The sequence below is a fragment of the Gordonia sp. BP-119 genome (assembly GCF_016924115.1).
Lineage (GTDB): Bacteria > Actinomycetota > Actinomycetes > Mycobacteriales > Mycobacteriaceae > Gordonia > Gordonia hongkongensis.
In genome coordinates, this window is sequence record NZ_JAFFZF010000017.1 from 1 (window position 1) to 98807 (window position 98807).

The 98807-nt window shown below is 65.1% G+C and carries 83 protein-coding genes; 57 read left to right on the forward strand and 26 right to left on the reverse strand.

Annotation, left to right across the window (positions count from 1 at the left end):
• Positions 1-104: 104 nt before the first annotated feature.
• A complete protein-coding gene (locus JW364_RS11700) occupies positions 105-1493 on the reverse strand; it encodes an IS1380 family transposase (protein WP_205333600.1) in 1389 nt (462 codons plus the stop codon).
• A 359-nt stretch (positions 1494-1852) separates the two neighbouring features.
• Here JW364_RS11700 and JW364_RS11705 point away from each other — a divergent pair, with 359 nt between their 5' ends.
• The 4 genes from JW364_RS11705 (at position 1853) to JW364_RS11720 (ending at position 6262) form a co-directional block, all read left to right on the forward strand.
• The gene (locus tag JW364_RS11705) at positions 1853-2140 is read left to right on the forward strand and encodes a DUF1490 family protein (protein ID WP_058252919.1); all 288 of its coding nucleotides are present in this window, start codon (positions 1853-1855) and stop codon (positions 2138-2140) included.
• Positions 2141-2227: 87 nt separating this feature from the next.
• Positions 2228-4369, forward strand: coding sequence for a cation-translocating P-type ATPase (locus JW364_RS11710; RefSeq protein WP_205333632.1), 2142 nt, complete (start codon positions 2228-2230; stop codon positions 4367-4369).
• On the forward strand, positions 4366-5706 hold the full coding sequence (locus JW364_RS11715) for a carboxylesterase family protein (RefSeq protein ID WP_205333601.1): 1341 nt from the start codon (positions 4366-4368) through the stop codon (positions 5704-5706). Before JW364_RS11710 ends, JW364_RS11715 begins: the two co-directional genes overlap by 4 nt.
• 148 nt (positions 5707-5854) lie before the next feature.
• Complete coding sequence (locus JW364_RS11720; protein WP_205333602.1) at positions 5855-6262, forward strand: VOC family protein; 408 nt, start codon at positions 5855-5857, stop codon at positions 6260-6262.
• 221 nt (positions 6263-6483) lie between these two features.
• Here JW364_RS11720 and JW364_RS11725 read toward each other — a convergent pair whose 3' ends face one another.
• On the reverse strand, positions 6484-7320 hold the full coding sequence (locus tag JW364_RS11725) for a class I SAM-dependent methyltransferase (RefSeq protein WP_205333603.1): 837 nt from the start codon (positions 7318-7320) through the stop codon (positions 6484-6486).
• A gap of 84 nt (positions 7321-7404) precedes the next feature.
• Here JW364_RS11725 and JW364_RS11730 point away from each other — a divergent pair, with 84 nt between their 5' ends.
• The 7 genes from JW364_RS11730 (at position 7405) to JW364_RS11760 (ending at position 15317) form a co-directional block, all read left to right on the forward strand.
• Positions 7405-7833, forward strand: coding sequence for a YkvA family protein (locus tag JW364_RS11730; RefSeq protein ID WP_205333604.1), 429 nt, complete (start codon positions 7405-7407; stop codon positions 7831-7833).
• 61 nt (positions 7834-7894) lie between these two features.
• Positions 7895-9142: a DNA polymerase IV gene (gene dinB / locus JW364_RS11735; RefSeq protein ID WP_205333605.1), complete on the forward strand. Its 1248-nt coding sequence runs from the start codon at positions 7895-7897 to the stop codon at positions 9140-9142.
• A gap of 123 nt (positions 9143-9265) precedes the next feature.
• On the forward strand, positions 9266-10738 hold the full coding sequence (locus tag JW364_RS11740; RefSeq protein WP_205333606.1) for a CitMHS family transporter: 1473 nt from the start codon (positions 9266-9268) through the stop codon (positions 10736-10738).
• Between the two features lie 107 nt (positions 10739-10845).
• Positions 10846-12540, forward strand: a complete 1695-nt coding sequence (locus tag JW364_RS11745; RefSeq protein WP_205333607.1) for a sensor histidine kinase — start codon at positions 10846-10848, stop codon at positions 12538-12540.
• Positions 12537-13202 carry a response regulator gene (locus JW364_RS11750; protein WP_205333608.1) on the forward strand — a complete coding sequence of 222 codons (666 nt, stop codon included), beginning with the start codon at positions 12537-12539 and terminating at the stop codon, positions 13200-13202. Before JW364_RS11745 ends, JW364_RS11750 begins: the two co-directional genes overlap by 4 nt.
• A gap of 58 nt (positions 13203-13260) precedes the next feature.
• The gene (locus JW364_RS11755; RefSeq protein WP_205333609.1) at positions 13261-14562 is read left to right on the forward strand and encodes a TrpB-like pyridoxal phosphate-dependent enzyme; all 1302 of its coding nucleotides are present in this window, start codon (positions 13261-13263) and stop codon (positions 14560-14562) included.
• Between the two features lie 26 nt (positions 14563-14588).
• The gene (locus JW364_RS11760; protein WP_205333633.1) at positions 14589-15317 is read left to right on the forward strand and encodes a DUF429 domain-containing protein; all 729 of its coding nucleotides are present in this window, start codon (positions 14589-14591) and stop codon (positions 15315-15317) included.
• Positions 15318-15330: 13 nt separating this feature from the next.
• On the opposite strand, the gene JW364_RS11765 is transcribed toward JW364_RS11760, so the two are convergent.
• Complete coding sequence (locus tag JW364_RS11765) at positions 15331-15906, reverse strand: GNAT family N-acetyltransferase (RefSeq protein ID WP_205333610.1); 576 nt, start codon at positions 15904-15906, stop codon at positions 15331-15333.
• Positions 15907-16057: 151 nt separating this feature from the next.
• On the reverse strand, positions 16058-16675 hold the full coding sequence (locus JW364_RS11770) for a TetR/AcrR family transcriptional regulator (RefSeq protein ID WP_065629528.1): 618 nt from the start codon (positions 16673-16675) through the stop codon (positions 16058-16060).
• Positions 16676-16816: 141 nt separating this feature from the next.
• On the opposite strand from JW364_RS11770, the gene JW364_RS11775 reads away from it, so the two are divergent.
• Positions 16817-17935, forward strand: coding sequence for a homogentisate 1,2-dioxygenase (locus JW364_RS11775; protein WP_205333611.1), 1119 nt, complete (start codon positions 16817-16819; stop codon positions 17933-17935).
• Complete coding sequence (locus JW364_RS11780) at positions 17932-19119, forward strand: alpha/beta fold hydrolase (protein WP_205333612.1); 1188 nt, start codon at positions 17932-17934, stop codon at positions 19117-19119. The genes JW364_RS11775 and JW364_RS11780 overlap by 4 nt, the downstream gene beginning before the upstream one ends.
• Before the next feature lie 80 nt (positions 19120-19199).
• Here JW364_RS11780 and JW364_RS11785 read toward each other — a convergent pair whose 3' ends face one another.
• The gene (locus tag JW364_RS11785; protein WP_205333613.1) at positions 19200-20054 is read right to left on the reverse strand and encodes a hypothetical protein; all 855 of its coding nucleotides are present in this window, start codon (positions 20052-20054) and stop codon (positions 19200-19202) included.
• A 151-nt stretch (positions 20055-20205) separates the two neighbouring features.
• A complete protein-coding gene (locus JW364_RS11790) occupies positions 20206-21597 on the reverse strand; it encodes an acyl-CoA synthetase (protein ID WP_205333614.1) in 1392 nt (463 codons plus the stop codon).
• Positions 21598-21783: 186 nt separating this feature from the next.
• Between JW364_RS11790 and JW364_RS11795 the strand changes: the two genes are divergently transcribed.
• Complete coding sequence (locus JW364_RS11795; protein ID WP_205333615.1) at positions 21784-22953, forward strand: low temperature requirement protein A; 1170 nt, start codon at positions 21784-21786, stop codon at positions 22951-22953.
• On the opposite strand, the gene JW364_RS11800 is transcribed toward JW364_RS11795, so the two are convergent.
• Positions 22954-23577, reverse strand: coding sequence for a TetR/AcrR family transcriptional regulator (locus JW364_RS11800; RefSeq protein WP_065629504.1), 624 nt, complete (start codon positions 23575-23577; stop codon positions 22954-22956).
• 189 nt (positions 23578-23766) lie between these two features.
• Between JW364_RS11800 and JW364_RS11805 the strand changes: the two genes are divergently transcribed.
• The 4 genes from JW364_RS11805 (at position 23767) to JW364_RS11820 (ending at position 26826) form a co-directional block, all read left to right on the forward strand.
• Positions 23767-25056, forward strand: a complete 1290-nt coding sequence (locus JW364_RS11805; RefSeq protein WP_205333616.1) for a glycosyltransferase — start codon at positions 23767-23769, stop codon at positions 25054-25056.
• Between the two features lie 78 nt (positions 25057-25134).
• A complete protein-coding gene (locus JW364_RS11810; protein ID WP_078112503.1) occupies positions 25135-25545 on the forward strand; it encodes an ester cyclase in 411 nt (136 codons plus the stop codon).
• Positions 25542-26531, forward strand: a complete 990-nt coding sequence (locus JW364_RS11815) for an alpha/beta hydrolase family protein (RefSeq protein ID WP_240198999.1) — start codon at positions 25542-25544, stop codon at positions 26529-26531. Before JW364_RS11810 ends, JW364_RS11815 begins: the two co-directional genes overlap by 4 nt.
• 43 nt (positions 26532-26574) lie before the next feature.
• On the forward strand, positions 26575-26826 hold the full coding sequence (locus tag JW364_RS11820; RefSeq protein ID WP_078112504.1) for a DUF6480 family protein: 252 nt from the start codon (positions 26575-26577) through the stop codon (positions 26824-26826).
• Here JW364_RS11820 and JW364_RS11825 read toward each other — a convergent pair.
• Together JW364_RS11825 and JW364_RS11830 are read right to left on the reverse strand one after the other, a co-directional pair.
• Positions 26823-27290, reverse strand: coding sequence for a hypothetical protein (locus JW364_RS11825; protein ID WP_058252900.1), 468 nt, complete (start codon positions 27288-27290; stop codon positions 26823-26825). The two genes, JW364_RS11820 and JW364_RS11825, sit on opposite strands and share 4 nt — an antisense overlap.
• 83 nt (positions 27291-27373) lie before the next feature.
• Positions 27374-28006 carry a helix-turn-helix transcriptional regulator gene (locus tag JW364_RS11830; protein WP_231742531.1) on the reverse strand — a complete coding sequence of 211 codons (633 nt, stop codon included), beginning with the start codon at positions 28004-28006 and terminating at the stop codon, positions 27374-27376.
• Between the two features lie 260 nt (positions 28007-28266).
• On the opposite strand from JW364_RS11830, the gene JW364_RS11835 reads away from it, so the two are divergent.
• Positions 28267-29007 (forward strand): response regulator, encoded by a 741-nt coding sequence (locus JW364_RS11835; RefSeq protein ID WP_078112619.1) that lies wholly within the window; start codon positions 28267-28269, stop codon positions 29005-29007.
• A 13-nt stretch (positions 29008-29020) separates the two neighbouring features.
• Here JW364_RS11835 and JW364_RS11840 read toward each other — a convergent pair whose 3' ends face one another.
• From JW364_RS11840 to JW364_RS11860, 5 genes are read right to left on the reverse strand one after another with little or no spacing between them, the layout of a single operon-like run.
• Positions 29021-29902: an HAD family hydrolase gene (locus tag JW364_RS11840; RefSeq protein WP_078112505.1), complete on the reverse strand. Its 882-nt coding sequence runs from the start codon at positions 29900-29902 to the stop codon at positions 29021-29023.
• On the reverse strand, positions 29899-31023 hold the full coding sequence (locus JW364_RS11845; protein ID WP_078112506.1) for a cysteine protease StiP family protein: 1125 nt from the start codon (positions 31021-31023) through the stop codon (positions 29899-29901). The genes JW364_RS11840 and JW364_RS11845 overlap by 4 nt, the downstream gene beginning before the upstream one ends.
• Complete coding sequence (locus JW364_RS11850) at positions 31023-32318, reverse strand: phosphoribosyltransferase family protein (protein ID WP_078112507.1); 1296 nt, start codon at positions 32316-32318, stop codon at positions 31023-31025. The genes JW364_RS11845 and JW364_RS11850 overlap by 1 nt, the downstream gene beginning before the upstream one ends.
• Complete coding sequence (locus tag JW364_RS11855) at positions 32315-33532, reverse strand: HpcH/HpaI aldolase/citrate lyase family protein (RefSeq protein WP_078112508.1); 1218 nt, start codon at positions 33530-33532, stop codon at positions 32315-32317. The genes JW364_RS11850 and JW364_RS11855 overlap by 4 nt, the downstream gene beginning before the upstream one ends.
• Positions 33529-34641 (reverse strand): hypothetical protein, encoded by a 1113-nt coding sequence (locus JW364_RS11860; protein ID WP_078112509.1) that lies wholly within the window; start codon positions 34639-34641, stop codon positions 33529-33531. Before JW364_RS11860 ends, JW364_RS11855 begins: the two co-directional genes overlap by 4 nt.
• Positions 34642-34889: 248 nt before the next feature.
• Between JW364_RS11860 and JW364_RS11865 the strand changes: the two genes are divergently transcribed.
• The 3 genes from JW364_RS11865 to JW364_RS11875 are packed head-to-tail and all read left to right on the forward strand — an operon-like array spanning position 34890 to position 37004.
• Positions 34890-35510, forward strand: coding sequence for an AIM24 family protein (locus tag JW364_RS11865; protein WP_033204169.1), 621 nt, complete (start codon positions 34890-34892; stop codon positions 35508-35510).
• Between the two features lie 16 nt (positions 35511-35526).
• Positions 35527-36243: an AIM24 family protein gene (locus tag JW364_RS11870; RefSeq protein WP_065629494.1), complete on the forward strand. Its 717-nt coding sequence runs from the start codon at positions 35527-35529 to the stop codon at positions 36241-36243.
• Complete coding sequence (locus JW364_RS11875) at positions 36240-37004, forward strand: AIM24 family protein (RefSeq protein ID WP_058252893.1); 765 nt, start codon at positions 36240-36242, stop codon at positions 37002-37004. Before JW364_RS11870 ends, JW364_RS11875 begins: the two co-directional genes overlap by 4 nt.
• A 286-nt stretch (positions 37005-37290) precedes the next feature.
• Here JW364_RS11875 and JW364_RS11880 read toward each other — a convergent pair whose 3' ends face one another.
• The 5 genes from JW364_RS11880 to JW364_RS11900 all read right to left on the reverse strand — a co-directional run bounded on the left by JW364_RS11880 (position 37291) and on the right by JW364_RS11900 (position 42368).
• Positions 37291-38445 (reverse strand): DUF475 domain-containing protein, encoded by a 1155-nt coding sequence (locus tag JW364_RS11880; protein WP_078112510.1) that lies wholly within the window; start codon positions 38443-38445, stop codon positions 37291-37293.
• A 145-nt stretch (positions 38446-38590) separates the two neighbouring features.
• Positions 38591-39166, reverse strand: coding sequence for a TerD family protein (locus JW364_RS11885; protein ID WP_058252891.1), 576 nt, complete (start codon positions 39164-39166; stop codon positions 38591-38593).
• A 176-nt stretch (positions 39167-39342) separates the two neighbouring features.
• On the reverse strand, positions 39343-39837 hold the full coding sequence (locus JW364_RS11890) for a hypothetical protein (protein ID WP_078112511.1): 495 nt from the start codon (positions 39835-39837) through the stop codon (positions 39343-39345).
• A gap of 1 nt (position 39838) precedes the next feature.
• Complete coding sequence (locus JW364_RS11895; protein WP_078112620.1) at positions 39839-40510, reverse strand: hypothetical protein; 672 nt, start codon at positions 40508-40510, stop codon at positions 39839-39841.
• Positions 40511-41042: 532 nt separating this feature from the next.
• Positions 41043-42368, reverse strand: a complete 1326-nt coding sequence (locus JW364_RS11900) for an AAA family ATPase (RefSeq protein WP_240199000.1) — start codon at positions 42366-42368, stop codon at positions 41043-41045.
• A 918-nt stretch (positions 42369-43286) separates the two neighbouring features.
• Between JW364_RS11900 and JW364_RS11905 the strand changes: the two genes are divergently transcribed.
• The 5 genes from JW364_RS11905 to JW364_RS11925 all read left to right on the forward strand — a co-directional run bounded on the left by JW364_RS11905 (position 43287) and on the right by JW364_RS11925 (position 49306).
• Positions 43287-44423, forward strand: a complete 1137-nt coding sequence (locus tag JW364_RS11905) for a tetratricopeptide repeat protein (RefSeq protein WP_205333617.1) — start codon at positions 43287-43289, stop codon at positions 44421-44423.
• Positions 44420-45928: an Hsp70 family protein gene (locus JW364_RS11910; RefSeq protein WP_137810164.1), complete on the forward strand. Its 1509-nt coding sequence runs from the start codon at positions 44420-44422 to the stop codon at positions 45926-45928. The genes JW364_RS11905 and JW364_RS11910 overlap by 4 nt, the downstream gene beginning before the upstream one ends.
• Positions 45925-46635 carry a nucleotide exchange factor GrpE gene (gene grpE, locus JW364_RS24515; protein ID WP_254859618.1) on the forward strand — a complete coding sequence of 237 codons (711 nt, stop codon included), beginning with the start codon at positions 45925-45927 and terminating at the stop codon, positions 46633-46635. The genes JW364_RS11910 and grpE overlap by 4 nt, the downstream gene beginning before the upstream one ends.
• Positions 46636-46979: 344 nt before the next feature.
• The gene (locus JW364_RS11920; RefSeq protein WP_240199001.1) at positions 46980-48290 is read left to right on the forward strand and encodes a hypothetical protein; all 1311 of its coding nucleotides are present in this window, start codon (positions 46980-46982) and stop codon (positions 48288-48290) included.
• Positions 48287-49306 (forward strand): ThiF family adenylyltransferase, encoded by a 1020-nt coding sequence (locus JW364_RS11925; RefSeq protein ID WP_078112516.1) that lies wholly within the window; start codon positions 48287-48289, stop codon positions 49304-49306. Before JW364_RS11920 ends, JW364_RS11925 begins: the two co-directional genes overlap by 4 nt.
• Positions 49307-49324: 18 nt before the next feature.
• Here JW364_RS11925 and JW364_RS11930 read toward each other — a convergent pair whose 3' ends face one another.
• On the reverse strand, positions 49325-50056 hold the full coding sequence (locus JW364_RS11930; RefSeq protein ID WP_249356286.1) for a response regulator: 732 nt from the start codon (positions 50054-50056) through the stop codon (positions 49325-49327).
• Positions 50057-50248: 192 nt separating this feature from the next.
• Between JW364_RS11930 and JW364_RS11935 the strand changes: the two genes are divergently transcribed.
• From JW364_RS11935 to JW364_RS11990, 12 genes are all read left to right on the forward strand, one after another.
• Complete coding sequence (locus JW364_RS11935) at positions 50249-50863, forward strand: LuxR C-terminal-related transcriptional regulator (RefSeq protein ID WP_078112622.1); 615 nt, start codon at positions 50249-50251, stop codon at positions 50861-50863.
• A 538-nt stretch (positions 50864-51401) separates the two neighbouring features.
• On the forward strand, positions 51402-52589 hold the full coding sequence (locus JW364_RS11940) for a hypothetical protein (RefSeq protein ID WP_137810162.1): 1188 nt from the start codon (positions 51402-51404) through the stop codon (positions 52587-52589).
• A 32-nt stretch (positions 52590-52621) separates the two neighbouring features.
• Positions 52622-53926 (forward strand): hypothetical protein, encoded by a 1305-nt coding sequence (locus JW364_RS11945; RefSeq protein WP_205333618.1) that lies wholly within the window; start codon positions 52622-52624, stop codon positions 53924-53926.
• Positions 53927-53997: 71 nt separating this feature from the next.
• Complete coding sequence (locus tag JW364_RS11950; protein WP_240199002.1) at positions 53998-55296, forward strand: CHAT domain-containing protein; 1299 nt, start codon at positions 53998-54000, stop codon at positions 55294-55296.
• Positions 55293-56801, forward strand: a complete 1509-nt coding sequence (locus tag JW364_RS11955) for a tetratricopeptide repeat protein (RefSeq protein WP_205333619.1) — start codon at positions 55293-55295, stop codon at positions 56799-56801. The genes JW364_RS11950 and JW364_RS11955 overlap by 4 nt, the downstream gene beginning before the upstream one ends.
• A 224-nt stretch (positions 56802-57025) precedes the next feature.
• A complete protein-coding gene (locus JW364_RS11960; RefSeq protein ID WP_176455904.1) occupies positions 57026-57181 on the forward strand; it encodes a hypothetical protein in 156 nt (51 codons plus the stop codon).
• Positions 57182-57187: 6 nt separating this feature from the next.
• On the forward strand, positions 57188-58402 hold the full coding sequence (locus JW364_RS11965) for an FxsB family cyclophane-forming radical SAM/SPASM peptide maturase (RefSeq protein ID WP_078112522.1): 1215 nt from the start codon (positions 57188-57190) through the stop codon (positions 58400-58402).
• A gap of 59 nt (positions 58403-58461) precedes the next feature.
• Positions 58462-59778, forward strand: a complete 1317-nt coding sequence (locus JW364_RS11970) for a hypothetical protein (protein WP_078112523.1) — start codon at positions 58462-58464, stop codon at positions 59776-59778.
• Positions 59768-61480, forward strand: coding sequence for a 2OG-Fe(II) oxygenase (locus JW364_RS11975; protein WP_139363003.1), 1713 nt, complete (start codon positions 59768-59770; stop codon positions 61478-61480). Before JW364_RS11970 ends, JW364_RS11975 begins: the two co-directional genes overlap by 11 nt.
• The gene (locus JW364_RS11980) at positions 61473-63278 is read left to right on the forward strand and encodes a hypothetical protein (protein WP_137810158.1); all 1806 of its coding nucleotides are present in this window, start codon (positions 61473-61475) and stop codon (positions 63276-63278) included. The genes JW364_RS11975 and JW364_RS11980 overlap by 8 nt, the downstream gene beginning before the upstream one ends.
• Positions 63279-63397: 119 nt before the next feature.
• The gene (locus JW364_RS11985; RefSeq protein WP_176455905.1) at positions 63398-65068 is read left to right on the forward strand and encodes a M13-type metalloendopeptidase; all 1671 of its coding nucleotides are present in this window, start codon (positions 63398-63400) and stop codon (positions 65066-65068) included.
• Positions 65055-65675, forward strand: coding sequence for a bifunctional 2-polyprenyl-6-hydroxyphenol methylase/3-demethylubiquinol 3-O-methyltransferase UbiG (locus tag JW364_RS11990; RefSeq protein WP_171011644.1), 621 nt, complete (start codon positions 65055-65057; stop codon positions 65673-65675). Before JW364_RS11985 ends, JW364_RS11990 begins: the two co-directional genes overlap by 14 nt.
• 135 nt (positions 65676-65810) lie before the next feature.
• On the opposite strand, the gene JW364_RS11995 is transcribed toward JW364_RS11990, so the two are convergent.
• Together JW364_RS11995 and JW364_RS12000 are read right to left on the reverse strand one after the other, a co-directional pair.
• Complete coding sequence (locus JW364_RS11995; protein ID WP_065629492.1) at positions 65811-66902, reverse strand: inositol-3-phosphate synthase; 1092 nt, start codon at positions 66900-66902, stop codon at positions 65811-65813.
• The gene (locus JW364_RS12000; protein ID WP_078112529.1) at positions 66895-67656 is read right to left on the reverse strand and encodes a PadR family transcriptional regulator; all 762 of its coding nucleotides are present in this window, start codon (positions 67654-67656) and stop codon (positions 66895-66897) included. The genes JW364_RS11995 and JW364_RS12000 overlap by 8 nt, the downstream gene beginning before the upstream one ends.
• 273 nt (positions 67657-67929) lie before the next feature.
• Between JW364_RS12000 and JW364_RS12005 the strand changes: the two genes are divergently transcribed.
• The 5 genes from JW364_RS12005 (at position 67930) to JW364_RS12025 (ending at position 73839) form a co-directional block, all read left to right on the forward strand.
• Positions 67930-68322, forward strand: coding sequence for a DUF5318 family protein (locus JW364_RS12005; RefSeq protein WP_159371695.1), 393 nt, complete (start codon positions 67930-67932; stop codon positions 68320-68322).
• A 127-nt stretch (positions 68323-68449) separates the two neighbouring features.
• Positions 68450-70801 carry a transglycosylase domain-containing protein gene (locus JW364_RS12010; protein WP_205333620.1) on the forward strand — a complete coding sequence of 784 codons (2352 nt, stop codon included), beginning with the start codon at positions 68450-68452 and terminating at the stop codon, positions 70799-70801.
• Positions 70758-72404: a glycosyltransferase 87 family protein gene (locus tag JW364_RS12015; RefSeq protein ID WP_205333634.1), complete on the forward strand. Its 1647-nt coding sequence runs from the start codon at positions 70758-70760 to the stop codon at positions 72402-72404. The genes JW364_RS12010 and JW364_RS12015 overlap by 44 nt, the downstream gene beginning before the upstream one ends.
• A 52-nt stretch (positions 72405-72456) precedes the next feature.
• The gene (locus JW364_RS12020; RefSeq protein WP_058252886.1) at positions 72457-73395 is read left to right on the forward strand and encodes a hypothetical protein; all 939 of its coding nucleotides are present in this window, start codon (positions 72457-72459) and stop codon (positions 73393-73395) included.
• Between the two features lie 36 nt (positions 73396-73431).
• Entirely contained in the window at positions 73432-73839 is a 408-nt protein-coding gene (locus JW364_RS12025; RefSeq protein ID WP_058252885.1) for a hypothetical protein, read from the forward strand.
• A gap of 3 nt (positions 73840-73842) precedes the next feature.
• Here the strand turns inward: JW364_RS12025 and JW364_RS12030 are convergent, their stop codons facing one another.
• The gene (locus JW364_RS12030; protein ID WP_205333621.1) at positions 73843-74415 is read right to left on the reverse strand and encodes a GNAT family N-acetyltransferase; all 573 of its coding nucleotides are present in this window, start codon (positions 74413-74415) and stop codon (positions 73843-73845) included.
• Positions 74412-75896, reverse strand: coding sequence for a hypothetical protein (locus JW364_RS12035; RefSeq protein WP_240199003.1), 1485 nt, complete (start codon positions 75894-75896; stop codon positions 74412-74414). Before JW364_RS12035 ends, JW364_RS12030 begins: the two co-directional genes overlap by 4 nt.
• A gap of 167 nt (positions 75897-76063) precedes the next feature.
• Here JW364_RS12035 and rpsF point away from each other — a divergent pair, with 167 nt between their 5' ends.
• From rpsF to rplI, 4 genes are all read left to right on the forward strand, one after another.
• On the forward strand, positions 76064-76345 hold the full coding sequence (rpsF, locus tag JW364_RS12040; protein ID WP_058252882.1) for a 30S ribosomal protein S6: 282 nt from the start codon (positions 76064-76066) through the stop codon (positions 76343-76345).
• A 114-nt stretch (positions 76346-76459) separates the two neighbouring features.
• Positions 76460-76981, forward strand: coding sequence for a single-stranded DNA-binding protein (locus tag JW364_RS12045; protein WP_058252881.1), 522 nt, complete (start codon positions 76460-76462; stop codon positions 76979-76981).
• Positions 76982-77067: 86 nt separating this feature from the next.
• Positions 77068-77325 (forward strand): 30S ribosomal protein S18, encoded by a 258-nt coding sequence (gene rpsR, locus JW364_RS12050; RefSeq protein WP_004020662.1) that lies wholly within the window; start codon positions 77068-77070, stop codon positions 77323-77325.
• A 19-nt stretch (positions 77326-77344) separates the two neighbouring features.
• On the forward strand, positions 77345-77800 hold the full coding sequence (rplI, locus tag JW364_RS12055) for a 50S ribosomal protein L9 (RefSeq protein WP_058252880.1): 456 nt from the start codon (positions 77345-77347) through the stop codon (positions 77798-77800).
• An 83-nt stretch (positions 77801-77883) separates the two neighbouring features.
• On the opposite strand, the gene JW364_RS12060 is transcribed toward rplI, so the two are convergent.
• A complete protein-coding gene (locus JW364_RS12060) occupies positions 77884-78546 on the reverse strand; it encodes a hypothetical protein (RefSeq protein ID WP_205333622.1) in 663 nt (220 codons plus the stop codon).
• Between the two features lie 569 nt (positions 78547-79115).
• On the opposite strand from JW364_RS12060, the gene dnaB reads away from it, so the two are divergent.
• Entirely contained in the window at positions 79116-81344 is a 2229-nt protein-coding gene (gene dnaB / locus JW364_RS12065) for a replicative DNA helicase (RefSeq protein ID WP_205333623.1), read from the forward strand.
• A gap of 276 nt (positions 81345-81620) precedes the next feature.
• On the opposite strand, the gene JW364_RS12070 is transcribed toward dnaB, so the two are convergent.
• Entirely contained in the window at positions 81621-81884 is a 264-nt protein-coding gene (locus JW364_RS12070) for a hypothetical protein (protein ID WP_205333624.1), read from the reverse strand.
• A gap of 346 nt (positions 81885-82230) precedes the next feature.
• On the opposite strand from JW364_RS12070, the gene JW364_RS12075 reads away from it, so the two are divergent.
• The 8 genes from JW364_RS12075 (at position 82231) to JW364_RS12110 (ending at position 98237) form a co-directional block, all read left to right on the forward strand.
• On the forward strand, positions 82231-83007 hold the full coding sequence (locus tag JW364_RS12075) for a hypothetical protein (RefSeq protein WP_205333625.1): 777 nt from the start codon (positions 82231-82233) through the stop codon (positions 83005-83007).
• Between the two features lie 9 nt (positions 83008-83016).
• Positions 83017-84030: an ImmA/IrrE family metallo-endopeptidase gene (locus tag JW364_RS12080; RefSeq protein WP_205333626.1), complete on the forward strand. Its 1014-nt coding sequence runs from the start codon at positions 83017-83019 to the stop codon at positions 84028-84030.
• Positions 84031-84160: 130 nt separating this feature from the next.
• Complete coding sequence (locus JW364_RS12085) at positions 84161-86947, forward strand: hypothetical protein (RefSeq protein ID WP_240199004.1); 2787 nt, start codon at positions 84161-84163, stop codon at positions 86945-86947.
• Positions 86948-86949: 2 nt separating this feature from the next.
• On the forward strand, positions 86950-88449 hold the full coding sequence (locus JW364_RS12090; RefSeq protein WP_205333627.1) for a hypothetical protein: 1500 nt from the start codon (positions 86950-86952) through the stop codon (positions 88447-88449).
• Between the two features lie 15 nt (positions 88450-88464).
• Positions 88465-90606, forward strand: a complete 2142-nt coding sequence (locus JW364_RS12095; protein WP_205333628.1) for a site-specific DNA-methyltransferase — start codon at positions 88465-88467, stop codon at positions 90604-90606.
• On the forward strand, positions 90603-93206 hold the full coding sequence (locus JW364_RS12100; protein ID WP_205333629.1) for a DEAD/DEAH box helicase: 2604 nt from the start codon (positions 90603-90605) through the stop codon (positions 93204-93206). Before JW364_RS12095 ends, JW364_RS12100 begins: the two co-directional genes overlap by 4 nt.
• 241 nt (positions 93207-93447) lie before the next feature.
• Positions 93448-96858 carry a serine/threonine-protein kinase gene (locus JW364_RS12105; RefSeq protein ID WP_205333630.1) on the forward strand — a complete coding sequence of 1137 codons (3411 nt, stop codon included), beginning with the start codon at positions 93448-93450 and terminating at the stop codon, positions 96856-96858.
• Entirely contained in the window at positions 96855-98237 is a 1383-nt protein-coding gene (locus JW364_RS12110) for a hypothetical protein (protein ID WP_205333631.1), read from the forward strand. The genes JW364_RS12105 and JW364_RS12110 overlap by 4 nt, the downstream gene beginning before the upstream one ends.
• Positions 98238-98807: the final 570 nt, after the last annotated feature.

Here is a 98807-nt window from a genome sequence, read left to right on the forward strand (position 1 = left end):
CGCGTGATCGCCTGATTGTGTTGTGGGCGTGTGGTATTCGCTGACCTGTGTCAGCCTTTTCACTGGGGTTCCTTGGTGGTGGGTGGGCGGGTGTGGTTGGTAGGTCAGGTGGTGTTCACCGCGGCCCACAGCGCGGTGAACGCGTGTTGGGTGGGCCAGTGGCGGGGTAGGTGCAGGACCGGTGTTCGTGCTGGTCGCGCTAGTCGGGCGGGTATCGCGATGAGGGTGCGGCGCAGCGTAGCGCCCCGCGCGGCACGCAGTGCCGGTGCTGCGGTGAGTGCGGCGAGGGTACGCATCAGGTTGTGGCTGATCGCGGTCAGCGCCAGCCAGGCGGCGTTAGCACCGAACCGTCCGGAGGGCAGATGCGCCAGCGGTCCGTCGATGAGGTCGGCGAACACGGTTTCGATGATGGCGTGGCGGCGGTGAGTGAGGTCGGCGGTGACGGTGTCGTCGGTGGTGTTGGTGAAAAACGAGTGGTACCGCCACGCAGGCATCAACGTGTCGGTGCCGGCGGGGTGGTGGGCTTTGACCCGACGCACGATCAGTCGCGCGGTGACCGGCTGGGCGGAGTCCGGTTGCACGGTGTAGGAGGTCTCGGCGACTTCGGCATCAGAGATCAGTTCGCCGGTGACGGGGTCGGTGACCGCACCGGGATAGTGCACCGGCGTCCACGCGTCGTCTCCGATCGCGGTGATGGCGCGGGTGATCGCCGTGTTGGTCCGCAGGACCAGCGAGAACGTCGCTCCGAGGCGTTGACAGGTACGCATCACCGCAGCGGTGCCATACGCCGAATCGCCACGGACGGTGATCTCCCCGCTCGCTCCGCAACGGCGTGCGGTGGTCAGGGTTTCAGCGATCATTCTCGCTGCCCCGCTCCCGGAAGCGGTGCGGCCGGCGCGTAGCCAGGCGTTGCCGATCACCGGTGGATGCCCGGATGCGGACAGGGTGGCGATCAGCGGGGACAACCCTTTGCGCAGGAGTTCACGCCCAGCGATCTTGGCGTGCCCATAGGAGGCTCCGGCCTTGTAGTAGCCGTACACCGGGCGCAGCAGCGAGTCAATATCGACAAACACCCGGGACCCGTCGGTGGGCAGCAGACCCGCCGTGGCGCACATCGCCGGCAATGTCCGGGTCATCACCGCGTTGAGCGCTCGGGCGTGCCCGGGGGTGAACTCGCGCAGCATTTGCCCGATCGTGGCCGGGGCGTACACGCGGTCGAACAGGCGGGTGTGCCCACCAGTGCGGACCATCCCGAGGTCGTCGATACTGTCAGCGCCGCAACACAATCCGGCGATCACGGTCAACAGTTTCGCCTCGAGGTTGGCCCCGGCGGAGGCGACCTGGGTGGTACCGAGATCGACCCGGTCGCCCAGCGATGCGGCCAACCCGGTCGACTCGGCCACTCTCATGACCGGTACCAGCCCGGCGTGCGACACCAGGTTATCGTCGTCGAAGACCGCGGACTCGGCGGAGAACGTGTGCGATACTTTCACTGAAAGTGCCTTCTGAGCTGGAATGTTTTGTGTCTCAACACCACCAATCATTCCAGCTCAGAGGGCATTTTCACGTTATCGACACCCCGCACCCGTCCACGGATCCAGGCTGAGGAGCGCTCGGAGCTTGCGGAGGGCGCGGCAGTCCTGCTCCCTGAGGAGCGCTCGGAGCTTGCGGAGGGCGCGTCACGAAGGGTCCGGCGACCGAGTTCGAAGTGCGCCCGAACGGTGCCACTCACATTAGCGAGTCCGCATGTCCGACAACCGCACCCGCGGCCACACCATGTGAGTCGCGGTGCGCCTGTAGCGTGGTGTCCTGTCACCACGTGTGCAAGCTTATCGGATAGCGAGGACCCCACATGGCACTTCATGCACTGCTCGCCAAGGCCGGCGCGACGGTCGCCACCGGCTTCGTCGGAGCCGTCGCCTACGACGCCGTACGCACCGTCGCCCGACGCGCCCCGCTGCGTGAGGGAGCCGTCGTGGCGACCACGTGGGGTATCCGTGGAACACGCAAGGCCGAGGAGGTCGCGGAGTCGGTGCGACTCAACACCGCCGACATCGTCGCCGAGGCGAAGGAACGGCTGGGCGAGGAGTCGACACCGCCGGGAACAGCGGTGGCTCACGACCACGACCACGATCACTGAATCGTGAGCACGTCCGCGCCGACGTACTCTCCCGAGCTGCCACCGACCGAGATCGTCGTCCGGTCGTCGGCGGCGGGCCGGGTGCGTATGACGGTTCCGTGGCTGCGGGTCACCGATCGCACTGTCGCCGACCGCCGTGCCGTGGCCATCGAGGAGAGCGTCGCCAGGGTGACGGGTGTGCGCGCCGTGCACGCCTATCCGCGGACCGCCTCGGTCGTCGTGTGGTTCCGGGCGGACACCGACCGGGATGCCATCGATCATGCGATCGCGGCGGCCACGCACGCCAGCCCCGCGAATCTTCCTGACCGCGCACCGCATTCGGCCGACGTCACCAATGCCGACCTGTTGCGGATGGGCATCGGCGCGGGAGCCCTGGTCCTGCTGGGTTTCCGGCGCTACGGGTTCCGCCGTCCGCCGCTGCTCGGTCCGGCCTCGCGCACCGTCGCCACCGGTGTCACCATCTTCTCCGGCTACCCGTTCCTCCGCGGCGCGCTCCGCTCGCTGCGTGGCGGCCGGGCCGGCACCGACGCACTGGTCTCCGCTGCCACGATTGCGAGTTTGCTGCTGCGCGAGAACGTGGTCGCGCTGACTGTGTTGTGGTTGCTCAACATCGGTGAGTTCCTCCAGGACCTCACCCTGCGACGCACCCGACGCGCCATCGCAGACCTCCTCCGCGGCACCCAGGACACCGCCTGGGTTCGACTCTCCGACGGCACCGAGGTGCAGGTCGCCATCGATGCGCTGCACGTCGGCGACGCGGTCATCGTGCACGAACAGGTCGCCGTCGCGGTCGACGGTGTGGTCGTCGACGGGGAGGCGGTGGTCGACCAGTCCGCGCTCACCGGCGAGAACCTCCCGGTGACCAAGCACGTGGGCGATCGTGTGCAAGCCGGATCGGTGGTACTCACCGGCCGCATAGTCATCGAGGCCCACGCGGTCGGCGACGACACCTCGATCGGTCGCATCATCGGCCGGGTCGAGGAGGCCCAGCGCGACCGCGCTCCCATCCAGACGGTCGGGGAGAACTTCTCCCGGCGGTTCGTACCCGCGTCGTTCGCGTCGTCGGCGCTGACGCTGCTGGTGACGCGCGATCTCCGTCGTGCGATGACGATGCTGCTGATCGCGTGCCCGTGTGCGGTGGGGCTGTCCACCCCGACCGCGATCAGCGGCGCCATCGGGAACGGCGCGCGGCGCGGAATCCTCATCAAGGGCGGATCGCATCTCGAGGCTTCGGGACGGATCTCGGCGGTGGTGTTCGACAAGACCGGCACGCTGACCGTCGGGCGCCCGGTCGTGACCAACGTCGTGTCCTTCTCCGACGACTGGCAGCCCGAACAGATCCTCGCCTACGCGGCCAGCTCCGAGATCCATTCGCGTCATCCGCTCGCCGAAGCGGTCATCCGGCCCACGGAGGAACGCCGCATCGAGATCCCGACGCACGCGGAATGCGAGGTGATCGTCGGACTCGGCATGCGCACCCGCGCTGAGGATGGGCGCGTGCTCCTGCTGGGTAATCCGTCGCTCCTCGACCGGCACGGCGTCGCGATCTCCGACGACGCCATCGGCTGGGTGGACCGGTTGCGGCAGGCGAGCGAGACCCCGCTGCTGCTGGCCGTCGACGGCACCCTGGTCGGACTGGTGAGCTTGTCCGACGAATTGCGCCCCGAGGCGCGGGAGGTGCTCGACGCCCTGCGTGCCGACGGGGTCACCGAGATCGCCATGCTCACCGGCGATCACCCGGTCACCGCGGCGACCATCGCCGCCGAACTCGGCATCGAGCGGTGGGCCGCCGAGGTCACCCCGGACGACAAACTGGCCGTCGTCCGCGAACTGCAGGCGCTCGGCCACGTGGTCGCGGTGGTGGGTGACGGTGTGAACGACGCCCCCGCGTTGGCCGCCGCGGACATCGGCATCGCGATGGGGTTGGCCGGCACGGATGTCGCGGTCGAGACCGCGGACGTCGCGCTAGCCGGGGACGATCTGCGCAAGCTGCTCGACATCCGGGATCTGGGTTCGCACACCGTCGAGGTGATACGCCAGAACTACGGGATGTCGATCGCCGTCAACGCCCTGAGGCTGGTGATCGGTGCGGGCGGCGCGCTCTCACCGGTCCTCGCCGCCGTGTTGCACAACGCCTCGTCGGTTGCCGTGGTGCTCAACAGTTCTCGGCTCATCCGGTATCAGGTCGAACCGGCTCCGTCGGCGCCGGTCGGGGAAGCGCGCGCATGACCGAGATACCCACGACGTCCGCGACCTTCGAGTGTCCGGCCGGGTCGATCATCGCTCGCACCGACGGACAGGTCGTGCGCGCCACCGGTATCCGCTATGCGCAGGCGGCGCGGTTCGAGGTTCCGTCCCCGCAGCCGCCGGCCGACGAGCCGATCGATGCGACCGCGTGGTCGCCCGCCTGTCCTCAGCGCAACGGCGAGGGGATCGTCCACGACACCTTCGGCGATGCCGCGCTGGGCGAGATGGTCGGCGACGAGCACGCCCAGTACGTGTCGGTCACGGTGCCGGTCGACCGTCGACCCGACGAGGTACTTCCGGTGATGGTCTGGATTCACGGTGGCTCGTACATCATCGGCGCCGCCGACGCACCCTGTCACGATCCGGCTGCGCTGGTCGCCGAGCAGCGGGTGGTCGTCGTGTCGGTGACCTACCGGCTGGGGTTGTTCGGGTTTCTCGGCGACGGCATCGACCGACCGGCGAATCTGGGCCTGCTCGACATGATCGAAGCCCTGCGGTGGGTTCAGCGGAACATCGCGTCCTTCGGCGGCGATCCCGACGCCGTCACCGTCTTCGGCGAATCAGCCGGCGGCGACGCGGTTGCACAGTTGATGGCGGCCGACGGCGTGACGGGCCTGTTCCGCCGCGCCATCATCCAGAGTGCACCGCTCGGCATCACCCGACGTCGCGAGCGATTGCATGCGGACATGTTCGCTGCGTCGCATCAGGTGTCGGCGTCGGCGACCGTCGACGAGGTCCTGGCCGTCCAGGAGTCGATGATGGGACTCAAAGCGATTCTGCAGCATGGACTTCCGGCCTTCATGTCCTTTGGGCCACAGTACGGCCACCACCCGCTGCCACCCGAGGACGAGGTGGACGCGGTCTGGGAGAGTCGAGCGCGGGACGTCGAGGTCCTGATCGGCTGGTGCAGCCGCGAGGCCGCGTTCTTCACCGCGGCGATCGACGGGGTCTCGTCGCTGCCCGCGGTTCCGGTGGTCGGCAACCGCCTGTACGAATGCCTGGTCCAGCAACTCACCCGTGCCATCTACACGTCGGCGGCCGACCGCTTCGCCCGACGCCACCGACACGCCGGCGGCAAGGCCGCGCAATACGTCATCGATTGGGGCGCAGCAGATCACCCGCTGCGCGCCGTACACACTGTCGACATCCCGTTGCTGTTCGGAACACCGGAGATCTGGGCCGGTGCCCCGATCCTGGCCGGACACGGCGCCGAACGGGCTGCCCAGGACGGCCGCACGTTGCGACGGATCTGGGCGGACTTCGCGCGAGACGGATGGACCGTGCCGGCTGATGTGCCGGGCCTGATCCGCTTCACCTGACCGCGGAGTTCCCTGGCGCGAGTGTGCGCTCGATACTCGCACGCACGTCACGAATCAGACGTCTGCCGATGAGTTTCAGTCACCGCGTGTGTCTATCGTTCTGACCGTCCCACCTCGGGGACGCCACACCTCTCGAAATGGAGATCCGATGTCCCGCATGCTGTTCGTCAACACCACCGCCACCGACATCCCGGCGACCAGAGAGTTCTTCAGCAATCTGGGGTTCGAATTCAACGACGACTTCTGCGACGACTCCACACTCTGCCTGGTGGTTAACGAGTCGTCCTTCGTGATGATCATGAGGCCGGAGAAGTTCCAGGAGTTCATCACCGGTGGCATCTCCGACACCGCGACCGAGCGCGAGGTTCTCTTCGCGGTCTCGGCCGAATCGCGCGAAGCCGTCGACGCACTGGTCGACAAGGCGCTGGCCACCGGTGGAAGCCCATGGCAGGACACGCAGGACCACGGCTGGATGTACGGTCGCAGCTTCCGCGATCTCGACGGTCACGCATGGGAGGTCTCCTACATGGACCTCGCGGCCCTTCCCGCTGGTTGAGCCGAATGATCGCTGGTTGAGCCGGAACCGAGCGTAGCCGCCGGGTCGAGCGAGCGAAGGAGCGCGTCGAGATCGAGCAGCCGTGTCGAGGCCACTTGGTGACCTCGACGGACGCGGCGGCCTCGCTGCGCTCGGTCGACGCTGCTCGGCCAGCGGGGAACGGACGGCGCTTGGCTGCGCCCGGTCGACGCTGCTCGGCCAGCAGATGAGGTGGCGCGAGGTCAGCCGACGGGTCGTTCGCCCACGGCAATCAGTGTGTCGCAGTCGACTTCGGTGATCCCCTCGTCTGCCAGCCGCTGCAGGAACCCGACTCGCACGTCCTCGACGGCGTCGGCGTCCAGGTCGGCGAGTGCGCCGCGCAACCCGCTGCCGAGGACCATCGACCAGGAGAACTCGCCGGTCCGTGGTACGCGCAGGTCGAGAACTGATGCGGACACCTCTTCTGCGCCAATCGATTCGAGCCACCTGACGATCTTCTCCTCGGTGTCGATCCGCGCGATGGGGTGAGGCGGTCCGTCGGACGGGGCACGCGGACCGGGTGGCGGCGGAGTGTTCGTCACGCGGGCGACCTCGGCGAAGTAGGCGCCGGTGAAGTCGTGGAGTGCGTCGTCATGCCACACCGCGACGGCGAGACGACCTCGTGGGCGCAGGAGGGGCAGCAGATTGCGCACCGAGTCGTCCATGTCCGGTAGGAAGAACACGCCGAAACCGCATGTGACCACGTCGTATTCGCCGCGTTCCCGGCCGGGCAGCGCGGTCACGTCGTCGACCCGGAAGTCGATGTTGCGCAGACCGGCCGCATATGCGCTCGTTCGGCCACGCTCCACCAGATCGGCGGCGAAGTCGACTGCCGTGACGTGCCCGTCGGGTCCGACGACCCGCGCGGCGGCCAGCGCGCTGGCACCGGTCCCGGAACAGATGTCGAGAACGCGATCGCCCAGTGAGACCCGAGCCCGCGCTACGAGAGTCTCACCCGCCGGACCCCAGACGAGGGGAGTCACCAGGTCGAAATCGGGACTGGTCGAGTTGAAGATCTCGGCGATGCTCGGTCCTGGCATGGATTCAGCGTAGACGTGTTGACAACGGTTCCCGATAAAGTGGCGGACGTCTCAATCTCCTGCCGAGAGAACGGAGCCGTCCTGATGGAACGCCTCGTCGCCATCGCGATCTCCGTCGCAGGCGGGGTGCTGTTGCTGTGGGTGATCCTGGTGATCGCTCTCCTTGTCGCTCGCCCACCCGGTTTGCGGGCCAAAGACCTCCTTCGTCTACTGCCCGACACCGTCGTACTGCTGCGACGGCTGGCCGCTGACCGAGAACTCCCCCGTGGTGTCCGCGTCCGGCTAATGCTGCTATTGATCTACTTGGTCCTTCCCATCGACCTGATTCCCGACTTCATCCCCGTTCTCGGCTACGCCGACGACGCGATCATCGTGGTGTTGGCGCTGCGCTCGGTCGTCCGCCGTGCCGGCCAAGATGCGCTCCGGCGCCACTGGCCCGGCAGCGACGACGGTCTGGTCGCGGTGCGCCGCCTGGCCGGCATCGGCGATCCCACCAAGCCGATGGGCCCATAGCCCGCGTCGGTTGCCTCGGGCGTGCTGGTGCATGTCCGAGCGTCATGCGAACATGTGTTCTATGCGCATCGAGCGGCGGGAACGGCGGGATCCGTCGATCCTGCATGCCGATCTCGACTCGTTCTATGCCTCGGTCGAGCAGCGTGATGACCCTTCGCTTCGCGGCCGTCCGGTCCTGGTGGGCGGCGGCGTCGCCCTCGCGGCGAGCTATGAGGCCAAGGCGCGCGGGGTGCGGTCCCCGATGCCGGGCCACGAGGCGCGGGCGCTCTGTCCGGACGCGGTCGTCGTCCGGCCGCGGTTCGAGGCCTACATGGAGGCGAGTCGGGAGGTCTTCGACATCTTCCACGACACCACTCCGGTGGTCGAGGGGATCTCGGTCGACGAGGCCTTCCTCGACGTCGGGGGGCTCGGTCGGATCAGCGGTACGCCGCACGACGTCGCCGCGACGATCCGACGCCGCGTCCGCGAGGAGGTCGGCCTGCCCATCACGGTCGGCGGCGCGCGCAGCAAGTTCCTCGCCAAGGTCGCCAGCGCCGTCGGCAAGCCGGACGGCCTGCTCATCGTCGAACCGGGAACCGAACTCGACTTCCTGCATCCGCTCCCGGTCCGTCGACTCTGGGGGGTCGGTCCGGTCACCGAGGCCAAGCTGCACGACGCAGGAGTCGAGACCGTCGGCCAGCTGGCGGCCCTCGGGGAGCGGTCGTTACGCGGCATCGTCGGGTCGAGTGCCGGACGGCACCTCTTCGCGCTGTCACTCGCCCAGGACCCGCGTCGGGTGGAGACCGGCAAACGACGCAGTTCAATCGGGTCGCAGCGCGCGCTCGGCCGACGCCCGAAGTCCGAGGCCGACCTCGAGGCGACCATCACCGCGATCGTCGAACGATTGGGCAAACGACTCCGAACGGCCGAACGGGTCTGTCGGACAATCGTTCTGCGGTTGCGCTTCGACGACTTCACCCGCGCCACCCGGTCCCGCACCCTGTGGGAGTCCACCGACCGCACCGACCTCATCATGGCGTCGGCGCGCGGCCTCCTCGCGGACGCGATGCCGATCATCCGCGAACGGGGATGCACCCTGGTCGGGTTGTCGCTGACCAACCTCGACGACCACGACAGCATCCAGCTGACCCTGCCGTTCGACACCGATCACGCCGGCGCCGGGAGCGGAGCGAGCGGGCCGACAGCGACTGGAGCAGAACTCGACGCGACGATGGATCTGCTGCGGGACCGGTTCGGCCGCGACTCGGTCACCCGCGCGGTGCTCATCGGACGCAACCACGGCGACGACGCACCGATGCTGCCCGACTAGCGCGAAAAGCGCGAAACGCTACTTATGCGCCCAAGCGTGACTGTGATGCCGGTGACCCCCAACACTTCTGATGTGACCACGGATGTGGTCGCCCTCACATCCGCTGCAGAATCGAGTAAGACAATGTTGGTAGCCCTCGGCCTCGGGATGGTCGCCACCTTCATGGTGCTGATCATCACCAAGCGGGCGACGCCCGTGGTGGCGCTGATCCTCGTCCCGGTCGCCTTCGGCCTCTTCGCCGGTGCCGGCCTCGGCATCAGCGACATGATCACCGACGGCATCAAAGACCTCGCCCCCACCGCGGCGATGCTGTTCTTCGCGATCATCTTCTTCGGCATCATGATCGACGTCGGACTCTTCGACCCGGTGGTCCGGGCGGTCGTCCGCGCGGTGCACGACGACCCGGCGCGCCTGGTGGTCGGAACCGCGGTGCTCGCCGGCGTCGTGTCCCTCGACGGCGACGGTTCGACGACCTTCATCATCACGACCGCCGCACTGCTGCCGCTGTACCTGAAGCTCGGCGTCAGCCCGGTCGTCCTCACGGTCGTCGCCGGACTCACCAACGGCACGATGAACATCCTTCCGTGGGGCGGTCCCACCGCCCGTGCCGCGAGCGCCCTGAACATCGACACCAACGACGTCTTCGTACCGATGGTCCCCGCCCTGGTCGCGGCACTGGTCGTCGTGCTGCTCTTCGCCTATCACCTCGGTGTGCTCGAACGCCGCCGCATCGGCAAGCTGGAGATCAGGGAGTCGATGCTCGCCCCGAAGGAAGAGGTACTGGTCGGCGCCGGTGGCGGAACCGGCCTGCCGCCGAAGGGTCGTCGGGCACGCGGTTCGGGTTCGACGGGAATGGGCTCGGGCACCCACGACGACGCTTCCACCGGCGATCACGATCTCAGCCGCCCCGTGGCGGGCGCCGCCGACGACGACCGCGACGCATCCTTCTCGGGCGTCCTCGATCCCAATCGGGAAACCCTGCGGCCCAAGCTCTTCTGGGTGAACGCCGGACTCACCGTGGCCCTGCTGGCCATCCTCGGTGCCGACATCGTCGCCATCCCGGTGCTGTTCATGATCTTCGCCGGCATCGCCCTGGCCATCAACTTCCCGCACATCAAGCAGCAGCAGGAGGCCATCACCCGGCACAGCTCGAGCATCGTGTCGGTGGTCGCCATGGTCCTCGCCGCCGCCGTCCTCACCGGCGTGTTCAACGGCACCGGGATGGTCGACGCCATCGCGCACTGGCTGGCTGACGGCATCCCCGACTGGATGGGCCCGCACATGGCCATCGTGATCGGCGTGCTCTCGATCCCGCTCACCTTCCTGATGAGCAACGATGCCTTCTACTACGGGGTGCTACCGGTCCTGTCCGAGACCGCGACCCGCTACGGCATCGACCCCACCGAGATGGCGCGGGCATCGATCACCGGCCAGACCGTGCACATGCAGAGCCCGCTCGTCCCGGCGATCCTGCTGCTGGTCGCACTGGCCGGGGTCACACTGGCCGATCACCACAAGAAGGTCCTGTGGCGCGCCACGGTCGTCTCGCTGGTGATGCTCGCCGTCGGGGTCCTGGTCGGGGCCATCCCGTTCTGATACGGCCCAACCGGTGCACGCCGATCCACACACCCCACGCGGCGATCCGTTCCCCACGGATCGCCGCGTCGGCGTGGCCGCCCCGCAGCGAGCATTAGGCTGACGTCATGCGTTTGCGGACGCAGGTGCTGCTCCTGCAGCTGGCGGTGATAGCGGTCAGCCTCGCGGTCGGGTTCGGTCTAGTCATCGCCGGAGCCGACGACCGGGTGCGCGACGAGTACGCGCAGCGCGCGCTCGCCATCGCGCAGTCGGTCGCCGCCGACGCCGAGGTCCGCAGCGAGGTCGCTGCCCATCCCGGTGACCGGGTGGACGCGGCGGACCTGGTCGACGGCCCGCTGCAACTGCAGGCGGCGGCAGTACGAGCCCGGACCGGAGCCCTGTTCGTCGTCATCGGCAACGACCGCGGCATCCGTCTGGCACACCCCGAGGTGGCCGAGCTCGCCAGGACGGTCTCCACCGACCCGTCGAAGGTACTGTCCGGATCGAACGAGGTGAACACCGACCGGGGCACCCTCGGCGAGTCGGTCCGCGCGAAGGTCCCGGTCCTGAACGCCGACGGTGTGGTCATCGGGTTCGTGAGCGTCGGTGTCTCCACCGAACGCCTGGCCTCCGAGACCCGCACCGACATCGTCGCGATCGCGCTCCTCGCGCTTGCGGCACTGGGTATCGGCGCGGTGGGTTCGGTGCTGCTGGCCCGTCGGTGGCGCCGACTCACCCTGGGTTTGGAGCCCGACGAACTCGCCGAGCTCGTCCGGGAACAGGGGGCTGTGCTGCACTCGATGGCCGACGGCGTGCTCGCCGTCGACGCCGACGGCATCGTGCGCGTCGTCAACGACAGGGCGCGTGCGCTGCTCGACATCGACGCCCCGGTCGGCACCCCCGCCGACGACCTCGGCCTGACCCCGCGGGTGGCGACGGTCCTGGCGACGCCCACCGACGAACCCCTCGCCGCCGGTGTCGGCGAACGGGTGGTCCTGGTGAGTTCCCATCGGGTGCGGGCCGACGGTCGCGACCTCGGCATGGTCCTGTCGGTGATCGATCGCACCGACGTCGAAGCACTCAGCCGCGAGGTGGATTCGATCAAGTCGATGAGCACCGCCCTACGCGCACAGCGCCACGAAACCGCCAACCGGATGCACGTACTCGCCGGCCTCCTCCGGCACGGGCACGCCGACGAAGCGCTCGCCTACCTGGACGAGGTCACCGGAACCGGACCGGGAGGGGCGCTCCTCGCCGGACTCGACAACGTGCGCGAACCACACCTCCACGCGTTTCTCGACGCGAAGGCGGCTCAGGCGCGCGAGCGCCGGGTGGTGCTGCGACTCGGGGACCAGACCTGGATTCAGGGCGTGCTCACCGAACCCGTCGTCGTCACCACCGTGCTCGGCAACCTCGTCGACAACGGGATCGATGCCGCCGCGTCCGGACCGGACGGTGGACAGCCCGGTGAGGTCGAGGTCGAGGTCATCGCCGACGGCGACACGGTCCTGGTCACCATCGGGGACTCCGGACCCGGCATCGCCTTCGACGACCCCGACGACGTCTTCGCCGAGGGCGCCACGACCAAACCGGGCGCGCACGTACCCGGCGGCCGCGGTATGGGACTCGCCCTGGCCCGGCAGATCGCGCGCCGGGTCGGCGGCGACGTGTGGGTCGCCGATGCGGGGGGTCGCGGCTCCGCGGATGATGACGAACCGGGCGGGGCCGTGTTCGTCGCCCGCCTGCCCGGCGTGCTCGCGCCGACGGACGAGGCCGAAGACCACTCGTACAGCCAGACCGACGAACCGGGAGTGACCCCATGACCGACGACCTCGGCGTCCTGATCGTCGACGACGACTTCCGGGTCGCGGCTCTGCACTCGGCGATCGTCGACGCCGTCCGGGGCTTCTCGGTGCGAGCCCGGGCGGGCAGCATCGGTGCGGCACGTCAAGCGATCGCCGAACATCCCGACATCGATCTCGCACTCCTCGACGTCTACCTGCCGGACGGCTCGGGCATCGAACTGGTCGCCGAACTCGACTGCGACTGCTTCATCGTCGGCGCCGAGACCGACGCCTCGGCGGTACGAAGCGCGATGCGTGCCGGTGCGCTCGCCTACCTGATCAAACCCTTCGACGACGCCGACCTCGCCCGTCGGTTGGCCGGCTATGCCCAGTACCGGCGGATGCTGGCGGGCGAGAACGTCGACCAGCACGCCGTCGACGCAGCGCTGTCGGCACTGCGGTTCGGCACCCGCGCCGCGGACCGGGCCGAGGGTGGCTCGCCGACAGAACAGCGCATCCTGGCGTTGTTCGCCGAGGGCGCTCCGCTGTTCGCCGACGATGTGTCGCGGGAGATCGGCATCGCGGCACCGACCGCGCGGCGGCACCTCGCGAACCTCGTGGCGGCCGGGCGGTTGACGATGTCGCTCCAGTACGGCACCACCGGCCGGCCCCGGCAGGAGTACCGGCTGCCCGGGGCGTGACAACGGGATCGGTCGGCACGGGGCGCGGGGACCGGCCCGAGGATTAGAGTGGTGATCCATGACGATGCATGTCGAGACCGGTAATCCGGATCTGATCACAGTGGATGTCCCGACCCATTGGTACAACCTCGCGGCTGAACTCGACTCCCCGATCCCGCCGCACCTGCATCCGGGCACCAAGGAACCGGTCGGGCCGGACGATCTCGCTGCGTTGTTCCCGAGTGGCCTCATCGCGCAAGAGGTGTCCACCGAGCCCTACATCGAGATCCCCGAACCGGTGCGCGAGATCTACCGGATGTGGCGGCCGTCGCCGCTGATCCGCGCGCGTCGTTTCGAGGAGGCGCTCAACACCAGGGCGCGGATCTACGTGAAGTACGAGGGTGTCAGCCCGGTCGGCAGCCACAAGACGAATTCGGCTGTCGCGCAGGCGTACTACAACAGCCTCGACGGTGTCACCAAACTGACGACGGAGACCGGAGCCGGTCAGTGGGGGAGCGCACTGGCGTTCGCGGGTGCGCAGTTCGGCATCGACGTCGAAGTGTGGCAGGTCCGTGCGTCGTACACCTCGAAGCCCTACCGGGGGTTCCTCATCCGCACCTACGGCGGGACCATCCACCCCAGTCCGTCCGAGCTGACCGAGTCGGGTCGAGCGATGCTCGCCAAGGACCCGAACACCACGGGCAGCCTGGGGATGGCCGTCAGCGAGGCCGTCGAGGTCGCCGCCTCGAACCCCGACACCCGTTACGCGCTGGGCAGCGTGCTCAATCACGTGGTGCTGCACCAGAGTGTCATCGGGCAGGAGGCCGTCGACCAGCTCAACGTGGTGGAGCCGGGTGGTGCCGACGTCGTGTTCGGTTGTGCCGGAGGCGGTTCGAACCTCGCGGGGTTGTCGTTCCCGTTCCTGCGGGAGAAGCTGCACGGCCGCTCGGATCCGCGCGTCATCGCCGCCGAGCCCGCCGCGTGCCCGTCGATCACGCAGGGGGAGTATCGGTACGACCACGGTGACGTCGCCGGACTCACCCCGTTGCTCAAGATGCACACGCTCGGTATGGATTTCGTGCCCGACCCGATCCATGCCGGTGGTCTGCGCTACCACGGCATGGCGCCCGCGCTGAGCCACACGGTGGAGCTCGGTCTGGTGCAGGGCGTTGCCATCTCCCAGCACGACGCGTTCTCCGCGGGCGTGCAGTTCGCCCGGACCCAGGGCATCGTCCCGGCTCCCGAGTCGACACACGCGATCGCGGCCTGCGCCGCGCACGTCGCCGACAGCGACAAGGACGAGGTCGTCGTGATCGGACTGTCGGGCCACGGGCAACTCGATCTGCCCGCGTATGCCGAGTTCCTCGAGGGCAACTTCTGACTCGACCCGGAACCGTGATCCCGGCGATGCGGACGGTCGGCATCGACCTGTCCGCATCGCCGGCGAAAACTGCTGTTGCATGCGTCGATTGGGATGCCGACAAGGCCGTGCTCACCGATCTCGTCGTGGGCGCGGACGACACCGCCGTCCGGCGCCTCGTCGAGGGGGCGACCCGCATCGGGATCGATTCCCCATTCGGCTGGCCTGACGAGTTCGTCGACTTCGTCGTCGCGCATCATCGCAACGACTTGCCGAAGGGGCGAGAACTCGACGACATCGCCCGTCGACGACCACTTGCATTACGTCGCACCGATCTGCGGATCGTCGACGCCGGCGTCGGTCGCCCGCTCAGCGTGTCGGCGGACCAGATCGCGCACGTCGCGTTCCGATGCGCCGGCCTGCTCTCGGACCTGGGAGTCGACGACCGCGTCGACGGGTGGGCGGTCGAGGCGTACCCCGCGGGGGCACTCAAACGATGGGGACTGACCTCGCGCGGATACAAACGTGCCGCCAACGTTTCGGTGCTCGCCGGACTCGTCGTGGCATTCGAAGAAGCTGCGCCATGGTTGGATCTCGGCGATCATGCCGAGACCATGGCCCGTGACGACGACGCGTTCGACGCCGTGATCACCGCATTGATCGCGCGTGCCGCCGAGCTCGGCCGGACCATCTTGCCCGATGCCACCGACCGGCCGGTCGCCGCGCGGGAGGGTTGGATCCACGTACCCACCGCCGAACTGGCGGAACTGATCTGAGTCGTGGTCTCGATCAGTCCAGCGACAACCGCATGAGCACGCGTGGGAACCCGGCGAGGACGGACGAGGTGTCGGCCGCCTTGGTGAAACCGGCCTTCTCGAACAGGCCGCGGGTCCCGACGTAGGCCATCGTCAGATCGACTCTGGCGCCCTGATTGTCGACGGGATAACCCTCGATCGCCGGCGCACCGTTCGACCGCGCGTAGTCGACGGCCCCGGCCAGCAGTGCGTGCGAGATCCCCTGCTTGCGATGACCGGGGCGGACCCGGATGCACCACACCGACCACACCGGCAGGTCGTCCACGTGGGGGATCTTCCGGTTCCGGGCGAAGGTCGTGTCCGCGCGCGGCGAGACGGCCGCCCAGCCGACGACCTCGCCCGCGTCGTCGTAGGCGAGCACACCCAGCGGAATGCCGCTGTCGCACAGCTCTTTCACGAACTCTCCGCGCTGCTCGCGGACCAGCTCCTGGTTCTGCTTGCTCGGGATGCGGTAGCTCAGGCACCAGCAGACGTTCGACGTCGGTTTCTTCGGACCGACCATCGTGGCGATGTCGTCGAAGATCGTCGCGGGCCGGACCTCGATGGGCATGCGTCCCATGGTCGTCGGCACGGTCCGGGACGGCAAGCGGGCCGGTGTCAGCCCGGTGGCTGTCGCTCACGCCCCTGCTCCCTCATCCGAAAGAACGACATAACCATTGCTCCCTGAGGTGCGAGGAGCGCCAGCGACGAGCCACGAAGGGTCAGGGAGCCGACTGTGCCGGTCCGGCCCCGAAGACGGTCCGGTACCAGATCGCGGTGAGGATCTCGATGGCCGTGTCGTCGTCGGGCACGGGCCCGGCGGCGTCACCGCGGACCGCAAGCCAGGTCCAGCACGTGGATTCGAGGGTCGCAACCAGCGCGGACGCCAGCGGTTCGAGCGGCAGGCCGATGGAGTACCCCGCGCGCTCGGCACCGTGCAGACCCGACAACACCTGCTTCACACCGGACACCCGGTTGGCCAGCCAGCGGTTGCGGAAATCGTCGTCGGTCATCGACATCTGGAACAGGCCGATGATCTCGGGCAGGTACTTCTTGTATGTCGTCCAATACGCGGTCACGGCCGCGCGGACGCTCGCCTCCGGCTCGGTGTGCCGGGTCGCGAGCGACTGCTCCACCACTTCGTCCGAGAACTGATCCAGCAGGGCTTCGAGCAGCCGGTCCTTGCTGTCGTAGTAGTTGTAGAACGAACCGGTCGACCGGCCGGCAGCGGCGGAGATGTCCGAGATCTTGGTGTTCAGGTAGCCCTTTTCGGCGAACGTCCGGCGCGCGGCGTCGAGAAACGCGGCCTCGGTCTGGCGACCTTTGTTCGTCGGCGGCACCGTGAGCTCCTTCCGCGGACCGATTCTCCATCGAACCATGGGGACGGTCGATGACCGCACTCGGATCGACGGAAAGTGTGACCCTTGTCATCTTCTGAACCTGAATCTAGCATCAGAAAAACGCAGAGACAGGAGTTCGGCATGGAATCGTTCGTCCAGCACCGCAAGGGGCGCACGCCTCGGCAGGTGCACCGAGATGTCGCCGATCTGAAAGACGATGAGCTCGGACGATACGGTTTCACCGGCCGCACGGCACATCTGTATCGACGCAACGACCCGACGCAGTTCCGGGCGGTGGGCACCCACAACGGCGTCGATCGAATCGTCACCGACCTCGCGCCCACCGACCAGAACGACCCCGCGGGTGAGCCGCTGCTGATGTTCCATAACGAGGACTGCCGGATTTCTTTGAGTCGTCGGAAAGAGGCCGCTCCGTTCTGGTTTCGCCCGGTCGACGGCGATGAACTCGTCTTCGTCCACGAGGGCACCGGGTATTTCGAGACCGAGTTCGGTCGATTGCCCTACCGGCCCGGCGATTACGTATATCTCCCCAAGGGGTGCACCTATCGTCAGGTGCCCGACGGTGCGTCGTTGCTGCTCGTCATCGAGGCGGTCGACGAGTTCCGGGTGCCCGAGCCGGGCGTACTGGGCAGGTTCTTCCCCTTCGACTCCTCGCTCGTCGTCGTTCCCGAGGCGGAGGCGTTCGACGGTGACGGCCGAGACGAGTACGAGGTGCGGTTCCGTCAGCGAGAGGGGCAGACATCGCTGTTCTACCCGTTCCACCCGCTCGACGTAGAGGGCTGGCGTGGAGACAATTTCCCGTTCACGTTCAACATCGAGGACTACGACGTCATCACCTCCGAGACGGTGCATCTGCCGCCCACGGTGCATCTGTTCATGCAGGCGACCGGGGTGTACGTGATGAACTTCCTGCCGCGCCCCGCCGAGGCGCGCAAGGGTGCCGAACGGCTGCCGTGGTACCACCGGAACACCGACTTCGACGAGATCGCGTTCTTCCACGGCGGCAGCATGTTCGGAGTCGGCATGCCGCCGGGTCTGATCTCCCACGCACCCCAGGGGATGCATCACGGCATCCCGGAGCGGGCGCGAGAGCGTTCCCGGCGCAAGTTCGACGAGTTCGATCGCGTGGAATGGCAGGTGATCTCGATCGACACCCGTCGACGGTTGATCGCCGCACCCGCTCTGCTCGAACCCGGGGTCGCCGACTCCGTCCAGGCCGACGCCGGGTCACGAGTATGAGCGACCGGGGGGACGTGCCTCGTCACGACTACGACCGCATTCCCTATCTCGTTGTCTTCGAGGACCTCTCGGCGTATCAAGACACCTACGGCGGGGTCGCCGAGAGCGTGGTGCTGGAGAGCTACCTGCTCCGCCCCCGTGGCGTGCCGTCGAAGAACGTCATCGTCTTCATGCACCCGATCGGGGGCGGCGCCTACTTGCCGATGACCAATGCGCTCGCCCGCGCCGGCCACCACGTCATCTACTGCAACAGCCGGTATCGCGGCGTCGACAGTGCGTTGATCATGGAGAAGGTGGTGCAGGATCTCGGTGCGTGCGTGAAGGATGCGCGCGAACGCCTCGGTTACGAGAAGGTCATCCTGGCCGGGTGGAGCGGCGGCGGCGCCCTGTCGCTGTACTACCAGCAGCAGGCACAGCGCGCGACGGTCACCGCGACCCCCGCCGGTGAGCCGCCGGACCTGACCGCCCTCGACCTCCCCGCCGCCGACGGCATGATGCTGCTCGCGGCGCACGTCTCGCGGCACGGCACTCTGACCGAGTGGATGGACCCGTCGATTCTCGACGAGTCGGATCCCGACAACCGCGATCCGGAGCTGGACCTCTACAACCCCTCGAACCCGAACCAGCCGCCGTACTCGACGAGGTTCCTCGATCGTTACCGCGCGGCGCAGATCGACCGCAACCGGCGGATCACCACGTGGGTGAAAGAGCGACTCGCCGATCTGAGCGAGCGCGGCGAACCGCTGATGGAGCGCGGTTTCATCGTGCACGGAACGATGGCCGATCCGCGCTGGCTCGACCTGACCGTCGACCCCAACGATCGCGAACTCGGTTGCTACCTGGGCGATCCGCGGATCGTCAACATGGGACCGGTCGGACTCGCCCGGTTCACCACGCTGCGAAGTTGGCTGTCGCAGTGGAGCTTCGACGACGCCAACGGCGACGGACCCCGGTGCGCAGCCGATCTCGGGGTCCCGACGCTGGTCATCGGCAACTCCGCCGACAACGCGTGCACGCCCAGTCATACGCACCGCCTCTTCGACGCGGTCGGTCATCCCGACAAGACCCTGCACACCATCGTCGGTGCGACGCACTACTACTCGGGCCGGGACCAGATCCCACACCTGAGAGAAGCGGTCGGGACCATCACCCAGTGGCTGGCCGAGCGGGGGTGGGCCAACTGACGGCCTGGGTTCGCTGAAAACCGCCCGGTGGAAAGTGCTCGGGGACGTAGCGTTCGGTGTCCATTTCTGGTGGGCGGTTATCAGCTTGGCTTTCTCCAGGCAGGCGACCGGCTGCGGTGGTACCCGTGAGCGATGATCTCGGCGATGTCCGCATAGGTGTTGGCCCAATCACCGAAAACCTGCGCATAGGTGACCCGCAACGGAAAGTAACCGCGTGAGATCAGCTTTCGGTCTCGGGTGCGATCCTCCTCATACTTCTCGATCCCGGTGTGGTGTTCGACGCTGTCCAGCTCGAGCGCGAGCCGTTCTCCGACGAGCAGATCGACCCATCCGACACCGGGTACGTGGTGCTGGACCGTGACTCGCAAGCCGGCGCTCCTGAGCCGCAGGCGGGCTGCTGTCTCGGTTCCCGACGCGGCGAGTCGGTGGGTCTTCTCGATGGCGCGCTTGATGAACAGCGGCGCTTCATCGAACTCGGCGCGAAGTAATGCGGGGGTGATCTTGCCGGTGTTTAGTGCGGAGTCGCACAGAATGACGAATCCCTCGACGTCGAAACAGCGGGCGGCGTACTGCAATGCTGTCGCGACATCGTCGACGGCGACGTCGGCCGGGGTCGGCCGACCGTACCGTCGGCACCTGTCGTGGGATCGGCGACGCTCGTGGCGCGTCACCCGCGAATGCACTTGTTCGGGATGTTCAGGTATCCAGAGTCCGTGGCGTCGTAGCGCGGTCGCACAGGAGACGACGCCATGATCGGCGACGGCCCCGACCACTTCTGGATCGGCGGACTCGGTCCGATACCACCCATGGCGTATCGACGAGAGCGTGCCGGAACGGCACGCATCCCGGATCGATGCGGCGGTCTCGCCGGCGGCCAGGAGTTGATGGGTGGCGACGACGCCGCCGAACCGCTCGGTGAGCTCGTCGAAGGTCATGCGGGACAGTGTCGGTCGTGGCGGCGGGCAGAACCCGGCGTCCGAGACGTCTGTGGATAACTACGTCAGCCATCTGAAAACCGCCCGTAGAAAACGGACAGCCGACAGACCGTCGTCGGGTCCGCTCCACCGGGCGGTTTTCAGACGACGGTCACTCCAGCAGCTTCTTCTGCACCTTGCCCATCGCATTGCGCGGGAGGGACTCGACGAACCGGATCTCGCGCGGCCGCTTGTGATTCGACAGTTCGCCGGCGACGAACTCGATGAGCTCGGTGTCGGCGACCTGGTCGCCGACGACGTAGGCGATGATGCGTTGGCCCAGGTAGTCGTCGGGGACGCCGATCACCGCCACCTCGCGGACCGCCGGGTGGGCGAGCAGGACGGTCTCGATCTCGCCGGCCCCGATGCGGAACCCGCCGGACTTGATGAGGTCGGTCGCTCGTCGGCCGACGATGCGGTGCATCCCGCCCCCGTCGATGACCGCGACGTCACCGGTCGCGAAAAAGCCGTCGGAAAGCCAGGATTCGGCAGTCGCATCCGGACGATTCAGATACCCGGACGCCATCATCGGGCCGCGGACGTGGAGATCGCCCACGCTCTCGCCGTCGTGGGGCAGCGGCTCACCGTTCTCCACCAGCCTAGTCTCCACGTGGGCGAGCGGGAGACCCACCCATCCGGGCCGGCGCTGTCCGTCGACGCGCGTGCTGACGGTGATCAGTGTTTCGGTCATGCCGTAACGCTCGACGATCTCGTGGCCGGTGAGCTCGTGGATCCGCTCGAAGACCGGCACGGGAAGCGGGGCGCTGCCCGACACCAGGACGCGCGCCGACGACAGCGTCTGTGCCGCAGTCGGATCGGCGGCGACGCGGCTCCACACCGTCGGCACGCCGAAGAACATGGTCGCGCCGGATCCGGCGGCACCGGCGTAGGTGTCCGCGGTCGGGGTGACGGTGTGGATCAGTCGCCCGCCCCGTCGCAGGGGACCCAGGACCCCCAGGATCAACCCGTGGACATGGAACAGCGGAAGGCCATGCGCCAGAGTGTCGTCGGCGGTCCACAACCACGCATCGGCGAGTGCGTCGAGGCCCTCGGCGATGCTCTGCCTGGTGATCGGAACCCCCTTCGGGAGGCCGGTCGTGCCGGATGTATAGAGGATCAGTGCGGTCGAATCGGCGTGCGGTTCCGGGTGACGGTGCCACGATTTCGCGTAGCGGCGGACCGGGATGACAGGAATGGTGGGTTCGGCGGGGGCCTGCCCGAGCCACGCCTGTGCCCCCGAGTCCGCGAGGATGTGCTCGAACTCGCGCGGCCCGGAGTCGGGCGGAACGGGGACGACCGGCACCCCGGCGATCAGCGCGCCCACCACCGCCAGCACCGTCTCCACCGTCGGCGTGGCCAGTACCGCGACGATTCGGGCACCGGCGATCCGTTCGGCGACCGCCGTCGCGGCCCCGACGAGGTCCTCGCGCGACAGCTTGTCGTCGCCGACACGGATCACGGCGGGATCGTCCGGTGCGGTGGGGGTCAGGGTGGGCAGCAGCACGTGTTCACTGTGCCACGACGGGTCCATCCCGCCCGTCACCTGCGCAGATCGCCGAGGTCACACGGCGTGCGCCCCTCACGCCGACCGCCGTCGGCGGTGGGACACCCCGGCCCGCACTCCTGAGCGCATGCCCTCGGCGCCGATGGCATGATCTCGTGCACACGCAGCGACCGATCGGGGGCAACGATGTCTGAGCGCTTTCACCTGAGCACCATGCGCCTACGAGACCCGGCCGAACCGGGCCGGACGGCCAGCACGCTCGAGCTCTTCTTCGATCTGGTCTTCGTGGTCGCGGTCAGCATCGCAGCCGTCCAACTCCATCACGCACTCACCGAGAACCACATCGTCGACGGGGTCGTGTCGTACGCCTTCATCTTCTTCGCCATCTGGTGGGCGTGGATGAACTTCACCTGGTTCGCGACATCGTTCGGCACCGACGACTGGCTCTACCGGGTGCTCACCTTCGTCCAGATGGCGGGAGTGCTGGTGCTGGCCGCCGGGATCGAGCCCGCCTTCGTCGACCACGAGTTCACCCTGGTCGTGTTCGGCTACGTGGTCATGCGCGTCGCGATGGTCGCCCAGTGGTTGCGCGCTTCCGGCTCTGCCGGAGACCGCCGCCGGACGACCCGGCTCTACGCCACCGGGATCGCCGTCGTCCAGATCTTGTGGCTGCTATGGCTCCTCGTACCGTCGGGAGCAGCCGCAACCATCGGGTTCGTGGTGCTCGTCGGTGCCGAGCTCGCGGTGCCGGCGATCGCCGAGAAGCAGGGAAACACTCCGTGGCATCCGCACCACATCACCGAACGGTACGGACTGTTCACGCTGATCCTGCTCGGCGAGAGCCTGTTGGCGTCGTCGAACGCCATCATCGAGGCGCTGCACAACGAACAGGAGCTCGCCCCGCTGATCTCGATCGCGATCCTCACGTTCATCGCGACCGCCGCGCTGTGGTGGATCTACTTCTGGCCGCCGCACCACCGGGCCATCGGATCGCTCGCCGACTCCCTTCGATACGGATACGTCCACTACTTCGTCTTCGCCGCCGCTGGTGCCTTCTCGGCCGGTATCGAGGTCGAGATCGACGTCCTGACCCACCACAGCGAGCTGACGGAAACCCAGGCGTCGTTCACGGTCACGATCCCCATTGCCGTCTTCATCCTGGGCATCTGGTGGATTGCTCTGCGCGCCAACGCCGATCGCGTGGTGAACACCGTGGTACCGGTCGGTGCGCTCCTGGTCCTGCTCGACCCGGTCATCCCGGTCCCGTTCGCCTTGACCGCCGTCTTCCTCGTCGCGATCGTCGTCGTCCTGGTCCTTCGACCACCGCTCACCACAACCGGTGACCCGTACGCGTGACTACCGCATCGCCGCCATGATGCCGGTGAGCAGCCAACTGCGTAATCGCGCGGTGCTCCAGTTCCGTTCGACGGTGAAGTAGCGATGGGTCGCCGGGCCGGTGAGATAGCTCAGAATGTCGGCGAATTCGTCGACCCGGGTGTCGGAGATCAGGCCCCGGTGGACGAACCAGTGGCAGCCGGTGTGCACGTCGTCGAGCCGGCGGAGCTCAGACCGCTCGAGCTGTTCGCCGATGGCCGGGTCGGTGTCGGCCGCCAGCGTCGCGGCATGCCATAGATCGGCGATCCGGCTGTTCGCGGCGACGACGTGGTCGACGTACCGCCCGATGGCGCGATCGGTGTCGGTGTCGTTCATGATCGCGATGAACTCGGGTCGCTCGAGCAGCGAGACGAACTTCTCGTCACCGGTGAAGGCGCGTTCGAGGACGGCCGTCATGAGGGACGCTTTCGACCCCGCCTGATGCACGGTGCCGACGGACACCTCGGCCTGCTGCGCGATCTGCTGCACGGTGGTCCGCGAATATCCCTGCTGGACGAACAGCGCCTGGGCGGCGTCGAGGATGCGTGTCCGCGTCTGCGCGGCGCTGATCGCGCGCTTACGCGGTGTGTAGGGGCGTTTGCTCACGCCGGCCTCCGGTCGGGTCGGACTCCAACGACAACGATAGTAGTGGCGTTGCTGGGCTTCGCCCAAAGGTCGATCACGGTCCCCGAATTCACTTAGCCCGCTGAAGTGCAAAGATGGGACCGATTACGCGAGAGTGATCATCCGTCGTCTAATTTGGTTAGAGTCGAGCTCTATCCAAATGGAGGATCGATGTCGACCATTCTGCTGTGCGCCACGCCGCTGGCCGGACACGTCGGTCCGCTCACCGCTGTCGGACGTGTGCTCGCGGATCGGGGTCACGAGGTGATCATGCTGACCGGCTCGCGTTTCGCCGACCGGGTTGGCGACGCCGGGCTGACCGTCGAATCGCTGACCGGAGTCGCCGATCTGGACGAACGTGACCCCGACAGCTTCACCCCCGACCGGCATCGGTACCGCGGACTGGCGCTCTCGCGCTACCAGGTCGAGCGGACGTTCATCGCGCCGCTGCCGGAGCAGGCGACGGCGGTGACATCGGTCCTCGGCCGCCGGAGTGTCGACGTGATCGTGTGCGACGGAACCTTCGCCGGGATCATCCCCCTGTTGTCCCGGCCCCCGGGCCGGCGGCCTCCGGTGATCGGTGTCGGCACCATGCCGCTCGCTCAGTCCAGTCCCGACGTCGCCCCCTTCAACAGCGGCTTGCCGCCGATGTCCGGTCCACTGGGTCGGCTCCGTAACCGGTTGGCTCACATGGCAGTACGACGGGTGTTGTTCGCGTCCACGCAGTCCTCGGCGCGTGACCTGGTCCGACGGGCCGGGGGCTCGCTTGATCATTTCGTCCTCGACCTGTCCAGGGCGTTCGACCGTTTCGTCCAGTTGGGGCCGGCCGAATTCGAGTATCCGCGATCAGATGTCGCGCCGAACACGGTGTTCGCGGGGCCGGTGTTCCCTGGCGGTGCTGTTCCCCCGCCGCCGTGGTGGTCGGAGATGGTCGACGACGACCGCCCGATCGTCCACGTCACCCAGGGCACGCTCGACAACGACGACTTCTCCCAACTGATCGAACCCGCCGTCGCCGGGCTGGCCGAGATGGACGTCCAGGTCGTCGTGACAACCGGCGGTGCGGACCCGGATCCCGTGCCGCGGAACGACAACACGCGGGTCGCGCGGTTCCTCGACTACGAGGCACTGTTGCCGCGCACATCGGTGCTGATCACCAACGGCGGCTACGGCGGAGTGCTGCAGGCACTGCGCCACGGCGTGCCCGTCGTCGTCGCACCAGGGGGTGAGGACAAGCCCGAAGTCGCGGCTCGGGTGGCGTACTTCGGGGTCGGCGCAGATCTGGGGACCCGGCGACCCGCTCCTGCGGACCTCGCCGCGACGGTACGCCGCATCCTGGCCGACGACGACGTTGCCGTTCGGTGCCGGCAGATGGCGCATGCGATCGCCGGTTACGACTCGACCCAGACGATCGTGACCGAAGTCGATCGGGCGGTTCGTCGATCGACCCGCTCATCCTGACCCGCCGCGCGGTCGGTGTCATCCGGATACCCGAATGTCGGCGCACCTGCCGACGACAACCGAGGAAGAGAGCCCGACATGAGTGATGCACGAGCAGTCATCGACGCGCACATCGATGCCTTCAACGGCCGCGCACCGGAGAACGAACCATGGTCCGCCGCCGCGGAATTGGTCTCGCCGGGTGGGGTGTTCACGGGACGGGAGGGCGTACTGGGTTTCCTGTCGGTCTTCCAGGGCGCCTTCTCCGACGGTCGCCTCACCGTTGGTTCGTATGTCGTCGACGGCGACAACGCCTCGGTGGAGGGCACGTTCGACGGTGTCCACGACGGAGTGTTGCAGAGTCCGTCGGGTCCGGTCGAACCCACCGGACGGCCTGTCTCGTTCCGATGGAGTGCGACCTACCGGATCGACGGCTCGGAGCTGATGTCCGAGCACCTGTACTTCGATCAGCTCGACTTCCTCGGACAACTGGGCGTGCTACCCGGATGAGTCGTGCTCGGCGCCGGTTGACCAGGGTCTTCGCGGCCGCGCTCGTCGCCGGTCCGATCGTCTCGGGTACGCAGGGAATCGTCTCGGCGGCACCGGTATCCGCGTCGGCGTCGGTGATCAGCAGTGTGGCGGTCGGGCCGCAGCGGCACGATCTGGTGATCCGTTCGGCTGCGATGGGCCGGAACGTGCCGGTGAGCGTGTTGCACCCGGCGCACTCCCGGTCGCGCGGGACGCTGTATCTCCTCGACGGGGGCGGCCGCAAGACGGCGATCAGCGACTGGATTCGGGAAGCCCGCGCGGACAGGTATTTTCGTGACAAGGACGTCAATGCGGTGCTGCCCGGCGGCCAGGGGGCGTTCTACACGAACTGGCAGCACGACGACGCGACGTTCGGGCGTCCGCAGTGGGAGACGTTCCTGACCGTCGAACTGCCGTCGCTGATCGACGGCCGGTTCCACGGCAACGGGCGGAACGCGATCGCGGGCCTGTCCATGGGCGGCCAGGCCGCGTTCACACTCGCGACGCGCCGGCCGGGCTTGTACACGGGCGTCGGTTCCATCAGCGGTTGCCCGTTCACGACCGGCCCGGTGCACGAAGGGCAGATCCGAGCCGCGATCATCCGGGACGGTGGGGATCCCACCAACATGTGGGGTCCGTGGAACGCGCCGGGATGGGCCGACCACGACCCGGGTCGCCGCCTGCCGACCCTCGTCGGGAAGCGCGTCTTCATCGCGTCCGGGACCGGCGCGCCCGGCCCCCTCGATCAACGCACCCGGCTCGACCCGGGCCGGCACCGTGGGGAGAAGATCGCGACGGGAGCGGTACTCGAGAACTCGGTCAACGCGTGCTCGAACGAGTTCGCCCGCCGGATGAGGTCCGAGGGGCTGCAGCCAGTCGTCCGTTTCCGTGCGATCGGAACGCACGCATGGCCCTACTGGGCCGACGATCTGCCCGTGATGTTCGCCGCACTCGCACCCGGTCTCTGACAGCCCACGAGTGACTTCGCGCCATTCCGGGTACACCGCCCGTATGGCTGACAACGACCCCGCCCGCAAACCGTTCAACCCGCAGAACCCCGACCCGTCCAGCACGGCGGGACTCGAGCCCGGCGGCGGAGTGGCGCCCGGTGACACACCGCCGGCGGAATCCGCGGTCGGTGGAGAGGAGCACGAACCGCCGCAACGCAGGCGTGCCGGCGGCGTGATCGTCATCGCCATCGCGGCGATCATCTTTCTCATCGTCGCGCTCGGTCTGATCGGCCGCGCCGTGGGGCTCTTCTAGGGTTCAGCGCCGTCACCCGGCGTCGACGGGCAGCGGACGCGCCGCCAGCGGATCGCCAGCGCGATCTCACCGATGCCGACGACGAAGAGCACGGGTTGTAGGAAGAAGAACACCTGCAGCAGCGCGATCTGGATGATGATCCAGACCATCAGCGACGACCCGGCGAGCAGGCCGCCGATTATGCCCAACCGCGCGGGCACGGACGGGACGGCGGCGACCACGGCAGCCACCAGGTGGGGTAACGCGACTACGGCGATCAGTGCGACACCGGGAGCGGTCCAGGTCTCGAACGGCGTGTGGGTGAGCCACTCCCGCGGCATCGACCACTGATCGGTCATGAGAGCCGAGCCGCCGGCGAGTGCCGACAACGACACGAACAGCTCCATCCCGGCGAGCGTCCACGCCGTGCCGGTCCGTCGGTTCCCGATCCCCCGTTCGTCGAGGGAGTCGGCAGGCGCGGTCATGGTCGGAAGTCTGCACCGTCCGAGAGCCTCTGTCGTGAGGCAAAGGACACCAACTGAGCCGCACGTCGGCCACGGCGGCGGTGTCAGGGGCGCACCCAGCCGTCGGCGATGAGCTCGACCAGCAACTGGGCCTTGTTCCCGATCGGCCGGCCGGCTTCCTCGTAGCGTCGGGCGACACGCCGATAGTGCTCGCGCACCGTGCTCTCGGCGATCTCGTGGACACGCGACGTCTGACGCAGCGTCGCACCCAATGTGTAGGTCTGGAGGATCTCCAGCTCCCGCTGGGTGATGCGTACCCGGTTCGCAAGTGTGGGTGCGGACGGCGGGGTCGGCGGCCCCACCGCAGTCTCGAGCGCCCGCTGCAGCTCGTCCTCGGCGGCCGGGGCCCGCGGTGAGACACGGATGTGATCGAAGCCCGCGACCCCGTTGCCCACGAAGATCACCTTGACGGTGCGCAGCGATGCCACCCGCCGGACGAACCCGAGCATCGCGGCCGACCGCACCAGAATCGCGCTCGGGTTCCGTAGGGCAGCGAGCTGGGCGGGTTCGACGACCGTCGCGTCGTAGCCGGCGCTCTCCACGAGAGCGGCCAGGGCGGCGTCGAAGATGTCGTGCTCGGCAACGACGGCCGTGATCCGCCGCTCCGGACTCGGCGCGGCAGTGGGCCCGGTGCCGGGGGTCGCCGACCGGGGGGCGTCGTTGAGGGGTACGGACACGTGCCGGGATCTCCTGTCGACTTCGATTCGGCCGGGAGCTGTGAGCCGAACAAACGGCGGGACTCTCTCGGATGATCGACATGGCTCGCGATCGGGCATCGAGAACTTATTTCACGAACGCCAACTTCTTCAGCCTTACGAACGTGAGACGATTTGTCAGCGGTATCTCGAACCCGATGTGGTGATTGCAGGGTAAATAACCACCCTCTCGTCCGATCGGATGCGTGATCGCGCACATCGCGGACATATCGGGCATGATCATGCCTGTGCCGACCGACATGCGGGTCCTTGTCGCCTCCCCGCTGGGACACGTGGTCGCGGTGCCGCTGACCAAGGCGCTCGACCAGGCCACGGTCACCGTTGCCACCGGCCGCGACGAGTTCGTCCAGTGCATCGCCGGCAACGTGCGATTCGACGTCGTGGTGGCGGATCTGATCTGGAACCGACCTGACCTGGAATGGACCTTCGACGGACTCGACGTCATCGACACCCTCGACCACCATGACCGGCACGCGCCGGTTGTCCTGGCGACCCAGGGACACGGGCTGGAACAGGACCATCTCGACGAGGCGCGGTTGCGCGACGAGGTCGCGGGGGTCATCGCCAAATCGGACGGTTTCGCGACGCTGGTCGGTGTTGTGCGCTCGGTGGCGCTCGGCCAGGCCCTGCCCAGGGCCGCGTCGGCGCGCCGTCCACCGCTCTACGAGTTGTTCGATGGTCGGCGCGGCCATACCGCGGGCCGTCTCGCGGGGGCGATTGCGTCGGGCAGCGCCTCGGACAACGCCTCATTGGCCCGCGCCGCCAAGGTGTCGCCGAACACCGCGAACAAGGTGACGAGCCACTACCTCGGGCCCATCATCGTCGAGCGCGGTGAGCACGACGCATCGCTGCCGGTGACCCAGGCCGCCGTCTACCGGTGGTGCGGTCTACACGCGCGATACCTGATCAGCTGGTGCCGACGCCACGGGCACTCCGACGTCCTCGGATCGATGCCCACGTGATCAGTTCGGTTGATCAGTTCGCGTGAACCCCGACGGTCCGGTCTCGCGGTGTCGGCGTCGCGGATTCCGGCACGGTGATCCCGCTCCGCTCGCCGAACCACCGCAGGATCTCGACACCGGCGAGGGCCCCGGTGTCGGCGGTGATCGTGAGCCCGGGCGCCGACCAGCCGAGCGATTCCAGCTCACCGTGCCGCGGGCGGATCGCGTGATCGGCGGCGAGCAACAGGTCGGTGTCGAGCCAGCCGTCGCCGGCCGCGCAGAGCGCTGCCGAGTCGTCGAGGGTGCCGTCAGCGACGAGCCGTCGCCGGACTTCGGCGATAGCTGCCGACTTCGTCACCGGCTGCGGGGTCGCATAGATCTTGCGACCCTGCTGGGAAGCCGTCCAGCCCCGTGCGTCGCACCACTGCTGCCATTGTTCGAGGAACTCCGGCGGTTGGACCGCGGGGTCGACGACCAGGTAACAGAAGAGGTCGTCGGCGGTCCGCAGAGCGGTGACCCAGGAGTCGTCGATGCGTGTTCGGAGTTCGTCGCGGACCTCGTCGAGGGTGGCGCCCGCGCGGGTCACCTCGCGGTCGATGTGCGCACGCCATTCCGGATCGTCGGCGCCGTCGACGAGGATCCGGCCACCGTTGCTGACCACGGCGTGGCGAAATGGGCTGCCCGGCAGCTCGATCCGGGCAAACTGAGCCGGGGTGCGAGTGGTCGTCGGTACGACGACGACCTCACGTGCCAGACGGGTCATCAGTTCGACGGCGGTCGTGGTCATGTACGACAGCGGCGCGTCGCGGTAGATCTCGACGCACACGGTCTCCAGGGTCGCGAACTGCTCGTCGCCCATGGCGGCGCGTGAGTAGATCATGGTCCGGTCGAGATCGGTGGCGACCAGCGCGTTCACGAGTCCTCCTTGATGAGCCCGACACACGAGTACGCGAGATCGGGCGAGACCTCCACGGGCACATCTCGTTCGGCGGCGAGCAACCGGATGTGGCGATGTTCGGGCAGATCGTCGGCGCGCACCAGGATGCGCCACGGTACGCGACGCAGCAGCACCCGCGTCGTCTCGCCGACGCCGGGCTTGACCAGGTTGATCGACGACAGGCCGTACTCGGTCTGGATCTGCTCCACGGAGCGCCAGCCGGACCAGTCGGGCCGGCGTGACTCCGGCGTCATCGCCGACACCGTCGCCCGAACTCGGTCGGCGACTGCATCGAACTCGGCGCTGACGGTGTCCAGGAACAGTCCCGAGACATCGAAGTCGGCGAGATGGCGGTAGAACTTCGCTCCGTGGAACTCGCCCGGACCGATGTGGTCGGCATTCAGGACGGTGCGCGAGACCAGGCCGGAGACAGTGGAATTCAGGCAGGCGGAGGCGATGAGGAAGTCGTCCCTGGTGCCGAACAGGGTCGTGCAGGAGCCGGAGTCGGCCAGCACCGCGAGTTCGTCGTGCAATTGCGGCCGCCCGGTGCGCGCGTACTCGTCGACAGCGGCGGTGAGTTCGCGCTGGATGGCGCCCTTGCCGGTCCAGCCGTCGACGAAGACGACCGACTCCGCCGGGTGCCGCGCCATGATGTGATCGAGTGCGACGGTGTCGATCCCGCGTGCGCGCACGATCGAGATCGTGTAGTGCTGGGGTTCGATGCCGTGGACGGCCGCCATCCACCGTCGGATCAGGATGCCGACCGGGGTGCCGGCCCGCGCCAGCGACACCAGCGTCGGCGTGGAATGCCGCTCGGCCAGAATGAGTTCGGACACCACTCCGACGGCTTCCGCGAGCCGCTGGGCGGAAGACCGTAGCGTCGCATGGAAGAGTTCCTGGTACTCGCGGCCGGGTTGGTACTCGATCGGCAGCGACTCCGCATAGTGGGCCTGACCGGACTGGATTCGACGTTCCCGTTCGCGCAGTTCACCTTCCAGCGCCACGTCGGACAGGTCTTTGAGCAGCCAGGTGACTTCGTCGGCCGCGTACGAACCGAACTCCGGTCCGCACAGCGGTGGTGTGGTGGTGGCGATGTCCATCAGCGCACCGCCTCTCGGGTTCGTGCCAGGGCAGGCTGGTCGGTGGCGGGCAAGACGGCCAGCACCACCGGGTGCCCGGCGGCGGTGAGGACGTCGACGAGTCCACCGGGCGCGCGTAACTCATCGGTGTCCGCCGGCGAGTCGACGATCAGGACGACCTGCGGGTCCGGATGGTAGACGGAGGACACGTTGTAGACATAGCGCGGCGTCTCCGGATCGGGTTCCGGTGCGGTGAACCGGAATCCGCGCCGGAGCGGATACCCCGGGACGTCGTGCACCTGGGCCGGCGACCTCGTGGTGGTCTGGTATCCGGTGGCGAAGCCACGACGCTCCAGCGACTCGGCGATGCACAAGGGTGCGTACATCAGTTCCTCGTGCCCGATCACGACAACCGGGCGCCGCGGATCGAGTTGTGCCGCCACGGTGTCGGCGGCCGCGGTCGCCGCTCGCCGGAAGCCCGTCGAGTCGGTGCGGAGAATTCCGTGCCTCCCGCCGTCGGGAACTGCCGCCGGCCAGTCGAGGGCCACCGCGACCAGGCCGCCGCGCCGGGCTGCCACCGGGTTGAGCTCGTCGGACCCGAGCTGCCACACCGCATCGAGGAGGTCCGGGGGAAGGGTGATCGAGCCGTGCGCGAGCGCCACATAGGCGACCTCGACGCCGAGTTTCGCTGCGAGATCATCGCATTCGGACTTCTGCGCGGGCGTACGCATGTCGACCAGGGACGCCACGACGAACCGCTTACGGGGACGGTCCGCGACGATGGCCTCGATGGCGCCGAGCGCGGTCTTGCCGGTGGAGATCTCGTCGTCGACCAGGATCAGCACCTCGTCCGGCGTCACGGGGTCGAGAAATGCGGGATCACTTGGCTGCAGCAGATGCGTCGTCGCGTGCGAGTGCCCCTCCTCGAAGGTTCCTGACACCGTCACGCCGGCTCGTCTGCGCCGCGTCGAGTGCAGATACCGGGACGCGGAGATGCGTTCGGCGACACAGTGTCCGAGTCCGGTCGCGGTTTCGGCGAAGCCGAAGACGGCGGCGTCGCGTGCCGCATTCGCACCGATCTCGGCGATGATCGCGGCGCCGAGATCGTCGGCGGCGCCACGGACGATGGCGGGCGAGGTCGGGATGTGCTTGCCCAGCACGGTCGAGACCAGCAGATGAGCACGGCGTCGGTTGTGGCGCAAGCCGAGTGAGACGAGGTCGCGGACCGCGTGACCCGGAGTGTCGCCGACGTCGGCGATCTCGACGCCGAAACATTCGGTCACCCAGTCGATGCCGACGGTGTCCGGATCGTTCACGAGTTGGCCGGCCCGGGCGAGGCGAGCGCGGTGAGCAGGTCGACGAACGAAACCCCCTGGCGGGTCACGCCGAAGGCGGCAGCGCGATCGATGACCCGCAAGGCCCAGTTGCGGTGGGGCTTCAGCTCGTTCATCTTGTTGCGGTACGACGACGCCCGTACCCCGCCGGACTCGCCGGCCAGGATGTCGAGTGCATCGTGATACTCCTCGTGGGTGACCGCCGACAACGCGTGCACCGCGGCGACATGCGCGGGGTGGATGACGGTCTTGCCGTGCAGGCCGTTGGCGCGGTCGAGGGTGATCTCGCGAAGCAGACCGTCCATGTCGCGGCTGACGAGCTGCTGCCGGAAGTAGACGGCGTCGTTCTCGCGGAACGGCGTGTGACGCAACATGGGCTGGAACATGCGCTCGTGGTCGGCGAAGTACTCCCACACCGGCCCCGTCACGACGAAACCGCTCTCGTCGCTGCGGCCGAGATGGTTGACGATGCCGGCGATCACATCGGCCGCGACCCGGACGTCGTAGATGGTCAGGTCACGATCCCGGCGGATGCCGAAATGACTACAGATGTCGGTGGCCCCGATGCGCACGGCGAGCACGTGGTCGCGGTGCGCGCTCAGGAGCGACGCGAGGGCGGTCAACTCGTCGTCGCGGGTCTCGCGGTGCACCACCGCGGCCGACTCGAGAACCGGCATGACCCAGAGGTGCTTGTCGAGGATCTGTCCGGCAGCGGCAACGGCGTCGAGCGCCTCGGGTGCACTCTCCGACGAGAACTTCGGGATGACGAACCCGGTCAGCACCGACGGGGTGTCGAGCGCGGTGGCGATCGGCACTATCCGGTCGGCCGACCGCGGACGGACAAACAGCAACATCGGCCGGCACGGGTTCGCGGCGATAGCGCGCAACGCGGCCACGGCGTGCTCGATCGCCTCGGCCTCCTCGTCGTCGGCGACCGCGTCCTCGAGGTCGATGACCATCGAGATCACACCCTCGGCGCGGCGTCGGCGGATGACCTCGGCGAGATCGGGCCGGGTTGCCGGGACGTACAGGGTGGCGCCCAGCGCGACGGCGAGCCGCTGCGCCGGCCAGGTCGGCTCGATCGGCTCGGGCTGCCGGTGGAACAGGGAGTTCGAGACCGACGGCTCCAGGTGGTCGAAGTGCCGGATCGTCCCGGGCTCGAGACCGGTGTCGTCGTGTCGTGCAGTGGTGGTCATCCTGCGGCCACCTGTCCTCTCATCCGCGAAACGATCTCGGTGATCCGGTCGTCCACCGCACGCAGCTGCGTCAGGTAGCTCCAGTAGTCGGGGTGGATGCGATCCAGAACCCCTTTGGCGCGCTCGATCCGGTCGGCCTGAGCATCGAGGACCGAGCCCCATTCGTCAACCAGACGGTGATTGACCGCAAAGAGCTGGGCGTCGCGCAGGCGGAAGCGCACGCGCTGCTCCGCGCCCCGCGGGTCGGCGCGCACCTCCCGCAGGAGTCGCAACCGGTCGAGCACGGCGTCGACGGCCTTCTCCGCGACGGCCAGGTCGTCGCGGGCGGCGTCGGCGCGGCCGATGGCCTGGTCGGGGGCAGCATCGACCATCGCGCGGGCGGCCGCGAGCTCGGCGTCGGCGTGTTCGAGCCGTTCGTCGACGACCGAGCCGTTGCGCTGTAGATCGAGGGAGCAATCGGCACTGAACTCCCGGCGCAGCGCCGAGAGCGTGTCGGGGAGTTGCGCGCTCCGGGTGGACACCGCGCTCCGGCGCGTTTCCACCGAACGGATGACCTGCTGTGCGCGGTCGGCGAAGGCGGGGGCCTCGGCGAGAAGTTGTTCGAGGCGGCGCGCCGAACTGAGTACGGCTGCCGCGGCGGACTGCCGGTCACGCAGCCCCGCGTCCTGGTCGAAAGCCGTGAGCGCACGCGCGAGGTCGTCGGTGGCATCCGACACCGATTGCAGTCGTGCCACCGCCGGTGCGGCGTTCTCCAGGGCGGTCATCACCCGGTTGGCGGCTACCCGGGCCTCGTGGTCCTGGGCGTCGGCGGCCCGTACCGTGGCCCGCGCCCGCTCGAGGGTCTCGGCGTTGGTCTGGGCGAAGTCGCGCATGGAGGCGGTGATCGACCGCAGCGCCTGTGTCGACCGGTCGAGATCCCGGGGGTCGACGCGTGTGCCGGCCGGCGGGGACACCAGCCGGAGGTAGTCCGACGTCGCCTGGGCGTGGTGCTCTCGGATGTCCGACCACGAGGCGCGCAGGCGCGACCGCGGGTCGAGGGCGGCGGTCACCGCGACGGCCGGATCGATCTCGGCCAGGACGGATTCGGACTCCAGGAACGCCGCCGTCATTTGTTCCGATGATGCAGGTGGCGCGGAATTCGTGCGTGAATCGTTCCCGAACCAACGACGTACGAAGTTTCCGGGCACCACTCGATGCTATCGGCTATTTTCATCTCGGTATGAGGCCGGATTCCCCGGCTCACGGCGAGCTGGGATGCCGAGATGCCGGCAGGTGCCGCGGTGCGGGGATGGCGTCGGGAGACGAACGAGGGATGGTCGATCGGCGGCCTCCCCACGGCGCGAGAGAGGCACGTCGAATGCAGTTGGTACAACGGTCCAAACGCGTGGTGGAAGCCAGGCTGAACAACTCCGCGGTCCGCGCGATCAGCGGGTCGATGGTCGCCTACGAGGGACAGGTCACCTTCAAATCGGCGGGCTTCGGCGGCGGCGACGGCGTGCTCGCGGGCCTGAAGCAGCGGGCCACCGGGGAGGCGCTGTCGCTCATGGAGGCCTCGGGCAACGGCATCGTGTACTTCGCGCACAACGCCGCCGAGACGACCGTCATCGAGCTCAACAACGAGACCCTGCAAGTGGAGTCCGAGCAGCTGATGGTGCTCAACGGCAACCTGCAGACCAATGTCACCTTCGCCGGTCTGCGCGGAGCGTCGTCGGGTCAGGGTCTGTTCACCACGACGGTGAGCGGCCACGGACAGATCGCACTGTTGTCCAACGGCGGCCCGCTCATCCACCTCGAGGTGTCACCGCAGTATCCGCTCGTGGTCGACCCGGACGCGTTCGTCTGCGCCCGCGGCCAGTTGAGTCAGTCCTTCGTCACCGATGTCTCCTGGCGGTCGGCGCTGGGACAGGGTGGCGGAGAGGCGTTCTCGTTGCGCTGGGATGGCAGCGGCGTCGTGTCGATCCAGCCGGCCGAGCGGTGAGGGTGAGGTAGCGAGAATGTTCACCAAGGTCAACAGCAAGGTCGTCTCCGTCGACATCGGCCGTACCGGGCCGGTCGTCGCACGACGCGGGGCGATGCTCTTCTACAAGGGCAACGTGCACTTCCAGCCCCACCAGATCGCGGGAGCCGGCGGTATGGGCGGCGGGATGCCGGGACTGGGCGGCATGGGCGGCATGGCCGGCCGGATGCTCGCCGGCGAGCACGAGTCGACGATGATCGCACAGGGGCACGGCGAGGTGCACTACGGCTTCCTCGGCATCGAGGTGCACGTCGTGGATCTCGCGGCGGTCGGCGGCACGATCCGGGTCGAGGCGTCGCGGCTGCTCGCCTACGCGGCCAATCTGCAGGCCTCCGTCGTCTCGGTCGCCTCACAGGGCGGCGGTGGCGGCGGCGGTGGCGGCCTGTTCGGTGCATTGCGGTCCGCTGCTGCCGGAGCCGTCACCGGTCAGGGCATGTTCACGACGCAGCTGTCGGGTCCGGGTTCGGCGGTGCTGCTCGGGCACGGCGGGGTCTTCGAGCTCGAGGTGTCCCCGGCCAAGCCGCCGGTGACCGTCGACCCGCAGGCATTCGTCGGGTCGGCCGGTCAGGTCAACACCAGCCTGCGGTCGGCGATGAGCTGGCGCAACGTAGGCCGAACCGGCGGTGAGGCAATGCAATTGGAGTGCTCCGGACAGGGCATCGTGTACGTGCAGGCATCGGAGGAGAAACTATGAGCCAACTCAACACCGTGTGGAGTCCGATGAACTTGCCGTCGGACGACAACGTGCCGGACAACAACTACTCCTTCTGCATCGACCTCAACCAGCCGTGGTTCATGTCCAAGGGCGCGATGATCGCCTACTACGGGCAGATGCAGTTCACCGCGCTGACCCAGGGTCTGCAGGGGAACATGCTGCAGATGGTGGCGCAGCAGTTCTCCGCCCCGCTGTACCTCGGTGACTACGTCGTCGCCGAGGGCCACGGCAAGCTGATCATCGGCGACCGCGGATACGACATCAACGCCTACGACCTCGAAGACGGCAACCTCACCATCCGGGCAGCCAATCTTCTTGCCTTCCAGCCGAACCTGTCGCTCAACCAGTCGATCGTGCCGGGGTTCCTGACGCTCATCGGCACCGGTAAGTTCCTCGCGTCGTCGAACGGCCCGGTGATGTTCGTCGAACCGCCGGTGCGCGTCGATCCCGAAGCGCTTGTCGGATGGTCGGATTGCCCGTCGCCCAGTCACCACTACGACGAGGCGTGGGTCAACGGTTTCATCGCGGCCGCGGGCCGGCGGATGGGGTTGAACTCGGGCGAGGAGCGCCAGTTCGACTTCACCGGCGCCGGAACGGTTCTCGTGCAATCGAGCGAGAAGGTGCGCGACGACTCGTCGGTCCTGCGCACCATCCAGGGCCATCTCCCGGGCATGTCGGTGCCGAGCCTGCACCAGATCAACCAGCAGATCACCCAGCAACTAGGGCAGCAGCAGGGCTGAGTCGGGCTCTCGAAACCACTGCGCCGCAGGACCTTCGGGTCCTGCGGCGCAGCTGTTTCTCCGCTCCCTAATCCGAAGGGCGACATAGCCACTGCTCCCTGAGGTGCGAGGAGCGAAAGCGACGAGCCTCGAAGGGCCTGGCGACTCAAGTCACCAAACCCTTCGAGGCTCGCTTCGCTCGCACCTCAGGGGGCAGGGGGAGGCGTTCGCTCGTACCTAAAGGAGGGAGGCGTTTCGCTCGCACGTCCCAGGAGCGCGCTTCGCTTCGCACCTCTTGGAGGGCAGGTCAGATGTTGACCTTCTCCTCTTCCCCCTTCGCCGCGAGGCGGTTGCGTCGGACGATGCTGGAGATCAGTGCGGCGATGATCAGCGCGACGCCGATCAGGCCAGTGATGATCTCGGGGACGTGGGTGCCGATGGAGTACAGCAGGATGAACGCCAGCGCGCCGATCGCCCAGTGCGCTCCGTGCTCGAGGTACACATACTCCGACAGCGTGCCCTTGCGCACCAAGTAGACGGTGAGCGAACGGACGAACATCGCACCGATGAGGCCGAGGCCGAGGGCGATGATGATCGGATCCGCCGTGATGGCGAACGCGCCGATGACGCCGTCGAAGGAAAACGACGCATCGAGCACCTCGAGGTAGAGGAACAGGAAGAAGCCGGCCTTGCCTGTCGCCTTGGCCAGGTCCGACGGTCCCGACTTTCCGTTGGTCTTCTCGATTGCCGCTTTCTCCGCGGCGTCGGTGCCGGGCTCGGCCGCTTCGTCATCTTCCGCGGTCTCGACGTTGAAGTACTCGCCGAGGCCGTTGACCAGGATGTAGGTGATCATGCCGAGTGAGCCGGCGATCATGACCGTCGACCGCTCGTCGGGCGCGGCGATGTAGGTCGCAGTGAGGACGAGAAGCGTCATGGCGATGACGACCTCGAGCATCTCCAGCTTGCCGATCTTCTCGAGCGGCCGCTCGATCCAGGTCAGCCACGTGAGCTCCTTCTGCTCGAAGACGAAGCCGAGGAACAGCATCAGCAGGAACATGCCGCCGAAGGCCGCGATCTGCGGGTGGGCGTCGGTGATGATCGTCTCGTAGCTGGGATCGCCGTTGGGGAAGTAGGCCGCATCGTTGGGCGGCGGGTTCAGTGCGAGGTCGAGCGCCTCAACCGGGTTGAGACCCGACGCGAGCCACACGATGACCAGCGGGAACACCAGTCGCATACCGAAGACGGCAATCAGGATGCCGATGGTGAGGAAGATCTTCTGCCAGAACTCGCTCATCCGGCGGAGGATCGTGGCATTGATGACCGCGTTGTCGAAGGAGAGCGAGATCTCGAAGACGCCGAGGATGGCGGTCAGGATCAGCGCTTCGACGCCGCCATAGAGGAAAGCGATGATCAGCGACACGATCGTCACGACGACCGAGAGGCCGAAAATTCTTACTACCACTGGCTTGTGGCCTTTCTAGGGTGCGTGGAAACCAGCCGACCGCATTGTCGGAGAGGAGTGGTGACGCGCGGATGCCGCACCCGTTCGACAACGGGTGCGGCATCCACAAGCACGTTCAGGCGGACAGCCGGAGTCTACGAGAGACTCAGACGTTCACACCGAAGTCGCGGGCGATACCCGCGAGACCCGAGGCGTAGCCCTGGCCGACCGCGCGGAACTTCCACTCCGACCCATGACGGTACAGCTCACCGAAAACCATCGCGGTCTCGGTGGAGGCATCCTCGCTGAGGTCGTAGCGGGCGATCTCGGCGCCGCCGGCCTGGTTGACGACGCGGATGAACGCGTTGCGCACCTGGCCGAACGACTGCGACCGTGCGTCCGCGTCGTAGATCGAGACGGGGAAGACGATGGAGTCGACGTTCGGCGGAACGCCCGCGAGGTCGACCTTGATGACCTCGTCGTCGCCCTCGCCCTCACCGGTCAGGTTGTCGCCGGTGTGCTCGATCGAGCCGTCGGGCGAACGCAGGTTGTTGAAGAAGATGAAGTGCTGGTCGGAGAGGACTTTCTTGTCCGCGCCGAGCGCGATGGCGCTGGCGTCGAGGTCGAAGTCGGTACCGGTCGTGCTTCGGATGTCCCAGCCGAGGCCGACGGAGACCGCAGTCAGGCCCGGAGCCTCCTTGCTCAGCGAAACGTTTCCGCCCTTGCTCAGGCTCACGCCCATGGTTTGCGCCTTTCTGTTGGTACGGGGTCTCGTGATGTCCGATGTGCCCGGTACGGGCCACTCGGAGCAATCGACAACACTCTATGTGAACGGTTTGACCCGGTCACTGGTTCGGATGGATGACCTGCGGGTTCGCCCTCGGCGATCCGGACACTGCCGGTGCGGGGCGGTGATGGTCAACCCATCCGGGAGATCAACTCGACCAGTCGCCCGACGGCATCACCGGCAGTGGTCGCCCGCTGGTGACGTGCGGCGCTGTCGGATCCGTTGCCGGTCTGTACCCATTCCGGTGTTCCTCCGACGCTCTGCGCGACGCGCAATGCGTATCGGGCGTGGGGGGACGCGACGCGGACCTCCTCGGGCTTGTCCCGATCGACGCGCAGCGTGACGACCTTGCCCTCCGGGGTCAACACGACCTCGTCGATGGTGTCGGAGGCGGCACGCAGAACCACGCGATTGAGACCGATGGGCCACCCCGGGAGTTCGATCGGTACTCGCGCGGTCTCGGGCACAGTCTCGGTTCGGCCCAGGAAACCCTTGCGCTCGACCTGTCGGGTCACCTCCTTGTGCCCGACCACCGGAAGCGGCCGACGCTGGGCGCGCAATCGCGCGGCTGCGTCGGCGGCTGCGCCGGTGAGGTCGCTCAGTCGCGGCTCGGATGTGGAGGTCATGTCAGTTCGCTCCCCGTGCTTCGTCGATGATGTACTTCGCGATATGCCATTCGGCGCGCTCCTGACCGCACACCCAGTCGTTGTAGGCGTAGACGCCGAGCTCGCCGAAGTACGTGGGCCACGCGAAAGCCCAATCGGGAAGCCAACCGCTGCGGGACGTGATGGCATCCGTGATGTCAGTTGCGACGATCTCGAGTTCGCAGTTGTTGCGCCGTCCGAAGTCTTTGATATGGCCGTTGAACACGTTGGCGAGCTTGATGAACACGTCCTGACCGGAGACGTCGACATCGGCGACCATCGCCCCGATCCGGCGGATCGACTCGAGATGATCGAATCGCTGCGGAATGGCATCGACATGTTGGAGTTCGATGTCGCCGGTGGTCCAGTCACGATCTCCGGGGGTGTCCACGGTGTCGATGGTCTCGACGAAGTCGAGCACGTGCGTCCAGCCGATCTCGGACAGGTCGGCCATACCGCCTCGTGCCGCCCATTCCTGGATCTTCAGCTTCATGATGTTGACCCGAAGCACTTCGAGCGTGAGTGCGGAGGGATCCCACCAGTGAAGGCGCAGGATCGCAGCAGCTACCTGTTTCCACTCCGAGTCGACTACTCGACCCTCATACTCCAACCCCGCGTTCACGCTCGCGCGCAGACCGTCTGAGTAGGACTGCATCTGTGCCACAAACCCGTTGTCGAGGTATTCAGGCGCAGACTCCGGGAGGTGAAAACCGACGGGGCGGCGAGCTGTGACGGGGGCAGCCGCTGCATTCCGGGATTGGCTGTGCACACCCGCCAGTGCCCAGAGGTCGGCACCGCAAGACACACACTGGGCCAGCACGCTGCGATCCGCCGTTGCGCCACACGTGCAGGTGACCTGATCGTTGGCGTGTACGCGAGGAGTGGGCGTTGGCACGGGAGCCGCGTCCTGTCGGTCCGGAGCAGGTCGTGACACACGATCGCGCCGTCGATAGTTGATCGGCTGGCTCGACGATGCCTCGGTTACGGGATCGGCCGGACTGTCCGCAACTGGATCCGCAGTGGCCGGCCTGGCGCGAGATCCCCGGCCCGGATGTTCATAGTTGATCCGGCCCGGATGGGTGTAATCGATGGGCATCAGTCGCCGACCTCGTTCTGTGAGTGGGTTTGTGGCGTGTCGAGACCCTGCGAGTACTCGAAGGCCGGATGGGGGCGCCGGATGCTCGGAGTCACCGCAACCAGACCGTCCAGGTCTCACCTGAGCGTTTGACCCTGGTGACCGTCAGCTCCGGCGGGATCGTCGCCAGCTCGAACATCGCCCGTGCCAACGGATTCACGAGCATGGCCTCGAGGACGTTGGCGACACCACGGCCCCCGAAGTCGAGATTCAATGTCGCGCCCTGGCGCAGAGTCTGCAATGCATCCTCGGCGACTGTCAGCCGCGCGCCGGTGGTTTCGCGAACGCGGTTACCGATGTTCGTCACGAACAGGTCGACCAGGTCGTCGCCGACCGTCTCCGACACAAAGTCGAATACGACGATGTTCTCACCGATTCGGTTCAGCAGCTCCGGGCGACCCAGCTCTCGGGTGAAGTGCTCGGCTACGGCCTCGCGGATGGTCGACTCCACCTCGCGGTAACCGGCACCTCGGGCGATCCGCGGCGTTCGGTGTCCGTCGGCCCCGGTGGTGTAGACACCGAGATTGGATGTGAAGACGATCAGTGCTTCGGAGAAATACACCGTGGAACCGTTTCCGTCGGTGAGGCGGCCGTCTTCGAGAATCTGTAGAAACTTGTCGAAGATTCGCGGGTGGGCCTTCTCCACCTCGTCGAAGAGGATGAGTCGGAACGGTTGCTGTCGGACCGCGTTCGTCAGCTCGCCACCCGCGTTGTGGCCCACGTAGCCCGGTGGGGCCCCGATCAGCCTGGCTTCGGCACCCTCGGCCGAGAACTCGCTCATGTCAAACCGAAGGAATGCATCTTTCCGGCCGAAAACTAACTCGGCCAATGACTTCGCCAGTTCAGTCTTGCCGACGCCCGTCGGTCCGGCGAAGAACAGGACACCCTGGGGGCGCCCGCCGGAACTGGCTGTCTGCGCGCCGGTGAGGCCCATCGTCGACCGGATGAGGATGTCGACCGTCTTGCGGATCGCAGCGGGCTGGCCGAGCACGCTCTTGTTCAGACGGGTTGCGGCGTCGCGGATCTTCGCCTTGAGTGCCGGGTCATGCCACGGGTTGTCGGGGATGCCCACGCGGAAGGTGCGCACCGCGTCGTCGATATTCGGGGCCGGGATTCCGCGGTCGATCGCGAGACGGTTGATCTCGGTGATCGAGCGGAGTGTCATGCCACCGGTGAGCCCGGCGTAGTGGTCGATGAGCTTGGCAGTTTCGGGGTCGGGATCCTGATCGAGGGGCATGGGTGTCGCGCCCGGAAGCGAATTGACCAACGGCTTGATCAGATGTCGTCGGTCTCCCAGGGACGGTAACGGAATCGAGATCACCCGAACCAGGTCACTACCGACGATCCAGTGGGGGAGGTCGGACTCCCGATCGATCATCCAGAAGATGGTGTTGTAGAGAGGCGATCGGTGGGGGCCCTCCACACGCCGACGGGGCGCTGTCAGGAGAACGCGCTCGGCGGTCACCAGGAGCTCGTGGAGCTCGCCACCGAAAGACTCCGAGTCGGCCCGCAGGCGGGAAGCGCCCTCGATGATGAGGCAACACGGAGACTCCGACATCGCAACCATTCGGACTATCCGGCGCAGTTGACCTGTCAACGACGCTTCCGGCCCTGCACTCGACTCGGCTGCGCGTATCAACTCAGAGCCGACCTGCTGGTGCTCCGCCAGAATCCCCAGCCCCTCAGCCGGGTTGAACGAGAGAAGTGTCAGATGTCCGGCCTCGTGCAGCGTGCGTACGAGTGCTGACGTCGGGTCAACCGTGACGAAGCGAGGCCCGGTAGGCCGCGGATTCGGAACGAGCACGAGGTCTCGTAGGTTGCCGGTCAACACCACTTGCGGATTGGCCGGTAGTGCGACGTCGACCTCGCGAAGCCAAGTGGGCAGTGGTGAATCCGCGTACGTCAAGATCGAAGACCTCCGTGCTCAGTCCAGAGAGGTGAGACCGGAGAAGTTTGCCACAGGTCGGGGTCGATGGCTGTCCTATGAACATGTGAACGTGTGCGCCGCCAAGAGTAGCCCCTGTGTGGGACACACGTCCCAGACGGATGTCCGGCAACGTCGGCCTCGGGAATCCGGCGTCCGGACAGGCCGACAACCGCGCTCGTGCCGGATGTCTGCGTCGCAGATGCCGCACTGATGCAATGGAATTCGTACAAAATGATGACAGAGCGCGCTGACCCCGGCTGTTAGCTTCGATGTTCTGAGAATATCTCGGACTCGTCTCTAACCCATGAGTACGCGGAAGCGTCATGTGTGATGACCAGGCGAGTACATCTCCTAGGAGCGTGTCTGCTGATGGTTGAAGTCGACTACTACGAACTGCTCGGCGTCACCCGCACTGCGAGTGAGGCCGAGATCGAGCAGGCCTCGAAACGGGCGACCCGGCAGTGGACCAAACGCGCATCCTCGCCGAACATCGACGTGCGGCACGAGGCCGAGACGAAGATGAAGCGGCTACGTGAGTCCCACGAAGTTCTTCTCGGCGGCGCGGACAAGCGCGCGGCGTACGATCGCGCGCTGGCGCAGGGTGTGGCGCCGGCGTCCGCACCGTCACGCCAGCCTGTAGGAGCGGGCGGCCAGGTCGACTGGGTTGCAACGGCCCGAGAGGCTCTGGCGAACAACGACTATCATTCCGCTGCTTACGCGGCGAAAGAGGCGACCACTGTGCTAGCCGGAAACGCCGAGTCCTGGAGCCTTCGGTCTCGTGCGAACCTCGGACTGGGCAGAGTGCAGGACGCCCTATTCGAGGCGCGGCACGCCACTGAGATCGAGATGAACAACGCCGAGTATCACTTCAATCTCGGCAACGTCCATGAGCAGCTCCGGGATTGGGTGGCAGCGCTGAAGGAGTATCAAGTGGCCACTCAACTCGATTCGCAGAACTTCGTCTATCCCCTCGCACAAGGCTCGGTGCTTCAGCAGAACGGGCTCCTCGACGAGGCCATCGACATGTACCGCCGAGTCTTCGCCCAGCACCAGACTGTCGATCCGGTGCGCTACTACCTCGGAATCGCCTTGCTGGAGAAAGCTGAGACAGTTCCGAAGCTGAAGGGAAACGGCCGTTACGCGGTGACCGCGGAGGAGGAGATCGCTCCGATGGTCGCACTCGCGTCCGAGGCGCAGCAGCTCTCTCGGGACCCGGAAATTCAGCAGGAGGCGGCGCGGATTCTCGAATACCTGCACAAGCAGAACGAGATGACGTGGTGCCTACCGACAACAGTGTCCGACGCTCCGTTCATGTGGCTGGGTGGTGTCGTGGGAGCGTTCCTGCTCGGGGTGGTGCTGATGGGCGTCTCCTCCGGCATCGGGGTACTGCTCATTCTCGCGTCACTGGCGGCTGTCGGACTGATCGTGTGGCAGTCCTACGTTCCGGGCTGGAAGAAGTCCAAGCGTAAGAACTCTCTCGCGCTGATGATTGGGCACCTGCAATGAGCAAGGTCATCGGAATCGATCTGGGTACAACGAATTCAGCGGTTGCGGTGCTGGCTGACGACGGCATCCCGACGATCATCCACAACCGCGAAGGCGACAACACGACTCCGTCCGCGGTCTTGTTCGACGACGGTGACGTCACCGTCGGAAAGCAGGCCAAGAACGCAGAGACGTCGATGCCCGGCAACGTCGTCCGCTACGTCAAACGTCACATGGGAAGCCCCGACTACAAGTTCATCCCTGACGGCGACTCGACCGAATACGGACCCGAGTTGATCTCGTCGTTCATCCTCAGATTCTTGGTCGACGATGCATCGGCCTATCTCGGCGAGAAGGTCGACGAGGTGGTCATCACCGTGCCGGCCTATTTCGGTGATGCCGAGCGAACCGCAACACGCCAGGCCGGAGAGATCGCAGGACTGAACGTTCTGCAGGTGATCAACGAACCCACCGCTGCAGCTCTGAGTTTCGGTCTCAAGGGCGGCTACAACGGAAGGGTCCTCGTCTATGACCTCGGCGGTGGCACCTTCGATGTGACGCTGATGGACATCTCGCACAACAACTTCACGGTCCTGGCGTCGGCAGGCGATCGCAACCTGGGCGGCTTCGACTTCGACAACGAGCTCATCAGGTTGACCGAAGCGAAGTATCGGGATCTCGGAGGCGAGCTGGATCCCGACGATGACAAACAACAGGCGCTCATCCGCGAGCAAGCCGAGGCGGCAAAGCACAGGTTGTCCACCAGCGACAAAGCGAAGATCCGGATCGGGACCGAGTCCATCACGATCATGCGTGAAGAATTCGATCGGGTCGTCGGCGACCTGGTGACCCGGACCCGCTACATCCTCGAGGATGTGATGGATCAATGCGGACTGTCCTACTCCGACGTCGACAAACTGTTGCTGGTCGGCGGATCCACCCGGATGAAGATCGTGGAGCGGTCGGTCAAGGAGTGGACCGGACTCGAGCCCGACAAGAGCGTTCATCCCGATGAGGCCGTCGCGCTGGGAGCGGCCATCGTTGCAGAGCTCCGCAACGCGGTAGAGACAGGTGAACCACCAGCGGTGCAGGCGTCCGTGTCCGACGTGGTCGCGCAGGGACTCGGCGTCGCGGTTCTGGCCGACGACGGATCGAAGATGCTGAACAGCCTTGTCGTCGTGCCGAACACGAGGGTGCCCAATCGGGTTGAAGCCAGCTCCTTCTCGACGGTGGGGGCGACGCGCCAGATCAACTTCCGGATCACCGAGGGTGACGAGAACGGAGCCGAACTCCAGTACGTGAAAGTGATCGGAGAGTCGCTACTCGCTCTCGACTATGACTTGCCTGCCAAGGCGCCGCTTCGGGTCGTGTTCGTCATCGGAGAGAACCAGACTGTCGAGGCGGAGCTCCATGACGCGGTGAGCGGTCGGCTGATCGGCCAGATGAACGTACAGCGAACGGCCAACCTCGATGCCATGGAAGTCCAGTCCCTCCGTAAACAAAGTCGAGAGATCGTGGTGCAGTGAGCTCCGCGGACAGCACCGGATGGGCCGCTGATCCGGTACGTGACCCGGCGCCTGCCGGTCCCGCCCGCACCGACGTCGGCGAGTTCACCGAGTGCGATCCGGTGTACCCGGATGTGGATGGGACCGATCGAGCCGCCTCGCGCGAGGGTGCGCCGACGGGAGAGGTGTCGGGTCGGCCGGCGGCAGCATGGTCCTCGGTCTCGAGCACAGTGGATTTCAGCGAATTGCACCTTCGGTTCGACCGGATGGAGAGTGCCATGGCGACTGCCTCCGGGGTCGTCGAGCGCAACTATGAGCAGTCGCTGATCGCCCTCCGAGATCGTGCCGCGGCCGCCGAGGTCGGGATGACGCAGACGTTGCTCCGTCCCATCGCGCGGCAGCTGGCGGCCTTGATCGATCGGGTCGAACTCGAGCAGGGACGTCGGCAGGTCGACCCATGGGCCCTGAGCGCCAGCGTGGTCGACGAATTGCACGACATTCTCGAGGACTTCGGCATCGAGACGATCGAGTGCCCACCGGGATCAGAGGTCGACAAGGCCAGACACCGAGTGGTCACGAGTCGAAGCCCGCGCGGGAGCTCGGACGACACACTGCGGATCGTCGAGCGGGTACGGCACGGGTACGAACTGTCGGGGTATGTGATCAGGCCGGCGGAGGTCGCGGCCGAATGGACACCGGAATGGGGTGACCCGACCTACCCTGGGTGACCACGCCGCCCGTCGGGTTGCGTGCATGTTGGCGCCTCCGAGGGACCGGTGCACCATGACAGAGCGCCCCGTCCGACAAGCCAGTCGGACGGGGCGCTCTGTTGTATCCGGCCGACTCGTCAGAGACAGCAACCTACAGAAGAAGCGGCATCCAGCAGGGTGGGGAAACGGCTCCTCGGTCACAACGACCAGGAGGAACCATGTATCAACTACCGACATCCACGCAACGGACTGCTGCGGCGGCAGGCCTCGACCACGCCATCGATGTCGCAGACCGCGTCGTCCGCCGGGTTCCGGCATACCGAGCCCATCTCCGGGCACACAGTTGCGATCCGCAGCGGATCATGACGAGAGACGATTTCGCTGCGCTGCCGATCACGACCAAGATCGACTACCTGGCTCCCCACGAGCTGGATGAACTGATGTGGGACGGTGACATCTCACGGGCACAGACATGGTCGGCGACATCTGGTTCGACCGGATCGCCGACATACTTCCCTCGCGACTCCCGGGCCGCTCGTGATGCTGCCGACTACTACGGGCGGATCTTCGAGGAGTGCTTCGATATCGGAGGGCACACGACCCTGGTTGTGGTCTGCTTCGCGATGGGGACCTGGATCGGCGGCACGTACAGCTATCAGGCCGCTCTCGGACTACACGAAGACGATCGTCGAATCACCGTGGCGACACCGGGAATCGATGTCGCGGCGGCGGTTGCGAGTCTGGTCGAACTGGGTCCACGCCACGAGAAGGTGATACTCGCGGGTTACCCCCCCCTGGTGAAAGACGTGCTCGACATGTTGCCCGCCGACGCACTCACCCAGGACCTGCACCTCCTGCTGGCCGGTGAAGGCATCACCGAGCGATGGCGCGACCACGTACTGGAACGCTTCGGTCGGCTTCACCGCCCGGAGCGGGTATGCCTGATGTACGGGACAGCTGAGGCAGGCGTGATGGGTCACGAGACACCGACGACCGTGACCGTCCGCCGGGCGGCATTCACTTCTGACAAATTGCGGCGGGAACTGTTCGGTCGCAACGCGACACCGTTGACCACGTTCGTCGAGGTCGACCCGATGCGCCGTTACACCGAGGTAGACGAGGACGGGTACCTCTTGTTCACGATCGACAGTGCCCTGCCCCTGGTGCGTTACCGGATCAATGACCAGGGTCGCGTCCTCACCGGCCTAGAACTCCAAGAGGTGCTGAAGATGAGTGGATTCGACGATCTGTCCACGATCGTCGATCCCGAAGGGTGCTTCGTGGTCCTGACCGGTCGGCCGGATGTGGCCACATCCTTCTATTCGTCGTCCATCTTCCCTGCGCAGCTGGCCTCGGCGTTCGACGCCGCGTCGGTCGCACGGTCGGTCACCGGGCGGTTCTGCGCGGACGGAAGTCCGGGGGACGATCACTGCCCGGTATTGCGCATCGACGTCGAGCTTTCGGCCGGAGCAACCACGCCGGAACCAGGTCTGGCCGAGAGACTGCGAAGTCTGTGTCTGGCAGCCCTACTGGACAACAACGACGAGTTCCGAACGCTGCGCAGTTCACACGGGGAGGAGCGGACCACTCCGGTGGTCAACGTGCACCCCTACGGAACCGGGCCCTTCCGACCCGGTGCAAAGCACACCTACACCTTGCGGGGTCGGCGATGATCGAGATCTTGGACCCACGGCTCGATTGCCGACGTCTGGAGGAGATCCGACGCGCCGGTACTCGTGTCGTCGATGCCTGGGCACACGCTTTCGACGAGTACTGCGCAATGGTGCGCCTCGATACGGAGCTGGAGCCGCTGGCGCACTGCGAACTCGAACGCCGGAGCCGTTATGTCTTCTATCCGTGGCGGGACGTGCTGGTCCGCCTGCCCGACGACGAGATCTTCCACCGAATCCGCACGTCCCGGAATCGGTTCCTCATCACCGACGAGGAGCAGGCGAGGTGGTCTGGCGCGACGATCGCAGTCGCCGGGTTGAGTGTGGGTGCGTCCCTGCTACACACATGCGCGCTGACGGGGGCTCGCAGCTTTCGCATCGGCGACCCAGATGTGCTCGGACCGTCGAATCTCAACCGGTTGAACGGGTCGGTGTGCGATCTCGGCGTGGCGAAAACGACTCTCGCGCAGAGGCGGTTACTCGAACTGGACCCATATACGACAGTCGAGACATTCGACCGAGGTGTCGGCCCCGATGACCTACAGCGCTTTCTGACGCCCCCCGGTGGCCCAGGTGCAGACGTTGTCCTCGAGGAGGTCGACGATCTGGCGATGAAGGTGGCGATTCGGCGCGCCGCGAGGGCGGCGGCGGTTCCGCTGATCATGGTCACCGACGATGGTGACGACGTCATCGTCGACGTGGAACGCTACGACCTGGAGCCCGACTATCCCGAGTTCCACGGGATGGCGGGCGATCTGGGGTCGTTGAGCGCCGACGAACTCTCCGACCCCGCCAACAAGATTCGCCTTGCCGGCGCGATCGTCGGACCCGACGTGTCACCTCGGGTGCACGATGCTCTCGGCGAGGTCGGCCGCTCGATCCCGTCATGGCCGCAGTTGGGCAGCGCAGCGACTCTTGCCGGCGCGGTCGGTGCCACCGTTGCTCGACGGATCGTCTGTGGGGGCCGGGTGCCTTCGGGACGGAGACACGTCCGCGCGGGTGATCTGGTGTGTTTATGAGATTCCTACTCCCGCCACCTACCGTGGCGCGAGGACATCAGCGTGGCCATGGCGCCGACACCAGCTCACGATGTAGCGCGCGTGCAGACCGCACCACCGGAAGACAGACGCCTGTGTTAGCGGCAGGCGTTCGTCGTGTTCGTTGCGGGCACGCATCATGGGACCTACGTAGTTGGACGCGACCTTGCTCGCGGTGTTGGCGGACACGCGCGCCACCTCCGCCAGGGTCGCGACGTCGGCCGCGTTGCCGGCGGCGATCGCCCCGGCCATGCGCGCCGCAGTGGTTCCGCGGCGTCCGTTGAACATCTCGAACAGGGATGGGCGCGAGCCCGACTCAGGCCGACTGGTGATCCGCTGGCCGTAGGCGACAGTCCGTAAGGACTCCACGAAGGTGTGCAGACCTGCGGACTTGGCCACCACACCGGAGACATCGGCACGTCGTCGTGCCTCGGCGAGATGGTCCTCCTCCATCGAGTGGCCTTGCGTGGCCAGCAGGACGGGCGCGAGACGATCCGACGTGCGCAGCCCCTCGATGACGTCGAGGCCGTCGAAAGTCCACTCGAGTTCGGCGTGGTTGAAGATGAGGTCTGCGCTGACGACATCGAAACGCACGCGTGCCGCGATCGCGTTGCGAAACTCATCGCGATCCCGGGCGACTGTCACCAAGGAGCCCTCGAACGTTGCCTTGAGCGGGTCTGCCACCACGTGCCCGAGTGGCGAGGCGATGAGGATGCGGAGTCCGGTCGTCACCCGCGTCATCTTGCCGTACTGGTCCGATTCATGCGCGATTCCACCTCCGCGTCGCTCTTCGGGGGCGGAATCCGTCCGAACCCAGCACGAAAATGTCGTCACTGTGGCTGATCGCTCGGCGGGATCACCTCACTCTTGACGGGTACCCGATATCCCGCCGACGCCCGCCGTACCCCTTCCCGAGGAGTGTTCATGACCACCGACATCAGCCACGATCTCGACGTCCCCATGCGCGAACTCACTGTGCGGCAGCCGATGGCGGTGATCGCCGAGCACGACCTGGGTGATGTCGCACTGATGGCACTCCTCGAGGACTTCGGTCATCGGGTGAGCATCATCGATGTCGATGCGGAGGCCGACATGCTGCCACCTTGCCCGGTCGCCGCCGTGATCGTCCGCAGTGAACGACGATTGGCGCGGCTGAGCGAGTTGGGCTGGTTCCGCGACTCGAGAATCATCGGAATCGGGGTTCGACCGGACCCGTCTACCGGTGTCGGGCTCCCCGATTCGGCGTTCTCGGCCGGTGTCCTCCGGCAGGTACTCGAGAAGATCGCCCCGTCCCGCACGCGTCGCCGAGTTCGACTCAGCGACCGGGAGTGTGAAGTCGTGTTGACCTATGTGCTCGGTGCGACGGTTCGGCAGACGGCGGCGCAGCACTACATCGCCGAGAGCACCGTCCGCACACACCTGCGCCGCGTCACCGAACGCTATGTCGAGGCCGGACACCAGGTGTCGAACAAGTCGCAGTTGCTCATCGAGTTGATGGCCGATGGCTGGATTGATCGCAACCAACTGCTCCGTCGCTGAGTGCCGGCGGGGATATCCGCCGCGTGGCGCAGGTGGCGCTGCCCAGAGTTGTTCGGGGCCTGCCGCGTCTGCGACATCAAGGAGCCGCCCGCCAGCACGAGCCGTGGACGGGGCATAGTCGGCCGGTGCTGAGGCAAGCAACGCAGGTGAGGCGTCCGGCAATGCTGTAACCGCCCGCCTGCCCCCGGCATGTAGGACAAACGTCCAGCAGTCGCGCGCATCGCTCGCACGCAGTCACCTCGGCCCTCTCTGTAATGTCGATGCCTGCGACGGTAGTCCGCGGATGGACGAAGTGGTCTCCTCCAAAACGATGAAGTTGCGGGTGCCTCGCCGGGAATGCGAACGCGTGGCGGGTAATCCGTACACTTACCGCAGACATCGACGAAGGAGCGCCGGAGTGAGCCGACTTGCGCCACCCGATATTTCCGGAGACCCCGGGCCTGGTGCCGACTTCCTGCCTGTGGTTCCGCCGGAAGGTATCGACCGAGTGGGATACATGTCGCAGTACCGGCGGGCGATACGGTCGCCGATTTCCGACATGCACACCCTGACAGGAGAATTGCACGGCTGGTGCGGCGCGCTCGGACGTAAGGCGTGGTTCGGTGAGCGATACTGCGCCACCAGCGCACTGATGGCGCGAAGTCGTCAAGTGCGAATCGCCGACGCCGAGACGATCGCGAACTTTGGGGAGGCGTGCCACGACGCTGTCGCGCCACTGAGTCGATACACCGCCGGATGGTTCACCAGCTTGGCTGACGTCACCCCGGTCGGGTTGCGTAAACCCATCGGCGTCGCGGTTCGTGAAGCGCGCCGCGCCGCGGCACGCAGTGTGCGCCGGAGCCTGGCCGCGACGCCGGCCGTTCACGAATCCTTCGCCACGGTGCGCGACTTCGCGCTCGGACCCGGCAAGCGAACCGATGCCGACGAGGTCATCGCATTGGACACGTTCGCCACTGCGATCGCGAAACTGGTCCACAGAGGATTCACCGGTGACCATGTACTGACCGACGCCGATCGTGCCGACCTCGCCGATCTGGGCGATCGAGTGATGACCGAATTCGGCGCGGTTCCTGACGAACCACTCTCGGACCGGCGCCGGGACGAGCTGCGCGGGGTCGCGGTGGAGTTCTTGAACCGGGTCATCGCGGAGCGCTTCGGGAACAGGGCGTTCGACCCGGATCACCTGGCCGAAGCGTACGAACGTGTGGTGACGACTTACGTGAATCGACTGCATGCGGGAAAGGCATTGGAGGGCACCGAGTTCTACCTACTCGTGCGTCTCGACGCGGTCCGGATCGATGAATGGCGGCGCGGCACGATTCGGCGCCGCCGCCAGACACACCTGGTGACCGGTGACGACCAGGGGAGCGCCCGCGCCGACGATCGGCTGGAGGACACGACCGCACCGTCAGACTCAGGTCCGGACGACCTTCTACGTGTCGCTGCGACGCTGATAGGCCAGGATCGCGCCAGTCGTGTCGACGGTGAGTTGTGTTGGGAGGCACGAACAGCGATGGCCCTGCTGACCGCAGGCCTCGATCTGGATGGGTCCCAGCAGGTTCTTCGGGAGACGATCTCGGGCCGTTGGCAAGCAGAACAGCCAGGTGACTCACGCAGCCAAGCGTCGTCGGCCGCCGAAATGACAGTGTTGTTGATGATGCAGACCGCTGTCACGCGAGCTCGTCGCGTCTTCGACGCACACCTCCGCCCGGAGGAGGCATCGTGAGTGGGACGGTGAGACACAGGCCGGACGGGAGCATGGAATGGCGAGCCGAGCACCCCGAAGCCATCCTGCCGATCACGGTGACCATCGGCGGTGTGGCCATCACCGTCGACGCCTTGCTGCCCGAAAGGCCGGTGGAGCTCACGGCGGAATCCGGCGAATCCCTGCGCCGGTTGACGAACGGCTTCGCCCTTCCGTCTTCTTTCGAAGAGCTGCTCGGTGCAAGCGACTCCGAGGCCGTGCCGGATCCGATCCTCGGCGACGAACTCGTCCGGCTCCTGACCGTGGCAGCTGTCGATGTCGTTCATCTCGGCGAGCTCGACGATGGGGTGTTGCTGCTCGACGCAGCCCATTCCCGGGCGCTCGTCGGAGATCCGATGACCGATTGGTACTACGCTCTTGCGGCATCGGTCCCGGGCCGTCTCGTCGACGAGATCGAATCGACGGATCAACTCGGCCCGATGGTCGACAGGTTGGCCGAGGTGATCGCAGCGGCGCCGACGGATTCCATGCCCGAAGATGAGCGCCGCGAGGCGCTGTCGCTGCTCAGCGCGCGCATTGATCGAGCTGATGCCGTATGGGACGTGTTTCAGGTGACGAGCGCCGGCGCCGAACTCGCCCTGGCATCCGAACTCGGTTCCATCTCCACAGTGACGATGGAGGTCGCCGACCTCGCATCGTTGCCTGCCCGCCTGCTGCGTTTCGACGGCCCGGAGGAGCCGGAGATCGAGGTGCACGAGAACGCGGACGGGTCGATCGAGATCTCGGCCGCGATTCGGTCGAGCGTCGACGCGGAATCAGTCACCGCCGAGGGGATATTCGCCGTCGCAGCCGACCGTTCCTCCGGAGAGATACTGGCGTTCGCACAGGCTGTCGCGGTGGACGGCCGGGTCGTCGCACGCATTGACGATCCGGATGGTTTTGTCGAGGGCGCACGATGTGCGTTTTTGGGGGCCGATGCCGACCTTTCGGCACTGCGACTCGATCCATTCGGCATGTCCGTCGCCCGGGTCGACCGTCACTGCCGCTACGCCTGGACTCGGTATCGGGCGGCTGGCGCCATCCGCGCCGGCCTGGGGGTGGTGGACGACGAGAGCCGGATAGCGGCCGCGGCGCAGATGGCGGATGCAGAACAAGTTGGTGCCGCCGAGGCGATCGATCAGGCCCGAATGCTCTTGCGACAGATGACGCGACGGTGGGGTGACACTGATCGGTCCGCGCTCGTGGCGTCCTATCGCGACATCCTGGTCTCTCTCGCAGCCAGATTCTCCGAACCACCGCCCAGCGATGGCGCGGCAGGCCCGACGCTCGCCGAACTGCACATGATCGGGCGGAGGTGAACCCGGCACCCGCGTCGGAGTTGCTGATCCGAGCTGTCGACGCGGACAGCACGTACGTGTCGTTCCGCTGGTTGGACAACCCGGACCATCCGATCGTGCATGCGATACCCGCATCCACCATGCGTCGCTTGCTGGCCCGGCTCGACTCCGCACTCATCACCACTGACGCCGACACCGAGATCGACCATCCCACTGGAGATGCCGAGGGCGATGCGGTCCGAAAGGCGTTGTCCGGTCAATTCACTCGGTACTGGAGCGAGTACACACTGAGTGAAGCGTTCGCGCGGGCCATCGTGCCTGCACAGATAATGACCGAGATAGGCGATCGGGCTAGGCACGGTCGGATCTCGATCCGCGTCACGCCGAGCAGGTCTCTGGCGAGGGTGCCGCTGGAGCTGCTCGTCATCGATGATGACCAGCGGCTGATCGAGCTCGCCGACGTCGTGTACGAACCGCCCGCGGCACTCCATCTGGGGCGGGCCCGGACCCCGGAGCCCTGGACAGGAGCGGTTCCGCAACGCCCGGTTCTGTATTTGGTGGATCCGAGGTTGCCGGCCGGATCTGGACTGAGGCAGGTGCTCGCCACCTCATCGTCGCGCGGCCTCGCGACAACAGGAGGCTCAACCAACGAGGGCCTCTTTCGAGACCGAATCGTTCGGCATCCGACGACCGATCTGTCGGGCATCGGGCGGGCCGTGAGCAGATGGGATCTGAGTGAAGAACTCAACGAATCGCGACCGAGTCGGCTGTTCTATTTCGGACATGTGAGTTCTACGGTTGACCAGCCCGGGTCTGCGGCCATCCACATGTACGACGACGAGCAGGTGTGGGGACTGGCCGCGTCGGTGAATCGAGCTCATCGACCGCTCACCGCACTGGATCTGCTGCTCGGTACCGCCAACCCCGAAGTCGGTCCCGAGGACGCTGATCCTGTGCGGGACAGGAGATCCGGGCATCAATGGTGGCCAATGCCTCCGCGAGTGGCGGTGATCGCATGTGAGGGTGGGGTCGACTATCGGAGCTCGGAGACCTTCGGACTGCTCGTCGCCATGTTCGGCGGGGGCGCCCAGATCGTCACCACAACACGCTGGACGTTGCCCTCAGACGCGGCTTTCGACAGGTTCGCCGGTGTGACCGCGGTTCCCGGTCCGACGACCGAACTGGCCCTGGCTGTGGACGACACGCACACGACGTCTGATCCTTCTGCCGCTCTGGCGGAATGGCAACGGACCAAACTGCAGCAGTGGCGTGACACGCCGGGACCAGCTACCTCACCACTCACCTGGGCTGCGGTTGGCACCCATGTCTGCGGGTATCGGCCCGTCACTGCGGGAGCGGCAAGTGCATCCCGAGGAAGGCCATCATCGTGACCGTGCCGGAGGACGGGCAGCACACAGAGGAATCGGATGAGGAATGGTCGAGACGCCTCGACGAACTAGATGAGCGGGCGCAACGGGCCGACGACGGCGGCAATCCGCGTGAGGTTGTCGAGGCCTACGTGGACCTCGCCGAACACCTTGCAGGCGTTGCCGATCACGATGTCGTGATCGAGTTGCTTCTCGTTGCACGCGAGGCCTGTCTCGAAGTCGATCCGGCGCGGGCCACCGAGCTTCTGCAAACCGTCGGTCTGCTCGCACACACCGCCGGTGACTTCGGATCCGCCTACGACGCGTTCGGAATCGCGTGTGAGGAGCTCTCAAGCGTCGCTGACCCGGAGCACTTCGCGAGCTCGCTGAACGACTTCGGCGCCATGTGCACACAGGTGGGCGAGTTCGACGAAGGAGAGGAGGTGCTCCGGATGGCCGAATCGATATATCTGGATCGCCGTCTTCTCCATGACGCTGCCGAAGTACGGCTGAACCTCGCGAACAACCTCTACCAGTCGGGCCGGGGCGCGGATGCGGAGCGGCTCCTCTCCGAACTCGTCGACTTCTTCGGACACGACTCGGTGCGCCAAGCGATGTGCCTGACGTCTCTGGCGGCGGTCCACGTGGAATCTGGTCGGGCTCATCTCGCACGACCGGCTTTCGAACGCGCGATCAAGATCTTCGAATCGGCCGGCGACGCAGAGCACGCTGCCGAGAGCCGGATGGGTTTGGCGCTGGTTCTACTCGGGTCGGGGGAAGTCGACCGCGGCGAGATACTACTCGCAGAGGTCATCGATTACTACGAGAGCATCGGGAAGCCCGATCGGGTTGCGATCTGCGAGTACAACCGCGCGAATGCTGCGACTGCCCGCCATGACTTCGCTGTCGCCGATGCCGCGTTCGACGCTGCGAGCAACGGGCTCGCGGCAGCGGGAGTGCACCACCAGCTCGCCAAGCTGCAGTGGAATCGCGTCAAACGCCTCACGACCGAGGCCGCCCTCGACCCGCAGCGGCAGGCCACACTCGGCGCCGAAGCGGTCGACACCGCAGTTGCGTCCCTCATCGCGTCCGACTATGAGCGCTTCCAGTTCACGGACTCGTGGCGGCGTGCCAGGTGGCGCGACACGCTCGAACACCGGATGACGTGGACGTTCCTACTGGCCTACAAATTGGGTGCGACCACTGTCACCGCGGATCTCATCGACACGATGATCAACGCCGGGGTGTATGGCTTCTCGGGGACGCTGATGCCGGATGAACCGGTGGCACTGGACGTGTCGACCGGACCGCGAGCAGGCGCAGCCATGCAGGACGAACCACCGACGTCGCTCGTGCTCGGGCTCGCCGCCACGTTCCTGCGGACTGCCGAGTTGCCGATGGCGCCGCCACCGGCGTTGGTTGACGGGAACGGGCGTTTGCTCCTGGAACGTCAGCGCGCAATGGCTGCCGCACTGGATCCTGACCTCGCTGAAGTGCTGGAAACAGCACCGCGAGTGCAGATTTGGTAGAAAACTCGGACCATCGCCGCTACCTTCGATCACAGGGTCGAGGTCGATGATGGCGTGGGAGCAACTCGATCTTGTCCGACGTGACCTGCACACCATCGGTCGGTGTCAGAGCCTCGCTACTCCATTCATACGAATTTCGGCACTTACGTTGCCGCCCCCAAATCGCCCGCTTAGCATTGCAGTGCTGGTCCAAGCTATCCGCCAAAGAAGAACGGACACAACACATGACCACTGGCAAGAAGAAGCTCTCCGAGCTCGTCCGAAGCGCGGTCGACAGCGATTCCCTCCTGGCCGAGGCAGTTGAGCGGCTCAAGAGAGAGAAGGAGACCGACAGCGTCGAGTTCTTCCGTCACGGACAGTTCGGTTCGCACAACGCGTAGCGACTCGTGAAACTCTGGCCATACGACGGATCGTGCGATGCCACCACTTCGATAGCGGAGGGGTGGCGTCCCCATCCGATCAACGAGTTCATCTTCAAAATCCAAACGCGCTGCAATCTCAACTGCGACTACTGCTACGTGTACAACCTCGGTGATGATTCGTGGAAACAAGCACCCGCGGAACTCAGTGACGAACTGGTGGATGCGGCGGCGGCTCGGATTCGTTCGCACGCAATGCGACACGGCCTGCCGTCCGTGGCAGTGTCCATACACGGTGGTGAACCGTTACTACGCGGGATCAGCAGAATAGAGAACTTTGTCGGGCGCATGAAGTCCGGTCTCGCGCCGGTCCACGTGGAGATCTCGATGCAGACCAACGCCACCCTGGTGACCGAGCAGGTCGCTGCTCGATTGGCTGAACTCGATATCCACGTCGGGGTTAGCCTCGATGGTGGAGAGAAGTCGAACTCCCACAGGTTGGACCTCGGGGGGAAGTCGTCCTTCGCGCGTGTTGTACGCGGGATCTCGAATCTTTCGCGGTTCCCGGGCCTCGTTCAGGGGGCTCTCGCGGTGATCGATCTCGAGAACGACCCCGCCGACGTGTACGGCACGATCAAGGATCTCGGATTCACCAGCCTTGACGTGCTGCTTCCACATGGGACATGGGAAGCGCTACCGGTACGAAAGAACCCGGACCGTCGACTCGACGCATACGCGCCGTACGGGGACTGGCTGATCGAGTTGTACCGTGTGTGGTCCACCGATGAGTCACGGATACGGTTGCGTCTGTTCGATGACATCATTCACCTCCTACTCGGCGGGGAGTACTCGTTCGAATCCCTGGGCCTGGCACCGGCCCAACTCGTGACGATCGAATCCAACGGCGACATCGAACTGGTCGACAGCATCGGCTTCACCTACGACGGCGCGGCCGCCACCGGTGCGAATGTCATGACCCATGAACTCGACGAGGTCCTGACCCATCCCGGCGTAGTCTGCCGACAGATCGGGGCGCGAGCCCTGCCGGAGGTGTGCCGAAGCTGCCCCGTTCTCGAGGTGTGCGGTGGAGGTCTCATCTCCCATCGATGGGACTTGTTGAACGGCTTCAAGAACCAGACTGTCTATTGCTCGGACATGAAGAAGATCATCGACCACATCGACACTGATGTACGTGGGCGAGTGGAGCGGGCGGACACCGCCGGCGTCGGAGCCGCGGGGTGAACTCATCGAGTCCGCAAGCAACGGATGAGGTCGACGAATTCGGTCCCGATGATCGAGTCGTGGACGCGCTTGGCATCCCCAGCGCTCTGGTGAAGTCGGCCCTCGACGAGGGAATCGCGGCGCATGACTTCTGGGCTGTGATGACGGTGGTCGGCACATCGCAGATGCGACCCGACAACGACGCGGCGTTGATCCGCGATCTCATCGACTCCTGCGGGGGTGTCGACGGCAAACGCGTCGCGGACCTGGGGAGTGGCTGCGGGAGGTACGCGGCCGAGATCCACCGGCGCGGTGCGAGCGAAGTGGTCGGATTCGAGACATCCGGCACGCTCAGGCGGATCTCGAGAGCATTGCATCCGGCGGTACGTGTCGTAGGCGACTCGCTCAGCGACATCGGGGTGAGAGGCGCATTCGACGTGGTTGTCGCGTTGTCGCACATCCTGTTCATCAACGAGTCGCATGACGGGTTGCGGTCTGATCTCCGGAACATCCGGAGTGCGATGCCGGACTTCGGTGTCATTGTGGTGGAGCAGTTCTCGATCACCGCTGGGGAGAGGGTCTGGGCAGCGGTCGAAGGGACATCGATCACCGAACAATGCCACCTCGCTGATGAATCTTTGGTCCACCGGTTCGTGGTACGACGGGACGGCACAGCGATATTCGAGGAACAGATGAAATCGCTGCTTCTGACGGACGACGAGTTCGAGGAGATCGCACGGGACGCCGGCTTCCTGGTGAGTGCACGTCGCTCCGATGTGACGTCTTCCGGTGAGAAGTCGGAGTTATGGGTCCTGCGCGCGCAGAAAGGATTCAACTACCTCAGTGACATCGATTCCTTCCTGGAATCGTGGTTGGAGGGAGATCACGAGCGAAACAGATTGTCGCGTTCGCTCGTGGCCGACGCCGACGGGCGTGTGCGTCCCGAAGGGACGTTCGCATGGGGCCAAGGAGCCTCGGTCTCCCGGAACCATCCGGAGTTTCTAGAGTGCTTGGAGCCTGCGGTCACTAGCCTTGTTGTCGAACTGGTCACCGAGTGGAATCTGGTCACGTACTCCAGTTGCGACGGCCATCGAGTCTCGCGTGAGCCGTGCGAGGACTACACAGAATGCTACGTAGGTGTGGTCAGCTTCAGCGACGTTCACGAGCAGGCGTTGGTCAAGCTCTTTGAGACCGTATGTGCCGAGTTGGCGACCGATACCGCGCACCCCAGAGTTCGACAGCGTCCACTACTCGGCCCGCGTAGCAAGCATCCGGCCGTGGATCTACTGATCAACCGGCGCGGGCCGCATGTCACGTGGGCGAACTATCAGGTGGAGCGAGATCGACTTGTACACAGCATTGTTCAGCGTCTGAGAAGGATGCGACTTGAGAACTGACCGAGCGAGTGACGACATCTGGACCGAACTCGCTGACCTCGACGTCCGTCCAGAGCGGGCTTTGGGTGTGCTCGACCTCCTGAGCGGACGGATTCGCGGGTCATTCCGCACTCTCGCCCAGAGTCTCGAGGTTCCGTTCCCGGAGCTGTCGAGAACGATCTTCGAGGTACTCGAGATGGCGCCGCACGTGGTCGGCTACGGCGCGGGGTACATCTGGATGACATCGGTTCACAGTGCGATACGAGTAGACGACACAAACCGGTTCGAGGAGCTCGCAGCCGATTTTGAGCGATTCCGGGCGGCAGCCGCTGTGCTCTCGGGTAGCTCGTATGTTGCCGATGGCTTCCGCACCGACCTGCTCTCACGCGGTGCCGAGGGCGGGCCGGTGGTTTCCCTACCGTCTATCGGCGCCTTCGAACTGAACTCCGATTCGGGGCTCCGTATAGAGTCCGGCATTGTGCACGGGGAGTATCGGTCCGGACCGAGAACCGGCGGCCTGCGAGTCGACGCCTTCGAGAGTGCGTACCGGCTTCCCCGTTCGAAGTCGCTGTTCGATCTCGCACCCGAGGGTTGTTGGGAGACTGCGCACGAGGAGATCATTGCGGCAGCCGACATGGCGCACCAACTTGTTCCGACGCTTATGGATCGCTATCAGGCTGATGTCGTTCCGCTGAAGCGTGGGGAGCACACCTCGAACGCGGGTACGGATGAAGCCGCGCCCTTCGTGCTGTACTCGTCCTTTCGACGGACTCCGGTGGACTTGGTGGCCTGCCTCGCGCACGAGGAAGCGCATGCACTGATGAATGCGGCCGAGAAGATCCTCGGCGGAGTGCTTCCGGAGTCCGAGCTGACGATGCCTGTCCCGTGGAAACCGGGTGTGACCCGCACCCTGTCCGATGTCATCCACGGGCTCATCTCGTTCGGGCGAGCCGCCCAGGTCCGTGGGCGGGCCCTTTCGCTCGGCGTGTCCGATGAGCAGAACGAGGAAGCACGCGAACGGGAATCCCGATGGGTGCGTGAGGTCACAGCCGGCCTGGAGAACGGTGTGCTGGGTCCGCTGTCCGACGAACTCCGATCGTGGCTCGGACAGAATGTAGAAAGACTTGAGCCCGCACCACCGGAAGCCCGCGACGGCCGAGATGTGGTGGCGGTGGCAGGTGACTCGACCGACGCATGTCCGTGGGTGCTCTATCGATCGACGGGTACCAGGAACGCAGCGGCGGAACAGTATCCGGAGCTGAGTCAGGGCGAATGGCTTCGCGGATCGGGTGCATTCGGCGATCAAGATCGGCGGGATCTGGAGGTTGTTGTCAAGTCCCGGCTCGACACTGTTCTCACGCAGGAGATTCCCGAGCTCATACAGAGTCGATTCGGCACCAACGTCGTCCTGGAGGCCGTCAAAGCCCACCGGCTGCGGGAGGGCGATTCGATTCGCAATCACTCCGACCATGACGATCGAGCAGGTTCGTCGTCGACCGGGTCCTACCGTGCGGTGCTCGGCTGCACCGTGGCGCCGACGGCCGGCGGCGAACTACGGTTCACCGACGGTGATCGGGAGGCCTTCGTGGGACTTCCGCTGCGGTTCGGTGATGCGCTGATCATGAACATAGATGTGCCCGGAGGCCACGAAGTGACGAAAGTAAGCTCGAACACGTTCCGTTACACCGTCATCGCCACCTACCGGCGGGATGGAGATGCCTGATCCCCGCGATCGGAGGGCGAAGCTCGTCGTTGCCGACCTCCGGCCCAAGGTGATCATCTGGGATATCGACGGCACCCTTTGGGACGGCGTGATCGACGACAGCGTTGCGGGGGAACTTCGTCAGGGAGCTCAGCTGGTGCCGGCTTTGACCGAGCGAGGGCTGGTCAACTCGATCTGCTCGTACAACGAGACCGCGAAGGCCCGCCGGTGGCTTGAACAGCACGGGCTTGCCGACTACATCGTGTTCGAACAGATATCGTGGGAGGACAAAGCATCGGCGATCCGCCGAATGCTCGCATTCTTCAATGTCGCAGCCGAGTCGGTGGTCGTGGTCGACGATGATCTGCGGGTGCGCGAACGTCTTGCGGCCGATCTGGGCGTGACGACGCTGGCTCCCAACGACATTGAGACGGCTGATCTCGATTCATGGGGAGACGAATCGAGCGGTACCGAACGACTCGGACACTACCGTGTGCTGGAGCGCAGATGGAAGACACTCGAATCCCACCGGGCCAACTCACCTGGGAACGACCTCGTCCCGTTCCTGCGGGACAGTCGAATCACCGTCACTCCGGTTGACGTAGTGGCCAACAGCGGACGAATCGCTGAACTCTCGCAACGCAGCAACCGGCTCAACCTCACATCGAGTCGGATCGACCCGGAGGCCGTCGAAGAGCTAAGTCGCGATGGGGGACTCGTGTCCCGGGCCTTCCGCGTGGCCGACAGGTTCGGCGACTACGGACTGTGTGGATACCTGGTGGTGGAACCGAGTGTGTCGGTGAAGCACCTGCTCTGGTCATGCCGGGTGGTCAACCAAGGAGTTGTCGAGGCTGTCGCCGACAGGATTCGCACCGAGTTCGGGGTGACAGTCGATCACCCGGCCCTGATTGAGTTCGGCCGAGAGGTCGACTGGATCTCGGGTGTCGACGAGTTCTTCGGGCCTTGTTCGTCCATCGTGGAGCCTGCGGAGGCCGACCATCCGCCACCGGTCCTGAGTCAGGTCTGTCTCGTCGGTGGTTGCGACATGGATCTTGTGGCCGCGATGTGGCCACCCAGCGAGCATCTGGACGTTCTCGTCAGTGGGCTGACCAGTGCCGACGGTGTGCAGCAATACGGTCAGAGCAGCCTGCCGCTACTCGTGGGTGCAGCCGCGTACGGTGAAGAGTCGTTGAGAGTCAAGCAGATACCCTGGATCGGAGCGATCCCCTCGGTCGGCGACTGGGCCGAGGCAGATCTCGTCGTGATCAGTTTGTGGGTCGACTACAGCTGTAGCACCATTCGGCATCCGGAGGATCCCGACGAAGTGTGCGCGCCGGAGTACATCCGGTTGACTGCGTACAGCGACGACGCCGAATGGGGCCACTGGTTGGGCCAGTCAATGTGTAGGACAACATATCTCGGCGAGTTCATGCATGGGCCAGCGCTGACTGCCAGTGAACTGACGGGATACGTCGCGAAGTTGGCAGAGCTCTGCTCCGACACCACTGTCGCTCTGATCGGTGGTCCTGAGCTGTGCCGGGATGTCAGCTATCCATCGGGTGATGACCAGTACCGTCGCAATAAGACACTGAACGAAGCCGTGGCGGCTGAGGTGCGTAAGCATTCGAACCTGGTTTTTGTCGATATGAGTGCGATGGTGGACGGCGTCGGTCAACTCGCCTCGCCCGATGATCCGACCGGCTTCCACTATCGCCGTGATGTGTATGCGCGGATGGCAATCGAGCTTTCAGAGTTGCATGGGGAAGCGAGGGCCCGAGCGTACCGATCGCTTCTGGAGGCAGCGGAGACCGCGTTGTGAAGGTCGTGGGCGTGGGTCCGCGAGATGACTTCTACTGTCATGTGAACGGTGATTGGATCGATCAGCACGTGATGCCGCCGAACGTGTCGATCGACGGATCATTCAGGGACGCATGGAGAATGGCCGAGAGTCGTGTGCGAGATACCATCGCGTGCGAGCTGAAGGACACGCCTGTCTTCACATTCTGGTCCGCAGCGATGAGTGCATCGGATCCGTTGGTCGATCCGCACATCGTGTGCGCCGAGGAGCTGCAGGTTGTATCCACCCTGCGGGAGCCGTCCGACCTTCCCCGTGTGCTCGCCGAGCTCTACGAGATGGGTGTGACCGCCGCGCTGGAACTCACGGTCCGAACGGAACCAATTCTCGAATCGGGGGAAAAGCCAAATCGTCTGATCGTGAGGACGGTTCCCGGCGAGACGGACGACCGTGGGTCGGGCCCGGGCGTAGCGCAGAACCAGTTTACTTGTGATGACACACAGGCAAGTGCCCTCTCGCTCGACCTCGCTCACGCATGCCGGACCCGGAGTGCGGACCGAACTGAGAGGGTTTCTGTCCTCGACCTCTGCGATCGAGCCCCGTGTTTCGACTGGACCGGATGGCTCGACATCCAGGGCGTCGCATTGACCGAACAACTGAACGTGCAGGTCGTGGACGTCGAAGCGGTGGAGACAGTGGCGAACGCACTCACCGCGCACCCGCTCGCCGCCGTTCGGGAGTGGTTGCGATCACGAGTGATCCGGTGCCGCTACGGTCAACTGCGGGGTGGCGATAGCCCCGATGCACGACTGCTCGCCTGTCAACGGCTGACGGAACGCTTCTACGCCAAGGAGATTCTGGAGAGGTATCGACAACGTTTCGTCACTGAATCCCGAGTCGAGCAGGCGATGTCGATCGCGCTCGATGTCCGGAATGCTCTCCTGGAAATTCTCTGTCATCTTCCGCTCTCAGACGGTGGCCGACGCCATCTGGCCGAACAGATCGAGCGGGTCACCATCCGAGTCGGTCTCCCGGAGGCGAGACCGGTTGCCGCGGAGTTTCGGTGTTCGGACAACCCGTATGAGAATGTGCGCAACGCATTTCGAACTGAAGCTGCCGCCGTGCGAGCAACTCGGCATTGGCGGGAAGCCGCCGCCTGGGACCCGGCGAGGGCGTACAGCGCAACAGGGTATTACCACCGGGGTCGCGGGGAACTCCTGCTTCCGTGGGGCTTGCTCGACGAACCCTTCCTCGCCGACAACGGTGCGCCGGGCGCCAGCTTTGGGACGTTCGGTTGCATAGTCGGACACGAACTCGCCCATTCGATCGACCTTCACACCGAGGTCGACTTCGGAGATGACTCGCAATCAACGATGACGGTGTCAGACCTCCGGCGGGTGGCCGCCTGGCTGCACAGTCTGATCGACCAGAGTGACAAGGCGTTCTTTGATCCGATGTCCCGGCTGGAGTACGCAATCGACGCCGGTCGCGCACTCAACGAGGTCTTTTGTGACCACCTCGGGGTGTGGGCTGCGGCGGTCGCAACGAGTCATGCATCGCCTGGGCAGCAGGCGATGCGTGAGTTCTTCCGGGGCTACGCCACCATGATGCGTTCAGTCGCGACCGATGTCGAACGCGATGATCGCCTCTCCTACGATCCCCATCCCCCGGCTGAGGTCAGATGCAACTGGGTTCTTCGAAATCTGGACTACTTTCACGATGCCCACGCCACCACCAGCGGAGACCGGATGTGGGTCGAGCCGGCCCGTCGGCTGTGTCGGACACTCGAGGAGATGCCCGGTGAGTCGGGCTGACGTGTCGACCGATTCGTTCGCGTCCCTCGTCTCCGACGACGAGGTGTTACGCCATTTGTTGGAGGGAAGCGGGATCTCCTTGCCAGAGAGCGGATCGGAGATGTTGCAGGCATGGGAGTACAGCAGGCGATTCCTCGCCGGACTCATTCCGCGGCCCGGCACGCTGCTGGATTACGGCTGCGCCAACGGGTTTCTCCTCAAATGCCTTCAGAATTGGTCCCCGCACGACATCGTCCCTTTCGGCGTCGATATCGATGCCGCCCGTCTCCGGGAGGCGCGTCGGATCTTCTCAGAGGTTCCGGAGAACTTTGGTCTGGTCGGCCAGAGCGATGTGGTGGGTGAGGGGTTCCCCCGCCAGTTCGATCTGGTCTATTGGGCAGTCGGTGACAACATCGACTTCGCTGAAGCCGCGAACCAGCGGTGGCTGCGGAGCGTCCACGCGCTCACCGCTCCGGGCGGAAGATTTGTGATGGGGTTCTACGAATCGCCGACGGCGAATCGCGCCAAATTAGATGCCTTGTCGACGTGTGGTTTCCGCTTCCAGAGTGTGGTTCAGAATCCGCAGTCACCGGATGAACTCGCCATTTGGATCGACGTTTCACAGTGAGTGTGCACTCGGGCTCACCACCTGTGGGAACCCGGATGCCCGCCGGGGGTGGTTCGCGACGAGCAGATGAGAAACGTCCCCGTGCGGCCGGAACTCCGGCACACGGGGACGTTCAGTGGAATCTCTAGACGAGACTCAGGCCTCGATGATGAACTCCTCGAGCTGCTGACGCGCGACGTCGTCGGCGAGCTGCTTCGGCGGGGACTTCATCAGGTAGGCCGAGGCCGGGATGACCGGTCCGCCGATACCGCGGTCCTTGGCGATCTTGGCGGCGCGCACGGCGTCGATGATGATGCCGGCCGAGTTGGGGGAGTCCCAGACCTCGAGCTTGTACTCGAGGTTGAGCGGCACGTCGCCGAAGGCGCGACCCTCGAGGCGGACGTAGGCCCACTTGCGGTCGTCGAGCCACTCGACGTGGTCCGACGGGCCGATGTGGACGTTCTTGTCGGCGATCTTGCCGGCCAGCGGACCGTTCAGGTTGGAGGTCACGGCCTGGGTCTTGGAGACCTTCTTCGACTCCAGACGCTCACGCTCGAGCATGTTCTTGAAGTCCATGTTGCCGCCGACGTTGAGCTGGTAGGTGCGGTCGAGGGTGACGCCGCGATCCTCGAACAGCTTCGCCATCACACGGTGGGTGATGGTGGCGCCGACCTGGCTCTTGATGTCGTCGCCGACGATCGGGACACCGGCGTCGGCGAACTTCTGGGCCCACTCGGGGTCCGAGGCGATGAACACCGGCAGGGCGTTGACGAACGCGACGCCTGCGTCGATGCAGCACTGGGCGTAGAACTTGTCGGCCTGCTCGGACCCGACCGGGAGGTAGCTGACGAGGACGTCGACCTCGTTGTCCTTGAGGGCCTGGACGATGTCGACACCGGAGCCGTCGGCCTCGGTGATGGTCTCGAGGTAGTACTTGCCGAGGCCGTCGAGAGTGTGGCCGCGCTGGACGGTGACGCCGGTCGGCGGCACGTCGGCGATTTTGATGGTGTTGTTCTCGCTCGCGAAGATCGCGTCGGACAGGTCGAAGCCGACCTTCTTGGCGTCGACGTCGAACGCGGCGACGAACTCGACGTCGCGGACGTGGTACTGGCCGAACTTCACGTGCATGAGGCCGGGAACGGTGGAGCTCTCGTCGGCGTCCTTGTAGTACTGCACGCCCTGCACCAGGGATGAAGCGCAGTTTCCTACGCCCACAATGGCAACGCGCACCTTATTGGGCTCACCCATGGTCGGGTTCTCCTTCTTCTCGCGGCATCGCAGTCGTTCGCTGCGCAACCGGTGTTTTCCGTTGCTCGGGTTCGTCGAGCTGTTCGTCCCGGCTCGGCGTCGAGTCCGGGTCTTGATGTTCGTCATCGGCTCGTCCGGTGGAGGCCGTGGGCCGCCCCGGATCGAACGGTGACCGTTCGCCGTCGGCGAGGTCGTCGTCGAACTGTCCGTCGAACGGGTCTGGCGACCCGTCCTGCTGGGAGCTCTCGGCCGCGATCAGCTCGTTGAGCCAGCGGACCTCGCGTTCGCTGGATTCGAGGCTGAGCTGATGCAGCTGACGGGTGTACCGGTCGACGGCCCGGTTGGACCGCCCGACGATCTCCCGCAACCCTTCTCGACGCTCCTCGACCTGCCGCCGGCGTCCCTCGAGGATGCGCATGCGCGCGACCGCCGGGGTGCGGCTGAAGAACGCCAGATGCACACCGAAACCGTCGTCGGTGTAGTTCTGGGGTCCGGTGTCGGCGACCAGCTCCGCGAACCGTTCCCGGCCCGCGTCGGTGAGCTGGTAGACGCGCCGGCCTCGCCGCACCTTCACGCCCAGGGGCGTCTCCGGTTCGTCGATGAGGCCGTCGGCCTGCATGCGACGCAGCGTCGGGTAGAGCGATCCGTACGAGAACGCACGGAAGGCGCCGAGCAGGCCGGTGAGCCGCTTGCGCAGCTCATAGCCGTGCATGGGGGATTCGAGAAGCAGTCCGAGAATGGCCAACTCGAGCACTTCGCCACCCCCTTCGCGGTCCTGCCGATGACTGTCACTACTTCCTCGGATCGATGTGCCGGCACGCTCTGACGAGCCGACACCTCGTTCCGATGTGTTTGCCAATGTATCGCACCGATATAACCGTGTCCACGAGCGGTCGGTCGGCGGGAGGACGGACACGCGACGACGCCACCACGCGGCGATCGACCATCCCGGGTGTGGGTCCATCGGACCCGCGTGCCGAACCCCGTCGGCCCGACGCCCCGGCGGAGACCACGTACCCTGAGAACCGTGCAACGCCAGATCGTCGACTACGCCCTGCAGCGGCGCGCTCGGCTGTCCTCGGTCCACGCGGGCCGGACCGCGGTTCCCGAGGTCTGCGATGCGAGCCCGTATCTCCTGCGCGCCGCGAAATTCCATGGTCGGCCCAGCACCACGATGTGCCCGATCTGCCGAAAAGAGCAGGTCACGCTGGTGTCCTGGGTGTTCGGCGACCGGCTCGGTCAGGTGAGCGGGTCGGCGCGCAGCAACGAGGAGATCGCCCGGCTCGCGACGACCGCCGAGGAGTTCTCGGTGCACGTGGTCGAGGTGTGCCGGACCTGCAGTTGGAACCATCTGGTCCAGTCGTACGTTGCCGGGCTGCCGCCGCAGACCACGCGTCGCTCCCGACGCGTGGCCAAGTAGCGCGCCGGCCTGCGGTTTTTTGCCCGGGGCGGTGGCCTGCTGTCACAGTGGAGCGGCACGAGGCCAGAGAAGTTGACCGTGCTCGCCGGATGACGAATGTCCGTGCGACCCGGTAGGAAGGTGGACGATGAGCGAGGCACGTGGTTCTTCGCCCACGCCGCGACGCACCGGAGTCCGACCCGGTCCGGGCGGCGGCGGTCAGAACAGAAGTCAGACAGCGACACGACACCGACGGTTCGCGTGGGCGCTGGGGATCGTGGGCGCCATCGTCCCGGCGATCGTGCTGGTGCTCATCATCGCGTTCGCGGCCACCTACTTCACCGCCGAGATCCCCGAACCGGAGGTGAGCCAGAAGGCCACCATCGTCGACACGTCCGGGCGGACCCTCGCAGACGTCACCTCGCCCGACGGCAACCGCACGGTCGTCCCGTTCGACGAGATCCCCGAGACGATGAAGCAGGCGATCGTCGCCGCCGAGGACCGGGAGTTCTGGACAAACAACGGCTTCTCGCCCCGCGGCCTGTCCCGCGCCGCCATCGGTCAGATCACCGGCAACCAGACCGCCGGCGGTGGCTCGACCATCACGCAGCAGTACGTCAAGAACGCGATCGTCGGTGACGAGGTCAGCTACTCCCGAAAGTTCAAAGAGCTCGCGATCGCCGCGAAGATGAACGACCGGCACGGCTGGTCGAAGGAGAAGATCCTCGAGGCCTACCTCAACACGATCTACTTCGGCCGGGGCGCCTACGGCGTCGCGGTGGCCGCGCAGAAGTTCTTCAACAAGTCGATCACCGACAAGCGTCGCGCCGAGCGCAACCCGCTCACCTTCGAAGAGGCCGCGCTGCTGTCGGCGGTCATCCGCGCACCGTCCTACTACGACCCGGACACCAACCGTGAGGTCACCGAAGCGCGCTGGCGTTACGTCCTCGACGGCATGGTCGCGACCGGTGCGATCACCCGCGCGCAGGCCGACAACGCGATCTTCCCCAAGACCGTCAAGGCGCGTGTCAGCGACTCCGACGAGACCCCCGGGCCCAACGGTCTCATCAAGCGACAGGTCCTCGCCGAGCTCAACCGCATCGGCATCACCGACAAGCAACTGCGGACCGGCGGTCTCAAGATCAGCACCACGATCGACCCGCAGGTCCAGAACGGCGTCGTCCAGGCGGCCTGCCGCAAGAACCGGATCTACAAGTGCCCCGAAGGTGAGCTGAACGGCGAACCCGACGACCTGCTCGCGTCGGTGGTGTCCATCGACCCGCAGACCGGCGGGGTCCGTGGCTACTACGGCGGCGACAACCCGGGCGGCTGGGATCTCGCCCAGGCGGGCCTGCAGACCGGGTCGTCGTTCAAGGTGTTCGCGCTCGTCGCGGCGCTCGAACAGGACATCCCGTTGTCGAAGACCTACAGCTCCGCACCGTTCCAGGCCAGTGGCGGACTCACCGTCGAGAACTCCGACGGCGAGAGCTGCGGTACCTGCAACCTCGCGACGGCGATGAAGATGTCCCTCAACACGGTGTACTACCGCCTGATGATGGACCTCGACGGCGGTGCCCGGGCGGTCGCCGACGCCGCGCACCGCGCGGGTGTGGCCGAGTCCTTCGGCAACATCGAGCACACCCTGCAGGAGGCCAACGGCGAGCCCGAGGGCGGTGTGGTCCTGGGCCAGTATCAGTCCCGGGTCATCGACATGGCCTCGGCATACGCCACGCTCGCGGCCTCGGGTGTCTACCACGAGCCGCACTTCGTCCAGAAGGTCGTCGACGCCGAGGGGCAGGTCCTCTACGAGCGCAAGACCGAGGGCAAGCGCGTCTTCCCCGCGAAGGTCGCCGACAACGTCAGCGCGGCCCTCGAACCGGTCGCGGCGTACTCCAACGGCAACTCGCTCTACGACTCCTCGCTCGGTTCGCGGCCGTCGGCGGCCAAGACCGGCACCGTCCAGCTCGGCGACACGGGGCAGAACAAGGACGCGTGGATGGTCGGTTACACCCCGCAGCTGTCGACCGCCGTCTGGGTCGGCACCAGCGACGGCACCGCCCTGACGAACTACAACGGCGCGTCGATCTACGGCAGCGGCCTGCCGTCGTCGATCTGGAAGTCGGCGATGGATGCCGCGCTCGAGGGCAAGGAGATCAAGCAGTTCCCCGAGCCGGAATCGGTCGGCGGCGTGGCGGGAGTGCCGTATGAGGCACCGGCTACCACGTACGCGCCGTCGCAGCCCCGACGTGGGCCTTCCATACCGAACTTCGACATCCCCGACCAGGGCGGTGACGGCAACCTCACCCTCGCACCAGGCGTGACGATCCCGATCCCGGGCGCTCCGCGCAACGGCGGCGGTGGTGGCGCCGGCGGCGGGAACAGCCCCGGTGGTGGCGACGGTGGTGGCGACGCCGGCGGTGGCGACGGTGGCGACCTCGGCGGCATACCCGGCGGCGGTGGAGACGGTGGCGGAGGAGTCCCTGAACCGCCCATCGGCTGACCCGGACCCGGCCGACTCCGCGGCGAGCGGCTCTGAACCCGTCTGGGACAGCCCTGCACCACTGGCGAGCGATCAGTGTGTCGACGATGCACGCATCTTGCCGACGCGCACGGACGGTCTGGTGCGAGAGGCGAGTTCGCTCGTCGGCGGGCCGGTCGGGGCGCACGCCGTCATCGGGCGCGGCCGGCATCTGACTCCGCTGCGGGTGCTCTTCGCGCTCGCGTTGTGCGGACTCGCGCTCGGCTGGTTCGGCAAGGCCGGGTGCCTGCAACAGGCGCCGGCCGACTCCGGGGCCGCCGGCGCGAGCGCCGAGATGCGGCTCGACTGGGACGATCAGCGTCAGTTCACCAACCTCTGCTACTCCGACGTGATCAGCCTGTTCGGGGCGGAACGCCTCAACCGGGGAGCGCTGCCCTACCGCGACTTCTGGTTCCAGGAGGGCTCCGAAGGCGAGACCATCAAGCGGTACATGGAGTATCCGGTCGTCACCGGGATGTTCATGTACGGCGCGGCGCAGCTGACGCAGGGCTGGGTCTGGGCCGAGGCCAACTGGGGTGTCCCCGGCGCGCTCGACGTCGTGCTGTTCTTCACCATCGCCGCCCTGGCGTTGGCGGCGTTCTGGCTCGTGACCGTCTGGGCGACGGCCCTCACCGCGCGAACCCGCATGTGGACGGTATGGCTGGTGGCGCTGTCCCCCCTCGTCGTCGTCCACGCGTTCACCAACTTCGACGCCATCGCCACCGCGGCCGTCGCGGTGGCCCTGCTGGCCTGGTCGCGGGAGAAGTTCTGGGTGGCCGGCCTGTTCATCGGGCTCGGCGCGGCCGCGAAGCTGTATCCCGCACTCCTGTTGGTGGTGCTGGGTGCGCTCTGTCTGCGCAGCGGGAGAGTCCGCGAGTTCGGGATCACGGCTGCGACGGCGATCGGCGCCTGGCTGGCGGTCAACCTGCCGATCCTGATCCCGTACCCGACGGGGTGGTGGGAGTTCTTCCGATTCAACGGCGATCGGTCGGCGGACCCCGACACCATCTACCGGATCGTGGCCGACTCGGCTGGTTTCACATGGAACATCGGTTATCTGAACGCGTTGTCGGTGGGTCTGACGGTCGCCGTGATCGCGGCGGTGGCCGCGATCGGAATCCTCGCGCCGCACCGACCCCGCGTGGCCCAACTGACCTTTCTCGCGGTGGCGGGCTTCCTGCTGGTGAACAAGGTGTGGAGTCCCCAGTACTCGCTGTGGCTGGTTCCGCTTGCCGTGCTTGCCATTCCACATACTCGACTGCTGCTGGCCTGGATGACGCTCGACGCCCTGATCTGGGTGCCGCGGATGAGTCTGTTCCTCGAGGCCGAACGTCGCTGGCTTCCCGACCAGTGGTTCACCGCAGCCGTCGTGCTCCGCGGACTGATGGTGCTGGTCCTCTGTGCCGTCGTCCTCTGGCAGATCTGGCATCCGCGCGACGACCTCGTCCGCCGCGGGAACGACGGCCGATGGTACGACGACCCGGCCGGTGGTGTCCTCGACGGTGCTCCCGACCGGATCGGCCGCCGGGCGAGGACGCTCGGCACCGCGGATGGTCCTCGGGAACCGGCCCCGGTGGGCGGATGACGGTCACCGAACGCGACGGAACCGAACCGGGCCCCGCTGCGTCCAAACGACCATGAAGCACACCACACTCGCTCTCCCCGACGATCTCACCGACTGGCTCTCGGCGGGCGACCGGGCCGCCGAACTGCACTCCGACACCGTCGCCGTCGACCGGCAGTGGTGGACGGACGCGCTCGCCGAACACGGACTCCCGGATTCGTTGCTCGGCAACAAGATCAGCAGAGCAGACCTGTTCGCGCTGGGGTCTCGGGCCACCGACTCGCCCGACGACGCGATTGCGTTGCTGTGGAACGTCGTCGCGTTCTGTCTCGGCCGCCGCACCTCCGACGGCAAGAAGCGGATCGCCGCGGTGTCCGCCGACCGGAAGTACCTCGGCGGGCTGCTGAGAGACGCGGCCGAGACGGGCCGCGAGGAGCCCGGCGCGGCGTATGCAATGCTTCGGCCCGACAAGGGCGGCAACATGATCGAGCGTCTGGGTCCGGCCGGTTTCACCTGGTTTCTCTACTTCGCGGGCGCCGGGGAGCCGAAACATCCGAGTCCGGTCCTCGAGAGCAAAGTGGCCAGGTCGCTGCGCCGTGCCGGCTGGCGGGACCTTCGCGAGTCGACGTGGACCGCGGCCGACTACGTCGCCTACTCGAAGGTCGTCGACGGGTGGCGTGCGGATGCGGGCATCGACCGCAACGACGTCATCGTGCGGGGCCTCTTCGCCATCTCGCCGCCGAGCGGCTGGGATCATCCGTGGCAGGCATGGGAACGACAGACGTGGGAACGCGAGAACTGGGTGAGGGGACCGTTGACGACGGACGACCTGCGCGCCGTACACCGCTGGCTGTCCACGCTCGCCGCGCTCACCTCCAGATCGGCTGCCGCACACGAGGAGTTCGAGCGGCTGGGGCACAAGATCAACACCGCACTAGGAGGCGAGGTCGGTGAGATCAGGGCGTCGCTCGAGGGCGATCGCTACCGGCACTCCTACCACGGGGAGTACTGACGGTTGGGTGACCGCTCCGGTGGGTAATGACGGATCATGTCGGATACCGCACCACACATCTCGGACGACACCGCGGAAGCGGTCGGCAAGGTGGGGGAGGCGCTCGAGTACATCGAGCGCGCCCGCGGCCACCTCTATTCGTTCCACCAACTCATCGGACGCGGCGATCTGCTGCTCGGGGAAGCAGTGGACGAACTACGAAAGGCCGGACACGGGGAGTTCGCCGACGAGCTGTCCACCGAGTTGGTGGGTCGCAACGTTCTCGAGGGGCGCTGGACATTCCAGGTCGTCGAGGAATTCGACGACACCTACTGGGGCCCGTTGCGCGAGTACGTCAACCGGGTTCGAGCCGACCTGACCGACGGCCAGCGACACGTGCACGAGGCGCGGATGAAAGAAGACCGGCGCACCCAGGGCCATCCCGAGCACACCGCGAATCCCTAAATCTCAGACAGAGATTCGTTGTAACAGGCGATCTCTCGCCGACGGCCACTCGTCGTCGGTCATCGCGTACAAGGCGGTCGTGCGCCAACCGTCGCCGAATCGGCGGTGCTTGCGCAGCAGACCCTCGAAGTTGGCACCCAGTTTGGTGATCGCGGCGCGGGACTGAGTGTTGTTCTCGTGGGTGTGCCAGGTGAGGCGGACGGCGCCGCGCTCCTCGAACGCATGGCGCATCAGCAGGAACTTGGCGGTGGGGTTCACCGCGGTTCCCTGGACGCGTTCGCTGTAGAAGGTGTACCCGATGCACGCGGCCCGGTTGGCCTCGTCGATGTCGTAGAAACTCGTCGACCCGACGACACTGCCGTCGGTGTTGTCGACCACGGCGAACGCCACCCGGGAACGGAGCGCCGAGTCGACGAACCGACAGGCACTGTCCTCATCCGTCGGCACTCCGGGGACCCACCGGAATCGGGCCGGGTCGTCGACCACGCGCGCCAACGGTCCGATGTCCTCGATGCTGATCGGTCGCAACGTGACTCGTCCGTGCACGAGGGGGCCGGTCGCCAACCAGGAACTCATGACGAGCCTTTCGCCATCGCGTCTCGCGGCGGGTGCCGGGGTGCGTCAGCGGACCCCTGATCGGTGGCATCATGCACGCGTGCGGCCACCCGGGAGGCCAACGGTTCCCGAAGCGGGGTCCGCGGGAGGGTCACGATCAGGTAGGCCAGCAGGGCGGCGTGCACCCACACCGAACCGGCGACGCCGGTGACGATCCACCACGGCAGCGGCTCGCCGGCATCGCGGATCGGGAACAGCCGGAAAATCGTCAGGTCGAGGGCGAGGTCGGTGAGCAGATACGTCAGGATCACCGACCACCGCACCTTCATCAGAACGAAGAACGGCAGGATCCAGAGCGTGTACTGCGGGGAGTGGACCTTGTGGAACAGCATGAAACCCGCGAGCATCGCGCCGCTCACGCCGATCCAAGGGAAGGTGCCGACGCGGTCGAAGCGGCGCCACCCGAGGTACATCGCGACCGCGAACGTCGTGAGGATCAGCAGCGGCGACAGCACACTGACCAGCGAGTGGTAGGTGTCACCGGTCCCGGTGAGATAGCGCAGCCCCCAGTACCAGATGGAATTGGTGTCGACGTCGGCTCGTCGTCGACTCTGGAACGACAGCGCCGCCTTCCACCCGTCGAATCCGAGCACCATGAACGGCAACTGGATCGCGACCACGGTGACGACGGCAGCGCCCGCTACCCAACCGGCGCCCGTCCAGTCGAGACCGCCGCGGGCGTCTCGTCGTCGTTCGACCATGCGCGCTCCGCCGGCTCCGCGGGTGAGAACGTATGCCGCCAAAGGCAATACGAAGATCCCCGGGTAGAGCTTGAGGCAGAATCCGATCGCGAGCAGAACCGCCGCGATCACCGCGCTCGTACGAAGCGGCAGTCGTCGTCGACGGGTTACGGGGTGGACCGACGCGCCCCACGCCATCACGGCGACGGCCCCGACGGCGGTGGCGACGACCGGGAGCTCCCAGTTGTGGAAGGAGTACAGCACCAGAGGAGGCGTTGCGGCCCAGAGCAACGCCCACCAGCGCACCATCGATGCGAGCAGCACGGTGATCGCGAAACCGAACGGCGCCAACAGGAGCGCCGACTGGGTGAAGAACTCGGTGTCGGTGTCGGCGCCGACCGCACCGACGAACATGAGCACGCCGGAGAGCACCGGATATTCGACGACGCCACCGAACAGAGTCCCGTCCGATGTGATCCCACCGTGGATGTAGGGAAAGACGTGCGTGTTGATGTCGCGACCGACCCAGAGATACATCAGGTCCGAGTAGCAGGGGATCACCGCGTCCGGATCGCCGGTCGGCCAGTTGTCGCTACGTCCGAGTGCATCGAACGGGGCGCCGCCGCACCGCAGCTTCGCCTGGAAACTCCAGAACATCGTCGCGGCTGTCGCCAACACCGAGACGAGGACGATCACGGCCGTCTCACCACGGCCGGAGAGCCGCGCCGACCACCGGCCCGGGGTTGTCCGCCGCTCCGACATGGGCAACAGCGTAGGTGGTCCCATGATGTGTCGCCGAGGCGGCCCGCGACCACGGATTTCTCTGCGAACGGGCAGGTCATGTATCTTGGACCGGTTGCCGACGCAGGCGACCCTCCTGCCACGGACAGTCCGTGGCCGACCTAGCCCATAGGAGGTGATGTGGTCTTATGCGTCACTACGAATTGATGGTCATCCTCGATCCGAATCTGGACGAGCGCACCGTCGCACCCTCACTCGATACTTTCCTCAACGTTGTCCGTAAGGACGGCGGTTCGGTGGACGGCGTCGACATCTGGGGCAAGCGCCGACTCGCCTACGAGATCCTCAAGCACAACGAGGGCATCTACGCCGTCATCGATCTCAATGCCGAGCCCGCCACGGTCTCCGAGCTCGATCGTCAGCTGAAGCTGAACGAGTCGGTTCTGCGCACCAAGGTCCTGCGGAAGTAATCCACAGGGTTTCTTGATCGTGTGAAGACGTCGGTACCGGGTTCTAGGGTTGAGCCCAGAATCCGGTGCATGTCGATCAGCGAGTGCCCACCAACGACCCGAGGGGAAACACACATGGCAGGCGACACGGTCATCACCGTCATCGGCAATCTGACCGCCGACCCGGAATTGCGGTTCACGCCGTCCGGCGCAGCGGTTGCCAACTTCACGGTGGCTTCCACCCCGCGCACCTTCGACCGCCAGACCAACGAGTGGAAGGACGGCGAAGCGCTGTTCCTCCGCTGCAACATCTGGCGCGACGCCGCGGAGAACGTGACCGAAAGCCTGACCAAGGGCTCCCGGGTGATCGTGCAGGGACGGCTCAAGCAGCGGTCCTACGAAACCAAAGAGGGTGAACGACGCACGGTCGTGGAACTCGAGGTCGACGAGATCGGCCCCTCGCTGCGCTACGCCACCGCCAAGGTCAATCGGGCCTCGCGCGGCGGTGGCGGTGGCGGCGGTGGATTCGGATCGGGCGGCGGCGGTGGCCGCGGCGGTGGTTCGAACCAGCAGGTTGCCGACGATCCCTGGGGCAGCGCGCCTGCCAGCAACAGCGGGGGATCGTTCGGCGGCGGGGACGACGAACCACCTTTCTGATATCGGTCGGGGCACGATGATCCGCCCCGAACAGCCCGGGAACGGCAGCGACCGTCCCCGACAGCATTGACTGGAGCAACACACACATGGCAAAGGCAAAGCCGAGCCGGAAGCCTCGCGTCGAGAAGGTCACCAAGACCAAGGCGTGCAGCTTCTGCAAGGACAAGAAGGCCGTCATCGACTACAAGGACACCGCGCTGCTGCGTCGTTTCCTGTCCGACCGGGGCAAGATCCGGTCGCGTCGCGTGACCGGTAACTGCGTGCAGCATCAGCGCGACGTCGCTGTGGCAGTGAAGAACTCGCGTGAGGTGGCCCTGCTGCCCTTCACCTCGACCAGCCGATAAGCGGAAAGGATCAGTTGACATGAAGCTCATCCTCACCGCCGCCGTGGAGAACCTCGGCGAAGCCGGCGACATCGTCGTGGTCAAGGACGGCTACGGCCGCAACTACCTGCTGCCCCGCGGCCTGGCCATCAAGGCCACCCGCGGCGCCGAGAAGCAGGTCGAAGGCATCCGTCGGGCACAGGAGGCCCGCGAGGTCCGTGGTCTCGAGCACGCCAACGAGCTGAAGCAGGCCCTCGAGGGTCTCGCCGACGTCTCGCTGGACGTGAAGACCCACGATTCGGGCAAGCTCTTCGGTTCGGTCACCGCGGCAGACGTCGCCGGTGCCATCAAGACCGCGGGCGGTCCGACCCTCGACAAGCGCAGCGTCGAGCTGCCCAAGGGGCACATCAAGGCCACCGGTAGCTACCCGGTCGTCGTCAACCTGCATCCGCAGGTCTCGGCGACCGTCCAGCTCGCCGTCGTCGCCGCGAGCTGACCTCAGCGTTCTACATACACAAGGCCGGGTGGAGATCCTCCACCCGGCCTTGTCGTGTCTGTTGAGCGCCTCCGCGTGAGCCCCTATTTCGGTGCAGGCGGACTGGCCGGCAGCTGGTTCCAGTACTGCAGTCGCGGCGGAAGGTACTGCGGTGCCGGGTTGGCGCTGTGGTCGACCGCGTTGTTGCCCGGACCGAGGGTGTCCCAGGACGGGAAGAAGAACTTGTGCCAGGCGGGCGTGAAGATGAGAGCGCGGTCGCCGGTGCGGCAGGCGACGGTGTCGCGACGGGGCACGGTGCACGTGACGCCTTCGATGGTGACCCGTTTGCCGACACCGAGGACCGGTGGCCGGAAGCCGCTCTCCGGGCCGAACCGGTAGGTCTGATCGGCACGCGCCCACCACGGGCCCTGCTGATCATCGGAGATCACCGCGCCGGTCGCGTTCGGCGGGGCGGTCGCGGGACGGCCCGCGCAGCCGACGTAACGGTAGCCGGGACCGATCTCGCACACCCACCTACCGGTGGTGAAGAAGGACCGTCCGTTGTCGACATAGGCCAGCGATCGGAACGTCGTCGGGGCGACCGGCTGATAGCGCGACAGATCGAACTCGACGGGCATCGAGGGGCCTGGCGCGGCGGACGTCGGCGGGGCCGCCGCCAGCCCAGCCGCAGCGGTCAGGGCCGCCACCACGGTGACCGCACGACGGACGACGACGGACCTCAACCCCAACCTCGACACGATCGACATTGCATCACACCCGAGGGAACGTCGTCGGCGATCGCCGCAGAATCGTGCGAACCTGCGTCGCCCGGCCCGTCTGGCCAGGTGTAACGCAGACCACACCGGATGTTCACCCGAATATTCGCCACGGGGAGTTGAACAGGTGTCCGCAACACGCCCGCAAGACGACGCGCCGAAGAAGTCCAAAGGATTTCCAATTACTTGATTGTGGAAATCAGTGAGGGCGCTGACCTGCGAAAACTGCGTTGTTCACACCCTGATTCCTCAGGTTGTCCACAAAGGCTGCACAACTCGTCCCCGCGCAACTCACACACCGTCCACAAGTGTTCCCCAGATCCGTCAACAGGTCGGTTTGAGTAGCGGTCGCAGACGTCCTAGTGTCACGCCTCAGCGTCTCCGTCCGTCTCGGCGCACACGACATTTCGCTGTCGGTGCCATCCGATAGGAAGAGACTGACCAGAACACGACGTCGACACCGGGGACTCGCGACGTGGCCTACCGGGGCCGACACCAGACTCAGGGTCGTACTCATTCGATGTCGGGTGGGATCGAACGTTGCGAGAGGTTTGACACGCGTGGCTGTTGTGGATGACCGCGGGCGCGGCCCCGCCGCCGGAGGGCGAGGCCGGGAAGACGAGATCCCCGCCGAGGACTTCGGTAGGCAGCCTCCGCAGGACCTCGCCGCCGAGCAGTCGGTGCTCGGTGGCATGTTGCTGTCCAAGGACGCGGTCGCCGACGTCGTCGAGAAGATCCGCACCGGCGACTTCTACCGTCCGGCCCATCAGGCGGTCTTCGAGGCGATCCTCACCCTGTACTCGAAAGGCGAGCCCGCCGACGCGGTGACGGTCGCCGCGGAACTCGAGCGGGCGGGCGAGCTCAAGCGCATCGGCGGTGCGCCGTACCTGCACACGCTGATCTCCACGGTGCCCACCGCCGCGAACGCCGGCTACTACGCCGAGATCGTCGCCGAGAAGGCATTGCTGCGTCGACTCGTGGAGGCCGGCACACGCATCGTCCAGTACGGCTACGCCGGCGCCGACGGGCAGGATGTCGCCGAGGTGGTCGACCGCGCCCAGGCCGAGGTGTACGAGGTCACCGAGAAGCGCACCGCCGAGGACTATGTCCCGCTCGAGGATCTCTTGCAGCCGACGATGGACGAGATCGACTCCATCGCGTCGCGAGGCGGCATCTCGCTCGGTGTCCCGACCGGCTTCGCCGATTTCGACAAGCTCACCAACGGGCTGCACCCCGGTCAGATGATCATCGTCGCCGCGCGTCCGGGTGTCGGCAAGGCGCTCGCGCTCGACACCCCGCTGCCGACGCCCACCGGCTGGACCACGATGGGCAAGGTCGGGGTCGGCGATCACCTGCTCGATGCCCACGGCCGGCCCACCCGGGTCGTCGCCGCCACCGAGGTGATGACCGAACGGCCCTGCTACGAAATCGAATTCAACGACGGCGCGACGATCGTCGCCGACGAGCAACACCAGTGGGCGGCCGAGATCGACGGTGAGCGACGGGTCATCACGACCGCCGGCCTGCGGGCGCACGTCGGCTGCGCGGTCGTGCGCAACACCGCGCCGCTCGAGTTGCCGCGCAAGCGGTTCGCGTACGGCCCGTACACGGTGGCGGCGCTGGCCGGGATGGCCTTCGACGATCCCGAGATCAGCATGCGCATCGACGCGGAGGGCCCGGTCGACGTCATGACGCTGATGGCGGACCTCGGTGGCCGGATTCCGTACGAGTATCTCCGTGGTTCGATCGCGCAGCGTCGTGCCCTGCTCGCGGGGTTGCTGGATGCCCGTGCCTCGGTGGACGACGACGGCTGGATCACCGTGCCCGCCGCGACGCGGCACATGACGGCGGTTGTCGCCGACCTCGTGGCCGGGCTCGGTTTCAACTACAAGCGATCCGCCACGGGCTGGTTGCGCGTCGACGCCGACGAAGACGTGTTCACCGTGCATCACAAGGCAATTCGGCACAAGGAGCTGCGTCGTCGGGCCGGTGTCCGACGCGTCGTCGCCGTTCGCCCCGTCGATCCGGTCCCGGTGCGCTGCGTGCAGGTCGACAACGCCGACCACCTGTATCTCGCGGGTGAAGCGATGGTCCCGACGCACAATTCGACCCTGGCGATGGACTTCCTGCGATCCGCGGCCATCGGACACGGTCTGACCGCCGCCATGTTCTCGCTGGAGATGAGCAAGACCGAGATCGTCATGCGCCTGCTGTCGGCGGAGGCGAAGATCAAGCTCGCCGACATGCGTGCCGGCACCATGAGCGACGACGACTGGACACGGCTCGCACGTCGAATGGGTGAAATCTCGGAGGCGCCGTTCTTCATCGACGACTCACCCAACCTCACGATGATGGAGATCCGCGCCAAGGCGCGCCGTCTCAAGCAGCGGCACGACCTGAAAGTCGTTGCGGTGGACTACATGCAGCTGATGACGTCGGGCAAGAAGGTCGAGTCGCGCCAGCAGGAGGTCTCGGAGTTCTCCCGCCAGCTGAAGCTGCTGGCCAAGGAACTCGAGGTCCCGGTGATCGCGATCAGTCAGCTCAACCGTGGTCCCGAGCAACGTACCGACAAGAAGCCCCAGGTGTCGGACCTCCGTGAGTCCGGCTCGCTGGAGCAGGACGCCGACATGGTCATCCTGCTGCACCGCCCCGACTCCATCGAGCGCGACGACCCGCGCGCCGGCGAGGCCGACATCATCGTCGGCAAGCACCGTAACGGCCCGACCGCCACCATTACCGTTGCGCACCAGCTGCACCTGAGCCGGTTCGTGGACATGGCGCGGGGGTAGGCACGTCGCTCTTGGTTGAGTCGTGGAGTCCTCGAGGCTTGCGATTTCGGCGACCGTTCTTGATCGGGTTGCGGGCGCGCGGTCTCGAACTGCAGCCCGTGCCGTTGACCTGTTTGAGGCGCGTGCAGTCGGCAGTGGATTGACGGCGAACGTTCGGTTGAGGTGTATCGACACTGTTTCGGTATAGGACCGTCGCGCAGATTGTGCTGAGAAACCTCCCACATAACGGCCGGCACCCTCCAGCCACTACAGCTCGCGATCTTCGTCTCAGGAGATCTAGATGATCGCTTCGATGAAACGGCCCACCGCCCAGATCGAGTAGGCATCGATTGACACGAGAGCATCGGTGTCGGCAGGCCGCTGTACGCTGCTGATCATGCCCGGGGAGAGCGCCGAGTTCGGTGACGCGTACTGGATGAATCGAGAGGCGTCGCTGCACCCAGCCAGGGTTGGCAAAGCCGCGCGGCCTGTGGCCTGCATGGCTGAGCGACCACTCGACACCACATGGGCAGGACTTCCCAGAGTGACCAGCGACGTCAAGGCCGGCGACCTTGCGAGTGCGCCAATGCCAGCACTTGGCCTTGATAGAGCCGGGTGGTGGACCGCTCGGTATGTTCATCCAGTTCTCAAGACCATGACCGGAGTCAGGGGCCGCTGTGATTACCTGGGCAAACTGCCGGCCTCCGAGGTGAAGATCGCGCGGAAGGTGTACTCCAGGCGCTTGCACGATTCTTAGCCCCTGTACCCTGGCGATTCTTTGCTTTGCGACACGAGAAACGGAGGACGACGAGTGGTCAGCCCGCTACCAGCCCGTGTCCCTGAGCGCGCACGCACACTCTGGGAGAACGGCACGGGGGACGACCGTATCCGAGTCGGTGAGCTGTGGGTGCTCTCTTGGGACGCTGAAACCGTTGGGCTGTCTGTCATTGCTGCGGTCAGGGACGGCTACGTGGTGGTCTGGCCCGTGACCCTCCCCGGAGAGACTTCGTTCGCTCCGGGACTGGTGCTCGAACAATCTCCGCTTGAAGTCTCGGTCACGATGTGGCCTACACGGGAGACCGGAATTGGCAATCACCTCCTTGACCGCAGCCTCGGTAAACTGATTGATCCGGAACGAATACACGCGATCGCTGACGCGCTCGAAGAAGGCAACGATCCCGGGTTTCCCTTTGCCACGAGTTCCGCATGGGATCGAGAGAACGCCGCCGCGGACCGCGCTTTCGTGGAGCGCTGGACAGAATTGTGCTTCAACACCGGCGGTGTGGAACACGACATGCTGTTGGATGCAGCGCGGGTACAGTCAGCCGGCGCGTCATCCAGAATGACGGCGCAGCTTCTTGATCTTGGACCCCAGCAACTGCGGCCCATCTGGGATGGAGTCGTGCCGATTAGGGAGTCGCAACTATCAATACTGGCCGAGAGCCTTGATGTTGCCCCCGAGACACTGCTCCGACCGGACCCGCTCGCATCAGTCGTTTCCCGGCTCGCGTCGCCGAAGTTCAAACCGGCGGTCAATGAAACAATTTCAGCCACCGGGTGGACCGAAGCGGCAGTGCGCAATGCGGTTAGGCACGAGTTCACTTTGGCTGCGCGAGACGACGCCAATAGCGACGAAGTCGTTGACCGGAAGCTGGCGGACGCAATCGCACGAGTGGGGCGCTAAGGACCGGCAGTGATCACCTGGGAAGAATGCGGACACGCAGGGCGGGCCGGCGATGTCGCCGCAGCACTGATCGCCGAGTGCGACACATTCGACTTCGGGGCTCTCGGGAATGATCCGCTTGTCGCTCTGCAGGAGTACGACGAGGTGGCGGTGTCGATCGAGGAGAATCTTCGCCCAGGCGGATGCGGCGGAGGAGGCTATTACCGCCCCGATCCCCCGACCATTCACCTTCATCGCGCGACAGCGCGGCGTGACAACTTCACCGTGTTGCATGAGCTCGGACACCATGTTCAGCAAAGACACTCTGCCTGGTCGTGGGTCCTGATGGACATCCCGCCCGACGAGCGTCGAAGCGTCGAAGAAGCGGTGGCCAACCATTTCGCAGCGCAGATCCTTATGCCGGTGAGTCAGGATGACCGCGATGCCTCTGCCCACCACCCCGCGGACGTCATGGCGGGCATCTTCGCCAGGACGACGGCATCGCGGGCCGCAGCGTTGCAGCGCGTTCGTGAGATGCTCCCTCGGAGGTCGCGCTGGATGCTTGCAGTATCCGAGCTCGACGGTGTGGTCACTACCTCATACTCGTCGTACGACGACCCACAACCGCCGACGGGATTCGCACAAAGCGGGTTCAGGCAGGTTGCCGACGAGGCGTCGGAAGGTCCGGTGCGACGCGAGTTCCACGAGGGGATCGAGTATCGCACTGGCTCTGTACTCGACGGAATGCGCATCGAAGCGGCGCTCGACTTCGAAGAGCGGTACCTGTTTGTCGCCCTGCGGCCAACTGCGGTCAACGGGACTGGGACCTGGACATACCCGGAGCAGGAGTGCTCCAACCTGGGTTGCGGCTCGTTCTTCGCAACCCAGGATTCCACTGGACGGTGTGGCACTTGCCTCGACTACAAATGCCCAGTCTGCCGATTGTGCGGTTGCGCGATCATGGAGCGCCCAGCTGTGTGTGGTCAGTGCAACATGGCGTTTACGCCCGCGGAAAGGGCCTCCGGAGAACACGACTGCTGGTAGCGATTACTGTCATCGTCCCGAAGCGGTCCCGGGTGCCACATGCCAGACAGGGACCTCGCGCGTCCCCGAGATTTTGTCGGAAGCCGCCGATAACATATCGACCAATTGAGGCCTCGCTGTCGTGTCCTGAATGGCGAGTTCGGAAGCATGGAAGTCCGTGCACGCAGTGTTTCGGGAGGGTCGATTGCCGGCAAAGGTGACGGGCGGCGCTAGTAGCGCTGTCGCGGCCTCCTCCCACGCGGCGTGCGCCCGCTTCCGCGGCACAGACCCCCTGATCACGGGTGTCACGCGGCGCAAACTCGCTGAACAGGTTGGCCATTCCAAGGGTCCGCAGAGCACCATCCCGCTCTTGCGCTGGGTGCGCGCCGTGGCATTCGAGCGCTTGATCCGCGACAAGCGATTCGCATCTGAGGTGGTCACTGTTTCGGTCGGCGCACTCGGCTTGGCGCGGCCGAATGCGGTCGTGGTCGCCGACGCCCACGTCGACGCCGACAGGACGGCGACGATTCTCGCACAGGCACACAAGGGGGCCGTCGCACACGGCAACGCCACGCTGATCCACCAGTTGGCTGTGCCGTTCCTCGGACTCGAAGGCTCGGGCGCCACCGACACTCGGCCCGATTTCGCCGTGGTCGCACCGAAGGCTCCGAACAAGGAAGGAGAGGTCGACGGTTCTTGGCTGATCGTGGGCGATGCAAAGGACTATCAGCGGGTCCGTTCGAAGATCGACGATGGCCGGCTCCTCAAGGGTTTCCTGCAGGTCGCGCTTGGCGCTGAATCGGCCGCCGCGTGGACGAAGTTGCCGGCGACCATGGACGTGCACGGATTCGGCATCCTCGCGGTGCCACGAAACGCCTCGCTGTCTCCGACGGCGGTGATCGAGGATCTGACGGACCACCGTGAAGAGGTCCGCATGCGCGTTGGCGAGCGCGAGGCAGAAGCGGAGAAGTTCTCACCGGGCATCAGGACCGACGTGCCGAGCCACCTGGCTCACTTGCAGGCGACGTTCTCGCCACACAGTTGCCCCAGTTGTGACATGTTCGTGTACTGCCGCGCGGAGCTTCAGAAGTCCACCGACCCGATAGACTTGCTAACCGAACTGGGGGTCAGTCCTGAGATCCGTGCATCTGCGGTCGGTTTGATCGACGGCATCACTCCTGTGGGTAAGGTCGGGCGTTCGGTTCGCCTGCAGATCGAGGCGACACTCACGGGAGCCGGCATGCTGTCGGGACAGCGGCGTCTCGACCCGATCGGCCTGCCCGGCACAGTTCACGTCGTGCTGGCGAAATCGGACGGCGCGGCGCTTGGTGTCTACGGACTCGCAGTCCAGCGCGTCACCAAGAACGGCGTCGAGCCGTGGCGAGTGGAGGTGTACCAAAACCCGGACGCCGACGAGACACGTCGATCGATCATCAAGCTTCTCGGCAGAGAACTGAACAGGGCGCTCACCGAGCAGTTCAGGGCAAATGCAACCGATCCCGATCCGATCCACCTGGTCGTCCCCGATTCGACGACTGCCGACATCCTCGTGTCGATCGCCGACAGCGTCGCAGGAAAGGAGCTGTCCCGGCTTCGGTGGGAGCGCGACAAGCACATGGGTCGACCGACGCTCACCTTCAATGGCGAGCCGGCGGTTGTTCCTCCGCGCCTTCCCGAGAAGGATCGTGTCGCTGTCTCGTTCTTGTTGGAGCAGGACCGAACCCGAACGATGCGGGGTAGATCGACCATCGTCGACCTTCGTGCTGTACTCGCGTCGCTCGTGACATCCGGTGGTCCGGCGGTGAACTCTCTTCGTCTCGATTACCTTGCGCCCTGGGCAGATCCGACGGAGCCTCCGATCGACCACCGCGCGCTCGCCGAACTGATCGAAAAATCGGATCATGCAGTCGGTGCGCAACTCGCCCCACTCCAATCCAACGCGATCCACGAAGCGTTCACCGGTGATCGGCCTGGGCTTCCTCGGCCGGCGAACCCCGCGGCTTACGACGACTTGATTCGCGACGAATTAGCCTACAAGACAGACGTATTCGACCGTGCCTTCTTGGTCTTGCAGGAACAGTTTGGGCGGTCGAAGATGCAGTTGGCAGTGCGCGAGGTCGAGGCAGATGCTCAGACCGTGTGGCGCCGACGCCTCACTCTGCACGCGTTCGACCTTGTCCGATTTGGCCGCACGAGTCACTGGTGGCGTGACGATGCAGTGAACCTCCTCGAAGCCGACAACACGTTCAACGCACAAGTGACAGTGATGACGAACCCACTGGTTGCCTACGACGCCGCACAGGACGCGGGCACTCGACAACTGGCCCTCGCCCGGGTGATCGACGACGCTCCCCTCACGGTTGAAGTCGATTCCCGTCGAATCCGGGACGAATCGCGGATCGTCGCGCTCCACCGGAACGGTGACGCTCTGGTCGAAGCTAACGACGTCACCATCAAAATCCAGAAAGGCAGCTTCAAGCTCTCCCACATGTCGATTGGCGAACTGACGGCGACCGGTGTGCAGCCGCGTCAATACACCTGGACACCCCACCACGACCCTGGATTCAGCGTCGGCGACGAACTTGTCGTCGCCGACTTCTCCTGGTTCTCAGATAATTTGAACGACAAGTGGCTGAATGTCCCACGACCGAGTGTTGACTCGTCTTCGGCGCCCAAGCAGACCTGTACACCCGACTCCTTCACCGATGACCCAGCCAACCACCAATGGTGCTGCAAACCTCACGAGGCGTCCGAGGCCGAGTGGTCGGACATCCTCGCAGGCCGCCGCGCTCGTGGCGAACTCAACCCCCAGGTGTGGCCACCGGTGATCGACTCTGATGCGTTCGACGTCAACGCCGCCGATGAGGACTTGCCCGATCCGGCCGACCGCCCTGCCGAGCAACCGCCCGATGACCTGACGATGGATGACATCGACTAGCCATGACCGTCACCTTCACACCACCAGCACTTGTTGCGGCCGACGCGTACCACCATTCGCGTGCAGCAGCCCAGAACGAGGCGGCAGCCAAGATCACCAAGGGCGAGCTCCTCGACGCAATCAACGGCAGCTCCGATATTCAGCGCATTCTGCTGAAAGCTGCTGCAGGCGCTGGTAAGTCGTTCCTTCTGCGTGGTCTCGTTCGCGACGCTGTGGCTCAGCCGCAGTGCCTGCGTGTCGCCGTGACTGCCTTCCAGAACCGGCAGTTGTGGCCGCTCGCCGCCTCGCTCGGGAACGAAATCGGGAAGACCAACGTCTGCCTCTGGGCATCCAAGAGGGTGCTCAATGACGTGCCGGACTGGGTGAAGACGGCGGCGACGGTCGTGGACTCCGTGATGGCGGTCCCCCAGGATGCGCCCGTCGTGCTGACTACAACGCACATGCTCGGCTTGACTCGACAGCACGTAAACAACCACTTCGGACCTGCTTTCCACGGCGACCACCGCTTCGACGTCCTCTTCGTCGACGAGGCCTGGCAACTCCCACACCATCTGTTCGACAGAATCACCTACACAGCGCCCATCCACGTGGGCGTAGGCGACGTCGGCCAGTTACCACCTTTGGAAATCGCCGAAAACCCGTGGCGCGGTGACCCGGGATTCAACCCCTACCGCGCATGGCCAACAACATACGAAGGTGACGACACCAAGACCTGGTCGACCGAGCTACCCGCAGTCTGGCGCCCAACCGGCGAGCAACTGGGACTGTGGCGGGCCTTCTACCCCGAATGGGAGTCCCTCAACTGCGTCGCCGCCCCAGGCGACCGCTCAATCAAGCTGGGCAATCTGTCGGGCGACGCGAAGGCGGTCTGGGATTCCGTCGCCACCGGCGTCCCTACACTCCTCGAAGTCGATGGATTGCCTGACGCCGAAGCTCCCGACGTCGACTTACCACTGATTGAGTTCGTTGAGACTCTCCTTGACGACCTCTTCGCGGCCGGTTTCACCCTGGCCGAGCAGATCTACAACGGCGACGGCACGCCAAGTGGCAAGACAAAAGAGCTGCAGCCCGGCGTAGACGCGGACAATCCGCTCGTCGCCATCCTCGCAACACGCAATCAAGCAGTCGACGACGCTGCCGACGCAGTAGCTCGCTTGTCCGAGAAGCACGACCTGACAGAGTCCGATCTGACCGCGTCGACCGTCGACTCCTGGCAAGGCCAGACGAACGGAATCACCATCGCCGTCCACCCGCTGACCGGTGCGTCAGAACTCGATGAGTTCAACTCGGCCTTCGGTCGCCTGGCTGTGACGTGCACACGCGCCACACACGGCCTCCTGATGGTGTCGCGACCCGGCCTCGACAAACTGTTGCAGGAGGCCCCCGCCCGTCCCGGCACACCGTTCGGCGAACCAGGCAACCGACACCTCCCGCGGCAAACCCACCAGCGGATCCTCGCCTCATTCACGCGAGGGACACTGACAGTCGCTCCCAACGAGTAAGAGAGAATTCGGTACGTGTCACGCCTCAACGACCTCCTGCGCCAAGTCGCCAACACCGACCCCCAGCTCGCGAAAGACCTTCAACGCGAAACCGACGCGCTCGCAGACCGACGCGCCTTCGGGCTGAACTTTGAGCGGCACGTCCCCGAGGCAGTTGAGTTGCCGGGTAGACCGGTGCGGAAGAACGACAAGGTACGCATCCTGCCTGAACGCGGCCAGATGCCCAAGAAGGAGAACGAACGCCTTTACCGGGTCGAGAAGACCTACAACGACGGCGGCGAACGGTGGGCCGACGTCGTGGCGGTAAACGACCCGGAGGAAGCGTGGTCAGTGATCATTGACGACCTGATCGTAGTCGCTGAGTTCCGTGACCCCATCTATCCCGGGCTCGTTTCTACCGGCAAAGTTGAGCGAGGCGGGGACAAGCCGTTCCACACCGTCATCAACGCTGAGAATTATAATGCGCTGCAGGCGCTGTTGTTTACGCACCGCGGCAAGGTAGACGCAATATACATAGACCCGCCTTACAACTCGGGTGCAAGAGACTGGAAATACAACAACGACTATGTGGAGTCGGACGACCACTATCGGCACTCGAAGTGGCTAGCAATGATGGAGCGGCGGCTGGAGCTTGCGAAGGAGCTGTTGAACCCGGACGACTCCGTGTTGCTTATAACCATCGATGAGAAGGAGTACCTGCGACTCGGTCTCCTTATATCGCAAATATTCCCAGAATCCACCACTCAAATGGTGACGACAGTAATCGCACCCTCGGGCCAGCCTAGGGGTAACCAAATGTCGCGAGTAGAAGAGTACATTTTCGTTACGTACGTAGGTGACGCTTCCGTTGGGCGCGAAGCCAGCATCGACGATCCAGACCCGGCGCTGACCACCGCCTCGGTGAGTTGGGAGAATCTCGTGCGGCGAGGTACGAGCGCAAGGCGATTGGACCGCCCGAATCAGTTCTATCCGCTGTTTATCGATCCTGCATCGCGCCGGATTGAACGAGTTGGCGATGCGCTGCTTCCCCCGAATGCAAATCGCGAGGGTGTTGTACCTCCCCGGGGACTGGTTCCCGTGTGGCCAATCCGGTCTGATGGTAGCGAAGGGCGATGGCGAATCTCGGCTGACGCATCGCGCCGGCTTCTCGAACGCGGTCTTCTTCGGCTTGGACGTCAGAACAAAAACTCTGGTCAGTGGGCTGTGAATTACGTCTTACAGTCTGATGTCGCCCGCCTTGACTCTGGTGAAATACGTATTGACGGCTACGCCGAGAATGGGTCGGCGATTCTTATTAGAACTACCTCGCTGACGTCTTCTGGAGTCGTGCCGAAGACTGTGTGGTCGAAAGATTCTCACAATGCTGGAAACTATGGAAGTGCCTTCTTGCGGCAGCTTATCCCTGGGCGGGCCTTCCCTTTTCCAAAGAGTCTTTATGCTGTTGAGGACGTGCTTAACCTATTCGTTGCATCGAAGCCTAGTGCAACAATTGTTGACTTTTTCGCCGGGTCGGGGACAACTTGCCACGCTGTAATGCGGTTGAACCAACGCGACGATGGGTCGCGCAGGTCGATCGTAGTCACAAATAACGAGGTGTCGGCAGAGGAGCAAAACTCGTTAAGACGCAAGGGCCTTCGCCCAGGCGATGATGAGTGGGAAAATCGAGGCATATGTGAGTACATTACGAAACCTCGCCTGAGTGCTGCGATTATCGGAAAGACGCCGGAAGGCAATCCAATTACTGGTGAGTATAAGTTCAATGGGATCAGTCCTATATCAGAAGGGCTTGCGGAGAACGTCGAATTCTTCACTCTTACCTATGAATCCGCAATGCGTGTTTCCAGCAATCGTGAGTTTGCCAAAGTTGCTCCCTTCTTGTGGTTGCGGTCGGGTTCGCGTGGGCGCCGCATTAGTGATATCTCAGACGGTTGGGACGTATCGGAAGCGTATGGAGTAATCGCCAATCTGGACCTGAGCGAGCCATTCATCAAAGCAGTGGAGGCGCAGGCGGGGCTGACGCATGCGTTCATTGTCACTGATGAGGATCGACTGTTCGAGGCGATGGTTCGCCAACTCCCCGAGCATGTTGAACCGGTGCGTCTTTACTCGTCGTACCTGCGAAACTTCGAGATCGAGGCTATGAGGGCGGCACGATGAAGTTCACCCTCAAGCCGTACCAGCGAACCGCGCTCGAGGACATGCTGGTTGCCTTGGACCGCGCCAAGACAGTATACGAGCGTGAGGCGACACCGACCTCGGTCTCGTTGTCTGCGACCACCGGTGCCGGCAAGACGGTGATCGCGTCCGCTGTCATCGAGTCACTGTTCTACGGGAATGATGACTACGACTTCGAGCGGGACGACGGCGCAGTGGTCATCTGGTTCTCTGATGACCCAAATTTGAACGAGCAGACACGCTTTCGGATCATGGAGGCATCCGACAAGGTAGACTTTACGGATCTTGTGACGATCACGGCACCGTTCTCTAAGCCGAAGCTAGAAGCGGGAAAGGTGTACTTCCTTAATACGCAGAAGCTTTCGAAGTCGTCGCTCCTGACGAGGGGACACGAGGTCGCTGCGGAGGAGGAGGTGTTGGAGGGAATGCACCCCTCCGCTCAGCCCGACATGCAGGGCTACACGATATGGCAGACGATCGCGAATACGATCGACGACCCTGATCTTACCCTCTATTTAATAGTCGATGAGGCGCACCGCGGTTTCGGAGCGAGCGCCAGGGTGACCCGCGAGAAGTCGACGATCGTCCAGCGGCTCATCAACGGGCACGCGGGATACCCGCCGGTATCGATCGTGTGGGGAATCTCCGCGACCATTGGCGACTTTAGAGAAGCTATGGACAACGCGGACGTGTCGGGCGACCGTCGTTACCTCCCGCCAGTTCAGGTCGATGGATTTGCAGTTCAAGAGTCCGGCCTGGTCAAAGACATTGTCAAAGTGGATATCCCGGCTGAGGCGCAGGCAATCGACATGGTACTGGTCCGTCGAGCCGCGAAGAAGCTGAAGCACTCGTCCGAAAGATGGAAGACGTACTGTGACATCCAGGGTCTCCCGGACGTTGTCCAGCCGCTGATGGTCCTGCAGGCACCCAACACCCCGGACCACGACAAGCTCGGAGAAGCACTCGACGTTGTCTTCGAAGAGCTACCCGAACTAGGTTCCGAATCCGTCCGACACGTGCTCGGCGAACATTCGATGCAGACATTCGGCGCGCACCAGGTCGACTGGATTGAGCCGCAGGTGGTCGAAGACCGCACGCACGTCCGGGTGCTCATCGCCAAGGACGCCATCTCCACTGGCTGGGACTGCCCGCGCGCCGAAGTCTTGGTCTCTTTCCGTCCAGCGAAAGATCACGACCACATCCAACAGTTGCTTGGCCGAATGGTGCGAACGCCTCTCGCCCGACGGGTGCCGGGTGACGACGAACTCAATTCGGTCGATTGCTTGTTGCCCTTCTTCGACCGCAAGACGGCCGGCGATGTGGTGAAGCTGCTGACGGCTCAAATCGATGGAGTTCCTGAGTCGACTCGAAAGATGGTCCGGGAAGAGTGCGTCATGACGCCCAACAACGCGGTCCCCGACATCGTCTGGCACGTGTGGGACAACCTACCGTCGATGACGATTCCGCAGCGAGGCACCTCACCTGTGAAACGACTTGCTGCTCTGGCACTCACGCTCTCAACCGATGGCGTCCGCCACGATGCGCTCGCCGAGATCGGTCAGCAGATCCACACTGTGCTCGACGAGTCCGCCGAACAGTACAAGAAGCGTGTGAAAGCGGCGACCGCTGAGGTGCTGGCCGTGCGCCTTCAAGAGATCTCCGCAAAATTTGGCGCGAAGGGTGTCGAGTACACCGACATCGTCGAGCAGGCAGACGACCGAGCCATACGTGCTGCGTTCGAGGACGCACGCAAGGCGTTCGGTGCCGATATAGCGATGGGCTACGTCGACCACCTGACGGTCGATGACGACAGCGACGACGCGCTGCGAGACGCGTTCGTGCGCGCAGCGGCACTGGCCTGCGTACCAGAAGTGCGTGAAGCGGTCGACACTGAATCCGATCACATCGCGGAAGAGTTGTTCGATGCGCATGCCGAGGCGATCAAGGAATTGCCGGACGATCGTCAACAGGAGTACCGCGACATCAACGCGCTCGCAGCGACACCCCAGATAGATCTACTCGGCCGGCCGCGAACGCGAATCGAGGATTACGTAGAGGAGCACAGTGACGGACAGTTGGGCCGGGCAGAGCTGGTCAGTTTGCACCTGATGTCAGACGAGGACGGCTACGCGCCGATCACCAAGTTGAACGACTGGGAAGGCGAGATTGTCAAGCACGAAATAGCTCGTCCAGGCGCGCTCGGCTGGTATCGCAACCCGCCACGCCAGACCGCCGACTCCCTGGGAATCGCCTATCGAGACGAGACAACCGGGAACTGGCGCTCAATGCACCCCGACTTCATCTTCTTCCACGATGTCGACGGCGAAGCCAGAGCCTCAATCGTCGACCCTCACGGACACCACCTCGAAGACTCACTGGTCAAGCTGCAGGCGCTCGCAACCTTCGCCGAGGAACACGGCGGAGCCTTCCATCGAATCGAAGCACTCAGCAAAGTCGGTGACGTGATGAAGGTCCTTGATCTACAAGACGATGATGTGCGGGCCGGCGTCCATGCCGGTGCCCACACCGTCGACTGGTTCTACAACTCTGAACTCGCGACCAACTACTACGCAGAACACTAGGCGGGCGTCAGGTCTGATCACGAATGGGTGAGCACCACCGATAGGAGGCGACGTGGCAGACACACAGGTCGACAGTTAATCCGATGCAAATCCCTCGGTCACCGAGGGGTAGCTCAGCACCGCACGCTGCGTGGCTCGCACCAGGGGCCTCCGGCTAGGCGCTGCGAGTGCACGCCCTGTCGGACCGATATGTTTCGATAGGTTTCTATTAGCCAGAGACGATGCAAAGGGGATCTAAGGCGTGCCCGACGTAATCGCAGACCACTACATGCTCCTGAAGGTCGAGCGGCGCAGCGGAACTTTCTCTATCGTCCGAAAGGCGATTGACGACCGCGATGAGTCGTTTGTTGCCGTCAAACTGTTGTCGGGTCAATCCGACGATGTAACTCGGAAAGTCTTCAACAACGAAGCGAATACGCTCAAGAGCCTTTCGCACCCGAACATAGTTCGCTGCCGCTGGTCTGGTGTGGACGAAACTGACACCTACGTTCTCGTCCTAGATTGGGTCGATCGCAATCTCGACGATGTGCTGAAGGCAAGTGGACCGTGGGATTCTTGGGATCGGCTGGCTACGGACATTGCATTGCCCCTTGTAGATGCCCTTGCCTACACCCATCTGAAGCAGATCGAGCACAGAGACATCAAGCCGCAGAATGTCCTTGTCTCCGACGCTGGCGTCCCATTGCTGGCAGACTTTGGGATTGCGAAGATCCGCGCGGACGAACAGACGACTTCAAATACAGTCGAAGCCTGGCATTCAAAGCCGTACGCTCCACCCGAACTGAACGCTGATATCCGCTACGTGCGCGACGTGTACTCGATGGGTGTCCTCCTGATCCAATGCATGGCGACGGAACAACTCAAGGACCACGCTGATATCGAACGGACCTTGGATTCCATCCCAGTTCCTCCTGAAGTTCGGCGCGTGCTCGGCGCGTGCATTGCCACTGAGCCCCATGACCGCCCCAAGAACGCCAGCGATCTTCTGCAGACGCTGAGGGTCATCCAGCAGCGCAGGCTGGCTCATCATCAGGTTGCTAGGAACCAGGTTTGGCTTCGCCTCACAAAGTCCGCAGTTAAGGCGCTAGCGGGAGGCGATGATGCGCGGCAGGAGGCGATCAGCAAGGCCAGCGAGGACCTGTCGGGAGATATCTACGCCTCCTTCTACAAAGACCAGGAAACAGGTGAACTACAGCGCGACAGCATCCGCGTCGACGGGCAGGCGTGGAGCTTCACATTGAAGACTGATGACAGCGGCGCCGTGGTCATCAAGGCGGCGGAACTTGACTTCGAGAGACTCGAGAATCACAGGCGGCGTGCCCTTCTCGTGCCCAAAGTCTTCGATTGGAAATTCAACCAACCAGCCAGTCTTGCTTCTGCCAAGACCGGTATCGCAACCTTGATTGACACGATCGACGAGTTCCACGAGGGCGTGGGCAATGCGGAAGAAGACGGTGGTGAAGAACGAGTCGGCAATGAACTGTTCGACACTTGGCGTCGAGTGCTGAATGCCCGTGAGGAGCTCGCCCGCGGGGAGAAGCGGCCGCTTCCCTACAAGAAGTGGCGGGCCCGCGGACGCGAGGCGACGTTCACCCTCGAAGCACCGGTCGATGACGATTTAGTGGGAACCGAATGGCGCGTGCGGGATCTGGCGACCGACTGGAAGCTTGGATGGGGCGAAGTCATCGATCACGAAGGTGACCGCCTTGTGGTTCTGAGTGCCAGACGGTGGGAAGGGCTTCCCACACGCGCAGTTCTCGACCCGCACCTTGGACCTGACGAGGCTGCGCTGAATCGGCAGCGTCGGGCCGTAGACGACGTTCAGCACGACAAGTCGGTCCGCTCAGACCTTGGGCGGTTGCTGCTCGACCCCGGCATTAACGCGGAGCCGAAAGCGATCTCGATCAAAAGGTGGAACCGTCAACTCGACGATCGGAAGCAGGAAGCCATCGAGCGAGCGATGGGCTCACCTGACATCTTCGTTGTTCAAGGACCACCGGGTACTGGCAAGACGAGCTTCATCGCTGAGCTCGTGGAGCAGACGTTGCGTGCGAACGCGCAGGCGAGGGTGCTCATCGCTTCACAGACCAACGTTGCGGTGGACAACGCACTGCAGCGTCTCGCCGACAGTGGCCAGTCCAGCATGGTTAGGCTCGCGAGCGCCGATCAGAAGCGGGTAGATGAATCAGTAAGGCACCTGTTACTCGATGCTCAGATGAAACGGTGGGCACGAGCGGTACGTAAGAACGCCGAGGGCCACCTCGGATCGCGTGCCATCGAAGCGGGTTTGGTGCCGTCCCACCTGCGAGCGGCATTGGCACTCCAGCAGTTGTCTACCACCCTGGCGCAACTCGAGCAGATCCAAGACGCGCGCCTTGATGACCAGGAAGAGCCGCGGTCGGAGCTAGCCGGCACGCTGTCGGAGCGAACGTCCTCAGCATCGGTACAGGAGAGAGCCGATGCTCTCGCTGACCTCCGTGATGAGTTGGTCTCGGAGGCGCAGACCGAGCTCGGTGGCGACCTGACACTGTCGTCGGACATGAATCGCGAAGATGCGATTAACGCTGTTGATGCCCTCATCGGAGGAAGTAGCGATGCACAGAAACTCCTTGCCCGGCTGAAGCTTCAAGCTGAATGGCTTCAACGCATTGCCTCGGATTCTGGCCTCGCGAGCACTTTCCTCGATCAGACGAGCGTGATCGCGGGAACTTGTGTCGGCTACCTTAGGCACCCCGCTGTGCGTCATCTCGACATCGACTTGTGCATCGTTGATGAGGCATCTCGAGCAACTCTCACCGAAGCGCTGGTGCCGGTCTCACGCGCCAAACGCTGGGTTGTAGTCGGCGATACTAACCAATTGCCGCCGGTCGACGAAGACCTCCTGCGGAATAGGGACCTGATGAACGACAATCAGCTCCTCCCGGAAGACGTGAAACAGACCCTCTTCCAACGATTGACGGACCGACTGCCGGAACACTCGCAAGTGATGCTGAATCGCCAGTACAGGATGATCCGTCCTATCGGCGACATGATCTCGACCTGCTTCTACGGTGAAGAATTGCACTCTCCGAATGACGCTGAACTCATTGGCTACTCTCTCGGCTACGGTAAGCCCGTACTCTGGCTCGACACGTCAGCCCACGGTGACTCTCGCCGAGAGGCTGCTCCCCAGGGCAAAGGCAAGAGTTTCGCGAACCGTGCGGAGGCTCGCATAGTGATCGACCGGCTGGTGGTGCTGAACGGGGCAATTGACAAACAGGTCGTTGGCTTGCCGGATGGCCGCGACAAGTTGGAGGTCCTTGTCATAGCGCCGTATGTCGCGCAAGTCGCCGAGCTAAATCAACAGATCGCTCCCCTACTCGGCCGGCTACGGCATTTGTCAATAACCGTCATGAGCGTCGATGCAGTTCAGGGCCGCGAGTCCGATGTCACCATCTTCTCAGTGACACGCAGCAACGCCACTGCCGCGCTGGGCTTTATCGGCCCAGATTACTGGCGCCGCATTAATGTGGCGCTCTCCCGTGCTCGATTCGGCCTCACCATAGTTGGAGACGCGGGATTCATCAGAGGCACGACCGGCGCCTTGAAGAAAGTGCTCTCGTACGTCGAGACGCATCCCGACGATTGCGAATTGAGGACCGCTGAGCGATGAGCCTTACCTCTGCTGATACGATCCGGCGGCGTTTCGGTGATCAGCGACCGGGACTGCAATTAATCAGCGTGGTAGATGCCGCCCTACCGGTAACGATGCTCCGCGTGGACGTGTTGGCGCAGGAGCGCAAGCCGCTACCGTTGCTAGAGGAGTTCGTCCTTAGATTCGTGCACGCGGGGGTTGGCGATATTGATGAGATCGCCGCACTCCTTGGTCTGCAGCGCGACCAGGTTGTGAGCACTGTCGCCGACCAGATCAGCTCCAACAACCTCACCAAGGATCGGACCGGAAAACTCGTCCTTACCGCGCTGGGCCTAGAAGCAGCGCGTGAGGCTGCAGCAGTACAGCCCGTCCTGACCCAACTCAACGTGCCTTTCGACCGGCTCGTCTGGAACCCCCAAAACTATGCACGGTCCAATCTAATCAAGAAGCGGGACGCACAAGACGTAGGCCTTGAGCTTTTGCCCGCCAAAAAGAGCTCAAGAGTCGACTTGAATGACCTCGCCGTAGAGCGTTTCAACGAGTTAGTTGAGTCCCGCGACGACAGAACAAGGCAAGTCGAGGTCTTACGTATTCGCAAGATTGCGTCGCAGAACTTGCATCTTTACATGCCGGCCCAGCTGCTGGTGTATGGAGACCCTGATTCCGGGGAGGTCGATTTAGGACTGTGCGTGGATGGAGATCTCCAGCCTGCTCATGGATTGGAACTAGCGGCTGTGGACGCAGTCGCCAGGCTGGGGATCTCGGTCGCACGACCAAACCCCCGGCCCACCCTGTCTCCGGAGCTCGAGGCACAGCGGATCGCAGGCGATCAGGTCGAAATACTCAGGGCCTCTGGTGATTTAGGAATAGCGAACGAAGACGAATCTGAGAAGAGTCCGCAAAGTGTCGAGAGCATCGCGGTGCGCGGTGTTGACGTGCACGAGCACCCGGATCTTCTCGCTCAAGCGCTTAGGAGTACAAAAAGACGACTGTTAATTATCGCGCCATGGGTGAAGGGCGCAGTGGTCAACACGGACTTTCTTGCTGCCCTCGAACGACGACTCCGAGCTGGTGTCGAAGTGCATCTCGGCCACGGGTACGGACCAGATGACAGCGGGTCCGACGGTTTTGCTTTGCGCAAACTCAATAACCTCGCAGCTCGGTACGACAATCTACGAATTGTTCGCCTCCAGAACACTCACGCAAAGATCCTGATATTCGATGACCAATGGATCACGACGAGCTTCAACTGGTTGTCGTTCAGAGGTGACCCGAACCGGACGTACCGCATGGAAGAAGGCACTCTCGTCCTGATCAAGAGTGAAGTCGACAAGGCCTTCGCGCGGTACGTCTCTATCCTCGACACAGATGGGGCAGATCCCAGAGCACCCGTCTGACCTCGGTGAATCGCCTGTTGTTGACAAGTGATCGCCGACTGCTTGCCGAGTTCGCTCTCTCGGATGGGGTTGAGGATCAAACAGGCAGTGGCCCGAGGAGTCGTAACGGGACCTCGATTCGCCTGGTGTGTCGCGGTCGGCTGGCCGTTGACAGTCGCGGACGCCAAGACCCAGGCGCTTGCAAGATTTCCTCAAGCCTGAGTGCCGGTACATCATTCCAACTGTGCCCGCTGCTGCGGCTGCAGCGCGATGTAGCGAGGATTGACGGGACACTCTGTTGCGACCTTCGATGACGCTCATCGGGTTTCAATGAGCGAAATCGCGGCATTGCGCTACTGTGGCTCGCTCAATTCCTGCTCGTTGTTGTCCGCGTCCGTGGCACGCTCGAACGTCCAGGATCGGGCGACTTCGGCTGCCAGGATGCCCGTGAGGTGGACCGCGCCGGTCAAGCCCCTGGTAGTGGTGTAACTGGTTTTTGATCCTTCGTTGGTGATCAGGCGGGTAGTTGCATCAGTTCATCGGTGCTCACCTCCGTGGTCGAGCTGGTGCCGGTGTCGGTGGTCAGTGTGA

Excerpts from the sequence above, each read along its gene's own strand:
- JW364_RS11705 (WP_058252919.1), top strand. The coding sequence starts at position 1,853 with ATGGCACTTCATGCACTGCTCGCCAAGGCCGGCGCGACGGTCGCCACC.
- JW364_RS11710 (WP_205333632.1), top strand. The coding sequence starts at position 2,228 with ATGACGGTTCCGTGGCTGCGGGTCACCGATCGCACTGTCGCCGACCGC.
- JW364_RS11715 (WP_205333601.1), top strand. The coding sequence starts at position 4,366 with ATGACCGAGATACCCACGACGTCCGCGACCTTCGAGTGTCCGGCCGGG.
- JW364_RS11720 (WP_205333602.1), top strand. The coding sequence starts at position 5,855 with ATGTCCCGCATGCTGTTCGTCAACACCACCGCCACCGACATCCCGGCG.
- JW364_RS11725 (WP_205333603.1), bottom strand. The coding sequence starts at position 7,320 with ATGCCAGGACCGAGCATCGCCGAGATCTTCAACTCGACCAGTCCCGAT.
- JW364_RS11730 (WP_205333604.1), top strand. The coding sequence starts at position 7,405 with ATGGAACGCCTCGTCGCCATCGCGATCTCCGTCGCAGGCGGGGTGCTG.
- dinB (WP_205333605.1), top strand. The coding sequence starts at position 7,895 with ATGCGCATCGAGCGGCGGGAACGGCGGGATCCGTCGATCCTGCATGCC.
- JW364_RS11740 (WP_205333606.1), top strand. The coding sequence starts at position 9,266 with ATGTTGGTAGCCCTCGGCCTCGGGATGGTCGCCACCTTCATGGTGCTG.
- JW364_RS11745 (WP_205333607.1), top strand. The coding sequence starts at position 10,846 with ATGCGTTTGCGGACGCAGGTGCTGCTCCTGCAGCTGGCGGTGATAGCG.
- JW364_RS11750 (WP_205333608.1), top strand. The coding sequence starts at position 12,537 with ATGACCGACGACCTCGGCGTCCTGATCGTCGACGACGACTTCCGGGTC.
- JW364_RS11755 (WP_205333609.1), top strand. The coding sequence starts at position 13,261 with ATGACGATGCATGTCGAGACCGGTAATCCGGATCTGATCACAGTGGAT.
- JW364_RS11760 (WP_205333633.1), top strand. The coding sequence starts at position 14,589 with ATGCGGACGGTCGGCATCGACCTGTCCGCATCGCCGGCGAAAACTGCT.
- JW364_RS11765 (WP_205333610.1), bottom strand. The coding sequence starts at position 15,906 with ATGCCCATCGAGGTCCGGCCCGCGACGATCTTCGACGACATCGCCACG.
- JW364_RS11775 (WP_205333611.1), top strand. The coding sequence starts at position 16,817 with ATGGAATCGTTCGTCCAGCACCGCAAGGGGCGCACGCCTCGGCAGGTG.
- JW364_RS11780 (WP_205333612.1), top strand. The coding sequence starts at position 17,932 with ATGAGCGACCGGGGGGACGTGCCTCGTCACGACTACGACCGCATTCCC.
- JW364_RS11785 (WP_205333613.1), bottom strand. The coding sequence starts at position 20,054 with ATGACCTTCGACGAGCTCACCGAGCGGTTCGGCGGCGTCGTCGCCACC.
- JW364_RS11795 (WP_205333615.1), top strand. The coding sequence starts at position 21,784 with ATGTCTGAGCGCTTTCACCTGAGCACCATGCGCCTACGAGACCCGGCC.
- JW364_RS11805 (WP_205333616.1), top strand. The coding sequence starts at position 23,767 with ATGTCGACCATTCTGCTGTGCGCCACGCCGCTGGCCGGACACGTCGGT.
- JW364_RS11810 (WP_078112503.1), top strand. The coding sequence starts at position 25,135 with ATGAGTGATGCACGAGCAGTCATCGACGCGCACATCGATGCCTTCAAC.
- JW364_RS11815 (WP_240198999.1), top strand. The coding sequence starts at position 25,542 with ATGAGTCGTGCTCGGCGCCGGTTGACCAGGGTCTTCGCGGCCGCGCTC.
- JW364_RS11820 (WP_078112504.1), top strand. The coding sequence starts at position 26,575 with ATGGCTGACAACGACCCCGCCCGCAAACCGTTCAACCCGCAGAACCCC.
- JW364_RS11825 (WP_058252900.1), bottom strand. The coding sequence starts at position 27,290 with ATGACCGCGCCTGCCGACTCCCTCGACGAACGGGGGATCGGGAACCGA.
- JW364_RS11835 (WP_078112619.1), top strand. The coding sequence starts at position 28,267 with ATGCCTGTGCCGACCGACATGCGGGTCCTTGTCGCCTCCCCGCTGGGA.
- JW364_RS11845 (WP_078112506.1), bottom strand. The coding sequence starts at position 31,023 with ATGGACATCGCCACCACCACACCACCGCTGTGCGGACCGGAGTTCGGT.
- JW364_RS11855 (WP_078112508.1), bottom strand. The coding sequence starts at position 33,532 with ATGACCACCACTGCACGACACGACGACACCGGTCTCGAGCCCGGGACG.
- JW364_RS11860 (WP_078112509.1), bottom strand. The coding sequence starts at position 34,641 with ATGACGGCGGCGTTCCTGGAGTCCGAATCCGTCCTGGCCGAGATCGAT.
- JW364_RS11865 (WP_033204169.1), top strand. The coding sequence starts at position 34,890 with ATGCAGTTGGTACAACGGTCCAAACGCGTGGTGGAAGCCAGGCTGAAC.
- JW364_RS11870 (WP_065629494.1), top strand. The coding sequence starts at position 35,527 with ATGTTCACCAAGGTCAACAGCAAGGTCGTCTCCGTCGACATCGGCCGT.
- JW364_RS11875 (WP_058252893.1), top strand. The coding sequence starts at position 36,240 with ATGAGCCAACTCAACACCGTGTGGAGTCCGATGAACTTGCCGTCGGAC.
- JW364_RS11885 (WP_058252891.1), bottom strand. The coding sequence starts at position 39,166 with ATGGGCGTGAGCCTGAGCAAGGGCGGAAACGTTTCGCTGAGCAAGGAG.
- JW364_RS11890 (WP_078112511.1), bottom strand. The coding sequence starts at position 39,837 with ATGACCTCCACATCCGAGCCGCGACTGAGCGACCTCACCGGCGCAGCC.
- JW364_RS11895 (WP_078112620.1), bottom strand. The coding sequence starts at position 40,510 with ATGCAGTCCTACTCAGACGGTCTGCGCGCGAGCGTGAACGCGGGGTTG.
- JW364_RS11900 (WP_240199000.1), bottom strand. The coding sequence starts at position 42,368 with ATGATCGATCGGGAGTCCGACCTCCCCCACTGGATCGTCGGTAGTGAC.
- JW364_RS11905 (WP_205333617.1), top strand. The coding sequence starts at position 43,287 with ATGGTTGAAGTCGACTACTACGAACTGCTCGGCGTCACCCGCACTGCG.
- JW364_RS11910 (WP_137810164.1), top strand. The coding sequence starts at position 44,420 with ATGAGCAAGGTCATCGGAATCGATCTGGGTACAACGAATTCAGCGGTT.
- JW364_RS11920 (WP_240199001.1), top strand. The coding sequence starts at position 46,980 with ATGACGAGAGACGATTTCGCTGCGCTGCCGATCACGACCAAGATCGAC.
- JW364_RS11925 (WP_078112516.1), top strand. The coding sequence starts at position 48,287 with ATGATCGAGATCTTGGACCCACGGCTCGATTGCCGACGTCTGGAGGAG.
- JW364_RS11935 (WP_078112622.1), top strand. The coding sequence starts at position 50,249 with ATGACCACCGACATCAGCCACGATCTCGACGTCCCCATGCGCGAACTC.
- JW364_RS11940 (WP_137810162.1), top strand. The coding sequence starts at position 51,402 with ATGCACACCCTGACAGGAGAATTGCACGGCTGGTGCGGCGCGCTCGGA.
- JW364_RS11945 (WP_205333618.1), top strand. The coding sequence starts at position 52,622 with ATGGAATGGCGAGCCGAGCACCCCGAAGCCATCCTGCCGATCACGGTG.
- JW364_RS11960 (WP_176455904.1), top strand. The coding sequence starts at position 57,026 with ATGACCACTGGCAAGAAGAAGCTCTCCGAGCTCGTCCGAAGCGCGGTC.
- JW364_RS11980 (WP_137810158.1), top strand. The coding sequence starts at position 61,473 with ATGCCTGATCCCCGCGATCGGAGGGCGAAGCTCGTCGTTGCCGACCTC.
- JW364_RS11985 (WP_176455905.1), top strand. The coding sequence starts at position 63,398 with ATGGCCGAGAGTCGTGTGCGAGATACCATCGCGTGCGAGCTGAAGGAC.
- JW364_RS11995 (WP_065629492.1), bottom strand. The coding sequence starts at position 66,902 with ATGGGTGAGCCCAATAAGGTGCGCGTTGCCATTGTGGGCGTAGGAAAC.
- JW364_RS12010 (WP_205333620.1), top strand. The coding sequence starts at position 68,450 with ATGAGCGAGGCACGTGGTTCTTCGCCCACGCCGCGACGCACCGGAGTC.
- JW364_RS12020 (WP_058252886.1), top strand. The coding sequence starts at position 72,457 with ATGAAGCACACCACACTCGCTCTCCCCGACGATCTCACCGACTGGCTC.
- JW364_RS12025 (WP_058252885.1), top strand. The coding sequence starts at position 73,432 with ATGTCGGATACCGCACCACACATCTCGGACGACACCGCGGAAGCGGTC.
- JW364_RS12030 (WP_205333621.1), bottom strand. The coding sequence starts at position 74,415 with ATGAGTTCCTGGTTGGCGACCGGCCCCCTCGTGCACGGACGAGTCACG.
- JW364_RS12035 (WP_240199003.1), bottom strand. The coding sequence starts at position 75,896 with ATGTCGGAGCGGCGGACAACCCCGGGCCGGTGGTCGGCGCGGCTCTCC.
- rpsF (WP_058252882.1), top strand. The coding sequence starts at position 76,064 with ATGCGTCACTACGAATTGATGGTCATCCTCGATCCGAATCTGGACGAG.
- JW364_RS12045 (WP_058252881.1), top strand. The coding sequence starts at position 76,460 with ATGGCAGGCGACACGGTCATCACCGTCATCGGCAATCTGACCGCCGAC.
- rpsR (WP_004020662.1), top strand. The coding sequence starts at position 77,068 with ATGGCAAAGGCAAAGCCGAGCCGGAAGCCTCGCGTCGAGAAGGTCACC.
- rplI (WP_058252880.1), top strand. The coding sequence starts at position 77,345 with ATGAAGCTCATCCTCACCGCCGCCGTGGAGAACCTCGGCGAAGCCGGC.
- JW364_RS12060 (WP_205333622.1), bottom strand. The coding sequence starts at position 78,546 with ATGTCGATCGTGTCGAGGTTGGGGTTGAGGTCCGTCGTCGTCCGTCGT.
- JW364_RS12085 (WP_240199004.1), top strand. The coding sequence starts at position 84,161 with ATGGCGAGTTCGGAAGCATGGAAGTCCGTGCACGCAGTGTTTCGGGAG.
- JW364_RS12090 (WP_205333627.1), top strand. The coding sequence starts at position 86,950 with ATGACCGTCACCTTCACACCACCAGCACTTGTTGCGGCCGACGCGTAC.
- JW364_RS12100 (WP_205333629.1), top strand. The coding sequence starts at position 90,603 with ATGAAGTTCACCCTCAAGCCGTACCAGCGAACCGCGCTCGAGGACATG.
- JW364_RS12110 (WP_205333631.1), top strand. The coding sequence starts at position 96,855 with ATGAGCCTTACCTCTGCTGATACGATCCGGCGGCGTTTCGGTGATCAG.